This is a genomic window from Micromonospora parva (assembly GCF_040649675.1).
GTDB classification, from domain to species: Bacteria; Actinomycetota; Actinomycetes; order Mycobacteriales; family Micromonosporaceae; genus Micromonospora; species Micromonospora parva.
The window spans coordinates 1-114,134 of the sequence record NZ_JBEZFX010000007.1 but is presented as its reverse complement, the minus strand read 5'-3'; the positions used below and the strand labels follow the sequence as shown (position 1 = coordinate 114,134).

At 71.6% G+C, this 114,134-nt stretch carries 102 protein-coding genes, 1 tRNA gene and 1 pseudogene (1 of these 104 running past the window's edge); 43 read left to right on the top strand and 61 right to left on the bottom strand.

Annotated elements, in window-relative coordinates; all coding sequences use genetic code 11:
- Positions 1-415, top strand: partial view of an O-methyltransferase gene (locus AB0C03_RS18825; protein WP_210866264.1) — the 3' portion only. 239 nt of this gene lie to the left of the window's left edge; the window shows 415 of its 654 coding nt (coding positions 240-654); its start codon lies beyond the left edge, outside the window; the stop codon is at positions 413-415.
- A 157-nt stretch (positions 416-572) separates the two neighbouring features.
- Here AB0C03_RS18825 and AB0C03_RS18820 read toward each other — a convergent pair whose 3' ends face one another.
- From AB0C03_RS18820 to AB0C03_RS18810, 3 genes are all read right to left on the bottom strand, one after another.
- A complete protein-coding gene (locus AB0C03_RS18820) occupies positions 573-1,328 on the bottom strand; it encodes an ABC transporter permease (RefSeq protein ID WP_030328917.1) in 756 nt (251 codons plus the stop codon).
- Between the two features lie 17 nt (positions 1,329-1,345).
- Positions 1,346-2,305, bottom strand: coding sequence for a daunorubicin resistance protein DrrA family ABC transporter ATP-binding protein (locus tag AB0C03_RS18815; protein ID WP_030328919.1), 960 nt, complete (start codon positions 2,303-2,305; stop codon positions 1,346-1,348).
- 121 nt (positions 2,306-2,426) lie between these two features.
- A complete protein-coding gene (locus AB0C03_RS18810; RefSeq protein WP_357638373.1) occupies positions 2,427-3,038 on the bottom strand; it encodes a PadR family transcriptional regulator in 612 nt (203 codons plus the stop codon).
- 150 nt (positions 3,039-3,188) lie between these two features.
- On the opposite strand from AB0C03_RS18810, the gene AB0C03_RS18805 reads away from it, so the two are divergent.
- Complete coding sequence (locus AB0C03_RS18805; RefSeq protein ID WP_357638088.1) at positions 3,189-4,940, top strand: acetyl/propionyl/methylcrotonyl-CoA carboxylase subunit alpha; 1,752 nt, start codon at positions 3,189-3,191, stop codon at positions 4,938-4,940.
- Positions 4,941-4,958: 18 nt separating this feature from the next.
- Here AB0C03_RS18805 and AB0C03_RS18800 read toward each other — a convergent pair whose 3' ends face one another.
- Entirely contained in the window at positions 4,959-5,852 is an 894-nt protein-coding gene (locus AB0C03_RS18800; protein WP_210866265.1) for a LysR family transcriptional regulator ArgP, read from the bottom strand.
- Positions 5,853-5,922: 70 nt separating this feature from the next.
- Between AB0C03_RS18800 and AB0C03_RS18795 the strand changes: the two genes are divergently transcribed.
- Both AB0C03_RS18795 and AB0C03_RS18790 read left to right on the top strand, forming a co-directional pair.
- Positions 5,923-6,519 (top strand): LysE/ArgO family amino acid transporter, encoded by a 597-nt coding sequence (locus tag AB0C03_RS18795; protein ID WP_030328928.1) that lies wholly within the window; start codon positions 5,923-5,925, stop codon positions 6,517-6,519.
- A gap of 157 nt (positions 6,520-6,676) precedes the next feature.
- Positions 6,677-8,116 (top strand): GuaB1 family IMP dehydrogenase-related protein, encoded by a 1,440-nt coding sequence (locus tag AB0C03_RS18790; RefSeq protein WP_030328931.1) that lies wholly within the window; start codon positions 6,677-6,679, stop codon positions 8,114-8,116.
- A gap of 93 nt (positions 8,117-8,209) precedes the next feature.
- Here AB0C03_RS18790 and AB0C03_RS18785 read toward each other — a convergent pair whose 3' ends face one another.
- Entirely contained in the window at positions 8,210-8,770 is a 561-nt protein-coding gene (locus AB0C03_RS18785) for a TetR/AcrR family transcriptional regulator (protein ID WP_210861366.1), read from the bottom strand.
- A gap of 83 nt (positions 8,771-8,853) precedes the next feature.
- On the opposite strand from AB0C03_RS18785, the gene AB0C03_RS18780 reads away from it, so the two are divergent.
- The 4 genes from AB0C03_RS18780 (at position 8,854) to AB0C03_RS18765 (ending at position 13,640) form a co-directional block, all read left to right on the top strand.
- On the top strand, positions 8,854-9,300 hold the full coding sequence (locus tag AB0C03_RS18780) for a DoxX family protein (RefSeq protein WP_357638085.1): 447 nt from the start codon (positions 8,854-8,856) through the stop codon (positions 9,298-9,300).
- Positions 9,301-9,325: 25 nt separating this feature from the next.
- Positions 9,326-9,808, top strand: coding sequence for a MarR family transcriptional regulator (locus AB0C03_RS18775; protein ID WP_030328938.1), 483 nt, complete (start codon positions 9,326-9,328; stop codon positions 9,806-9,808).
- Positions 9,802-11,535 (top strand): ABC transporter ATP-binding protein, encoded by a 1,734-nt coding sequence (locus AB0C03_RS18770; protein WP_030328940.1) that lies wholly within the window; start codon positions 9,802-9,804, stop codon positions 11,533-11,535. The genes AB0C03_RS18775 and AB0C03_RS18770 overlap by 7 nt, the downstream gene beginning before the upstream one ends.
- Positions 11,536-11,714: 179 nt before the next feature.
- A complete protein-coding gene (locus AB0C03_RS18765) occupies positions 11,715-13,640 on the top strand; it encodes an ABC transporter ATP-binding protein (protein WP_387217930.1) in 1,926 nt (641 codons plus the stop codon).
- A gap of 47 nt (positions 13,641-13,687) precedes the next feature.
- Here the strand turns inward: AB0C03_RS18765 and thrS are convergent, their stop codons facing one another.
- The gene (thrS, locus tag AB0C03_RS18760; protein WP_357638082.1) at positions 13,688-14,905 is read right to left on the bottom strand and encodes a threonine--tRNA ligase; all 1,218 of its coding nucleotides are present in this window, start codon (positions 14,903-14,905) and stop codon (positions 13,688-13,690) included.
- 502 nt (positions 14,906-15,407) lie between these two features.
- Here thrS and AB0C03_RS18755 point away from each other — a divergent pair.
- Positions 15,408-16,028: a DedA family protein gene (locus tag AB0C03_RS18755; protein ID WP_036410846.1), complete on the top strand. Its 621-nt coding sequence runs from the start codon at positions 15,408-15,410 to the stop codon at positions 16,026-16,028.
- A gap of 182 nt (positions 16,029-16,210) precedes the next feature.
- Complete coding sequence (locus AB0C03_RS18750; RefSeq protein WP_357638078.1) at positions 16,211-16,852, top strand: DUF998 domain-containing protein; 642 nt, start codon at positions 16,211-16,213, stop codon at positions 16,850-16,852.
- Between the two features lie 39 nt (positions 16,853-16,891).
- On the opposite strand, the gene AB0C03_RS18745 is transcribed toward AB0C03_RS18750, so the two are convergent.
- Positions 16,892-18,295, bottom strand: coding sequence for an NAD(P)H-quinone dehydrogenase (locus AB0C03_RS18745; protein WP_030328951.1), 1,404 nt, complete (start codon positions 18,293-18,295; stop codon positions 16,892-16,894).
- Between the two features lie 106 nt (positions 18,296-18,401).
- On the opposite strand from AB0C03_RS18745, the gene AB0C03_RS18740 reads away from it, so the two are divergent.
- The gene (locus AB0C03_RS18740; protein ID WP_030328953.1) at positions 18,402-18,857 is read left to right on the top strand and encodes a gamma-glutamylcyclotransferase family protein; all 456 of its coding nucleotides are present in this window, start codon (positions 18,402-18,404) and stop codon (positions 18,855-18,857) included.
- A gap of 75 nt (positions 18,858-18,932) precedes the next feature.
- On the opposite strand, the gene AB0C03_RS18735 is transcribed toward AB0C03_RS18740, so the two are convergent.
- From AB0C03_RS18735 to AB0C03_RS18720, 4 genes are all read right to left on the bottom strand, one after another.
- Positions 18,933-19,892 (bottom strand): GNAT family N-acetyltransferase, encoded by a 960-nt coding sequence (locus tag AB0C03_RS18735; RefSeq protein WP_210861232.1) that lies wholly within the window; start codon positions 19,890-19,892, stop codon positions 18,933-18,935.
- Between the two features lie 60 nt (positions 19,893-19,952).
- The gene (locus AB0C03_RS18730) at positions 19,953-20,687 is read right to left on the bottom strand and encodes an SCO6745 family protein (RefSeq protein ID WP_030328958.1); all 735 of its coding nucleotides are present in this window, start codon (positions 20,685-20,687) and stop codon (positions 19,953-19,955) included.
- A gap of 104 nt (positions 20,688-20,791) precedes the next feature.
- Positions 20,792-21,766 carry a coiled-coil domain-containing protein gene (locus AB0C03_RS18725; RefSeq protein WP_357638074.1) on the bottom strand — a complete coding sequence of 325 codons (975 nt, stop codon included), beginning with the start codon at positions 21,764-21,766 and terminating at the stop codon, positions 20,792-20,794.
- 4 nt (positions 21,767-21,770) lie between these two features.
- A complete protein-coding gene (locus tag AB0C03_RS18720) occupies positions 21,771-22,403 on the bottom strand; it encodes an MBL fold metallo-hydrolase (RefSeq protein WP_030328964.1) in 633 nt (210 codons plus the stop codon).
- 92 nt (positions 22,404-22,495) lie between these two features.
- On the opposite strand from AB0C03_RS18720, the gene AB0C03_RS18715 reads away from it, so the two are divergent.
- Entirely contained in the window at positions 22,496-23,458 is a 963-nt protein-coding gene (locus tag AB0C03_RS18715; RefSeq protein ID WP_081883711.1) for a DUF4349 domain-containing protein, read from the top strand.
- Here AB0C03_RS18715 and AB0C03_RS18710 read toward each other — a convergent pair.
- Entirely contained in the window at positions 23,415-24,674 is a 1,260-nt protein-coding gene (locus AB0C03_RS18710) for an amidohydrolase (RefSeq protein WP_030328968.1), read from the bottom strand. The genes AB0C03_RS18715 and AB0C03_RS18710 overlap by 44 nt on opposite strands.
- A 459-nt stretch (positions 24,675-25,133) precedes the next feature.
- A complete protein-coding gene (locus tag AB0C03_RS18705; protein ID WP_357638069.1) occupies positions 25,134-26,717 on the bottom strand; it encodes an acyl-CoA mutase large subunit family protein in 1,584 nt (527 codons plus the stop codon).
- A gap of 206 nt (positions 26,718-26,923) precedes the next feature.
- On the opposite strand from AB0C03_RS18705, the gene AB0C03_RS18700 reads away from it, so the two are divergent.
- Positions 26,924-28,993 carry a serine/threonine-protein kinase gene (locus tag AB0C03_RS18700; protein WP_357638066.1) on the top strand — a complete coding sequence of 690 codons (2,070 nt, stop codon included), beginning with the start codon at positions 26,924-26,926 and terminating at the stop codon, positions 28,991-28,993.
- A 48-nt stretch (positions 28,994-29,041) separates the two neighbouring features.
- Positions 29,042-30,709 (top strand): phospho-sugar mutase, encoded by a 1,668-nt coding sequence (locus tag AB0C03_RS18695; protein WP_357638063.1) that lies wholly within the window; start codon positions 29,042-29,044, stop codon positions 30,707-30,709.
- 130 nt (positions 30,710-30,839) lie between these two features.
- Here the strand turns inward: AB0C03_RS18695 and AB0C03_RS18690 are convergent, their stop codons facing one another.
- Positions 30,840-31,517 (bottom strand): GOLPH3/VPS74 family protein, encoded by a 678-nt coding sequence (locus AB0C03_RS18690; protein ID WP_030328978.1) that lies wholly within the window; start codon positions 31,515-31,517, stop codon positions 30,840-30,842.
- A gap of 72 nt (positions 31,518-31,589) precedes the next feature.
- On the bottom strand, positions 31,590-32,222 hold the full coding sequence (gene upp, locus AB0C03_RS18685) for a uracil phosphoribosyltransferase (RefSeq protein ID WP_285793059.1): 633 nt from the start codon (positions 32,220-32,222) through the stop codon (positions 31,590-31,592).
- Positions 32,223-32,355: 133 nt separating this feature from the next.
- Here upp and deoC point away from each other — a divergent pair, with 133 nt between their 5' ends.
- From deoC to AB0C03_RS18635, 10 genes are all read left to right on the top strand, one after another.
- A complete protein-coding gene (deoC, locus tag AB0C03_RS18680; protein WP_030328982.1) occupies positions 32,356-33,315 on the top strand; it encodes a deoxyribose-phosphate aldolase in 960 nt (319 codons plus the stop codon).
- 6 nt (positions 33,316-33,321) lie between these two features.
- Entirely contained in the window at positions 33,322-34,752 is a 1,431-nt protein-coding gene (locus AB0C03_RS18675) for an aldehyde dehydrogenase family protein (RefSeq protein WP_030328990.1), read from the top strand.
- Entirely contained in the window at positions 34,745-35,569 is an 825-nt protein-coding gene (locus AB0C03_RS18670) for an aldehyde dehydrogenase family protein (protein WP_210860883.1), read from the top strand. Before AB0C03_RS18675 ends, AB0C03_RS18670 begins: the two co-directional genes overlap by 8 nt.
- A 426-nt stretch (positions 35,570-35,995) precedes the next feature.
- Complete coding sequence (locus tag AB0C03_RS18665) at positions 35,996-36,469, top strand: BlaI/MecI/CopY family transcriptional regulator (protein WP_245233531.1); 474 nt, start codon at positions 35,996-35,998, stop codon at positions 36,467-36,469.
- A 10-nt stretch (positions 36,470-36,479) separates the two neighbouring features.
- On the top strand, positions 36,480-37,385 hold the full coding sequence (locus tag AB0C03_RS18660) for a M56 family metallopeptidase (RefSeq protein ID WP_030328996.1): 906 nt from the start codon (positions 36,480-36,482) through the stop codon (positions 37,383-37,385).
- A gap of 328 nt (positions 37,386-37,713) precedes the next feature.
- Complete coding sequence (locus AB0C03_RS18655; protein ID WP_357638055.1) at positions 37,714-38,967, top strand: cytochrome ubiquinol oxidase subunit I; 1,254 nt, start codon at positions 37,714-37,716, stop codon at positions 38,965-38,967.
- Positions 38,968-38,984: 17 nt separating this feature from the next.
- Positions 38,985-39,992 (top strand): cytochrome d ubiquinol oxidase subunit II, encoded by a 1,008-nt coding sequence (locus AB0C03_RS18650; RefSeq protein ID WP_030329001.1) that lies wholly within the window; start codon positions 38,985-38,987, stop codon positions 39,990-39,992.
- Positions 39,989-41,665: a thiol reductant ABC exporter subunit CydD gene (gene cydD, locus AB0C03_RS18645; RefSeq protein WP_357638053.1), complete on the top strand. Its 1,677-nt coding sequence runs from the start codon at positions 39,989-39,991 to the stop codon at positions 41,663-41,665. The genes AB0C03_RS18650 and cydD overlap by 4 nt, the downstream gene beginning before the upstream one ends.
- Entirely contained in the window at positions 41,662-43,452 is a 1,791-nt protein-coding gene (gene cydC, locus AB0C03_RS18640) for a thiol reductant ABC exporter subunit CydC (RefSeq protein WP_357638051.1), read from the top strand. Before cydD ends, cydC begins: the two co-directional genes overlap by 4 nt.
- A 68-nt stretch (positions 43,453-43,520) precedes the next feature.
- Positions 43,521-44,192, top strand: a complete 672-nt coding sequence (locus AB0C03_RS18635; protein WP_357638048.1) for a permease prefix domain 1-containing protein — start codon at positions 43,521-43,523, stop codon at positions 44,190-44,192.
- 22 nt (positions 44,193-44,214) lie between these two features.
- On the opposite strand, the gene AB0C03_RS18630 is transcribed toward AB0C03_RS18635, so the two are convergent.
- The gene (locus AB0C03_RS18630) at positions 44,215-44,553 is read right to left on the bottom strand and encodes a PadR family transcriptional regulator (protein ID WP_030329010.1); all 339 of its coding nucleotides are present in this window, start codon (positions 44,551-44,553) and stop codon (positions 44,215-44,217) included.
- A 160-nt stretch (positions 44,554-44,713) separates the two neighbouring features.
- On the opposite strand from AB0C03_RS18630, the gene AB0C03_RS18625 reads away from it, so the two are divergent.
- Together AB0C03_RS18625 and AB0C03_RS18620 are read left to right on the top strand one after the other, a co-directional pair.
- Entirely contained in the window at positions 44,714-45,679 is a 966-nt protein-coding gene (locus AB0C03_RS18625; RefSeq protein WP_210862332.1) for a SatS C-terminal domain-containing protein, read from the top strand.
- A gap of 39 nt (positions 45,680-45,718) precedes the next feature.
- Entirely contained in the window at positions 45,719-48,163 is a 2,445-nt protein-coding gene (locus AB0C03_RS18620) for a transposase (protein WP_210867073.1), read from the top strand.
- A gap of 241 nt (positions 48,164-48,404) precedes the next feature.
- Here AB0C03_RS18620 and AB0C03_RS18615 read toward each other — a convergent pair whose 3' ends face one another.
- From AB0C03_RS18615 to AB0C03_RS18600, 4 genes are all read right to left on the bottom strand, one after another.
- On the bottom strand, positions 48,405-48,998 hold the full coding sequence (locus AB0C03_RS18615; RefSeq protein WP_357638044.1) for a GTP-binding protein: 594 nt from the start codon (positions 48,996-48,998) through the stop codon (positions 48,405-48,407).
- A 1-nt stretch (position 48,999) separates the two neighbouring features.
- Complete coding sequence (locus AB0C03_RS18610; protein WP_030329021.1) at positions 49,000-49,377, bottom strand: DUF742 domain-containing protein; 378 nt, start codon at positions 49,375-49,377, stop codon at positions 49,000-49,002.
- Between the two features lie 98 nt (positions 49,378-49,475).
- Entirely contained in the window at positions 49,476-49,880 is a 405-nt protein-coding gene (locus AB0C03_RS18605; RefSeq protein ID WP_030329023.1) for a roadblock/LC7 domain-containing protein, read from the bottom strand.
- The gene (locus AB0C03_RS18600) at positions 49,877-53,548 is read right to left on the bottom strand and encodes a sensor histidine kinase (RefSeq protein ID WP_030329026.1); all 3,672 of its coding nucleotides are present in this window, start codon (positions 53,546-53,548) and stop codon (positions 49,877-49,879) included. Before AB0C03_RS18600 ends, AB0C03_RS18605 begins: the two co-directional genes overlap by 4 nt.
- Before the next feature lie 502 nt (positions 53,549-54,050).
- Between AB0C03_RS18600 and AB0C03_RS18595 the strand changes: the two genes are divergently transcribed.
- On the top strand, positions 54,051-54,344 hold the full coding sequence (locus AB0C03_RS18595; protein ID WP_245233532.1) for a hypothetical protein: 294 nt from the start codon (positions 54,051-54,053) through the stop codon (positions 54,342-54,344).
- A gap of 2 nt (positions 54,345-54,346) precedes the next feature.
- On the opposite strand, the gene AB0C03_RS18590 is transcribed toward AB0C03_RS18595, so the two are convergent.
- Positions 54,347-55,420, bottom strand: coding sequence for an adenosine deaminase (locus AB0C03_RS18590; protein WP_030329032.1), 1,074 nt, complete (start codon positions 55,418-55,420; stop codon positions 54,347-54,349).
- A 255-nt stretch (positions 55,421-55,675) separates the two neighbouring features.
- On the opposite strand from AB0C03_RS18590, the gene AB0C03_RS18585 reads away from it, so the two are divergent.
- Both AB0C03_RS18585 and AB0C03_RS18580 read left to right on the top strand, forming a co-directional pair.
- Complete coding sequence (locus AB0C03_RS18585) at positions 55,676-55,924, top strand: MarR family winged helix-turn-helix transcriptional regulator (RefSeq protein ID WP_245233533.1); 249 nt, start codon at positions 55,676-55,678, stop codon at positions 55,922-55,924.
- A 1-nt stretch (position 55,925) separates the two neighbouring features.
- Positions 55,926-56,930 (top strand): putative RNA methyltransferase, encoded by a 1,005-nt coding sequence (locus AB0C03_RS18580; protein ID WP_357638038.1) that lies wholly within the window; start codon positions 55,926-55,928, stop codon positions 56,928-56,930.
- 2 nt (positions 56,931-56,932) lie between these two features.
- Here AB0C03_RS18580 and AB0C03_RS18575 read toward each other — a convergent pair whose 3' ends face one another.
- From AB0C03_RS18575 to AB0C03_RS18510, 14 genes are all read right to left on the bottom strand, one after another.
- A complete protein-coding gene (locus AB0C03_RS18575) occupies positions 56,933-57,613 on the bottom strand; it encodes a DUF4272 domain-containing protein (protein ID WP_030329040.1) in 681 nt (226 codons plus the stop codon).
- 110 nt (positions 57,614-57,723) lie between these two features.
- The gene (locus tag AB0C03_RS18570) at positions 57,724-59,004 is read right to left on the bottom strand and encodes a thymidine phosphorylase (protein ID WP_357638036.1); all 1,281 of its coding nucleotides are present in this window, start codon (positions 59,002-59,004) and stop codon (positions 57,724-57,726) included.
- A 73-nt stretch (positions 59,005-59,077) separates the two neighbouring features.
- Positions 59,078-59,782 carry a cytidine deaminase gene (locus AB0C03_RS18565; RefSeq protein WP_357638033.1) on the bottom strand — a complete coding sequence of 235 codons (705 nt, stop codon included), beginning with the start codon at positions 59,780-59,782 and terminating at the stop codon, positions 59,078-59,080.
- Positions 59,783-59,868: 86 nt separating this feature from the next.
- Positions 59,869-61,149: an ABC transporter permease gene (locus AB0C03_RS18560; RefSeq protein WP_030329048.1), complete on the bottom strand. Its 1,281-nt coding sequence runs from the start codon at positions 61,147-61,149 to the stop codon at positions 59,869-59,871.
- Between the two features lie 3 nt (positions 61,150-61,152).
- Positions 61,153-62,523: an ABC transporter permease gene (locus AB0C03_RS18555; RefSeq protein WP_030329050.1), complete on the bottom strand. Its 1,371-nt coding sequence runs from the start codon at positions 62,521-62,523 to the stop codon at positions 61,153-61,155.
- A gap of 76 nt (positions 62,524-62,599) precedes the next feature.
- Positions 62,600-64,147: an ABC transporter ATP-binding protein gene (locus AB0C03_RS18550; RefSeq protein WP_357638368.1), complete on the bottom strand. Its 1,548-nt coding sequence runs from the start codon at positions 64,145-64,147 to the stop codon at positions 62,600-62,602.
- Positions 64,148-64,396: 249 nt separating this feature from the next.
- On the bottom strand, positions 64,397-65,464 hold the full coding sequence (locus tag AB0C03_RS18545) for a BMP family lipoprotein (RefSeq protein WP_210857658.1): 1,068 nt from the start codon (positions 65,462-65,464) through the stop codon (positions 64,397-64,399).
- Between the two features lie 278 nt (positions 65,465-65,742).
- A complete protein-coding gene (locus AB0C03_RS18540; RefSeq protein WP_210857649.1) occupies positions 65,743-66,084 on the bottom strand; it encodes a hypothetical protein in 342 nt (113 codons plus the stop codon).
- A gap of 69 nt (positions 66,085-66,153) precedes the next feature.
- Entirely contained in the window at positions 66,154-67,524 is a 1,371-nt protein-coding gene (locus AB0C03_RS18535; protein ID WP_357638028.1) for a hypothetical protein, read from the bottom strand.
- 4 nt (positions 67,525-67,528) lie between these two features.
- Positions 67,529-67,939 carry a hypothetical protein gene (locus AB0C03_RS18530; protein WP_210866619.1) on the bottom strand — a complete coding sequence of 137 codons (411 nt, stop codon included), beginning with the start codon at positions 67,937-67,939 and terminating at the stop codon, positions 67,529-67,531.
- Positions 67,936-68,658, bottom strand: a complete 723-nt coding sequence (locus AB0C03_RS18525; RefSeq protein ID WP_357638025.1) for a glycosyltransferase family 2 protein — start codon at positions 68,656-68,658, stop codon at positions 67,936-67,938. The genes AB0C03_RS18530 and AB0C03_RS18525 overlap by 4 nt, the downstream gene beginning before the upstream one ends.
- Before the next feature lie 167 nt (positions 68,659-68,825).
- Positions 68,826-69,713 carry a sugar ABC transporter permease gene (locus AB0C03_RS18520; protein WP_030329064.1) on the bottom strand — a complete coding sequence of 296 codons (888 nt, stop codon included), beginning with the start codon at positions 69,711-69,713 and terminating at the stop codon, positions 68,826-68,828.
- Positions 69,710-71,347, bottom strand: a complete 1,638-nt coding sequence (locus AB0C03_RS18515) for an ABC transporter permease subunit (RefSeq protein WP_030329066.1) — start codon at positions 71,345-71,347, stop codon at positions 69,710-69,712. Before AB0C03_RS18515 ends, AB0C03_RS18520 begins: the two co-directional genes overlap by 4 nt.
- Positions 71,347-72,594 carry a sugar ABC transporter substrate-binding protein gene (locus tag AB0C03_RS18510; RefSeq protein WP_030329069.1) on the bottom strand — a complete coding sequence of 416 codons (1,248 nt, stop codon included), beginning with the start codon at positions 72,592-72,594 and terminating at the stop codon, positions 71,347-71,349. The genes AB0C03_RS18515 and AB0C03_RS18510 overlap by 1 nt, the downstream gene beginning before the upstream one ends.
- Positions 72,595-72,790: 196 nt before the next feature.
- On the opposite strand from AB0C03_RS18510, the gene AB0C03_RS18505 reads away from it, so the two are divergent.
- The 3 genes from AB0C03_RS18505 (at position 72,791) to AB0C03_RS18495 (ending at position 76,079) form a co-directional block, all read left to right on the top strand.
- Entirely contained in the window at positions 72,791-73,837 is a 1,047-nt protein-coding gene (locus tag AB0C03_RS18505) for a LacI family DNA-binding transcriptional regulator (RefSeq protein WP_030329071.1), read from the top strand.
- Positions 73,838-73,869: 32 nt separating this feature from the next.
- Entirely contained in the window at positions 73,870-75,501 is a 1,632-nt protein-coding gene (locus AB0C03_RS18500; RefSeq protein WP_030329073.1) for a glycoside hydrolase family 13 protein, read from the top strand.
- Positions 75,502-75,707: 206 nt separating this feature from the next.
- Positions 75,708-76,079, top strand: a complete 372-nt coding sequence (locus AB0C03_RS18495) for a VOC family protein (protein WP_357638021.1) — start codon at positions 75,708-75,710, stop codon at positions 76,077-76,079.
- 4 nt (positions 76,080-76,083) lie between these two features.
- On the opposite strand, the gene AB0C03_RS18490 is transcribed toward AB0C03_RS18495, so the two are convergent.
- The 6 genes and pseudogenes from AB0C03_RS18490 to AB0C03_RS18465 all read right to left on the bottom strand — a co-directional run.
- On the bottom strand, positions 76,084-76,521 hold the full coding sequence (locus tag AB0C03_RS18490) for a hypothetical protein (protein WP_030329078.1): 438 nt from the start codon (positions 76,519-76,521) through the stop codon (positions 76,084-76,086).
- Between the two features lie 183 nt (positions 76,522-76,704).
- Complete coding sequence (locus tag AB0C03_RS18485; RefSeq protein WP_036410852.1) at positions 76,705-77,091, bottom strand: GntR family transcriptional regulator; 387 nt, start codon at positions 77,089-77,091, stop codon at positions 76,705-76,707.
- Positions 77,091-78,017, bottom strand: coding sequence for a YihY/virulence factor BrkB family protein (locus AB0C03_RS18480; protein WP_357638017.1), 927 nt, complete (start codon positions 78,015-78,017; stop codon positions 77,091-77,093). Before AB0C03_RS18480 ends, AB0C03_RS18485 begins: the two co-directional genes overlap by 1 nt.
- Positions 78,018-78,109: 92 nt before the next feature.
- The gene (locus AB0C03_RS18475; RefSeq protein WP_209444494.1) at positions 78,110-78,679 is read right to left on the bottom strand and encodes a 2'-5' RNA ligase family protein; all 570 of its coding nucleotides are present in this window, start codon (positions 78,677-78,679) and stop codon (positions 78,110-78,112) included.
- 25 nt (positions 78,680-78,704) lie between these two features.
- A complete protein-coding gene (trpS, locus tag AB0C03_RS18470) occupies positions 78,705-79,730 on the bottom strand; it encodes a tryptophan--tRNA ligase (protein ID WP_210857656.1) in 1,026 nt (341 codons plus the stop codon).
- 159 nt (positions 79,731-79,889) lie between these two features.
- Positions 79,890-80,909 (bottom strand): annotated as a pseudogene (locus AB0C03_RS18465) (hemolysin family protein); the annotation flags it as partial.
- 248 nt (positions 80,910-81,157) lie between these two features.
- On the opposite strand from AB0C03_RS18465, the gene galE reads away from it, so the two are divergent.
- Both galE and galK read left to right on the top strand, forming a co-directional pair.
- Entirely contained in the window at positions 81,158-82,087 is a 930-nt protein-coding gene (galE, locus tag AB0C03_RS18460) for a UDP-glucose 4-epimerase GalE (RefSeq protein ID WP_245233550.1), read from the top strand.
- Between the two features lie 56 nt (positions 82,088-82,143).
- Positions 82,144-83,313: a galactokinase gene (gene galK, locus AB0C03_RS18455; RefSeq protein WP_210866615.1), complete on the top strand. Its 1,170-nt coding sequence runs from the start codon at positions 82,144-82,146 to the stop codon at positions 83,311-83,313.
- 265 nt (positions 83,314-83,578) lie between these two features.
- On the opposite strand, the gene AB0C03_RS18450 is transcribed toward galK, so the two are convergent.
- From AB0C03_RS18450 to AB0C03_RS18415, 8 genes are all read right to left on the bottom strand, one after another.
- Positions 83,579-84,907, bottom strand: coding sequence for a sulfate adenylyltransferase subunit 1 (locus AB0C03_RS18450; protein ID WP_030329093.1), 1,329 nt, complete (start codon positions 84,905-84,907; stop codon positions 83,579-83,581).
- Positions 84,907-85,818 carry a sulfate adenylyltransferase subunit CysD gene (cysD, locus tag AB0C03_RS18445; protein WP_030329095.1) on the bottom strand — a complete coding sequence of 304 codons (912 nt, stop codon included), beginning with the start codon at positions 85,816-85,818 and terminating at the stop codon, positions 84,907-84,909. Before cysD ends, AB0C03_RS18450 begins: the two co-directional genes overlap by 1 nt.
- Before the next feature lie 75 nt (positions 85,819-85,893).
- Complete coding sequence (locus tag AB0C03_RS18440; RefSeq protein WP_210858678.1) at positions 85,894-86,724, bottom strand: inositol monophosphatase family protein; 831 nt, start codon at positions 86,722-86,724, stop codon at positions 85,894-85,896.
- A 131-nt stretch (positions 86,725-86,855) separates the two neighbouring features.
- Entirely contained in the window at positions 86,856-87,446 is a 591-nt protein-coding gene (pth, locus tag AB0C03_RS18435; protein ID WP_030329100.1) for an aminoacyl-tRNA hydrolase, read from the bottom strand.
- A 94-nt stretch (positions 87,447-87,540) separates the two neighbouring features.
- Positions 87,541-88,239: a 50S ribosomal protein L25/general stress protein Ctc gene (locus AB0C03_RS18430; RefSeq protein WP_030329103.1), complete on the bottom strand. Its 699-nt coding sequence runs from the start codon at positions 88,237-88,239 to the stop codon at positions 87,541-87,543.
- A 332-nt stretch (positions 88,240-88,571) separates the two neighbouring features.
- Entirely contained in the window at positions 88,572-89,552 is a 981-nt protein-coding gene (locus tag AB0C03_RS18425) for a ribose-phosphate diphosphokinase (protein ID WP_030329105.1), read from the bottom strand.
- Positions 89,553-89,610: 58 nt separating this feature from the next.
- Positions 89,611-91,149, bottom strand: coding sequence for a bifunctional UDP-N-acetylglucosamine diphosphorylase/glucosamine-1-phosphate N-acetyltransferase GlmU (glmU, locus tag AB0C03_RS18420; RefSeq protein WP_156057333.1), 1,539 nt, complete (start codon positions 91,147-91,149; stop codon positions 89,611-89,613).
- 107 nt (positions 91,150-91,256) lie between these two features.
- Positions 91,257-91,328, bottom strand: a tRNA-Gln gene (locus AB0C03_RS18415).
- A 314-nt stretch (positions 91,329-91,642) separates the two neighbouring features.
- Between AB0C03_RS18415 and AB0C03_RS18410 the strand changes: the two genes are divergently transcribed.
- Together AB0C03_RS18410 and AB0C03_RS18405 are read left to right on the top strand one after the other, a co-directional pair.
- Positions 91,643-92,608 carry an acyl-CoA desaturase gene (locus AB0C03_RS18410; RefSeq protein ID WP_030329112.1) on the top strand — a complete coding sequence of 322 codons (966 nt, stop codon included), beginning with the start codon at positions 91,643-91,645 and terminating at the stop codon, positions 92,606-92,608.
- A 225-nt stretch (positions 92,609-92,833) separates the two neighbouring features.
- Entirely contained in the window at positions 92,834-93,520 is a 687-nt protein-coding gene (locus AB0C03_RS18405; RefSeq protein WP_357638012.1) for a TetR/AcrR family transcriptional regulator, read from the top strand.
- Between the two features lie 6 nt (positions 93,521-93,526).
- On the opposite strand, the gene AB0C03_RS18400 is transcribed toward AB0C03_RS18405, so the two are convergent.
- The 7 genes from AB0C03_RS18400 to AB0C03_RS18370 form a co-directional block, all read right to left on the bottom strand.
- Positions 93,527-94,003: a DUF4383 domain-containing protein gene (locus tag AB0C03_RS18400; RefSeq protein ID WP_030329115.1), complete on the bottom strand. Its 477-nt coding sequence runs from the start codon at positions 94,001-94,003 to the stop codon at positions 93,527-93,529.
- A gap of 221 nt (positions 94,004-94,224) precedes the next feature.
- The gene (locus AB0C03_RS18395) at positions 94,225-94,680 is read right to left on the bottom strand and encodes a DUF4383 domain-containing protein (protein WP_030329117.1); all 456 of its coding nucleotides are present in this window, start codon (positions 94,678-94,680) and stop codon (positions 94,225-94,227) included.
- Between the two features lie 101 nt (positions 94,681-94,781).
- Complete coding sequence (locus AB0C03_RS18390; RefSeq protein WP_030329119.1) at positions 94,782-96,587, bottom strand: ABC-F family ATP-binding cassette domain-containing protein; 1,806 nt, start codon at positions 96,585-96,587, stop codon at positions 94,782-94,784.
- Positions 96,588-96,705: 118 nt separating this feature from the next.
- Positions 96,706-97,656 (bottom strand): 4-(cytidine 5'-diphospho)-2-C-methyl-D-erythritol kinase, encoded by a 951-nt coding sequence (locus AB0C03_RS18385; RefSeq protein ID WP_357638007.1) that lies wholly within the window; start codon positions 97,654-97,656, stop codon positions 96,706-96,708.
- On the bottom strand, positions 97,653-98,237 hold the full coding sequence (locus AB0C03_RS18380) for a Uma2 family endonuclease (protein ID WP_357638005.1): 585 nt from the start codon (positions 98,235-98,237) through the stop codon (positions 97,653-97,655). The genes AB0C03_RS18385 and AB0C03_RS18380 overlap by 4 nt, the downstream gene beginning before the upstream one ends.
- A 32-nt stretch (positions 98,238-98,269) precedes the next feature.
- Positions 98,270-99,139: a 16S rRNA (adenine(1518)-N(6)/adenine(1519)-N(6))-dimethyltransferase RsmA gene (rsmA, locus tag AB0C03_RS18375; RefSeq protein WP_357638002.1), complete on the bottom strand. Its 870-nt coding sequence runs from the start codon at positions 99,137-99,139 to the stop codon at positions 98,270-98,272.
- 46 nt (positions 99,140-99,185) lie between these two features.
- Entirely contained in the window at positions 99,186-100,082 is an 897-nt protein-coding gene (locus AB0C03_RS18370) for a TatD family hydrolase (RefSeq protein ID WP_030329128.1), read from the bottom strand.
- Between the two features lie 129 nt (positions 100,083-100,211).
- Here AB0C03_RS18370 and AB0C03_RS18365 point away from each other — a divergent pair, with 129 nt between their 5' ends.
- On the top strand, positions 100,212-101,459 hold the full coding sequence (locus AB0C03_RS18365) for a hypothetical protein (protein WP_030329130.1): 1,248 nt from the start codon (positions 100,212-100,214) through the stop codon (positions 101,457-101,459).
- A 43-nt stretch (positions 101,460-101,502) separates the two neighbouring features.
- Here AB0C03_RS18365 and metG read toward each other — a convergent pair whose 3' ends face one another.
- A complete protein-coding gene (gene metG / locus AB0C03_RS18360) occupies positions 101,503-103,305 on the bottom strand; it encodes a methionine--tRNA ligase (RefSeq protein WP_357637999.1) in 1,803 nt (600 codons plus the stop codon).
- A gap of 150 nt (positions 103,306-103,455) precedes the next feature.
- Here metG and AB0C03_RS18355 point away from each other — a divergent pair, with 150 nt between their 5' ends.
- Positions 103,456-104,514, top strand: a complete 1,059-nt coding sequence (locus tag AB0C03_RS18355; RefSeq protein WP_435821699.1) for a hypothetical protein — start codon at positions 103,456-103,458, stop codon at positions 104,512-104,514.
- A 31-nt stretch (positions 104,515-104,545) separates the two neighbouring features.
- On the opposite strand, the gene rsmI is transcribed toward AB0C03_RS18355, so the two are convergent.
- Complete coding sequence (rsmI, locus tag AB0C03_RS18350) at positions 104,546-105,385, bottom strand: 16S rRNA (cytidine(1402)-2'-O)-methyltransferase (RefSeq protein ID WP_030329134.1); 840 nt, start codon at positions 105,383-105,385, stop codon at positions 104,546-104,548.
- Positions 105,386-105,525: 140 nt separating this feature from the next.
- On the opposite strand from rsmI, the gene AB0C03_RS18345 reads away from it, so the two are divergent.
- From AB0C03_RS18345 to AB0C03_RS18335, 3 genes are all read left to right on the top strand, one after another.
- Positions 105,526-107,187 carry a dolichyl-phosphate-mannose--protein mannosyltransferase gene (locus tag AB0C03_RS18345; protein ID WP_051708192.1) on the top strand — a complete coding sequence of 554 codons (1,662 nt, stop codon included), beginning with the start codon at positions 105,526-105,528 and terminating at the stop codon, positions 107,185-107,187.
- A gap of 367 nt (positions 107,188-107,554) precedes the next feature.
- Positions 107,555-108,838, top strand: a complete 1,284-nt coding sequence (locus AB0C03_RS18340) for a VWA domain-containing protein (protein ID WP_030329138.1) — start codon at positions 107,555-107,557, stop codon at positions 108,836-108,838.
- Entirely contained in the window at positions 108,838-109,620 is a 783-nt protein-coding gene (locus tag AB0C03_RS18335) for a hypothetical protein (protein WP_030329139.1), read from the top strand. The genes AB0C03_RS18340 and AB0C03_RS18335 overlap by 1 nt, the downstream gene beginning before the upstream one ends.
- Positions 109,621-109,664: 44 nt before the next feature.
- Here AB0C03_RS18335 and AB0C03_RS18330 read toward each other — a convergent pair whose 3' ends face one another.
- Positions 109,665-109,934, bottom strand: a complete 270-nt coding sequence (locus tag AB0C03_RS18330) for a hypothetical protein (RefSeq protein WP_036410856.1) — start codon at positions 109,932-109,934, stop codon at positions 109,665-109,667.
- 192 nt (positions 109,935-110,126) lie between these two features.
- Here AB0C03_RS18330 and AB0C03_RS18325 point away from each other — a divergent pair, with 192 nt between their 5' ends.
- Positions 110,127-110,783, top strand: a complete 657-nt coding sequence (locus AB0C03_RS18325) for a 4'-phosphopantetheinyl transferase family protein (RefSeq protein ID WP_030329141.1) — start codon at positions 110,127-110,129, stop codon at positions 110,781-110,783.
- A gap of 42 nt (positions 110,784-110,825) precedes the next feature.
- On the opposite strand, the gene AB0C03_RS18320 is transcribed toward AB0C03_RS18325, so the two are convergent.
- Both AB0C03_RS18320 and AB0C03_RS18315 read right to left on the bottom strand, forming a co-directional pair.
- Positions 110,826-112,106, bottom strand: a complete 1,281-nt coding sequence (locus AB0C03_RS18320; protein WP_209444495.1) for a ferritin-like domain-containing protein — start codon at positions 112,104-112,106, stop codon at positions 110,826-110,828.
- Between the two features lie 32 nt (positions 112,107-112,138).
- On the bottom strand, positions 112,139-113,224 hold the full coding sequence (locus AB0C03_RS18315; protein WP_030329143.1) for a Gfo/Idh/MocA family protein: 1,086 nt from the start codon (positions 113,222-113,224) through the stop codon (positions 112,139-112,141).
- 69 nt (positions 113,225-113,293) lie between these two features.
- On the opposite strand from AB0C03_RS18315, the gene AB0C03_RS18310 reads away from it, so the two are divergent.
- On the top strand, positions 113,294-114,043 hold the full coding sequence (locus AB0C03_RS18310) for a hypothetical protein (RefSeq protein WP_051708193.1): 750 nt from the start codon (positions 113,294-113,296) through the stop codon (positions 114,041-114,043).
- The last annotated feature ends 91 nt before the right edge of the window (positions 114,044-114,134 follow it).

Sequence of the window (114,134 nt, the reverse complement as noted above, 5' to 3'; positions counted from 1 at the left end):
CGCCCGCGGGTTGCCCGAGGGCGGGCGACTGACCTGTTTCGACATTTCCGAGGAGTTCACCGGCATCGCCCGGCGCTACTGGGCGCGCGCCGGCGTGCAGGATCTGATCGACCTGCGGATCGGCCCGGCCGCGGACGGGCTGCGGGCGTTGCCGCACGAGCGGCACCTGGACTTCGCGTTCATCGACGCGGACAAGACCGGTTACCCGATCTACTGGGCGGAGCTGGTGCCCCGGATGCGCCCGGGTGGGGTGATCGCCGTCGACAACGTGCTGCGTGGTGGGCGGGTCATCGCCCCGCAGGACGAAGGTGACCGGGCCATCGCCGCGTTCAACGACGAGGTCCTCGCCGACGTACGGGTGGACCCGGTGATGCTGCCGATCGCGGACGGCCTGACCCTCGCCCGGGTCCGCTGACCGCCGACCCCCGCCGAACGCCGGCCACCCGCCGACAACCACCAAACGCCGGCCGCCGGCAACACCGGGCGCCGGGTGCCGGCCGCCGAACACGGAAAACGGGGTGTCCCCCAGCAGGGGACACCCCGTTTTTCAGGAACTCGCGCGCAGGGGACGGTCAGCGGACGCTGCGGGCGAACTGGCGGGCGGCCCAGTAGACGCCCAGTGCGGCGAGCACCGCGGTGATGCTGAGGCCCTGCCAGACCTTGTCGCTGCCCAGGTCACCGGCGAACAGCGAACGGGTGCCGTCGACCGCCCAGGAGAACGGGTTCCAGTTGGCGATGCCCTGCAACCAGCCGGGTGCGAAGGTCAGCGGCAGCAGGATGCCGGAGAGCAGGAGCACCGGCTGCGCCACGGTGTTCATCAGTGGGGCCAGCGCGTCCTCGCTCTTGACCTTGAGGGCGACACCGTAGGAGACGGCCGAGGTCATGAGGGCGATCAGAGCGAGCATCAGGTACGCCAGCAGCAGGTCACCAATGAACACCCGCAGGTCGAACAGGAGCGCCAGCAGGGTGATGATGACCGCCTGCACGATGAGCGAGACGACGTCGCGCAGCGAGCGGCCGAGCAGCAGGGCGAGCCGGCTGATCGGGGTGACCCGGGAGCGTTCGATGACGCCGGCTCGCAGCTCGGCAATCAGGCCGAAGCCCTGGAACAGGCCACCGAAGATGGCCAGCAGCACCAGCAGGCCCGGTACGAAGATCTTGTAGGCCTCGGCCTGGGTGGGGGCGTTCAGTGCGGGTTTGAGCAGCGGGGCGAAGAGCAGCAGGTACATGACCGGCTGGAAGACGCCGACGAAGACCCAGACCGGGTTGCGCAGCAGGAGTTGGGTCTGGCGCTGGAAGATCAGCCAGGTGTCACGGGCGAATTTCATGAGAGTCGTCTCCGGGGTCAGGACTCGCGCAGCGAGCGGCCGGTCTTGGTGAGGAAGACGTCGTCCAGGCTGGGTCGGTGCAGCTCGATCGAGCGCAGCTCCAGCCCGGCGTGGTCGAGTCGGCGCAGCACCTGCGGAATGGCGGTGGCGCCCTCGTCGACATAGAGGCGCAGGCCGCCCTCGTCGGCGGTTTCCAGCTTGTTGACGTACGGTTCGCCGTCGAGTGCCTGGGCGGCCTGCGGGGTGGCGGCCAGGTCGAGACCGACCAGCACCACGTCTCCGGAGATCTCCCGCTTGAGCTCGGCCGGGGTGCCCTCGGCCACCACCTCGCCGTTGTCCATGATCGCGATCCGGTCGCAGAGCGCGTCGGCCTCGTCCAGGTAGTGCGTGGTGATGAAGACGGTCATGCCGTCGCTGCGGAGCCGCCGGATCTCGTCCCACATGTGGGCGCGGCTCTGCGGGTCGAGGCCGGTGGTCGGCTCGTCCAGGAAGACGATCTTCGGCTCGTGAATGATGCCGAGGGCGATCTCGACCCGGCGTCGCTGGCCGCCGGAGTAGGTCTTGCACTTGCGGTCGGCGTACTCGGTGAGCTGGAAGGCGTCCAGGGCGCGGGCGGCGCGGCGTTGCGCGTCGGCCTTGCTGATGCCGTACATCCGGGCGTGCAGCACCAGTTCCTCACGGGCGGTGGACTCGTCCCAGGTGCTGCCGCCCTGCGGGACGTACCCGATGCGGCGGCGCACCTCGGCCGGGTCCTTGCGCAGGTCGGCGCCCGCGATGGTGGCCTCGCCGCCATCCGGCTCGATCAGCGTGGCGAGCATCCGCAGCGTGGTGGTCTTGCCGGCGCCGTTCGGGCCGAGGAAGCCAAAGATCTCGCCCTTGGCGACGTCAAGGTCGACGCCCCGCACGGCGTCCACCGTCTTCGTCTCTCGACCCGCGCGGGAGCGGAACGACTTCCGCAGCCCCCTGGTCTCGATCATTTCTGCTCCTGGTCGTTCAGGCCGGTAGCGCCGGCCGTCGAGTGGGACGACGCCGGACGGCGCACTCCCCCGCTGTGCCGCCAGCAGGCTAACGCGATATAACTTCTCTAGTCAACGTTGATTATTCCGTGTCGGCGCCGGACGGCACCTCGCCGTCCTTCCACCCCGACCAACCCTGCGCTTCATCCAGCTCAGCAGGCAGGTACGACACTCCGGAATCGATCCGCTCCGCGATCCGCTCGCACCAGCTCATCTCCGCCTCGGCCCGCGCCGACCACAGCTCGAACATCCAGCCCACGTGCGCCGGCTTGCGGTTGCGCACCCAGTCCGACTCGAGCGAGGCACGCATCGACTCGATGCCGGCGCGCAGCAGGTTGGCCCGGTTACGCAGGGCCGCGGCCGCCTCGGCGCGCGGCATGGCCGGCAGGAAGGAGAAGGCCGCCACGAACGGGTCGGCGGGCTCGCTGATGTTCCACCACAGATTGCGCAGCAACGTCTCGAACTCGTCCTCCCCCTTGGGGGTCACCTCGTACGTGGTGCGCGCCGGGCGGGCGCCGACCTGCTCGGTCGCGACGGCGCGGAGCAGCCCCTCCTCGGTGAGCTTGCGCAGAGCGTGATAGATCGATCCGGGTTGCACGTTCGCCCACTTGTCGGCGCTCCAGCTCAGCAGCTCGCGGCGCACGTCGTAGCCGTGCACGGGCTGCATCCACCGCACCAGACCGAGAATCATCATCCGAGTCGAAGACACCCGATAAGCGTAATAGCCAAGTTTGACTAAACCGTGGCGGGCGCAGTGCGGCATCCCACACTGAGCGATCGTTAGGGCCACCGTGGGCGGCCGATACACTCCCCGTCAGTAACCTGCCCGGGAGGAGCCACGAAGGTGCGCAAGGTACTCATCGCCAACCGCGGCGAGATCGCCGTCCGGGTGATCCGCGCGTGCCGCGACGCCGGCCTGGGCAGCGTCGCCGTCTACGCGGACTCCGACCGCGACGCCCTGCACGCCACCCTCGCGGACGAGGCGTACGCGCTCGGCGGGGACAGTGCGACCGAGACCTATCTGCGCATCGACAAGCTGCTCGACGTCGCCGCTCGGGCCGGTGCCGACGCCGTACACCCGGGTTATGGCTTCCTCAGTGAGAACGCCGACTTCGCCCAGGCCGTCATCGACGCCGGGCTGACCTGGGTCGGCCCCACCCCGCAGGCCATCCGCGACCTCGGTGACAAGGTCACCGCCCGGCACATCGCCCAGCGGGCCGGCGCGCCGCTGGTCCCGGGCACCCCGGACCCGGTGGGCAGCCCGGACGAGGTGATGGCGTTCGCCGTCGACCACGGCCTGCCGGTCGCCATCAAGGCCGCCTTCGGTGGCGGTGGGCGCGGCCTCAAGGTGGCCCGCACCATGGAGGAGATCCCGCAGCTCTTCGAGTCGGCCACCCGGGAGGCGGTCGCCGCGTTCGGTCGGGGCGAGTGCTTCGTCGAGCGGTACCTCGACCAGCCCCGGCACGTCGAGGCGCAGGTCCTCGCCGACCAGCACGGCAACGTGATCGTGGTGGGCACCCGGGACTGCTCGTTGCAACGACGCCACCAGAAGCTCGTGGAGGAGGCGCCCGCGCCGTTCCTCACCGACGCCCAGCGGGCCCAGATCCACGACAGCGCCAAGGCGATCTGCCGCGAAGCCGGCTACCACGGCGCCGGCACCGTGGAATACCTGGTCGGCGTCGACGGCACCATCTCCTTCCTGGAGGTCAACACCCGCCTTCAGGTCGAGCACCCGGTCACCGAGGAGACCGCCGGCATCGACCTGGTCCGGGAGCAGTTCCGGATCGCCGACGGCGAGAAGCTGCGTATCACCGAGGACCCGACCCCGCGCGGGCACGCGATCGAGTTCCGGATCAACGGCGAGGACCCGGGCCGCAACTTCCTGCCCGCCCCGGGCACTGTCACCGCGCTGCGCCTGCCCAGCGGGCCGGGGGTTCGGGTCGACACCGGCATCTCGGCCGGCGACGTGATCGGCGGCAACTTCGACTCACTGCTCGCCAAGGTGATCATCACGGGTGAGACGCGGACCGAGGCGTTGGAGCGCGCCCGCCGCGCGCTGGACGAGATGGTCCTCGACGGCATGGCCACCGCGCTGCCGTTCCACCGGCTCGTGGTGCGGGACGAGGCGTTCACCGCCGAGCCGTTCACAGTGCACACCCGGTGGATCGAGACGGAGTTCCACAACACCGTGCCGCCGTTCACCGCCGCCGCCGGCACCGCCGACGCGCCGGCCGAACGCGACACCGTCGTGGTCGAGGTGGGCGGCAAGCGCCTCGAGGTCAGCCTCCCCGCCGGCTTCGGCGGGAGTACGACCACAGCGGCACCCGCCTCCCGCAAGCCGACCCGGCGCGGCGGCGGTGCCAAGGCCGGCGCTCCGGTCGGCGGCGACACGCTCACCTCGCCGATGCAGGGCACCATCGTCAAGATCGCGGTGGCGGACGGCGACACCGTGGCCGAGGGTGACCTGGTCGTGGTGTTGGAGGCGATGAAGATGGAGCAGCCGCTGCACGCGCACAAGGCGGGCACGGTCAGCGGCCTCAGCGCCGAGGTCGGTGCCGTGATCACCGCTGGCGCCCCCATCTGCACCATCGCCTGAGCCGCCGCTCGGCGCCAGTCAGCGCAGGGTTTCGGTGGCGACCGCGCGGACGGCGGCGGTCAGCGCGGTCAGCACGTCCGACTCCAGCCGCCAGTGCTGCCAGTACAGCGGGACGTCGAGGTGTCGGCCCGGCGCGAGGTCGACCCAGCGGCCGGCGTCCAGGTCGGCCTCGGCGATCTGTTCGGGCACCAGGCTCCAGCCCAACCCGAGCCGGATCGTCTCGCTGAACGCCGGCACCGACGGCACGTAGTGCACCGGCGGGTCGAGCGGCCGACCGGCCACCGCCCGGATGAAGCGGTGCTGCACCCGGTCCTTCCGATCGAAGACGACAAGTGGCGCGCTCGCCAGCGTGACGGCGGTGAATCCGCCGGCGAAGTGGGACGCCGCGAACTCCGGGGTGGCCAGCGCGCGGTAGCGCATGGCGCCGAGTCGCAGCACCCGGCAGCCCTGCACGGCCTCCCGCTGGGCGGTGACCGCCGCCGTCACCGAGCCGTCGCGGAGCAGTTCGGCGGTGTGGTCCTGGTCGTCCTGCCGCAGGTCGAACGAGAGCCCGGCCCGCTGCGGCAACCGGGCCAGCGCGGCGGGGAACCAGGTGGCCAGGGAGTCCGCGTTGACCACCACGGCGACCCGGATCCGGCCACCGCCGGCCAGCGGGCCGCGGGCGTCGGCCAGCGCCTCCCGTTCGAGCAGCAGCAGCTGGCCGGCGAGGCGCAGCAGCGGGCGGCCGGCGTCGGTCGCCACGCACGGTCGGGCGCGGCGGACCAGCACCTGGCCGACGGTCTCCTCCAACGCCTTGATCCGTTGACTCACCGCCGACGGCGTGACGTGCAGCAGCCGGGCCGCCGCGTCGAAGCTGCCCTCCGCCACCACCGCCGCGAGCGTCCGCAGCTGCGCCGAGTCGAGACCATCCATCAGCTCAGCTTAAGTTGCGTCAGAATCTTTAGTTGGACTGGTGATCGTCGGCAGCCCTAGCGTCGAGTCCGTGCTCACCTCCGCCGTCGCCGGCTTCTCGATCTCCATCGCGCTCATCGTCGCCATCGGCGCCCAGAACGCCTTCGTCCTGCGCCAGGGTCTGCGCCGCGAGCACGTGGTACCCGTGGTGCTGACCTGCGCCGTGTCGGACGCGCTGCTGATCACCGCGGGCGTCGCCGGGGTCGGCACGCTGGTGGCCGACCGACCGGGCCTGCTGGCCGCGATCCGGTGGGGCGGCGCGGCGTTCCTGCTCTGCTACGCGGGGCTCGCCGCCCGCCGTGCCCTGCGTCCGGGCGCCCTGCTGCCCACCGAACGGCCGCCGGCCTCCCTGGGGGCCACCCTGCTCGCGTGCGCCGCCTTCACCTACCTGAACCCCCACGTCTACCTGGACACCGTGCTGCTCCTCGGCGGGGTGGCCCAACAACACCCGCACCGGTGGGTCTTCGGCGCCGGCGCCGCAGTGGCCAGCGGGGTCTGGTTCACCGCGCTCGGCGTCGGCGCACAGCGCCTCGCGCCACTGCTCGCCCGTGCCGCCGCCTGGCGGGTGCTGGACGCGGTCATCGCCGTGGTGATGACCGGCCTGGCCGTGGCACTCCTGCTGGGCTGACCGGCCTCGCCGGCGGAGAACGACCAGGCCACCCGGGCCAGGCGGGCCCCCGGCCGGACCGTGCGGGCGGGCGCCAACCGGGCCAGGCCAGCAACGACGCGAGTGTTTTCCACGACCACCGGCGGTGGAACCGACCGCGAGCGGGAATGATTGCCGGGTGCGGTTCCTTCACGGCGCGGTCCCCGCGCACGACCTGACCTATACCGACGTCTTCATGGCGCCGGCCCGCTCCGACCTGGGTTCCCGGCTCGACGTCGACCTGTCCACCGGCGACGGCACCGGCACCACCATCCCGTTGGTGGTGTCGAACATGACGGCGGTCGCCGGACGGCGGATGGCGGAGACGGTCGCCCGCCGGGGTGCCATCACGGTGATCCCGCAGGACATTCCGATCGAGGTGGTGGCGAATGTCGTCGCCTGGGTGAAACAGCGCCATCTCGTCTACGACACGCCGATCACGCTCGGCCCGACCGACACCGTGGGCGACGCCATCCACCTGCTGCCCAAGCGCTCGCACGGTGCGGTCATCGTGGTCGACGACGCCGGCCGACCGATGGGTGTGGTCACCGAGGCGGACACCACGGGCGTGGACCGGTTCGCCCAGCTGCGGCACGTGATGTCCACCGAGCTGCACACCGTCCCGGCGGACTCGGATCCGCGTACCGGCTTCGATCTGCTCTCGGCGGGCCGTCGCCGACTCGCCCCGGTGGTGGACACCGAGGGCCGGCTGGTCGGGGTGCTGACCCGACAGGGCGCGTTGCGGGCCACCCTCTACACGCCGGCCGTGGACGACCGGGGTCGGCTGCGGATCGCCGCCGCCGTCGGAATCAACGGTGACGTGACCGGCAAGGCCTCGGCGCTGCTGGAGGCGGGGGTGGACACGTTGGTGGTGGACACCGCGCACGGCCACCAGGCACGGATGATCTCCGCACTCCAGGCGGTCCGCAAGCTGGACCCGGGGGTGCCGGTGGCGGCCGGCAACGTGGTCACCGCCGAGGGCGTACGCGACCTGGTGGAGGCGGGTGCGGACATCATCAAGGTCGGCGTCGGCCCCGGTGCGATGTGCACCACCCGGATGATGACCGGCGTGGGTCGGCCGCAGTTCTCGGCCGTCCTCGACTGCGCGGCGGCCGCCCGCCAACTGGGCCGGCACGTGTGGGCCGACGGTGGGGTGCGGCACCCCCGGGACGTGGCGCTCGCGCTCGCCGCCGGGGCGTCGAACGTGATGATCGGTTCCTGGTTCGCCGGCACCTACGAGTCCCCCGGTGACCTGTACACCGACGTGGACGGCCGGCGGTACAAGGAGAGCTTCGGGATGGCCTCGGCCCGGGCGGTCAGCGCCCGAACCGCCGACGACAGCCCGTACGACCGGGCCCGCAAGGCGGTCTTCGAGGAGGGCATCTCCTCGGCCCGGATGCACCTGGACCCGGCCCGTCCCGGCGTCGAGGACCTGATCGACGAGATCATCGCGGGGGTACGCAGCGCCTTCACCTACGCCGGCGCCCGGAACCTCACCCAGTTCCACGAGCGGGCGATCGTCGGCGTCCAGAGCGCCGCCGGCTTCACCGAAGGAATGCCCCTCCCCACCAGCTGGTAACCCCCACCCCACTCCGGTTGACCATGAAGTTGTTGCCTCCCGCGTCGGCGTGTCATGGCAACAACTTCATGATCAACCGGAGTGGGGTGGGGGTTAGGTTGTCAGTCGGCGCAGGACTGTGCGGGCTGCCTCGCGGGGGTTGTCGCCCACTCGGTCGGGTAGCGCGCCGGCCAGCCAGAGGGTGGCGAAGCCGTGGGCGATCGACCAGGCGGCGAGCGCGTCCCGACCGGGGTCGGCGGGCGCGTCGCCGGTGGGTAGTGTCGCCACCCCGGCGCGGAGCGCGGCGCCGGCCCGACCCTGGGCGGCGATCAGCTCGGCGTCGTCGGCCCGGTGCAGCTCCGGCCGGAACATCACCTCGAAGTACGCGCGGCGCGTGACGGCGAAGTCGACGTAGGCGACGCCGGCCTCCAGCAGGTCGCCATCCGCCTCGGTCAACGTCTGGGTCAGCAGGTCGAAGCCCTGCGTGGCGAGCGCGGTGAGCAGGCCCGCCTTGTCGCCGAAGTGGTGGGCGGGCGCGGCGTGCGAGACGCCGGCCCGTCGGGCCAGGTCGCGCAGGCTCAGCGCGACGGGCCCGACCTCCTCGATGGCCTCCAGCGCCGCGGCGAGCAGCGCGCGGCGCAGGTCGCCGTGATGGTACGAGCGGCTGTCGGTCACCAGCGAATCCTAATCTTGTCATTGACAAGATGTCACGCGTCGGCGAATCTTGTCACTGACAAGTTTCGTTGAGGAGGATTCCGATGGCACCCCTGATCGCCCTGATCGCCGGCACCGCTCTGGCCCGACTCGCCGGCCTGGCCGGCATCGCCGCACTGGACGGCTGGATCCCCGCGCTGCGCGTCGGACTGGCCGTGATGTTCACGCTGACCGCCGTCGCGCACTTCGCCGGCCCCCGCCGGGCCGGACTGATCGCCATGGTCCCGCCCCGCCTGCCCCGGCCGGACCTGCTGGTCACCGTCACCGGCGTACTGGAGCTGGTCGGCGCGATCGGCCTGCTGCTGCCGGCGACCGCCCGGGTGGCGGCGGCCGGACTCGGCCTGCTCATGCTGGCCATGTTTCCGGCGAACATCTCGGCCGCCCGTCGCCAGCTGACCCTCGCCGGCCGCCCGGTCACCCCGCTGGCCCAGCGCACCGCCCTGCAGATCCTGTTCGTGGCCGCCGCCACGGTAATTTCGTTTGGTGCCTGACTATCAGGGGGCTAATCTACCTCTCGTGGAACTCATCACCCTCCAGGACGTGCCGCTCGGCCGTCTCCTGGTGGTGGCCGGGCACCTCGTCGGGCAGCGGTGGAACCGCTACCTCGCCGAGGAGCACGGCCTCACCCAGGCCGGCATGATCACCCTGATGACGCTCGCCCGACACGGCGAGCTACCCCACCGCAAGGTTGCCGAGAAGGGGTTCGTCCGCCCGGCGACCCTGACCGGCATCGTGGACACGCTGGAGCGTGACGGTCTGGTCGAGCGGCAGCGCGACGACAGCGACCGACGCAGCATCCGACTCGCCATCACCCCCGCCGGCCGGGAACGAGTGGCTGCGCTCGGCGCGCTCATGCACTCCGGACGGCCACTCACCTCGGTCGACGCCGACCCGGCGAAAGCCCAGGTGATCCGGGAGTTTCTGCTTGAGGTCATCGGCAGCGGAGACGACCCGCGGATGACCGGACGCCCCACCGAAGCGGAGGACCCGGCGTGCTGATCCGACTCCTGCGCGGCCAACTGCGCACCTATCAGAAACCGTTGCTGGCGGTGGTGCTGCTCCAGTTCGTGGGCACCATGGCCTCGCTCTACCTGCCCAGCCTCAACGCGGACATCATCGACCAGGGCGTGGCCCGGGGCGACACGGACTACATCGTGCGCACCGGCGGCTGGATGCTGCTGGTCAGCCTGATCCAGATCATCTGTTCGATCGCCGCCGTCTACCTGGGCGCCCGGGTCGCGATGGGCTTCGGCCGGGACGTACGCGCCGAACTGTTCGGGCACGTCAACCGCTTCTCCGCCCGCGAGGTGGCCCGGTTCGGGGCGCCGTCGCTGATCACCCGCAACACCAACGACGTGCAGCAGGTGCAGATGCTCGTGCTGATGAGCTGCACGATGCTGGTCGCCGCACCGATCATGAGCGTCGGTGGGGTGTTCATGGCGCTGCGTGAGGACGTCGGGCTCTCCTGGCTGATGCTGGTCAGCGTGCCGGTGCTGGCCATCGCCCTCGGCGCGATCATCCGCCGGATGGTGCCGGGCTTCCGGCTGATGCAGACCCGCATCGACACTGTCAACCGCGTGCTGCGGGAGCAGATCACCGGCATCCGGGTGGTCCGCGCGTTCGTCCGCGAGCCGTACGAAACGGACCGTTTCGCCGTCGCCAACGCCGACCTGACCGCCACCGCGCTGCGTACCGGTCGACTGTTGGCGTTGATCTTCCCGGTGGTCATGCTGGTGCTGAACGTCTCCAGCGTGGCGGTGCTCTGGTTCGGCGCGCAGCGGGTGGACGCCGGCGCGATCCAGGTCGGCGCGCTCACCGCGTTCCTGCAGTACCTGATGCAGATCCTGATGGCGGTCATGATGGCCACCTTCATGCTGATGATGGTGCCGCGCGCGGCGGTGTGCGCCGAGCGGATCGTCGAGGTGCTGGACACCGACTCCTCGGTGGTTCCGGCCACCGCGCCGGTCACCGAGTTGCCCACCCGGGCCGAGCTGGAGCTGCGCGGGGTGCGCTTCCAGTACCCGGGAGCGGTGGAGCCGGTGCTGCGCGACATCTCCTTCCGGGCGACCCCGGGCACCACCACGGCCATCATCGGCAGCACCGGAGCGGGCAAGACGACACTGCTGTCGCTGATCCCCCGCCTGGTCGACGTGACCGCCGGCGCGGTGCTGGTCGACGGGGTGGACGTGCGGGAGTTGTCACCGGACGAGCTGTGGCGACGCATCGGCCTGGTGCCGCAGCGGCCGTACCTGTTCACCGGGACGGTCGCCAGCAACCTGCGCTACGGCAACCCGGACGCCACCGACGAGGAGCTGTGGACGGCGCTGGAGATCGCCCAGGCCCGGGACTTCGTGGCCCAGATGCCCGGCGGGCTGGACGCCCCGATCGCGCAGGGCGGCACCACCGTCTCCGGTGGGCAGCGGCAGCGTCTCGCCATCGCCCGAGCGCTGGTCCGGCAACCGGAGATCTACCTCTTCGACGACTCGTTCTCCGCGCTCGACCTGGGCACCGACGCACGGCTGCGAGCGGCACTACGGCCGGTCACCGCACAGTCCGCGGTGGTGATCGTGGCCCAGCGGGTCTCCACGATCATCGACGCCGACCAGATCATCGTTCTCGAGAACGGAGGGGTCGTCGGAGTGGGACGACATGCCGAGCTGTTGGAGACCTGCCCGACGTACGCCGAGATCGTGGCCTCGCAGCAGACGACGGAGGTGGCGGCATGAGCGAGCGTGAGGAGCCCCGCACCGCGGCCGTACCCAGTCAGAAGCCGGCCGGCGAGCCGCGGACGCCGGGAGGCGACGCGCCACAACAGCCCGGCGGCGACGCCGCGCAGCAGCCCGGCGGGGACGCGCGGACGCCGAAGCGGCTGCCGCCCGGCCGTCAGGGCGGCGGCCCGGGGTGGATGGGCGCCGGGATGCCCGCCGAGAAGTCGATGAACTTCGGCCCGTCGGCCCGACGATTGCTCGGCCGGCTGCGCTCACACCGGTTGCACCTGGCCGCGATCATCACGTTGGCAGTGGTGAGCGTCGGGTTCAGCGTGGCCGGGCCGAAGATCCTCGGCCACGCCACCGACCTGATCTTCACTGGGGTGATCGGCCGGCAACTGCCCGCCGGCACCACCGCCGACCAGGCCGTCGCGGCGGCCCGGGCCAGCGGCAACGACAGCTTCGCCGACATGCTGGCCCGGATGGACGTGGTGCCCGGGGTGGGCATCGACTTCAGCGCGCTGAGTCGGGTGCTGCTGCTGGCGCTCGGGCTCTACCTGGCGGCGAGCCTGCTGTCCTGGTGGCAGGGCTGGCTGCTCAACGGCGTGGTCCAGCGCACGGTGCTGCGACTGCGCGCCGAGGTGGAGGAGAAGCTCAACCGGCTGCCGCTGCCCTACTTCGACAGGCAGCCGCGCGGTGAGTTGCTCAGCCGGGTCACCAACGACATCGACAACATCTCCACCAGCCTCCAGCAGACCCTCAGCCAGCTCCTCACCTCGCTGCTGACCGTCATCGGGGTGCTGGCCGTGATGTTCTGGATCTCGCCGGTGCTGGCTCTGGTGGCCCTGGTCGCGGTGCCGTTGTCGGTGCTGGTCACCCAGCGCATCGCCAAGCGCTCGCAGAAGCAGTTCATCGCCCAGTGGGCGCACACCGGCGAGTTGAACGGCCAGATCGAGGAGGCGTACACCGGTCACGAGCTGGTGAAGGTCTTCGGCCGGCAGCGTGAGGTCGAGGCCGCCTTCCACGCGAAGAACGAGGAGCTGTTCCGGGCCAGCTTCGGGGCGCAGTTCATCTCCGGGATCATCATGCCGTCGATGATGTTCATCGGAAACCTGAGCTACGTGGCGATCGCCGTGGTCGGTGGGCTGCGGGTGGCCTCCGGCACGATGAGCCTCGGCGACGTGCAGGCGTTCATCCAGTACTCCCGCCAGTTCACCCAGCCGCTCACCCAGCTCGCCTCGATGGCCAACCTGCTCCAGTCCGGGGTGGCCTCGGCCGAGCGGGTCTTCGCGGTGCTCGACGCGGACGAGCAGACCCCCGACCCGGTCGAACCGGCCCGGGTCACCGACCCGCACGGTCGGGTGGAGTTCGAGCACGTCTCGTTCCGCTATGAGGCGGACAAGCCGCTGATCGACGACCTGTCACTGGTCGCCGAGCCCGGTCACACGGTGGCCATCGTCGGCCCGACCGGTGCCGGCAAGACCACACTGGTCAACCTGGTGATGCGCTTCTACGAGCTGGACGCCGGCCGGATCACACTCGACGGGGTGGACATCACCACGATGCGCCGCGACGACCTGCGCGGCCGGATCGGCATGGTGCTCCAGGACACCTGGCTCTTCGGCGGAACCATCCGGGACAACATCGCCTACGGGCGGCCGGACGCCACCGAGGAGGAGATCCTCGCCGCGGCCCGGGCCACCTTCGTGGACCGGTTCGTGCGCAGCCTGCCCGACGGCTACGACACGGTCATCGACGAGGAGGGCAGCAACGTCAGCGCCGGCGAGAAGCAGCTCATCACCATCGCGCGGGCGTTCCTCGCCGAGCCGTCCCTGCTGATCCTGGACGAGGCCACCAGCTCGGTGGACACCCGCACCGAGGTGCTGCTGCAACGGGCGATGGCCGCGCTGCGCTCGGACAGGACCAGCTTCGTCATCGCGCACCGGCTCTCCACCATCCGCGACGCCGACCTGATCCTGATGATGGAGGACGGTCGGATCGTCGAGCAGGGCACCCACGAGCAGTTGCTCGCCGCCCAGGGGGCGTACCACCGGCTCTACCGCTCGCAGTTCACCGGTGCGGTGGTCGACGAGGAACCCGCCGCGCAACCGGCGTCGGTGTAGGGCGGACCGCCATGCGTACAGCGGTCCGCCCCGGATCCGGCAGTCGGTCAGCCCTGCGGCAGCAGGTCGGCGGCGCGGGCCGCGACCTGCCCACCGATCAGGGCGAGCGCGGCGTCGGCGGGCATCGGAGCCAGGGCGTGGCCGCCGCGCAGCCGCAGCGCGAGATGGCCGTCGGCAACCTCCCGGGCACCCAACACCCCGAGGTACGGGACGCGGCGGCGGGCCGCGTCCCGTACCCGGGCGCCCAGCGAGCCGGCGACGTCGACAGCGACCCGCAGCCCGACCTCGGTCGCCCGGCGGGCCAGGTCGGCCGCCGCGTCGGCCTGGCCGTCGTCGACCGGCAGCAGCACCAGTTGCACCGGCGCGTACCAGGCCGGGAACGCCCCCTCGTGCACCTCGATGAGGTACGCGAACAGCCGCTCCATGCTGCCGACCAGACTGCGGTGCAGCATCACCGGTCGACGCCGGCCGCCATCCGAATCGGTGTACGACAGGTCGAACCGTTCCGGTTTGTCGAAGTCCACCTGGATGGTGGAGATGGTCGACTCCCGGCCGGCCGCGTCGACGATCTGGATGTCGATCTTCGGTCCGTAGAAGGCGGCCTCCCCCGGCGCCTCCACGTACTCCACCCCGGCCAGCGCCTCTCGGAGCAGCGCCTCGGCGCGGGCCCACTGCGCGTCGTCGCCGACGTACTTCTCGCCCGGCCCGCGCAGCGACAACCGGAACCCGGCCGGACGGACGCCGAGCGCGGCGTGCGCGGCGCGGATCAGCCCGAGGATCTCGACGACCTCCGCGCCGACCTGCTCGGGGGCACAGAAGGTGTGCGCGTCGTTGAGCGAGATGGCGCGGACCCGGGACAGCCCGCCGAGCACGCCGGAACGCTCCGAGCGGTACATCCCGCCCAGCTCGGCGATCCGCAACGGCAACTCCCGGTAGGAGCGGCCCCGCGCCCGGAAGACCAGCGCGTGGTGCGGGCAGAGCGCCGGCCGGAGCACGAACTCGTCGTCGGCGCTCAGCCGCATCGGCGGGAACATGTCGTCGGCGAAGTAGCCGAGATGACCGGAGAGTTCGAAGAGTTCCCGCTTACCCAGCGGCGGCGAGTAGACGTGCTGGTGTCCGGAGCGGCGCTCCAACTCCCGGACGTACTCCTCGACGGCGTGCCGGGCGGCGGCGCCCGCCGGCAGCCAGATCGGCAGGCCGGCGCCGGCCAGCGGATCGGAGACGAAGAGGTCCAGCTCGCGGCCGAGCCTACGGTGGTCGATCATGTCGGGCTCCTGGATCGGGTACGACCCGGAGGCGACCTGAGCTCCGTTCGGCGCACTGCCCTCGGGGGCGGATCGCCCCGGGGCCTGGTCGACGGTGGTTACGTCAGAGCGGCGCGCCGGGGATTCCCGGCGTCGTGGTCTGCACTACCGCGCTGCGCATGGGGCGACCGTACCCGCGCGACGATCGGGGACGCACCTGGATTTACGGGGTGGGCCGCCGGCGCGGGACCCGCCGGCGGCCCTGGCGGCCGAATCGTCAGGAACGGGGGACCCGACGGGCGTGGCCGCGCCGACAACGGTACGCCGACGAACGCCGATCCGCCGCCCGCCTCGAACGGGTGGACCGCCCTCCGAACCCGTCACCCGGCAGCGATCAGTCTCGTTGCAGCTGGGTGGCCCAGTGGTGTCGACGGTCACGACGGGCCGGGGCCCTCCACGGTGACGCCGGACACGACGTCAGGCTCAAGACACCCAATCGGCCGCATCCGGCGAGGTGGCAGGCGTGCCCGAACTTCTGACTGACGTCGCGTCGCCGACGTGGGCGTACCTGGTGCTGCTCGCTCTGCTGATCGCGGACGCCTTCGTACCGGTGATACCCACCCAGATCGTCATGATCACCAGTGGTGCGCTCACCGTCTACGGCGGGCTCAGCCTGCCGGTCACCATCGCCGTCGGCGCACTCGGCGTGTTCGCCGGTGACCTGGCCTGCTACCTGCTCGGACGCAGCGCGCCGGACCGGCGCCCGCCCCGGCACGCCGAACTGAGCCGCGCCCGCCGGGTGGCCAGCCGGGTCACCCAGGGGCTGCGACAACCCGGGCCGATGGTCATCCTGCTCTGCCGGTTCGTGCCCGGCGGCCGGATGGCGGCCTGCTTCTCGGCCGGGCGCAGCCGCTACCCCTACCGCCTGTTCGTGCTCTACGAGGCCGTCGCCGCACTGGGTTGGGCCACCTACGGCGCCCTGGTCGGGCACCTCGGAGGCACCGCGCTGACCGAGTCGGCGTGGCGGCTGGCCATCATCGCCACCGCCGCGGCGGCCGGCTTCGCCGCGGCCGGCTGGGCCATGACCCTGGTCAGCGCCCGCCACGCCCGCGCCGCAGCCACAGTCGACGTCCCCATCGACTGAGTGTCGCAACCTTCGCGATCTTGCACTTTCTGTCCCAACAATTGGGGCATGCCCGCAGATAAGAACGACCGAAAGTGCAAGATCGCGGCGGGTTGGCGGCGGGCCTCTAGGGGTGGTCCCGGGGAGAGATTTCGGTGGCTGTCCCGGATCCGGCTGGGGTGCCCACGGCGACAGGCTGAGGCATGCCTGGAACCCGGAGTACCGGTCTGCTGGCCCTGGGCGGGATCGCCCTGGCGGCGCTGCTCACCGTCATCGGTCACCTCGAAGTCAACGACGACCTCAACCCCTGGGCGTTGACCATCAGCGACTTCGCCGTCTCCGACCGCGGCGGCGTGATCGACGTCGCCATGGTGGTGCTGGCGCTCGCCACCGTGGCGCTGCTGTACGGACTGCGTCGCGCCGCGCCGGCACGGCCCGCCCCGGCAACCGACCTGCTGCTCGGCGCGTGGGTGACCGGGCTGCTCCTGGCCGCGGTGGTGCCCACGAACGAGCCAGGCACCGCCATGACCACGACGGCCTACGTGCACCGGTACGCCTCGGTGGTCGCCTTTCTGGCACTGCCGGCGGCCGGTTGGCTGCTCGCCCGTCGATCCGAGCTGGCGCCGGTCGCCCGAACGCTACGCACCCTCGTCCTGCTGAGCCTGACCCTGGCGGCGGCGATGATCTGGTCCGCCTACCCCGGCGACCGTCTGCTGATCGGCCTGGCCGAGCGACTGCTCATCGTCACCGAGGTGGCAGTGCTGGCGACCATCGCGCTGGCCCAGACCCGCGCGGCCGTCGATCGTGGAGTTGTGGCACCTCACCAAGGGGGCATCGCGGCGTGAACCACCCACCACAACTCCACGATCGTCGAGAAGGGGCGGCTACTCCAGCTCGTGCAGCATGAGCTGGCGGGCCGCCTCGGTGATCGAGCCGGACAACGAGGGGTAGATGGTGATGGTCTGGGCCAGCTCGTTGACGGTGAGGTTGTTCTCCACCGCCATGGTGATGGGCAGGATCAGCTCGCTGGCCTTCGGAGCGACCACCACACCACCGATCACCTGACCACTGGCCGGACGGCAGAACAACTTCACGAAGCCGTCGGAGAGGTCGTCCATCTTGGCCCGGGCGTTGCCGGACAACGGCAGCATCACCTGTCGGGCCGGCACCTTGCCCGCGTCCACCTCGTCCTGCGAGACACCCACCGTGGCCAGCTCGGGATCGGTGAAGACGTTCGCCGCGACGGTCCGCAGCCGCAGCGGGCGGACCGCCTCGCCGAGCGCGTGCCACATGGCGATCCGGCCCTGCATGGCGGCGACGCTGGCCAGCAGCAGCACGCCGGTGCAGTCACCGGCGGCGTAGATGCCGGGCACGTTGGTCCGGGAGGCCCTGTCGACTGTCACGTAGCCGCCCCGGCCCAGCTGCACCCCGTACTCGGTCAGGCCCAGGTTGGCGGTGTTCGGGATCGACCCGACGGTGATCAGCGCGTGCGAGCCGGTCACCTTACGGCCGTCGGAGAGTTCCACCTCGACGCCGTCGGCGGTACGCCGGACCGCGTCGGCCCGGGAGTTGTTGAGGATCTCCATGCCCCGGTTGCGGAACACCCGCTCGATCGCGGAGGCGGCGTCGGCGTCCTCGTGGGGCATCACCCGGTCGCGGCTGGAGACCAGGGTCACCTCGACCCCCATGGCCAGGTACGCGCTGGCGAACTCCGCACCGGTCACGCCGGACCCGACGACGATCAGGTGCTCGGGCAGCTCCGGCAGGTCGTACACCTGTCGCCAGGTCAGGATGCGCTCACCGTCCGGTACGGCGGTGGGCAGCTGACGGGGTGTCGAGCCGGTGGCCACCAGCACGGTGGACGCGTCGATCGAGTACTCCTCGCCGCCGTCGGCGGGGCTGACGACGACCCGGTGGGTGTGCCCGAGGGAGTCCTCGCCGAGCCGGGCGGTGCCGGCCACGAAGGTGACGCCCGCCTTCAGCAGCTTGGCGTGAATGTCAGCGGACTGCGCCAGGGCCAGCCGCTTGACCCGCTCGTGCACCGCCCGCGCGTCGACGGTGACCGCCTCCAGGCCGTCCGAGTGCACCCCGAACTCCTCGGTGTCCCGGTATCCGGTGACCACCCCCGAGCTGGCGATGAAGGTCTTCGACGGTACGCAGTCGGAGAGCACGCAGGCGCCGCCGGCCCCGTCGGCCTCCACCACGGTGACATCGGCATCCAGCTGGGCGGCGACCAGTGCCGCCTCGTACCCGGCCGGCCCCCCACCGATGATCACGATCTGGCTCACAGCGTTCGCCCTTCGTCCATGCTCACAGTGACTTTCTTCTCCCGAACGCGTTCGACACGCACTGTCGTATTCTCCCCCACCCGTCGGCCGGGCTATCGTCATCGCCGTGCGTCATCACGCCGCCTACGGCTCAAATCTCGACCCCGCCCGGATGCGTGCCTACTGTCCGCATTCGCCGATGGTGGGCACCGGCTGGCTGGAGGGCTGGCGGCTGACCTTCGCCGGGGCGGACGTGATCGGCTGGGAGGGTGCGGTGAGCACCCTCGTCGAGTCTCCCGGTGACCGGGTCTTCGTGGCGCTCTACGACATCCACCCGTACGACGCCGAGCAGCTCGACGAGTTGGAGGGCGTCGCCGCCGGGACGTACCGCAAGCTGCACGTCCGGGTTTCCACCCTCGACGGCGACGTGACCGCGTGGATCTACGTCTTCAACGGGTACGAGGGTGGCCTGCCGACCTCGTGGTACCTGTCGGAGATCGCGAACGCCGCCGAGAAGGCGGGCGCCCCGGACGACTACGTCACCGAGTTGCGGGCCCGCCCCACCGGCACCGCGTCGGCGTAGCAGCGCGTATCGCACGCCTCCAGTCTGCTACCGCTGTCGACCGCGGGGCCGGTCGGGCCCGCCCGGGGTCGTCAATCACACACGGGCCGCCGGGACGGACCGTTCGTACATGTCGGTCCAGTGGGTTTCCCGCAGGCCCACCGACCGGTAGAGCGACAGCGGGGCGGTCGGGTTGGTGAGGTCGACGCCCAGACCGGCCGACTTCCGCCCCTTCTCGGCGTAGCGGGCGAAGGCGCGGCGCAGCAGCGCCGCACCCACACCCCGGCGACGGTACGCGGACAGCACCGACAGGGTCTTCACCCAGCCCGACTGTTGGTCGAGTGCCTGATCCGAGGACTGCAACGCGCCGACCGGCACCCCGTCCACCTCGGCGACGAACCACTCGTCCCAGGCGGTCAGGTCGCCGATGCGGGCCCGCCACCGCTCGTACGACAACGGTTCGTGGTCCGGGGTGTCACCGAAGGCGGCCTCGTAGATCCGGTGGAACTCCACCAGGTCGGTCTCGTGGTCCGGGCGGACCTGCCGCACGGTCACGCCCGCGGGTGCGGCCGGCTCGTCGGGCAGGTCGTCCAACGGTCGGCTCATTCGGACGTACCGCTTGACGCGGGCGAAACCGAGCGCGCGAAGGGTCTGTTCCCAGTCATGTTCGGGGGCGAAGACCGCGCAGCGGACGGTGAGCGACGGCAACCCGCGCTCGGCCGCGCGTTCGGCGACCCGGTCCAGTTGGCGAACCAGCAGCGGCGCGCGGACGGCGGCGCCCCGCACCGGCTCGACGTAGACCTCCACGAACTCCCGGCCCACCCCGCTCGGGTTGTCCACCGTCGCCCAGCCGACCACTGTGTCGTCCGGGTCGATCGCCAACCAGGAGTCCCGGGTCGGGTCGAAGTGGCTGGCGGTCAGTGACGCCGTGACGTCCTCGGCGTCGAAGTCGGGGTGGCCGATGGCGAAGGTGTCGGCGGCGTGCACCACCGCGAGGATCGCCGGCACGTCGTCGAGGGTGGGGCGGCGCGTTGTCCAACCAGCGGGAAGGGTCACGGCAGGACATCCTGGCAGCCGAGCCGCCGGGGCGCCGCCCATTTTCCGGCTGGCGGAGGCTCAGCCGAGGTCGACCCGGGTGCGGTGCAGCAACTCCACCAACTCGGCGCCGTCGGCGGGCCCGAGGGCGGTGAACGCCGGCGCGGCCAACCGGTTGGTCACCGCCTCCGCCCAGAGCCGGCGGCGCACCAGCGGCCCGATCGGCGGGTACGGCGGCGGCCACCCGCAGGCCACCGCCCCGGCCTCCCCCTCCGGCCCGGCCAGCACCGCCTCCAGCGGAGTCATCCCGGCGGCCCGTACCGCGAGCAGGTAGGCGCCGGTGAAGTGTTCCCGGAGCAGCCGCAGCCCGGCGGCGCTGCGGGCCCCGGGAGAGAGGTCCGGAAGGGGCATGGCCCGCCACGCGGCGAAGAGCGGCATCCCGCTGGCGTCGGCCGCGACGACGGCCCGCTCGACGAGCGCGGACAGGCGTTCGGCACCGGGCAGGGGGCCGAGCTGCTGCGCCCCCCACCGGCAGCATTCGGCGAGGCTCGCGGCGGCCACCTGGAACGGCGGGACGACCCGGGCGGCGGCGTCCCAACCGTCGGCGACGGCGTCCGGGGCGATGAACCCGAGGGCGGCGGCGGCTGTCTCGGCCCGCACATCGCCGAGCGCGCCGGCCCGGCCGCTGATGTAGAAGGCCCACCCGGAGATGCCGAGCAGTCGGGCCCGGCGCAACGTGGTCGGGTCCCGGCTGAAGGCGTCGCCCAGGTCGAGCACGACGGGCTTGCTGGCAGCCGCGACCTGCTCCGGAGTCACCGCGGGGCCCTCTTCGCGCGGCCCGAACCGCCGCGCCCGACCACGCCCCGATCCACGGCCACCCACCGTGCACGGCCCGCGCACTCGTCGTCGTCCATCAATGCTCAGTCTGCCGCGCCACCGCCCGCGTCCGCATCCCCCTCTTCGGCCGCCAGTGCCTCGATCGCCGCCTCGACCTCCCCGGCGCGCCGCCGGGCCACGGTGACCGCCCGCTCGGCGGCCCGCCGAGCGAGCTTGGCCCGGCTGAGATCCTGCTCGGCGACCGCGCGCCGCCGCTCCAGCTCGGCCAGCTCCGCCTCAAGCCCATCGAGTACGGCCGCACCGTCGCGCTCCTGCCCGGTCGCCTCGGTCAGTTCCGCCTCGGCCCGCTCCTGGTCGGCCTGGGCCTTCGCCAACTCGCGGTCCAGGGCGCGGCGCTGCCGGGCCCGCTCGGCTCGGGCCGCCCGCTGCGCGGCCCGCTCGGCCCGCTCGGCCGCCCGATCCGTACGGGGTGCCGCCTCGGGTCGCCCTCGCTGGGCGCCGGGTCGGCGGGCCGGGCGTTCCTCGTCGGGCTCCTCGCCGTCGCCGGTGACCAGCCGCAGTTGTGGCCGGGGCACCTCACCGAAGCCGGCGTAGCTGGCCGCCCGCAGCAGCCGACCCGCCCGCACCTGCTCGGCGACCTCGACGTCGGAGAAGGCCGCGTTCAACGTCGCCTCCACCTCGGCCAGGGGCAGCCGGTTCGCCGGTGGCGCGTCCGGCTCGGCCGCGGCGAGCTTGCGCACCTCGGCGACCAGGGAGCCGACCACCGCCCGGCGCTGCGCGGACAGCTCCCGCAGTTTGGGTCCGCGCAGCTCCCGTTGGGCGGACCGTAGGGCGTCGGCGAGTTGCACCAGATCGGCGACCAGCTCCGGACGTCGGATGGCGAGCAGGTTCACCAACCAGGCGGCCACCGTCGGGCGACGCAGCCGGGCCAGCTCCCGGGCGGTGGCCGGGTCACCGGCCTGGCGGGCCTGCGCCACGGCGGCCTCCCGGGCGGCCACGAACCGGTCCGGTGGGGTGCGGTAGAGCTGTTGCACCAGCTCCGCGGAGAGGCCGGGCATCGGGTCAGACGTCCACCCGACTGCCGGGTTCCAGTCGCTGGTACTCGGTGCCGGACATCGCCGAGTACTGCCGGTTCAGCACACCCAGCCCGTTGTCGTTGAGTAGCGCGTCGTGCAGGGCGTACGCGCGCCGCGGCGCGACCGCGCGGATGAAGTCGAGCACCTCGGAGAACTTCGACCAGGGGGCGTGGATCGGCGCGAAGAGCGTGTCGACGGGTGTCTCGTCGGGCACCACCAGGGAGTCGCCCGGGTGGTAGACCACGTCGTTGATCAGGTAACCGAGGTTGTCGATCACCGGGATCTCGGGGTGGATCACGGCGTGCCGCCCCCCGTACGCGCGCACGGCGACCCCGGCGGCGGTGAACGACTCACCGACGTCGACCGGGCGCAGCGCGTCGGCCGCGTCCCCAAGGGCCTCGGCGAGCGAGGCGGGGCCGTGGATCGGGAACGGCCGTCGGTCGAGCTGGAGGCGCACCGCTGCCAGGTCGAGGTGGTCGGGGTGCGCGTGGGTGATCAGCACCGCGTCCGCACCGTCCAGCGCCGCCGTGGTGTCGCTGAACACCCCGGGGTCGACGACGAGGATTCCCCCATCGTGTTCCACCCGAAGGCAGGAGTGGGCGTACTTGGTGAGTCGCATCGTGACTCCTCGATTATCGAATCGTGACGTCCTCAGCGCAGTCTGCCGGAACCAGCCGGAGTGTGCGTCGCGTCCGAGCTATCGCACACCGGTTGACGACGATGGGAGCGGGGATGGACGGACGGGTGGGACGACGCCGCGGTGCGCTGCTGGCGGCGACAGCACTGGCGGCCGCGCTGGCACTGACAGGATGCGGCGCCGGCGACAGTGGGGCACAGGACACCGCCGGCTCGGCGGTCGAGGCGCCGCCGGCCAAGGGCGGTGAGGTGCCCCGGGACGCCGCCGCGGGCGCACCGGAGGCGGCCGGTGCCGGCGCACCGGACCTGCGGGTGGACCAGCGGGCGATCATCTACACCGGAACGATGCGGGTGCAGGTGGACGATGTGGACTCGGCCGCCCGCGAGGCCACCGCCGTGGCCACTCGGGCCGGTGGTTTCGTCGGTGGGGACCAGCGGCGCAGCGCCGACGCCGACGCGGTGGCGGAGCTGGTGCTGCGAGTGCCGGCGGCGAAGTTCACCGGCGTGGTGGAGGAGATCGCGAAGCTCGGTCGGCAGCAGAACCGGGAGATCAACACTCAGGACGTCACCGAGGAGACCGTCGACCTGGACGCCCGGATCACCAGTCAGCGGGCACGGGTGGACAGCGCCCGCCGGTTGCTGGCCCGGGCCACCTCGATCACCGACCTGGTGTCGTTGGAGAACGAGCTGGGTCGCCGGGAGGCGGACCTGGCCTCGCTGGAGGCCAAGAAGCGACGCCTGGCCGACCTGACCGCCCTCTCCACGATCACCGTGGCGCTGGCCGGACCGGCGGCGAAGGCCACCGAGGAGAAGGACGAGACCGGCTTCCTGGTGGGGCTCAGGGGCGGCTGGAAGGCGTTCGTCGTCTCGATGACCGTCCTGCTGACGGTGCTGGGCGCGTTGCTGCCGTGGCTGGTGGCGCTCGGCGTACCGCTGGCGGTGTTGTTGGTGGTGCTGCGCCGGCGGCGCAGGTCCCCGGCGCTGGTCGCACCGGTCAGCGCGCCGCCGCCAGTGCCCGCAGCGCGGTCTGGACCATGACCCGGACGCCGACCGGGATGGCCCGCTCGTCCACGTCGAAGCTTCCCCGGTGCAGGTCGACGTTGGGGCCGGAACGACCCACGCCGAGCCGGGCGAGGGCGCCGGGGACGTACTCCAGATACCAGGAGAAGTCCTCGCCGCCCATGCTCTGCGGTGTCTCGGCGATCCCCTCCGGGCCGAGCGCGGCGGCGGTGGCGGCGGTCAGCACCTGGATGGCGCGGGAGTCGTTGCACACCGGCGGACGGCCGCGCAGGTATTCCAGGTCGACAGTGGCGCCGGTCGGCGCGATCACGTCCCGTACCACCTGAGCGACGATCTTGGGAGCCTGCTCCCAGGTGTCGCGGTCCATCACCCGGAGGGTGCCGGAGGCGCTCGCCTCGGACGGGATGACGTTGTAGCGGGTGCCGGCCGAGGCGTGGCCGAAGACCAGCAGCAGGCCGCTGTTGGCCGGCACCCGGCGGCTGACCAGGGCGGGCACCTCGGTGATCAGCCGACCGAGCGCGTCGACCAGGTCGACGGTCAGGTGCGGGCGGGCGGTGTGCCCGCCCGGGCCGGAGAGCCGGACTGTCACGTTGTCGGCGGCCGCGGTGATCGGACCGACCCGCAGGCCGACCTGGCCCACCGGCAGGTTCGGGTCGCAGTGCAGCGCGAAGATCTGCACCACGTCGTCCAGGCCGCCGGCCTCGATGACCTCCAGCGAACCGCAGGGCAGGATCTCCTCGGCCGGCTGGAAGATCAGCCGGACCCGGCCGTCCAGCTCCCCGAGGTCGGCGAGCTGGGCGAGCAGCATGCCGACGCCGAGCAGGATCGTGGTGTGCACGTCGTGCCCGCAGGCGTGGCAGACGCCCTCCACGGTCGACCGGTACGGGACGTCCTTGGGGTCGTCGAGCGGCAGGGCGTCGATGTCGGCGCGCAGCGCCACGACCGGGCCGTCCGGCCGGCCGTTGATGTCGCAGATCACGCCGTTGCCCTTGGGCAGCAGGCGCGGGCTCAACCCGGCCAGCGACAACTCCCGGGCGATCAGCGCGGCCGTCTCGAACTCGTTGCCGGAGAGCTCAGGGTGCGAGTGGATGTGACGGCGCGTAGCGATCAGCCCCGGTACCCGGAGCGCGAGAAGGTGATCCAGCTCGCGGGGCAACGGCTGGGATCCGGGTGGCGTCTCCGGCCAGGACGACGCCAGCTGGCCACCCGTGGGCAGCGTCAACGCACTCGTCACGTCGAATTCTCGATCACTAGAGATGGATGGATCATCGGGGACAGCAGACAGCCTAGACCTCCGACGGTGACGCTGCGCAACCTCGTTACGGTAATGATCGGACCGCACAGAGTCACGTATGCCCTGCTGAGGGCGCTCGTCGAGGTGGGGGACAGCAGGTAGATCACGGTCGAACGCCGTCATCGGCCCCTCACCTCCTACAACGCGTAACCAATCGCGGCGGTCACGAATCCCGGAACCAGTCGGAACCCGTTGCCAAATTGTCGCATTAGTCGGGGTGGTGAACTGACACTCCGACAATTAGCCGACCACACTCCGCAACGAGCCGGATAAGGACGCTCACACGCACCCACCCACCGTGGGCGCACAGGGTGTGCGTCCCGGCTCAACCGACCGGATACCCGCTCGGCCCGACTGACACACAGTGCCCTCGGGCCGTAGAGCCGCGACCGAGCGCGCTCAGAAGCGGTCGGAGGGTCGGTACAACCCCCACACCTCGCGCAGCGTCCCGCACACCTCGCCCACCGTCGCCCGGGCCCGCAGCGCCTCCTTCATCGGGTACAGCACGTTCTCCGCACCCTCGGCGGCGGCCCGAAGATCGGCCAGCGCCCGCGCCACCGCGTCGGCGTCCCGCTCGGCGCGCAGCCGGGCCAGCCGGTCGGCCTGGGCCGCCTCGATCGCCGGGTCGACCCGCAGCGGCTCGTACGGCTCCTCCTCGTCCACGGTGAACCGGTTGAGCCCGACCACCACCCGCTCCGCCGAGTCGATCTCCTGGGCGATCCGGTACGCGGACTGCTCGATCTCCCGCTTCTGGAAGCCGGCCTCGATCGCGTCCACCGCCGAACCGTGGTCGGCCACCCGCTCCATCAGCTCGACGGCGGCAGCCTCGATCTCGGCGGTCATCGCCTCCACCACGTACGAGCCGGCGAACGGGTCGACGGTGGCGGTCAGGTCCGTCTCGTAGGCCAGCACCTGCTGGGTACGCAGCGCGAGCCGGGCCGCCTTCTCGGTGGGCAGCGCGATCGCCTCGTCGAAGCTGTTGGTGTGCAGCGACTGGGTGCCGCCGAGCACCGCGGCCAACCCCTGCACCGCCACCCGGACCAGGTTCACCTCCGGCTGCTGGGCGGTGAGCTGCACGCCGGCGGTCTGGGTGTGGAACCGCAGCATCATCGACTTCGGATCCTTGGCGCCGAAGTCGTCGCGCATCAGTCGGGCCCAGATCCGCCGGGCGGCGCGGAACTTCGCCACCTCCTCCAGCAGCGTGGTGCGGGCCACGAAGAAGAACGACAGCCGGGGCGCGAAGTCGTCGACGGCGAGCCCCGCGGCCAGCGCCGCCCGCACGTACTCCACGCCGTTGGCCAGCGTGAACGCGATCTCCTGCGCGGGCGTCGCACCGGCCTCCGCCATGTGGTAGCCGGAGATGGAGATGGTGTTCCACTTCGGCACCTCCCTGCGGCAGTACGCGAAGGTGTCGGCCACCAGGCGCAGCGACGGCTTCGGCGGGAAGATGTACGTCCCCCGGGCGATGTACTCCTTGAGGATGTCGTTCTGGATGGTGCCGTTGAGTGCCGTCCCCGGCACCCCGTTCTCCTCGGCGACGAGCTGGTAGAGCAGCAGCAGCACCGAGCCGGGCGCGTTGATGGTCATCGAGGTGGACACCTTGTCCAGTGGGATGTCGGCGAAGAGCAGCCGCATGTCCTCGATGGAGTCGATGGCGACGCCCACCTTGCCGACCTCGCCGTGCGCGATCGGGTCGTCGGAGTCGTAGCCCATCTGGGTCGGTAGGTCGAACGCGACCGAGAGTCCCATGGTGCCGGCCCGCAACAGCTGGTGGTACCGCGCGTTGGACTCGGTGGCGGTGCCGAAGCCGGCGTACTGGCGCATGGTCCACGGGCGGGAGGTGTACATGGTGGGGTAGACGCCCCGGGTGTACGGAAACTCGCCGGGGCTGCCGAGCCGGGAGTCCAGGTCCTCCGGAAGGTCGGCCTCCGTGTAGACGCCGTTGATCGGGAAACCGGACTCACTTGACCGCCGTTGGTTCATCCCCGGATGGTAGGACGCCTGGCCACGTCGTCGGGTGAGGGATACCGCACAGTGCGTCCCGACCGGTCGACACCAGGTGAACGACAGGGCACGTTCTGTTGACTTCGATAAACGTCCGTCGCGTCGGCTTTCGCATCGGGCGTCGGAACCAGCAAGATAGGGGGGTTGTGTCCCAGCCCCCCTCGATTTCCCCCGGTGGCTTTTCTGTGACTCAGATCCCGACGTGGAGCGGCGGACCAGTTAGTCCCGCCAACGGACGAGCGGCGCCCGGCACCACCATTGGTGACCGGTACTCGCTGCGGTCCTCGGTGGGCAACGGCGGCATGGGCACGGTGTGGCGTGCCACAGACACCCTGCTGCGCCGTGACGTGGCGGTGAAGGAGGTCGTCCTGCCCCCGGGGCTGGCCCCCAGCGACCGCGACGCGATGTACGAACGCACCCTGCGCGAGGCCCGCGCCGCCGCCGCCATCCAGCACCCCGCCGTCGTGCAGGTGTACGACGTGGTCACCGAGGCCGGCCGGCCGTGGATCGTGATGGAGCTGCTGGACGCCCGCAGCCTGGCCGACATGGTGATCGAGGACGGGCCGGTCGCGCCCCGCGCCGTCGCGAAGATCGGCATCGCGCTGCTCGGCGCGTTGGAGGTCGCCCACGCGATCGGCGTACTGCACCGCGACGTCAAACCGGCCAACGTGCTGATCTGCGCCGACGGGCGGTGCGTGCTGACCGACTTCGGGGTCGCCCGGATGCCCACGGACGTGCAGCTCACCACCCCCGGCATGGTGCTCGGCTCGCCGCACTTCATCTCGCCCGAGCGGGCCATGGGCCAGGAGTTCGGCCCGCCCAGCGACCTCTTCTCGCTGGGTGTGACGCTCTACACCGCTGTCGAGGGGCGGCCCCCGTTCGACAAGGGCGACCCGATCGAGACCATGCACGCCGTGGTGGAGGACCCACCCGCCCCGCCGCAGCGCAGCGGCCCGCTGACCCGCGTGCTGATGGGTCTGCTGGAGAAGGACCCGGCGCGTCGACTGGACGTGCACACCTCCCGGGCCATGCTGCGCGAGCTGCTCGCCGGCCCGCTGGGCAGCACGGCGACGGCGGTGCACTCGGTCACCGACCCGTACGCCGTGGTGCCGGTGCAGCAGCGCCCCGTGCCCGTCCTCCCGCCGGCCCAGCCGGAGCCCAAGCCGGACAGCCAGATCGGTGGCCCGGCGATGCTGGCCCCGGGTGAGTCCCTGACCGACCGGCTGTCCTCGTTGCGCCGGGGCAAGCGCCAGCAGGCAGCGTCCGCTGCCGGTGCCACGGGTGGGCTCGACGAGACCAGCGCCGACGCGTTGGCCGGCCCGCTGCACACGCCGACCGGCGCGATGCCGGCCGCCGGCCGACCGGCGGCCGGGCGCACCTACGGCGGCAACGCGGACGCCACCCAGCGGGTGGACGCCGGCGGGCACCCCGACGCCACCCAGCGGGTCAGCTACGGCAACCCGGCCGACGCCACCCAGCAGGTCGGGTACGGCGGCGCACCGGAGGCCACCCAGCGCGTCGGCGGCACCTACGGCGGCAACCAGTGGTCGGTGCCGGGCACCGGCCAGCCCTGGGCCACCGCGCCCGCCACCTCCGGCGGCAGCGCTCTGGACAAGGTCCGTGCCACCGGGGGTCAGCTGGTCACCACGGTCAAGGGCTGGCCGCGCAAGGTCCAGCTCGCCGCTGCCGGCGGGTTGGTCGTCGTGCTGCTGCTCAGCGTGGTGGCGCTCTCCGGCGGCGACGACGACAAGACGTCGCCGAACACCCCGGCGGCGCAGCCCACCCCGTCCGCCCCGGCGGCCCCCGCCGTCGAGATGCAGGAGCACGCGGCGCGCGGGATCCAGGTCATGGTGCCGAAGGGCTGGAAGAAGGCCACCGGCGGGTCGTACACCGACTACATCGACCCGGAGGACAGCGGCCGCAAGGTCCGCATCATCACCGAGAAGTGGACCAGCAGCTCCGCCCGGTGGGCGGAGACGGCCGAGAACGGCCTCAAGACCAGGAGCACCTCCTGCGTCAAGCCGTACAACCAGGTCTCGTCCTCCACCGAAACCCAGCTGGCCAGCAAGCCCGCCGCCGAATTCGAGTACACCTGCGGCGAGGGTGACGTGATGCGGCACGGCATCTGGCGGGGCGTGGCGCAGGACGGCAAGGCGTACTCGTTCTACCTCACCGCCACCGACGCCAAGTTCGCGGAGAGCAAGCCGATCTTCGACGAGATGGCGCGCACGTTCCAGCTCACCGGGGATGGCTGAGCCGGAGGGAACCGACAGGGATGATCCGTCGCCGTGCTATCAAGGGGCATGGCGGCGGACACCACTGACATCGACGACATTCGTGAGCAAGCCCGGCGCTGGCTGGCCGACGACCCCGACCCGGCCAGCCGGGACGAGCTGACGGCGGTGCTCGACGGGCTGCCCGCGAGCGCGCCGGAGCTGGCCGACCGGTTCGCCGGCCCGCTGACCTTCGGCACGGCGGGCCTGCGCGGCCCGCTGCGCGCCGGCCCGAACGGCATGAACCTCGCCGTGGTCACCCAGGCCGCTGCCGGCCTGGTCACCTGGCTCGCGGCCCAGGGTGGCACCGGCCCGCTGGTGATCGGGTACGACGCCCGGCACGGCTCGCGGCAGTTCGCCGAGCGCACCGCCCAGGTGGCCACCGGCGCTGGCCGCCCGGCGCTGCTGCTGCCCCGCCCGCTGCCCACCCCGGTGCTGGCGTACGCCGTGCGGCACCTCGGCGGGGTCGCCGGCGTGATGGTCACGGCCAGCCACAACCCGCCGCAGGACAACGGCTACAAGGTCTATCTCGGCGCGGAGCTGGGCGGCGAGTTGGGCGCCGGGGCGCAGATCGTGCCGCCCGCCGACGCCGGAATCGAGGCGGCCATCCGGTCGGTCGGGCCGCTGACCCAGGTGCCGTTGGGCGAGCCCGGTCAGGTGCTCGGCGACGACCTGGTCGCCTCGTACGTCGAACGGGCCACCGCGGTGATCGACCCGGACGGGCCACGGGACCTGACGGTGGCGTACACCCCGCTGCACGGGGTGGGCGCGGCGGTGCTGACCGCCGCCTTCGCCCGCGCCGGTTTCCCGACCCCCGGGGTGGTGCCCGACCAGGCCGAGCCGGACCCGGCGTTCCCCACCGTGTCGTTCCCCAACCCGGAGGAACCGGGTGCTGTGGACCGACTGATCGCCCTGGCCGACTCCACCGGCGCGGACCTCGCCATCGCCAACGACCCGGACGCCGACCGGTGCGCGGTGGTCGTCCGCGACGACCACCACGGCTGGCGGATGCTGCGCGGCGACGAGGTGGGCGTCCTGCTCGCCGACCACCTGATGCGCCGGGGGGTGACCGGGCTCTACGCCACCACGATCGTGTCGTCGTCGCTGCTGCGGGCGATGTGCGCGGCCCGGGGTCTGCCCTACGACGAGACGCTCACCGGCTTCAAGTGGATCGTGCGGGCCGGCGGTGGCAGCGCGCCGCTGGTCTTCGGCTACGAGGAGGCGCTCGGCTACTGCGTGGCCCCGGAGCACGTCCGGGACAAGGACGGCATCACCGCCGCGCTGACCGTGGCGGAGTTGGCCGCCGGCCTGAAGACGCAGGGCCGGACGTTGACCGACCGGCTGGACGAGCTGGCCGCCGAGTTCGGCGTGCACCACACCGACCAGCTCTCCGCCCGGGTGGACGACCTGCGGATCATCGCCGACGCGATGGCCCGGATCCGGACGACCACCCCGGCCACCCTGCTCGGACAGCCGGTGGACAGCGTTCGGGACCTGCTGCCCGAGTCGGACGTGGTGATCCTGCGCACCGCTGTGGCCCGGGTGGTGATCCGCCCGTCCGGGACCGAGCCGAAGCTCAAGGCGTACCTCGAGGTGGTGGAACCGGTCGTGGACGGTGACGTACCGACGGCCCGCAGCAGGGCGGCGTCGGCCGTCACCGCGCTCCGCGCCGAGGTCAGCGCTGCCCTTGGCATCTGAACCCCGCAGCACCCACCCACAACAAGTCCGCCCTTTGCTCTGCACCCGCGGAAGCGCCATTCGACTGTCGTCCGGTGGCGCCTGGGCGGGTGCAGAGCAAAGGGCACGTCGAGCGGGGTCGACCCGACGGTCAGCGGCGCGGGCCGAGCGCCTGGTCGACGGCGGTGGCCAGGGCGGCGACGACCAGGCCGACCGACGGGCGGACCACCGAGTCGTCGGTGCTCACCTCGCCGGAGAACCCGGCGCCGGTGGCGATCTCCGACAGCCGGCGGCGAGCGTCGGCGGCGGCCTCTCCGCTCACCCCGAGCGCGGACTCCATGCGGAGCACCACGACCAGGGTGGCCAGCGCGGCGGTGCGCTCGTCCGGGGCCGCCGCGCCGGTCAGCGCCTCGGCCAGCCGCTGCCGGGTCTCCGCCTCGACGGAGGAGTCCACGACCGGGTAGCGGTGCACGTGGATGAAGCCCAGCTCGGTCTCGTCCACGTCCCGGACGACGCCCTGCCGGCACAGGTCGGCGAGGATCCGGTCGCGCAGGCCGTGCCGCAGGCGCTGCACCCAGGACGCCGGGGTGTGCGGGGTGTCGGCGGCGATCCGGCTGAGGACGTCGTCGCTGAATGGCTCGCCCGTCGGCGTCGGGTCGAGCACCGTCAACGACCCGTCGGCGTACGCGATCCGGCCGGCCAGGGCCAGCTCGACCAGCACCGCGGCGGCCATGCCCAGGTCCAGGCTGATCCGCGGCATGGTCGCCTTGCCGGTCGTGTCGTCGTAGGCGAGGAGCAGCAACTCCTCGGCGAGCGCAACACCAGTCATGGCCGGAGACGGTAGCGGGTCCGCGCACCCCGTGCACGGACCCGCCGAACCCGGTACCGACCGGGTATCGCCTCAGAAGCGGGGCATGCCACCGAACTGGCGGTCACCGGCGTCGCCGAGCCCGGGGACGATGAACATGCGGTCGTTGAGCCCTTCGTCGATCGAGGCCGTGACCAGGCGCAACGGCAGGCCGGAGCGCTCCAGCCGCTCGATGCCGACCGGGGCGGCGAGCACGCAGAGCACTGTGATGTCGGTGCAGCCGCGCTCGGCCAACAGCCGACAGGAGTGCTCCAGCGAGCCGCCGGTGGCCAGCATCGGGTCGAGCACCAGGACCGGCAGCCCGGTCAGGTCGCGCGGCAACGACTCCATGTACGCGCGCGGCTCGTAGGTCACCTCGTCGCGGGCCAGGCCCACAAAACCCATCGAGGACTCCGGCAGCAGGCCCAACGCGGCGTCCGCCATGCCCAGGCCGGCGCGCAGCACCGGGACCAGCAGCGGCGGGTTGGCCAGCCGGGTGCCCTCGGTGCCGGTGACCGGCGTCTGCACCGGGTACCGCTCGACGGGGAAGGTGCGCGCCGCCTCGTACACCAGCATGGTGGTCAGTTCGTGCAGCGCGGCCCGGAACGTCGAGGAATCGGTGCGCGCGTCCCGCATGGCGGTCAACCTGGACTGGGCCAGCGGGTGGTCAATGACGTGTACGTCCACGATCGCTCAACCTACCGGTCCGTAGCGCGCGGCGGTGCCGGTGCGGTCGGACCAGGGACGCCGCTCACGTCGGGACGTCACTCAGCGCTCGTGAGCAAGATCACTCGGCGCTTCGGTGCGTAGACTTCTCGGCATGACGGCGACAACGACGTCGGCCCGGTCGGAGCTCTCCGAGCTGGGACGATCCGAGACCGCTCTGCGGACCTTCCTGCACGGCCTGCCCGGCGTGGACCAGGTCGGCGCGGAGCAGCGGGCGGCACAGCTCGGCACCCGCTCCATCAAGACCACCGCCAAGGCCCAGGCGATCGACCTGGCGATCCGGATGGTCGACCTGACCACCCTGGAGGGGGCGGACACCCCGGGCAAGGTGCGTGCGCTCGCCGCGAAGGCGTTGCGCCCCGACCCGGCCGACCCGTCCTGCCCGCACGTCGGCGCCGTCTGCGTCTACCCGGCGATGGTCCCGTACGTCGCCGAGGTGCTGCGCGGATCAGGTGTGCACCTGGCCAGCGTGGCGACCGCCTTCCCGTCGGGCCAGGCGCCGTTGGAGATCAAGCTGGCCGACACCCGGGCCGCCGTCGCGGCCGGCGCCGACGAGATCGACATGGTGATCAACCGTGGCGCGTTCCTGGCCGGGCGGTACAAGGAGGTCTACGACGAGATCGTGGCCACCAAGGAAGCCTCCGGCGATGCCCACCTCAAGGTGATCCTGGAGACCGGCGAGCTGGCCACCTACGACAACGTGCGGCGGGCCTCCTGGCTGGCCATGCTGGCCGGCGGCGACTTCATCAAGACCTCCACCGGCAAGGTCCCGGTCGCGGCGACGATGCCGGTGACCCTGGTGATGCTGGAAGCGGTCCGCGACTTCCGCGCGGCGACCGGTCGGCAGGTGGGCGTGAAGCCGGCCGGTGGCATCAAGACCACCAAGGACGCGATCAAGTACCTGGTGATGGTCAACGAGACCGTCGGCCCGGACTGGCTCGACCCGGACTGGTTCCGCTTCGGCGCGTCCAGCCTGCTCAACGACCTGCTGATGCAGCGCACCAAGCTGACGACCGGCACCTACTCCGGTCCCGACTACTTCACCCTGGACTGATAGCCGATGTTCGAATACGCCCCCGCCCCCGAGTCCCGCTCGGTGGTGGACCTCAAGCCCTCGTACGGGCTGTTCATCGACGGTACGTTCGTCGACCCGACCGACGGTGGCAGCTTCAAGTCGATCAACCCCGCCTCCGAGGAGGTGCTGGCCGAGATCGCCGAGGCCGGCGCCCAGGACGTGGAGCGCGCGGTACGCGCCGCCCGCAAGGCGTACGACAAGGTCTGGGGCCCGATGCCGGGCCGGGACCGGGCGAAGTACCTGTACCGGATCGCCCGGCTCATCCAGGAGCGCTCCCGCGAGCTGGCCGTCCTGGAGTCACTGGACAACGGCAAGCCGATCCGGGAGAGCCGCGACGTCGACCTGCCGCTGGTCGCCGCGCACTTCTTCTACTACGCCGGCTGGGCCGACAAGCTGGGTCATGCCGGCTTCGGCGCGAACCCGCAGCCGATCGGGGTGGCCGCGCAGGTCATCCCGTGGAACTTCCCGCTGCTCATGCTGGCCTGGAAGATCGCCCCGGCGCTCGCCGCCGGCAACACAGTGGTGCTGAAGCCGGCCGAGACCACCCCGTTGACCGCGCTGCTCTTCGCCGAGATCTGCCAGCAGGCCGACCTGCCGGCCGGGGTGGTCAACATCCTCACCGGCGCCGGCGACACGGGTCGTGCGCTGGTGGAGCACGCCGACGTGGACAAGGTCGCCTTCACCGGCTCCACCGAGGTGGGTCGGGCCATCGCCCGGTCGGTCGCCGGCACCCGCAAGAAGCTCACCCTGGAACTGGGTGGCAAGGCCGCCAACATCGTCTTCGACGACGCCCCGATCGACCAGGCCGTCGAGGGCATCGTCAACGGCATCTTCTTCAACCAGGGGCACGTCTGCTGCGCCGGCTCCCGGCTGCTGGTGCAGGAGAACGTTGCCGACCGGGTGCTGGAGTCGCTGAAGCGGCGGATGGCCCAGCTCCGGGTCGGCGACCCGCTGGACAAGAACACCGACGTCGGCGCCATCAACTCGGCCGCCCAACTGGAGCGGATCCGCGAGCTGTCCGACGCCGGCTCCGCCGAGGGCGCCGAGCGCTGGTCGCCGCCGTGCGAGCTGCCCGACCGGGGCTTCTGGTTCGCGCCGACCATCTTCACCGGCGTCACCCAGGCACACCGGATCGCCCGCGAGGAGATCTTCGGCCCGGTGCTGTCGGTGCTCACCTTCCGCACCCCGGCCGAGGCCGTCGAAAAGGCCAACAACACGCCGTACGGGCTGTCGGCCGGGATCTGGACCGACAAGGGTTCCCGGATCCTGTGGATGGCCGACCGGCTGCGCGCCGGCGTGGTCTGGGCCAACACCTTCAACAAGTTCGACCCCACCTCGCCGTTCGGTGGGTACAAGGAGTCGGGCTACGGTCGCGAGGGCGGCCGGCACGGGCTGGAGGGTTACCTCAATGTCTGAGCGGGTCGCGGTACGCAAGACGTACAAGCTCTTCATCGGCGGGAAGTTCCCGCGCAGCGAGTCGGGACGGTCGTATCTCGTGCAGTCCTCGAATGTGTCACTGGCCTCCCGCAAGGACGCCCGGGACGCGGTGGTCGCCGCCCGCGCCGCCGTGAAGGGCTGGGCCGGCGCGACCGCGTACAACAGGGGCCAGATCCTCTACCGGGCCGCCGAGATGCTGGAGGGCCGCCGCGAGCAGTTCGTCGCCCTGGGCATTCCCGGCGACGAGGTGGACGCGGCAGTGGACCGCTGGGTCTGGTACGCCGGCTGGGCCGACAAGCTCGCCCAGGTGTACGGGGGCGCCAACCCGGTCGCCGGCCCGTACTTCAACATCTCCGCACCCGAGCCGACCGGCGTGGTCGCGGTGGTCGCCCCGGAGCGGCCGGCGCTGCTCGGCCTGGTCAGTGTGATCGCCCCGGCGATCGTCACCGGCAACACGGTGGTGGTCGCGGCGTCGCCGTCCGAGCCCCTGGCGGCGGTGACGCTGGCCGAGGTGCTGGCCACCTCCGACCTGCCCGGCGGCGTGGTCAACATCCTCACCGGCGCGATCACCGAGACCGCGCCGACACTGGCGGCGCACATGGACGTCAACGCGATCGACCTGACCGGGGTCACCGACGCCTCGCTCGCCACCGACCTGGAGGTCAAGGCGGCGGAGAACCTCAAGCGGGTGCTCCGGCCGGCGTCCGGTGCGGCGGAGTGGTTCGCCGACCCGGGCCTGGCCCGGATGACCGCGCTGCTGGAGACGAAGACGGTCTGGCATCCCAAGGGGGTGTGAGCGCCGGGTTGACCTCTTGGTTTTCCGGGGAGCCCTGCCCACTCCGGGCGGTCAGGCTTGATCCCTACGTGGGCAGGGCTCCCCGGAAAACCTGACGTGGGCCAGGTTCGTCGGGTGGGTCAGCTCAGGGGTTCTGCCTCGGGTTCGGTTGCCGCCCTCCGCCTCCCCTCCTCCCGCCTTGCCCTGCCCCGCCGCCGCCGGCAGCCCAAGATCTGCACAAGAACAGGGATGTTGCTGCCTCCGTCGCCCGGGAGGCAGCAACATCGCTGAAGTTGCGCGGATCTTCGGCCAGCCCGTCGGTCTTGGTTGGTGATCATGGGTTGGCGGGTGTTCGATCTCGCTCGGCCGGTCAACCTCATGATCACCCTCAGGTTGGGGGTGGGCGCGGGCGCGTGGGGGGTCTACTACCGGGGGTAGGATTGATTCGTGACTCGGTTGGGCGATCTTGAGCGTGCGGTGATGGATGTGCTGTGGGACGTGGTCCCGGGCACGTCGGACGGGGTGACCGTGCGCGAGGTGGCCGACGCGCTCGACGGCCGTGAGCTGGCGTACACCACTGTGATGACGGTGCTGGACCGGCTCGCCGGCAAGGGCATGGTGCAGCGGGAGCGGGAGGGACGGGCCTGGCGGTACCGGCCGGCCGCCAGCCGCGAGGCACACATCGCCCAGCTCATGCTCGACGCCCTCGACCTGGGTGGCAGCCGGGACGCCGCGCTGGTGCGGTTCGCCCGCTCGGTGACCGGCACCGAGGCCGAGGTGCTGCGGGCCGCCCTGGGCAGCGAGGCCGGCCTGACCGGGCCGGGTGCCACCGGTGGTGACAAGGGCGGCGCCGACGCGCTGACCGACCGCGTGGGCGGGCCGGCGGGCCGACGCCCCGCCGGCGAGGCAGCGGAGCGGTAGGGCGCACGCCATGGCGTACGCCGTGCACTTCGCCGCCACGATGCTGGCCTGCTATCTGACCGCCCAGGTGCTGTCCCGTTCGACCTGGACGTGGCGCAGCCCTCGGGTGGCGATCGTCTGCTGGCAGGCCGTCGGGCTGGCGCTGGGCCTCTCGGCGATGGGCCTGCCGATGGCGCTCGGGTTGAGCGCGTACGACCGACCGACCGGTTCCGCACTGCTCGCCCTGGCCGACGACCTCGCCCATGGCGCCCTACCGATCGGGATGGGCACCTTCGAGCTGGCCGGCGTCGGGGTGGGCTTCGGCATCGGGGCGGTGCTGGTCACGACGACGGTGCGCAGCATCCACGGCACCGTACGCGCCCAGCGCCGCCACCGGGACCTGCTCTCCCTTGTCGCCCGCAACGACCCGGCCGCGCCGGGCGCACTGGTGTTGGATCATCCGAGCGCTGCCGCGTACTGCCTGCCGGGGGTGAAGCCGCAGGTGGTGGTCAGCGCCGGCACGCTGAGCCTGTTGGACCGGGCCGAGTTGGCCGCGGTGCTCAGCCACGAGCGGGCGCACGCCAACGAGCGGCACGACCTGGTGCTGCTGCCGTTCACCGCGCTGTGCCGGGCGCTGCCGTGGTTCGGCTGGGTGCGCGACGCGCACGAGCGGGTCGCCCTGCTGGTCGAGATGCGCGCCGACGACAAGGCCCGCGAGCTGCACGCCGAGGCCCCGCTGGCGGGGGCGCTGCGCCAGTTCGCCGCCGCCGGGCACCGGATCACCCCGGCCGGCGCGCTGGGCGTCGGCGACCGGGATCTCGACGTACGGATGCAGCGTCTGCTGGTCAGTGACCGGCCGCCCCGGGTGCTCGGTGCCACCGCCCTCGCGGTCGCCACCATGCTGGTCGCCCTCCCGGTAACCCTCTTCCTGTCCTGAGCTGACCCCGGCGCCCTTCACCCGCCGTGCCCTCAGGCCCCCGCGCGCCGCGTCGGGCCCCCGCGCACCACGCACCGGAGCCGCCCGCGCCGCGCCCGTAGGCCCGCAGCCGCGCGCTGTCCGGTCAAGGTCGCGCTCGATCCAGGATCTGGTGGCATCCCACGGCTACGAGGCCACTACATCCAGGATCGAGCGCGACCTTCGCACCCCATCACTACTACGCCCTGTCGTAGACTTCTCTACGACAAGGCGTAGTAGGGCTTACATGTAGGCAGGCTACGTGTAGGGTGGCTATGACAAGGGAGCCAACAGCTATGGAGGGCTGGTCATGGACACCCTGCTCCTCGCCCGCCTGCAGTTCGCCACCACCACCTCGATCCACTTCCTGTTCGTCGTCGTCACGCTCGGGCTGGTCACCCTGCTGGTCGGCATGCAGACCGCCTGGGTGCTCACCGGCAACCCGAAGTGGGAGCGGCTGACGCGTTACTGGGGCCAGCTCTACGTGATCAACTACGTGCTCGGCATCGCCACCGGCCTCGTGATGGAGTTCCAGTTCGGGCTGAACTGGAGCGGTCTGTCGCGCTACGTCGGCAACGTCTTCGGCGCGCCCCTGGCCATCGAGACGCTGGTGGCGTTCTTCCTGGAGTCCACGTTCCTCGGGATGTGGATCTTCGGCTGGCACCGACTCGGCAAGGGCGTGCACCTCGCGTTGCTCTGGGGCGTGGCGATCACCGCGTACGCGTCCGCGTTTTGGATCATGGTGGCCAACTCCTGGCTGCAGAACCCGGTCGGGTACGAGGTCCGCGACGGGATCGCCCACCTCACCGACTTCGGTGCGCTGCTGACCAACCCCAGCCTCGGCATGGCCCTCGGGCACGTGGTCTCGGCGGCACTGCTGGTCGGCGGGATGCTGATGGCGGCGGTCAGCGCCGGGCACCTGATCCGGCGTACCCCCGACTTCGCGCTCTTCCGCACCTCGCTGCGGATCGGCCTGATCACCGCGGCGCTGGCCATCACGATGGTGCAGGGCTTCGGCTTCGCCCAGTTCGGCCCGGTCGGCTCGGTACAGCCGACCAAGTTCGGCGGCGACAACCCCGAGAGCCGGGCGCTGATCGCCGAGTGGACCACGCGGTTCGGCCCCGGTGACTACACGCCGCCCGCGCTCGCCAGCGTCGGGCTGGGCTTCATGATCTTGATCGGCTTCACACTGGGGTGCGTCTGGCTCCTGCTGCCCCTGCTCTACCGGGACTGGATCATCCGACTGCGCTTTCCGCTCTGGCTGATCCTGCTCGGCCTGCCACTGCCGTTCGTCGCGGTGATCCTCGGCTGGATCTCCCGCGAGGTCGGCCGGCAACCCTGGGTGGCGTACGGGCTGCTCCCCACCGAGCAGGCCGTCTCGCCGGTCAGCGCACCGCTGATGCTCACCTCGCTGATCGGGTTCAGCCTGCTGCTGGGCACTCTCGCCGTCACCAACTGGGTGCTGCTCGCCCGACACGCCAGACGCGGCGCGGCCGACCCGGCGCTCGGACGCCCACCGGCACCGCCCAGCGAGCCCGCCCACCCCGAACCCGCCCTCATCTGAGCACCGAGGAGTAGATCGTGGACCTCGCCTGGTACGCAGTGCTCGGCCTCTTTTTCGCCAGCTACCTGGTGCTCGCCGGCTACGACTACGGCGTCGGGCTGCTGCTCTCCCGCGGCGTCGGCCCGGCCGGACGGCGCGAGACGCTCACCGCCCTCGGGCCGTTCTTCCTCGGCAACGAGGTCTGGCTGGTGGCCACCGCGGGCATCCTCTTCGGCGCGTTCCCCCTGCTGGAGGGCGAGTTGCTCGCCGGCTGCTATCCGGTCGTCGTCGGCGCCCTGGTCGGCGTCATCCTGGTCACCGTCGGGGTGCAGTTGCGCAGTCGGCCCAGCAGCGAGCGCAGTCGCGCCCGCTGGGACCGCGTCGTGATGATCGGCAGCGCCCTCGCCGCGCTGGGCTGGGGCGCGCTGCTCGCCGCGCTGTTGCAGGGCGTGCCACTGCGGACCGACGGGCACGTCGCCGGGGTGACCCACCTGGCCACCCCGTTCGCGGCCGCCGCCGGGATCGCCATGGTCACGGTGATCGCGGTGCACGGCGCGACCTTCCTCACACTGCGCCTGTCCGCCGGGGCCGCCGCCGAGGCCGGCCGCACGGCCCGCCGGCTGGTGCCGGTGGCGCTCACCGCGGTCGCCGTGGCCACCGTCGTGGGCCTGCTCTCCGCCCGGGTACGCGACGCCGTGCAGCGACCGGCGGTGGCCGTACTCCTGCCGGTGTTGCTCGTGGCGGCGCTGCTGGCGGCCCGCGCGGCGCTGGCCCGGCAGCGGCCCGGGTGGGCGGTGGTCGCCACCGGCGCGGCCCTGGCGCTGCCGGTGGTGCTGGTCGGAGCCGCTCTCTGGCCCTACGTGCTGGTCTCCACGACCGACCCGGACGCCTCGCTGCGGGTCGCCGACGCCGCCGCCAGCGCGCCGACCCTGCGGCTGCTGGGCTGGGTGGCGCTGCCGCTACTTCCGGCCCTACTAGGCTTCCAGGCGATGTGCTGGTGGGTTTTCCGAGGAAGAACCGACGGCAGGGCTCCGGTGTACTGGTGAGCCGCCGTCCGTTCGACCCGCGTCTGCTGCGCCGGGTCCCCGCGGCCCGGGGCGATCTCGCCGTGCTCGCGCTCCTGGGCGTGCTGGCCGCCGGGTTGATCGTGGCGCAGGCCACCGCGCTCGCGTCGGTGCTGGCCACCGCGATCGACGGCCGGCTGGATCGGCCGGCGCTGGCCGGCTTCGTGGTCACGGTCGCCGCCCGTTCCGCGCTGGTCTGGGCGCAGGGCACGATCTCCGCGCGGGTCGCCGCCACGGTCAAGGCCACGCTGCGGGCCGACCTGCTCGGCGCGGTGGGTCGGCACGGTCCCGGCTGGGTGGCCGGGCAGCGGGCCGGTGAGATCGCCACGCTGGCCGGGCGCGGGTTGGACGCCCTGGACGCGTACTTCACCGGCTACCTGCCGCAACTGGTGCTCAGCGTGACGGTGCCGCTGGCGGTGCTGGCCCGGGTCGTCTTCGCCGACTGGAGCTCGGCGGTGATCATCGCGCTGACGCTGCCGCTGATCCCGGTCTTCGGAGCGCTGCTCGGCTGGCAGGCGCAGGCCGCCACCGAACGGCAGTGGCGGCGGCTCGCGCTGCTCGGCGGGCACTTCCTGGACATGGTGGCCGGGCTGCCCACGCTGCGGGCGTTCGGACGGGCCAGGGGACAGACCGACGTGGTACGCCGGATGGCCGACGGTCACCGCGTCGCCACCATGAAGACGCTGCGGATCGCCTTCCTCTCCGCGCTGGTGCTGGAACTGGTCGCCACCCTCTCGGTGGCGCTGGTGGCGGTGCCGGTCGGCATCCGCCTGCTCAGCGGCGGGCTGGCCCTGCAGACCGCGCTGCTGGTACTGCTGCTGACCCCGGAGGCGTACCTGCCGCTGCGGGCCGCCGGTAGCCGCTTCCACGCCAGCATGGAAGGGCTGACCGCGCTGGACGAGGCGTTGACGCTCTCCGCCGCACCCGCCACGCCTCGGGCCGCCGAAGGCGCCGCCACACCGGACGCGCGGGCCGAGATCCGGTTCGAGGCGGTGACAGTGGCGTACGAGCGGACCACCGCGCTGCGCGACGTGACACTGACCATCCGGCCCGGCGAGCGGATCGCCATCATCGGGCCCAGCGGCGCCGGCAAGAGCACACTGCTCGGCCTGCTGCTCGGCTTCGTGGCACCGACCAGCGGCCGGATCACCGTGGACGGGGTCGACCTCGCCACCGTCGACACCGACGCCTGGCGCCGGCAACTCGCCTGGGTGCCGCAGCGGGCGCACCTCTTCGCCGCCTCGCTGGCCGACAACATCCGCCTCGGCGCGGCGGACACCCCGGCCGACGTACTCGCCGCCGCGGTGCACGACGCCGCCCTGGACGACGTGGTGGCCGGCCTGCCCGACGGCCTGGACACCGTGCTCGGTGAGCGCGGTCACGGGTTGTCCAGCGGGCAGCGGCAGCGGGTGGCACTGGCCCGGGCGTTCCTCCGGGCCGCCCCGGTGGTGCTGCTCGACGAACCCACCGCCCGGCTCGACACCGCGGCCGAGGCGGTGGTGCTCGACGCCACCCGTCGCCTGGTCGCCGGGCGGACCGCAGTGCTGGTCGCGCACCGACCGGCGTTGCTGGCCGACGCCGACCGGATCCTGCGCGTCGAGGACGGTCGGGTCACCGAGTTGACGCCCGAGCCGACCGGGAAGGTCACCCGATGAGCGGGCAACGCGAGCCGACGGCAGCAACCGGGCCGGCCTCGACCGGCCGGGTCGCCGCCGAGCGGGCCGTGCTGCGACTGGCCCGACCGTACTTGGGTCGGCTCGTCGGGGCCGGGCTGCTGGCAGCCGCCACCGAGTTCGCCGGGCTCGCCCTGATGGCCACCGCCACCTGGCTGCTGATGAGTGCCGCCGGTCAACCTCCGCTGGACCGGCTCACCGTGGCGATCGTCGCGGTCCGGGCGCTGGCCATCAGCCGGGGGGTGTTTCGCTACACCGAACGGCTCGCCGGCCACGACGCGGTGCTCCGCATGATCACCGACGTCCGGGCCCGGGTCTTCGCCACCCTGGCGGCCCGCCGAGGTGCCACGCATCGCTCGGGGGACGTGCTGAGCCGCCTGGTCTCCGACGTGGAGGCCGTCCAGGACCTGTTGCTGCGGGTGCTGGTCCCCGCCTCGGCGGCGGCGGTGGTCGGTGTGCTGGCGGTCGCCGTGGCGGCGCTGATCTCCGTACCGGCCGCCGGCGCGCTCACCGTCGGGCTGCTGGTCGCCGGGGTGGCGCTGCCCGCGCTGGCCACCGCTGTCACCCGCCGCAGCGCGGCCGAGGTGGCCCCGCTGCGGGGCGCACTGGCCACGGATGCGATCGACCTCACCCACGGTGCCGCCGACCTGGCCGCGTTCGGGGCGACCGAGGGCGCGCTGCGCGCGGCCGAACAACGCGCCCACCGGCTGGCCCGACTGGAACGTCGGCTGGCCGCCACCGGTTTCGCTGTGGACGCGGCCGGCGTGCTCACCGCCGGCGCGACCGCCGCGGCGGTGGTGCTTGCCGCGCTCGCCGCCGACGTGTCGGGGGTGCTGGTGGGTGTCCTGGCCGTCGGCGCGCTGGCCGCCGTCGAGGTGACGCTGGCGCTGGTCACGGCGGCCCGGCAGTGGACGCAGCTGCGGCCCGGCCTGACGCGGGTGGCCGACCTGCTCGACGCGGAGCCGCAGACCGCGCCGCCCGCGACCGGTCGTACCGACCTGGCCGGCCCGCACGAGCTGCGCTTCGTCGACGTGACGGTGCGGTACCGGGCCGGCGCGGCGCCCGCGTTGGACGGGGTCAGCCTGGACCTGCCGGCGGGACGCCGGATCGCGGTCGTCGGCCCGAGTGGCGCCGGCAAGAGCACACTGGCCGCAGTGCTGACCGGCACCGTCCGGCCCGCGTCCGGCCGGGTCACACTCGACGGTCACGACCTTTCGGCGTACGCCGAGGAGGCGCTTCCCCGCGCCGTCGGCGGGCTGCTGGCCGAGGCGTACGTCTTCCACGCCACGGTGCGGGAGAATCTGCTGCTCGGGCGGCCCGCAGCGGGCGAGGAGGAGCTGACCGCCGCCACCGCCGCCGCCGGTCTGCTGGACTGGGTCCAGGCCCAGCCGGCCGGCTGGGACACAGTGGTCGGCGAGGAGGGCGGGCAGCTCTCCGGTGGGCAGCGGCAGCGGCTGGCGCTCGCCCGGGCCCTGCTCGCCGCGCCGGCGGTGCTGGTGCTCGACGAGCCCACCGAGGGTCTGGACCCGACCGCCGCGGACGCGGTGCTCGCGTCCGCCCTCGCCTTCACCCCCGCCGGGCACTCGGTGCTGCTGATCACCCACCGGCTCAGCGGGCTGGCCGAGCTGGACGAGATCGTGGTTCTCGACGGCGGCCGGGTGATCCAGCGCGGTCGACACGCCGAACTGGTGGCCGCCCCGGGCTGGTACCGGGACCAGTGGCTGCTGCAGACCGCCGCCGAACGCGGATACCTGGCGCTCGCCCCCTGACCCGGCTCCGGGGCGGACCAGGGTTCTCCCGGACGTCGACGCGCCGGGCTCCGTGGCAGGGTGGTGCCATGGCGCGGGGTGAGGACGTGATGGTCGACGAGCACCTGCGGGAGCTTGCCGCCCGGTTGCAGGGGCCGGCGCGACTCAAGTCCGGCCTGCTGACCGAGGCCCGGCACGGGCTGCTGGACGCCGTCGAGGCGTACCGGGAGGGCGGGATGCCACCGACCGAGGCGCAGCGCCGGGCGGTGGCCGAGTTCGGCTCACCGGCGCAGCTGCTCCCCTCCTGGCAGGCCGAACTGGCGGTGGGCGCCCTGCGCGGGCTCTCCCTGCGGATGCTGGCGATCGCCGGGGTGGGGGTCGTCGCCGGCGATCTGACCTGGCGCGGGTCGAGCTGGAGTGGCGGGCCCCGCCCGCCGGCCGGGTATCTGCTGCTCGCCAGCTCGGTCGACTGGATCTGGATGAGCGCGTTGCTGCTCTCGGTGGCCGGTCTGCTGGTGGTCCGGGCGAGCGCGCGGGCGTCGCGCCCGGGCCTGGCCCTGGCGCAGCGTGCGGTGGGCACCGGCCTGACCGGCGTCCTGGTCCTCGGCATCGTGGCCGGCTCCGCGCTCTTCGCCTGGTCAATCGATCTCTTTGACGCGGCGCTGCACTGGCCCCCGATGATCATCGGGTTGGTGTTGGTGGGCGGCGGTTACTTCTCGCTGACCCGGGCGGCGCGCGGCTGGCTGCTGGCCACCCGCTGATCGGCGTCCGGACCGGAGCGGGTCAGGACGGGGTGGGCGGGCTCTCGGGGTCGAGGAACCGGCCGACTGTCAGTTGGAACTCGCGCCACCCGGCGCGCTCCCCGGCCAGCGCCCGCCGGCCCGAGTCGGTGAGCTGGTACGTCCGGCGTTCCCGGCCGCTGACAGTGCTCCAGGTGCTCGCCACGTGCCCGGCGCGTTCCAGCCGGCGCAGCGCCGGATAGATGGTGCCGGTGGGTAGGTCAAGGCTGCCGTCGCTGCGGGCCCGCAACGCCTCGATGATCGCGTAGCCGTGCAGCGCGCCCTGTTCGAGCACGGCGAGCAGCAGAGCGTCGAGATGGCCGTGCAGCGCCTGGGCCTTCATACGTAGCTACGCTACTTGTCGGACGGCCGCTTCGCCAGCGGTGACCACCAGCAGGTCGGACCCGTGCGCCGAGCGGCCACCGGGGTGCGGGCATCGGCCACCCCGGGCCGCCGACTAGGGTATGTGCCCAGAGTCACTCGCCGGTCGGAGACCCCGGTGGGTGGGCAACCCGAAGCACACGGAGGTCAGCGTGGCCCGCCAGTCGCCCCAACGGCCCGACGCCGACGAGCCCGAGCTCGACGACACCACCGGCGCGGCCCAGCCAGACGAGACCGAGGAGACCGACCGCCCGTCGGCGTCGATCGACCGTTCGCTCTGGGACGAGCTGCGCATCGACCCAGTGGAGATCGCGCTGCCCGCCGGCACCGGCTTCACGCTGCGGGCGTACCGGCCGGCCAGCTCGCTGACCCCGACCGACGTGACCGAGCGCGACCAGGACGACCCGTTCCTCGCCCGCCGCCAGGCGGTCGAAGAGGAGGAGGACGACGAGACCGTCGTCATCCTCGACGAGGAGCTGGCCCAGGAGTTCGCCGCCGAGGACGACGACGAGGACGCCACGCGCCGTCGCCGGGACGGCGCCGCCGCTGACACCGACACCGAAGAAGACTCGGACGAGGCCGTCGCGGACGAGGAGAACGACGAGGAGGTGCCGGTCTTCCTCAGCCACCAGGGCAAGCTGCTGCTGTTCAAGACCCCCGAGTCGCTGGTCAGTTTCATCCGATCCGGTGCGCCCAACGATCTGTCCCAACTGGACAGCTGGAATGAATTGTCCGAACGGGTGGAGCCGGCAGATATCGCGCCGCTCGACGAGGACACCTACGAACTCGACCTGGTCGTGGAGAACCTGCGCGGCGGGCACGACACGTGGGACTCGACCCTGCTGATCGAGGCCGGCGAGGTCGCGCGTGACCTCTCGTACGCATTGCGGCTGCCTGCGGTACTCGACATGCTCTCCGCCGGCTCCAGCCTCGACGACCTGGACGAGGCGCTGCGCGCCACGGCCAACGGTGGGATCGGCGCGTTCATGGGTCGCCGACGGCTGAAGAAGATCGGCGCGCAGACCGCGAGTTTGGGTTGGCGCACCATTGTCGGCAAGATCTCTGCGGTGGTGGACTGGCGCGACTGACCCGTACCGGGGAGCATCAGTTGCTGGCAGAGGAAAGACCTGTCCCGGGAGGAGGACGACGCCGTGGCGCTCGTGCGCGTTTACTGCGGTCTGGCCTCGGCGGATCCGGCTGACCGACCGGCCTCCGCCGGCTCGACGCTGACGTCCGCTGTGGTCGACGACGCAGGCCGTCTGCTGCATGTCTGCGAGATCAGCGATGACGCCGCTGGCTACGCCCAGCTCGTCGCGCTGCTCGTGGAGCGGTCGGGCGGGCCGAGCGGTGCGGCCATCGCTGCCGACAGCGACGACCACACGGTCACCTCGCTGCTGAGCGCGGCCGGGCGCCCCCTGGCGATCGCCGACGACGACTCGGTGGACGACTTCGCCGAGCGGTTCGCCGATGACGACTCCCTGGAGGAGATGCAGTCGCCTCCGGCCGAACGACGGGCGGTCGGCCTGGCCCGCGCGTTGCAGGCGGGGGCGCTCTCCGCCGTCACCCTGCCGGCACCCCGGGACCTCGCCGGCTACAAGCAGGTGCTCTCGGCGCATGCCGCGCTGGCCAGTGGTCGACACTCCGCCGCCGTGGCGCTGCGCGAGGTTCTGCGGGAGCTCTACCCGGCAGCCCTGCGCGCCTACCCCGACCCGGCCGAGCCGGTCTCGCTGGCCGTGCTGGACGCGCTGCCCGAGCCGGGCATGCTCGGCGGCACCGTGGCCCGGGGCCGCGAGGTGTCGGTCGCGGCGGATGCCATCGCGGCGCACCTGGCCGCCGACGGGGTCGCCGACGCCGATGAGATCAACGAAGCGGTCACCGCCCTACGGGTCGCCATCTCCGAGACCCCCCGACGCGCCGCGGTCAACCGGGCCCTCACGTCCGCGGTGGCCGAGACGGTCCGCCAGGCCGTCGCCTCCGTCCGGGCGTGCGACGCCGGGTGCGAGGCGTTGGTCAGCGCGCTCAGCTCACGGGTCAGCACTCCGGTTCAGGCACCCGGCCGCCGGGCCGCCGCCCGTCGTGGCGAGTCCGTCGGTGAGCTGACCGGCCTGGCCGGCACCAACGCCGCCTTGACCGGCCTCTCCGGCGCCAACGCCGGACTGCGGTCGGTCCGACCCACCCCGGCAGCCGCCGATCCGGCACCCGCCGGGCGGCGCAGCCGCCCCGAGCCGATCCCCGGTAACGCGCCGCTGGCGTCGCCCCGCCCGCTCGGGCCACCACCAGTTGCCCCGGCACCGGTCACGCCCCCTCCGGTCGCCCCCGCGCCGATGGCTCCGGCGGCGATGGCTGGTTCGCCGTCACCCACGCTGCCCAGCCGCACCGAGTCGACCTCCAGCCGGATCGACGGCCCGACCAACCGACCGGTGTCCGCACCGCCGCCTCCGCCGCCCGGGATCACCCCGATCGCGCCGACACAGCGCGGCATGGTGCCTCCGGCCGAGGCTGGTGAGCCGTTCCGGCCGACGCTGACCACCGCCGCGATCAACAACGCGCGGGCCGAACGGCAGCGTACTGTCATTCCGCCCCGCCCCAAGACCAACGGCGAGCCCCGGCCGAGCCACCTGCAACGGCCGGTCGACGAGCCACCCACCGGCGGCTTCAGCGCCACCGACCTCAGCATTCCGGTGCCGACCCCCCGGCCTGGCCAGGAGCCCGCGGCACCGCCCGGCTCCCGCGCCAACTGGCCGCTGGTCAACAACCCGGAGGACCCGGCCGACAGCTCACCGAACAACCCGGTGGCCTACCCGTACGGCGGAAGCCGCGGGGTGGACGCCCCGACCGACCCGGGCCGGGCCGACGGTCGCGTCACCCCGCCCTGGCTGGCGGACGACCTGCCACCGGAGCCGCCGATGCTGCGGTTGGTGGAGCCGCCGCCGCTGGCCGACCGGGCCCTGCGCGAAGGGCTCAACCCTGCCTCGGATCAGCACCTGGAGACGCCGCCGCTGCGCCTGGTCGACCGCGAGCAGGCCGCCCGCAACGGCCGGGCGGCCGCCCGAACCGAGCGCGCCCCCGAGCACCGGCCGGCTCCCCCGGTCGAGCACCGGCCGCCTCCGATGGAGCACCGGCCGCCGCCGGTCGCCGACGAGGGCGACGGCGACCTGCTGATCTTCGCGCAGGCCAAGTCGGCCTGGTTCGTCGGGCACGCCGACGAGTCCGACCTGGACTGGTCGACCACCGCCGACACCGGCTGGCAGGCCGCGGAGCAGGCCGCCCGCCCGGCGGTGGGCGCCGAAACCAACGCCGGGCTACCGAAGCGTGTGCCTCAGGCCAACCTGGTGCCGGGTTCCCCGCTGCGCGAGGAGCGCCCATTGCGGATAGTGCGTGATGCGGCAAGCCTCGCCGAGAACACGACCGGCTACTTCCGGGGTTGGCGTCGTGGTCAGGAGATCGGCGGTTTCGCGGTGGGCGGTCGGCCCGGTCGTGAGGCGGCCGGCGGCTGGGACTTCAGCCGCGACCACGGGGACCGCGACGATGACCGCGAGTACGAGTACCGGTCGGCGGGCTACCAGTCCTGATCCTTGTCACCGTGCACAAGCGCCCTCAGTCAGCTGACTGAGGGCGCTTGTGTGTCTGCCGGAGAACCCCGGACACGACGACGCCGCCTCCTCGACCACCGAAGACCCACGCGCCCCCACCAGGTGGGGGCGGAGAGCGTCCACGATCGTCAAGGAGGCGGCGGAGCGTACGGTGACGCGGCGGGCAGGGTGCTACGCCCGATGGCGGCCGGAGCCACCACCGGGGCGTGCAGCGCCGCGATCAGGCCGGGGCGACAGCGCGCGTACGGCGCATGGTCAGCACGTACTCGACCAGCGAGATCAGCACGTGCTTCGTCGACTCCCGGTTACGGGCGTCGCAGGCCACCACCGGCACGTCGCTCGAGATCGCCAAGGCGTCCCGGACGTCCTGCGGGTCGTGGTACTGCATCCCGTCGAAGCAGTTGATCGCCACCAGGTACGGCAGGCGTCGGTGCTCGAAGAAGTCGATCGCCGCGAAGCAGTCGGCCAGCCGGCGAGTGTCCACCAGCACGACCGCACCGATCGCACCCCGCACCAGTTCGTCCCACATGAACCAGAAACGGGTCTGACCCGGCGTACCGAACAGGTACAGGATCAGGTCACGGTCGATCGAGATCCGGCCGAAGTCCATGGCCACCGTGGTCGTCGTCTTGCCCGGCACCTGCCGGGTGTCGTCGACGCCCACGCCAGCGGAGGTCATGATGGCCTCGGTGGTCAGCGGCGTGATCTCCGAGACCGAGCCGACCAGCGTCGTCCTGCCGACGCCGAATCCACCGGCGATAACGATCTTCGCCGACGTCACGCGGCCGCTCGGGTTCGGCGGGCGGTGCGACATGTCAGAGCCTGCGAAGTCCACTCAGCACCCTCTCCAGCAGTTCAGTGCCCACCGCGTCGTCGGAGTCGTCCAAAATGGTCGGCTCGTGGACCGCGACCAGGCCGTCCGTCGCCATGTCGGCGATGAGCACCCGGGCCACACCGAGCGGGAGCTGCATCCGCGCCGCGATCTCCGCGAGCGACTGCACGCGTCCGTCACACAGCGCGGCGATGTACTGGTGTTCGCGGCCCTGGCCGCCGTTGCCATTGGCAGCGGCCCGGCCGCGCACCGTCGTCTCGACGAGCGCCTCCAGCGCGATGTCGAGCCGGGGACGGGTGCGACCACGGGTCACGGCGTATGGACGGACCAACGCTCCGGTCGGTTCGTCACGATCGGCCATCTCGCCGCTCACCTCCTTCGCACCCGTTACCGGCTCCCACCGGTGAAACCCGTCGTTGTCGTTGTTGCAGTCGTGCCGACCTCACGATCGGCGAAACGTCAGCCCAGCATGCCCGCAGCCGCACGCGGCTGCGGGGTCAACGCGTCGCCCACCCGGTCGACCAGCAGCGCCATCTCGTAGCCGACCTGGCCCACGTCGGAGCTGCGGGCTGCCAGCACGGCGAAGGACGAGCCGTCCGAGATGGACATCAGGAACAGGAAGCCATTGTCCATCTCCACGACGGTCTGCAACACCGCGCCTCCCTCGAAGCAGCGTGCTGCCCCCTGGGTCAGACTGACCAGACCCGACGAGATCGCGGCGAGCTGGTCTGCCCGGTCGCGCGGCAGATCCCGTGACGACGCGAGGAGTAGGCCGTCCGCCGACACGGCGACCGCATGCGCGACGCCGGGCACCCGGTCGGCGAAGTTGGCGAGCAGCCAACCAAGATCCTGCGTAGTTGTCATCCTTCTTGCTCCTTCTGCCCGCTCCCGGCCACCGGGCCTGAGCCAGACTGCGAGGATTGCCCTCCCGGAGTCGCCTCCGGGCTGGTCGGGTTGTCCGAGGTGCTACGCCCTCGCTGCACGCCCCGATGGTAGGCGGAGAGCAGGCCACGGACCGCCTCCGGGGAGCGCCGCTGGACCGAGGTGGTGGGCTTCTCCACCGCGCCGGGCACCAGCTGCGCCATCGGCTTGCGCTTCGGCAGACCGGTCGTGGTGGTCTCGCTCACCGGCGCCGCGCCGGCCGCCGCGGAGGCAGCACGCCAACCGTCGTCGGCAGCGGTCTGCCAGCCGTTGCTCTGCGGTTGGGGCCGGCGGTTCGGCAGGCTCTCGGCGAGGCTCGGGCGGGTGCCCTCGTTCGCTGTGGAGCCGTTGTCCCGCGGCGCTCCTCCGGCCGTCGGAGTGTCTGCCATCGGTGTGTTACCTGTCGTCCCGGGTGCTGTCTTGTGGCCTGCCCGACCGGTGGCCTCGACCGTGGCGAACTGCTGGGTCGCGGAGTCGCCGTTCGTCGCCGGCTGGGCGCCAGCCGCGGTCTCCTCGGAGCCCGGGCGACGGGTACGGAACCAGGCCGACTCGAGCTCCCGGAAGATCGGCAGCTCCATCGTCTCGTCCGCGTACCGCTGGCGGTTCTGTGCCGGTGGCTGCTGCGGCGCCGGCCGAGTCTGCGCAGCCGCGGCGGCCGGGGTCTGCGGAGCCTGGGCCTGCGGGGCCGAGGTCTGCGGAGCCGGCTGAGCCGGGGCCGGCTGCTCACCGGGCCGCGGCACCCGCGGCAGTTCCGTCGTCATGTCCAGCGCGGCGGCGAGCCGCTCTGGCACCGGCGGGGTGGCGGTGTCCCGGTCGCTACCCGGCACCGGCGGCCAGGCCGGCGGCGCCGGAGCACTGGCCGCCTGCGCGGGCGGCGCGGACCGGGGCTCGAACCCGCTGAACGACTGACCCGAGGCGGGCGGTGCCGAGTAGGGCTGAGCCGAGGCGGGCGGCGCCGAGTACGGCTGACCCGAATACGGCTGGCCCGAGTACGGCTGACCGGACGCCGGCGAGGCCGAGACCGGCGACGCCGACACCGGCGGACCGGCGTACGGCTGACCGGAGGCCGGCGCGGCGGACACCGGGGCGCCACCGTACGGCGCACCCGAGTAGGGCTGCGCGGAGTAGGGCTGACCGGAGGCCGGCGAGGCGGAGACCGGCGCCCCCGAGTACGGCTGCGCGGAGACCGGCGGCGCCGAATACTGGTGCGTTTCGGGGCTGCTCGGCAGCTGACGCGGGATGGACGGCTGCTGGCCGGTCGAAGGCTCGTCCCCGGCCCGGCGCTGCGGCAGCGGGTCGGTCCCCTGGCCGTTGGCCGACCGGGGGGTGAACCCGTCGCCGCCGTTCGTCCCGGCCGCGCCGGTCAGATCGGACCAGGCGGGCATCGAGCGGTACGTACCACCGTTGGCGGGGGTGCCGGCGCCGTTGCGCGACGCGGGCTCGAACGGACGGCCGCCCAGGGTGACCTGGTTGCCGGACGACTCGCTGGGGCGAGGGCCGTTGCCCAGGGCGGGCAACGCGCCGAAGACCGGCGTGGGCCCACCCGACTGCGGACCACCGAACTGGGGTGCACCGCCCGCCGCCGGCAGCGCCGGAGGCTGCTGCACCCGGCCGGACAGCGCCCGGGGCACCAGGACTGAGGTGGGCAGGGTCACTTCGGCGACGGTGCCGCGGTCGTTGCCGGGGCGCAGCTCCACCCGGACCCCGTGCCGCGACGCCAGCCGGGCGACCACGACCAGGCCCATCATCCGGGACACCGCCACATCCACCTGGGGCGGCGTCGCGAGCCGCTCGTTCAGGTCGTGCAGCTGCTCGGCGCTGATGCCGATGCCGCGGTCCTCGACGTACAGCGAGGAACGGTCGCCGACCCGGCGGGCCTCGACCATGACCTGCGAGTCGGGCGGGGAGAACGCGGTGGCGTTGTCGAACAGCTCAGCGACGAGGTGCACCAGGTCGTTGACCGCGTGCGCGGCGACCTCGATGTCCCGGTCGATGACGCCGAACTCGATCCGGGTGTAGTGCTCGACCTCGGACTGCGCGGCGCGCAGCACGTCGATGAGAGCGGCCGGCTCACGCTGCACACGGGTGGAGTCGGCGCCGGCGAGCACCAGCAGGTTCTCGTCGTTGCGGCGCATCCGGGTGGCGAGGTGGTCCAGCTGGAACAGCTCGGCCAGCCGGTCCGGGTCTTCCTCGCCGCGCTCCAGCCGGTCGAGGTGCCCGATGAGGCGGTCGACCAGGATCTGTGAACGGCGGGCCAGGTTGACGAACATGGTCGCGACGGAGGCGCGCAGTGCGGCCTGCTCGGCGGCGGTACGGACGGCTTCCAGGTGGACGGCGTTGAACGCCTCGGTCACCTGGCCGAACTCGTCCTTGCTGCGCACCGGTAGCGGCTCGGCGATCTGGTTGGCCAGCTGCACCGGGGACAACTGCCCGACGACCTGCGGGTCGCGCAGGCGGGCCACCGCCTGTGGCAGGCCGTACTGGGCGACGGAGAGCGCGCCCTGCCGCAGCTCACGTAGTGAGCGGGCCATCGAGCGGGCCACCAGGTACGCGAAGAGGATGGCCAGCAGCAGCATGCTGAGCAGCAGGCCGGTCTCCAGGAAGACCTGGCGCTGGACGTCGGACCGGAGGTTGTCGGCCTGGTTGACCACTTCGCCGTCGAGTTTGCGCTCAACGGTGCGGATCAGCTTGGCGTTGGCCGTCATGGCGGCTTCCCACTGGTCCGGGCCGAACGGGGCGCCACGCATGTCGCCGGTGGTGTTGCCGTCGATCCAGCCGGTGTAGTTCTGCGCCTGCCGGCGGTCGCCGCCGGCGACCGTCTGGTCGTGGAACTTCGCGTCGTCCGGGGTGGCCACGGCCTTGAAGCTCTGCAGAGCCTGCTGCTGGCCGGTGTCACTGGCGACGTAGTCCCTGCGCAGTGCCGGGGTCAGGCGCTTTCCGCCCTTGACGCCCAGCGCGCGGTGCACCACGACCCGGCGGGCGGCGAGGAACTCCTTCTCCCGGGCGACCGCCGCGGCGGCGCGCATCCGGTCGCTCAGCTGGTTGTCACCGGCGAGCTGCGTGGACGAGTCACGGATGGCGAGCAGGTCGCTGATCAGACCCTCGTACGCCTGCACGGTCTCGGTGAGCGCGAGCTTTCCGTTGAACACCTGGCTGCGGACGCCCGACAGGTCCTGCAGGTTCTGGTCGATGCTGTCGAGCAGACCCTCCAGGCTGCTCGGCAGGTCCTCGATCTCGGCCCGCTGCTGCCGGTAGGGGGCAGCTTCCTGGTCGACCCGGGAGTTCACCCGGTTGTAGGCCTCCTGGTACTGCGCCGTCGGCTGCGTCCCGTCTGCGCCCAGCAGCAGCACGGCGGCGGTCCGCTCGTCCTGCAGGGCGTCGACCAGGTCACCCGAGTAGCTCGACAGGTTGGCCAGGTCGCCAGCTCGGTTGGCATTGTTGAGCGTCTCCAGGTGGTCGACAAGACCACTGGTGCCCACCACGACCGTGGCGATGGTCGGCACGATCATGATGAGACCGAGCTTGGACCAGATCGGCATGTCCCGGAGCCGGCTGGCCGGCCGGCGCAGCCGCGACAGGAAGGAGCCCGCCGTCTTTGGCCGTTTGCTCACGTCACCGCCCTCGCGATTACAGCTTGAACGCGTTGCCCCGGGCAACGCCCAGCGACCGACCCGGCGGGTCGGACCCCCGAGATTCCATCACGCCGGTCGACAAGAAGAAAGCCCAGGTTGTCCCCAACCGAAGGTGTGATGAGATGTTGATGCGATTTGATAGCAGTCTGTCTGGCCGGAGTAACTGAAGGTAATGGAACATCCGCACCGCGTGGTCCTACTAGCCGGCCCTTCTGGGTCCGGAAAGTCGTACATAGCGCAGCAAACCGGCTTGCCGGTGCTCTGCTTGGACGACTTCTACAAAGACGGCGATGACCCTACGTTGCCGCTACGAAACGGCCAGGTGGATTGGGAATCGCCGCAGTCGTGGGACGCCCCCGGTGCGGTGGAAATCATTGCCCGACTTGCCCGTGAGGGTCGAGCCGATGTGCCGGTTTATGCGATCGGCGCCGATCGACGGGTGGCCACCCGGCCATTTGATGTCGCCGGTTCGCCAATTTTCGTGGCCGAAGGGATCTTCGCCGCCGAGATCGTCGAGGAGTGTCGTCGACTCGGCCTGCTCGCCGGGGCGTACGCGCTGCGCCGCCCGCGTGGGGCGACCTTCCTGCGCCGACTCGCCCGCGACCTGTCCGAGCAGCGCAAGGCGCCCCGGGTGCTGATTCGGCGCGGGGTGGCGCTGCTGCGGGCCGAGCCCGCGGTGCTGCGTCGGCAGATGGGCCTGGGCGCGGAGGCGGCCCGTGCCCGGGAGGTGCTGAGCCGGGTGGCCAGCCTGCTCGCCGGCCACCCGCACGGCTGAGCTCAGGCCAGCAACTTCGCGTACGCCGGCTTGATCACCTCATCGATGATCCGCAGTCGCTCGTCGAACGGGATGAAGGCGCTCTTCATCGCGTTGATGGTGAACCACTGCAGTTCCTTCCACCCGTAGCCGAACGTCTCCACCAGCAGCGACATCTCCCGTGACATGGAGGTGCCGCTCATCAGCCGGTTGTCGGTGTTGACTGTCACCCGGAAGCGCAGGTCCCGCAGCAGGCCGATCGGGTGATCCGCGATCGAGTCCACCGCACCGGTCTGCACGTTCGACGAGGGGCACAACTCCAGCGGGATGCGCTTGTCCCGGACGTACGCGGCCAACCGGCCGAGCGAGCCGTCGGGCGCGATGTCGTCGACGATCCGCACCCCGTGGCCGAGCCGGTCCGCTCCGCACCACTGGATCGCCTGCCAGATCGACGGCAGACCGAACGCCTCGCCGGCGTGGATGGTGAAGTGGAAGTTCTCCCGTTGCAGGTATTCGAAGGCGTCCAGGTGTCGGGTGGGCGGGAAGCCCGCCTCGGCGCCGGCGATGTCGAAGCCGACCACCCCGGCGTCGCGGTGCCGCACGGCCAACTCGGCGATCTCCTGCGAGCGGGCGGCGTGCCGCATCGCGGTCAGCAGGGTGCCCACCCGGATGCTCAGGCCCGCCTCGACCGCTTGGGCGGTGCCCTCGGCGAACCCGGCCAGCACCGCCTCGACCACCTCGTCCAGGCTGAGGTCCCGCTCCAGGTGCTGCTCCGGGGCGAAGCGCACCTCGGCGTAGACCACCCCGTCGGCGGCCAGGTCGAGGGCGCACTCACGAGCCACCCGACGCAGCGCGGGCGCGGTCTGCATGACCGCCACGGTGTGCGCGAACGTCTCCAGGTAACGCTCCAGGGAGCCGGAGTCCGCCGCGTCCGCGAACCAGCGTCCGAGCGCCTCCGGGTCGGTGGTGGGCAGTTCGTGGCCCACCTCGGCGGCCAGGTCGACGATCGTCGCCGGCCGCAGCCCACCGTCGAGGTGGTCGTGCAGCAGCGCCTTCGGGACCTTGACGATGTCCTCGTACCGGATAGTTGCGACCATGCTCAGACCCTAGTCAGCGGCCCGGACGGACCGGGACGGGACCGGCCGGGCGTCACGGCCGCCAGCCGTAGACCCGGTCCACGGCGAGGCGGATCACCAGTCGCCCGTCGGCCGTTGACATGTCATCGAATCTGGGCGGCGAATCGATGACATGTCAACCAACCGGTAGACTCGTCGGGTGGACGCAACCCGGTGGCTGGCTGCACGCGAGGATTGCTCCGGTCGCGCAGCCGGCTCTCCCACCACCTGACCCGCATGCAGCAGCGTGGCCTGGTCACCCGCGAGGAGTGCGCCGACGACGCCCGCGGCTCGGTCGTCGTCCTCACCCCCGCCGGTCGGCGGGCCATCGAGACCGCCGCACCCGGCCACGTGGCCGCCGTCCGCCGGCACCTGATCGACCTGCTCACGCCGACGGAGATCGACGCGCTCGGCGCGCTCACCCACCGGGTGGTCGACCACCTCGGCGGGCGGGCGCCGCAGCCACGGCACGCTTCGGAGGCCTGACGTGGACCCCCGCATCCTCCACCGACTGCGCTGCCCGGTCTGCGGCGAGCCGCTGGCCGAGACGACAGCCGGCACCGCCAGGGCACTGCGCTGCCCGCGCCGGCACAGCTTCGACATCGCCCGCCAGGGGTACGTCAACCTGCTCGCCGGACGCGCCCCGCACTCCGGCGACACCGCCGAGATGGTGGCCGCCCGCGCGGACTTCCTCGCCGCCGGGCACTACGACGTCATCTCAGCCGCCCTCGCCGCTGCCGCGACGGACGCCGTCGGCCGGCTGCTCGCCACGACCGCCACGCGTCCGCGACCCACCCCGCCCGCGCCTCACCCGCCAACCGACACGACGGTTTCCGGGCAGAGCCGGCGCACCGACGGCGGCGCAGCAGAGCAGACAACGGCAGCGGTACGCGCCGAACCCGCATCCGACGTCGACGCGTACCCCCTGGTGGTGGATGCCGGCGCCGGCACCGGCCGGTACCTCGGCGCGGTGCTGGCGGCGCTGCCCGACGCCGTGGGTCTGGCTCTGGACGTGTCCAAACCGGCACTGCGCCGCGCGGCCCGTGCCCACCCTCGGGCCGCCGCCGCGCTCGCCGACACCTGGCAGCGACTGCCGCTCGCGGACGCCTCGACCGCGGTGCTGCTGAACGTCTTCGCCCCGCGAAACGGCGCCGAGTTCCACCGGGTGCTCGACCCGGCCGGGACGCTGCTGGTGGTCACGCCCGACACCGACCATCTCGCCGAGTTGGTGGATGCCCTCGACCTGCTGCGGGTGGACCCGGACAAGGCCGACCGGGTGACCGACAGCCTGGGCGGGCACTTCACGCCGGCCGGCTCGGCCGTGCACCGGGCGCAGCTGACACTGACCCGGCCGGAGGCCGCCAGCCTGGTCGGGATGGGCCCGAGCGCCTGGCACACCGCCCCGGACGCGCTCGCCGCCCGGCTGGCCGCCCTGCCCGAACCGGTCCGGGTGACGGTGGCGGTGCGGGTGGACGCATACCGGCCCCACTGACCTCAGGTGGACAGGTCGACCTCTTCCCAACCGGGCGGCTCGTCGTGGTACGGCCCCCGCAGGATCACCGCCCACTCCAACGCCCAACGCCGCTGCCCGATCGCGTTCGCGTCGACCAGGCCCGGCGCGCGCCGGCCGCCGCGCTCGGTCTCCAGGTACGCCCAGTCCAGGCAGTAGTGCAGGTCGAGCAGGGCGGCCGCGTCGGCCGGGTGCTGTGGCGCCGTGAGGATCCGGGAGCGCCAGTGCGGGAAGGTCTCCCCCTCGGCGATGTGCGGCAGCCGCTCGATCAGCCGCTCGTCGACGGCCAGGGTGGGGTCGAGCTGCTTGCTCAGGCCGAGCACCCAGGCCAGCGCGAAGAGCGCGTCGTGGTGCAGCACGAACGACCGGTGGTCGCCCTTGCCGCCCATCACGAACTGCCACTCCGGCGGGGTGACCATGTCGACCAGGTGCGAGCCGAGCAGCCAGCTCATCGCCGCCTGCGGGGGCATCCCGAAGCAGCGGGCCAGGATCAGGTGCAGCACCGCGATCCTCGCCTCGATCTCCCCGGTCGGGCGTAGGTCGATCTGGTCACCCGGCTCCCAGACGAGGGGAAACTGGGCCGGCGGCAACGGCAGGCCCAGCCGGGACAGCTCGTCCAGGCTCGCCTCGCGCACCTCACGTGGGTCGGGGGCAGCAACGCTCACGGCGGATCTTCCTGTCTGCTCGCGCCGGCGCAAGGCCGGTTGTCCCCCCTTGGCCTGCGACAATAGCGCTCCCAGGTGACTGGCACCACGCCAGGGCGACAGCGAATCGATCAGCCGACGCGTTCGATGACCAACGACGTCGCGGCCGGGGCCGTCGACGCGATCCGCACCGCGTCGGCGGCCTCGGTCAGCGCGGCCGGAATCCGCGTCGCGTCCTCGGCACGCAGCTCGTAGAGCGGGTCACCGGCCCGCACCTCGTCACCCGGGCGCTTGTGCAGCACCACACCGGCCGGCACGCTCACCGGGTCCTCCTTGCGGGCCCGACCCGCGCCGAGCCGCCACGCGGCAACCCCCATGGCGTACGCGTCGACAGCCGCGACGTAGCCGTCCCGCTCGGCGCGGACGACCTCCACCTCGGCGGCCGTTGGCATCGACGCGTCCGGGTCGCCGCCCTGCGCCCGGATCATCGCCCGCCAGGAGTCCATCGCCCGACCATCACGCAGCGCCGCCGCCGGGTCGGCGTCCGGCAGGCCGGCGGCGTCGAGCATCTCCCGGGCCAGGGCGAGGGTCAGCTCCACCACGTCGGCCGGTCCGCCGCCGGCCAGCACCTCGACCGACTCGGTCACCTCGACCGCGTTGCCGATCGCCAGGCCCAACGGGGTGGACATGTCGGTGAGCAGGGCGACGGTCCGCACACCGTGCGCCCCGCCCAGCTCGACCATGGTGCGCGCCAACTCACGGGCCTGGTCGACGGACTTCATGAAGGCGCCGGAGCCGACCTTGACGTCGAGGACCAGCGCGCCGGTCCCCTCGGCGATCTTCTTGCTCATGATCGAGCTGGCGATCAGCGGGATCGCCTCCACGGTGCCGGTCACGTCGCGCAGCGCGTACAGCTTGCGATCGGCGGGCGCGAGCCCGGCACCGGCCGCGCAGATCACCGCACCGACGTCGTCGAGCTGGGCGATGAACTCGTCGTTGCTCACCGTGGCCCGCCAGCCCGGGATGGACTCCAACTTGTCCAGCGTGCCGCCGGTGTGCCCGAGACCCCGGCCGCTGAGCTGCGGCACCGCCGCGCCACAGGCTGCCACCAGCGGGGTGAGCGGCAGAGTGATCTTGTCGCCGACGCCGCCGGTGGAGTGCTTGTCGACAGTCGGCCGGCGTACGGCCGACAGGTCCAGCCGCTCACCGCTGGCGATCATCGCGGCGGTCCACCGGGCGATCTCGGGCGCGGTCATGCCGTTGAGCAGGATCGCCATCGCCAGCGCGGACATCTGCTCGTCGGCGACAACCCCCCGGGTGTACGCGTCGACCACCCAGTCGATCTGCGCGTCCGACAGCACGCCCCCGTCCCGCTTGACCCGAATAACGTCCACAGCAGCAAAACCACTCATCAAATGATCTTTCCTAAGTCGTCGAATGGCGAGACCGACGTACGGCCGATGACCACGTCGGGGCGGGGGCCACTCAAGACCACCGCACCGGGATCTCCACAGGCGGCTCACCCTCACCAGCCCAGAAGATCGTGCCGGTCTCGTCGACCACCACCACCCGGGGCGTCCGGGCCAGACCCCAGGCGATCGCCTCGGCCGGCTGGTCCCAGCTCGGCGCTTCCTCCAGCACCCCGGTCTCGGCACCGGCGTCGTCTCCGGCCGACCGCTCCCAGTACGCCGTCCAGACCTGCTGACCAGCGGACATGTCCGGGTGCACGAAGACGGTGCCGCGCCCGCGCCAGGCGGCGAGCCGCTCCGGGACCACCGGCACCGGCGTCTCACCGGTGACGGCCTCCAGGTCCTCCACGCCGAAGGCGTGCGGCAGCAGCTCGGCCATCCGCAGTGGCCGGGTCTTGCTCTCGATCAGGCACTCCGGCCCGCCGTGCTCCCAGAGCAGCTGCCGGCACCGGCCGCACGGCATCAACGGCTCGCCGGTCGCGTCGACGCAGGAGAGCGCGACGAGCCGACCGCCACCGGTGGCGTGCAGGCTGGACACGACCCCGCACTCGGCGCAGAGCGTCACCCCGTACGCGGCGTTCTCCACGTTGCAGCCGACCACCACCCGGCCGTCGTCGACCAGCGCGGCGGCGCCGACCGGGAACGTCGAGTACGGCGCGTACGCGTGCCGCATCGCTTCGGTGGCGGCAGCGCGCAACTGCGCCCAGTCAATGTCGGTCATATCATCATTCTGCCGAAGTAGCCCAGGTCAGAAGCGGGCAGGGCCGGGTCCCCGGCCCTGCCCGCTGCGGTCTGTGGTGATGGTGGTCAGCCCTTGATGTACGGCTTGCCGTCGGCGGCCGGTGCCCGGACCCGGCCGACCAGCCCGGCGACGGCCAGGATGGTCGCCAGGTAGGGCAGCATGGCCAGGAACTGGCTGGGGATCGAGCTGCTGATCGCGCCCAGGTAGGTGGCGAGCTGGTCGGCGAACCCGAAGAAGAGGGCGGCGAGCAGCGCACCGGTCGGGTTCCACCGGCCGAAGATCAGCGCGGCCAGGGCGATGAAGCCCTTACCACCGATCATGTTCTTGGTGAACGAGTAGAGCGCCAGCGTGTAGGACGCGCCGCCGATGCCGGCGACCACACCGGCCAGCAGGACGTTGCGGTAGCGCACCCGCAGCACCTTGACGCCGAGCGTGTCGGCCGCGATCGGGTGCTCGCCGACGGACCGGGTACGCAGCCCCCACCGGGTGCGGAACAACGCGATGTGGATCACCAGGACCAGGAGCAGCCCGAGGTAGAGGAAGATGTTGCCGCGGAACAACGCCGGCCCGAGCACCGGGATGTCCTTCAGCAGCGGGATCTCCCAGTTGCTGAAGCGGGGCGCGCTGTTGTACCTCGCGGCGTCGGTCTGCATCAGCCGCTCGTAGAGGAAGCCGGTGACGCCGACCGCCAACAGGTTCAGCACGATGCCCATGACGACCTGGTCGACCAGGTAACGGATGGCGAAGACGGCGAGCAGCAGCGAGATGAACGCGCCGCCGATGGCGGCGGCGACCAGGCCCACCCAGACGCTGCCGGAGATGCTGCCGAAGAGGGCGCCGCTGAACGCGCCCATCAGCAGCTGACCCTCGATCGCCACGTTGACCACGCCGGAGCGTTCGCAGAGCACACCGGCGAGCGCGCCAAAGATCAACGGCAGGGCCAGGATGAAGGTGCCCCGGATGATGTTGACCAGCGGCATGAAGTTCTGCCCGGTCGGTGCGGCGGAGATCTGCCAGCAGAGGAACGACAGCACGAAACCGACCAGCCCGACGGCGAGCACGGGAAGGAACCACCGCTTCGGCACCCCGGCGAGGAGCGCCGCACCGGCGGCGATCGCGATGATCCCGAACAGGATCGCCCCGATCGTGCCGTTGATCTCCAACGCGGCGCCGGCCGCGTCGTCGCTGAGGGTGAACCGGGCCTGCTGGTCGGTGGCGAGCGCGCCGAAGAGCACCGCGGACAGCAGACCGAGCCCCAGCAGCGTGAGGCCGACCTTGCGGCTGCGGGTCCAGAAGCCCTCGTCTACCGGGGCGACGGCGATGTCGGGGACAGCCATGGTGGACATCAGTTACCAGCCCTTCGCCAGGCTCGTCTGCAACCGGGCGGCGCGGGCGGCCCGGAGCTGGAAGATCGCCTTCACCAGGGCCGGCGCGGCGATGAAGATGACGATCAGCGCCTGGAGCACCGTCACCAGCTCCAGCGAGATCCCGGAGTACGACTGCATCCGGTTACCACCGGCCTGCAGCGCCCCGAACAGCAGCGCGGCGAGCAACACCCCCCAGGGCTTCACCCGCCCGAGCAGCGCCACCAGGATGCCGTCGAAGCCGATCTGCGCGACCACCAGCGGGGTCAACGCGCTGGCGGTCGAGCCGAGCACCATGTTCGAGCCGCCGAGGCCGGCCAGGATGCCGGCAAAGACCATGATCAGGATGTACGTCCGGGTGACGCTGATGCCGGCGGTCCGGGCGGCGTCCGGGTTGGCACCGACCGCACGCAGCTCGAAGCCGAGCGTCGAGCGGTTGAGCAGCCAGGCGACCGCCCAGGTGGCCAGCACGGCGAGCAGGATGCCGGCGTGCACCCGCAGGTTGTCGCCGAGCAGTCGGGGCAGCTGGGCGGAGGTGTCCACCGCCTTGCTGATCGCGTCGGTACGGGTCGGGTCCTGCACGCCGTTCTGCACGATCAACCAGGTGAGGAAGTACGTGGCGACGTAGTTCAGCATGATCGTGTTGATCACCTCGTGCGCGCCGGCCCGGGCCTTGAGGATGCCGGGGATGAAACCCCAGATCGCTCCGCCCAGCGCGCCGGCCAGCACCGCCACCAGCAGGTGCAGGCCCGGCGGCAGCGGCAGCAGGAAGCCGGCCAGCGCCGCCATGATCACGCCGATGGTGGCCTGGCCCTGGGCGCCGATGTTGAACAGGCCGCCACGGAAGGCCAACGCCACCGACAGACCGGTGAAGACCAGCGGCGCCGCGTAGGTCAGCGTCTCCGAGATCGGCGCGAGCACCGCCTGCCAGCCGTTGGCGCCGTCCAGCCAGCCGGAGAACGCCTCGGGGTCGAAGATCGAGCCCTTGAACAGGTTCGCGTACGCCTCGCTGACGAGCGTCCAGCTGGAGTTGATCGCGTCGGACGGGCGGGAGGTGATGTACGAGTACGTGGAGAGCACGTCGGGATCAGAAATGATCATCAGCACCGCGCCGACCACGATCGCCAACACCAGCGACAGCAGGGTCACCGTGAAGGTGTTGGCCGCCCAGAGGTTGTCCAGGAACAGCCGACCCAGACTCGGCTTCGACCCCGGCTCCGGCTTCGTCGCCGGGCGGTCCGGCTCGGTCGCCACCTCGGCCCGTTCGGTGTTGCCGAGCGCGTTCTGCGCCGCCTGCGCCTCGCTCGCCGGCTCCTTGTCCGGCGAGCCGGACTGCGGGTTGGGTGAGTCGCTCATGCCGTCACTCCGCTTCGCTGCGTGACGCCATGAGGCACCAACGCCCTGCAACACCGATTCACTCGCTGCCGCTCGCTCATGCCTCGTCCTCGCTCGCGGAGCCCGGGTCGCTCGCCGGGCTCCCGTCGGTGGCCGGCCCGTCGCCGGGCACGGCGTCCGTGTTGCGCTCGTTCGCCGCGTCCGGGGTGATGCCGGCCATCAGCAGGCCGATCTCCTCACGCGGGGTGTCCGGGCCGACGACGCCGATGATGCGACCGCGGTACATCACCGCGATCCGGTCGGCCAACCCGATCACCTCGTCGAGTTCGCTGGAGACCACCATGACGGCGGTGCCGACGTCCCGTTCGTGGATGATCTGGCTGTGGATGAACTCGATCGACCCGACGTCGACGCCACGGGTCGGCTGGGCGGCGATGAGGAGCTTCAGCGGCCGGGACAGCTCCCGGGCCACGATCACCTTCTGCTGGTTACCGCCGGAGAGAGTGCCCACCGCCGCGTCGGCCGATGACGTGCGGACGTCGAACTGCTCGATCCGCTCCTTCGCCGAGGCGGCGATCGCGTCCGGCTTGAGCGCGAGCCCGGCACCGAACGGCGGCCGGTCGTAGATGTCCAGCACCAGGTTCTCCGCGACGCTGAACTCCTTGACCAGGCCGTCCACGCTGCGGTCCTCGGGCACGTAGCCGACGCCCGCCCGGAGCACCCGCTTGGGCTTCCAGCCGTTGATCCGGTCGCCGACCAGGCTGACCGTGCCGCCGAGCACCGGGCGTAGGCCCATGATCGCCTCGATCAGCTCGGTCTGACCGTTGCCCTGGACGCCCGCCACGCCGAGCACCTCACCCGCCCGCACGGTCAGGTCGATGCCGTCGACGGCGCGGATCTGCCGGTCGTCGTCGACGACGAGCCCGGACACCTCCAGCACCGGCTCGCCCGGAGTGGCCGGGGTCTTGTCGACGGTGAGCCGGACGTTGCGCCCGACCATCAGCGCGGCCAACTCGTCCCGGCTGGCCTCCGGCGAGGCGGTGCCCACCGTCTTTCCGCGTCGGATCACGGTGATCCGGTCGGCGATGGCCTTGACCTCGCCAAGTTTGTGGGTGATGAAGACGATCGACTTGCCGGCCGCCTTGAGCGACCGCATCACCGTCAGCAGTTCCTCGGTCTCCTGGGGGGTGAGCACCGCGGTCGGCTCGTCCAGGATGAGCAGGTCGACGTCGCGGGTGAGCGCCTTGACGATCTCGACGCGTTGCTGGATGCCGACCGGCAGGTCCTCGATCACCGCGTCCGGGTCGACCCGCAGGTTGTAGCGCTCGGACACCTCGGTGACCTCGCGCCGGGCCCGCCGCCGGTCCAGGAAACCGGCGATGCCGCCTCGGACCTGCTCGGCGCCGAGCATGATGTTCTCGGTGACGGTGAAGACCGGCACCAGCATGAAGTGCTGGTGCACCATGCCGATCCCGGCACCGATCGCGTCGGACGGGCCCTTCAGCTTCAACGGCTTGCCGTCGACCAGGATCTCGCCCTCGTCAGGCTGGTAGAGCCCGTAGAGCACGTTCATCAGGGTCGACTTGCCCGCGCCGTTCTCGCCGAGCAGGGCATGAATCTCTCCAGGCTCCACCGTCAGGTCGATGTGGTCGTTGGCGACCAGATCACCGAACCGCTTGGTGATGCCGCGCAGTTCGAGTCTCAGCGCAACCTCCTGGAGTGCGAGCGATGGTGCAGCCTAGCTGCCGTCAACCCGGCCGGAGCGGCCCGGCTGACGTGGTGCGCGATCGGCCGCTCCGACCCCACGGTCACCCGCAGGGCCGAAGCGGCCGATCGGTCGTACCTGTCCCCCGCCGACCTCCCCGATGATCTCACCGGAGGAGCCGTGCGGTTGTCACTTGGTCGGCTGAGCCTTCGAGGTGACGGTGATGGTGCCAGCGGCGATGTCAGCCTTGATCTTGTCGACCTCGGCCTTCAGCTCGGCCGGAACCTTGCTGTCGAAGTCGTGGTACGGGGCGATCGAGACACCGTTGTTGGCCAGGGTGCCGACGAAGCCCGGGTTGGCCGGAAGCTTGTCACCGGCGGCAGCCTTCACCACGGCCTCCTTGACGGCGTCCGGGATGTTCTTGACCACGGTGGTGATGATCGCCGAGCAGTCCGGGGTGCTCTCGCAGCCGTCGACGTCCACCCAGATGGTGCTGTACTTGCCACCCGAGGCCTTGGCGGCGGCGGTGGTGCCGAGGCCGGAGCCGCCGGCGACCGGCATGATGATGTCCGCGCCCTGGGCGACCAGCGCGTCGGAGACCTTCTTGCCCTCGTCCTGCTTGTCGAAGGCGTTGGAGAAGGAGCCCTTCTGGGTCTCCTTGTTCCAGCCCAGCGCCTGGACGTTCTTGCCCTTGGCCTTGTTGTACTGCGCGACGCCGTCGACGAAGCCGTCCATGAAGATCGTCACCGGCGGGATCGGCACCGCACCGTAGGTGGCCACCTTGCCGGACTTGGTCATTCCGGCGGCCAGGTAACCGGCCTGGAACGCGGCCTGCGCGGTGTCGAACTGCATCGGGTAGACGTTGTCCACACCCGGGTTGGCGTCGACGATGCCGAACACCTGGTTCGGGTTCGCCGCCGCGATCTTCTTAGTGGCGTTCTCCATCAGGCCACCGACCGCCAGGATGAAGTCGCACTTCTGGTTGACGAACTGCGTCAGGTTCGGCTCGTAGTCCGCCTCCGCCTTCGACGCGACGTACTTGATGTCGATGTTGTCGTTGGCGGCCTTGGCCTCCTGCAGGCCCTTCCAGGCCGAAGCGTTGAACGACTTGTCGTCGATGCCGCCGACGTCGGTCACCATGCAGGCGCTGAACTTCTTGGCGCCACTGCCGGCGTTGTTGTCATCCTTGGGCGCCTCGCCACAAGCGGCGGCGGTGAGCGCGAGCCCACCCACCGCGAAGATCGAGGCGATCCGCATCCCACGCACCGAGCGCAAGACGTCTCCTTCCCATTGCTCACCGCGCCTTGTGCGGTGGCAGCCCATCAGCCGGCCTGCGGGTGTGCCGCCGGCTGTCCCACGTTACGGACGGGAGCGTACGCCCGCGTCCACCCACCGGCCGACAATCGTGCACGACTGTTGAGCGCCTGTTACCCGGGTGTAACCCTTGCGTGGGGCAAGTCACTCTTCGTGCTGGTAGCCGAGCGCCAAGGTGTCCGCAACGTCCGTTTTCCGGAGGCGCCCACCCTCCCCGGACGTTACCGCCAAAAGACCGCTACCGCCGCGTTGACCAGGGTCAGGCCGACGATCGCGAGGAAGTGACCACGGTTGACCACGTCCCGCTTCCGGGAGAAGAAGACCATGACGAAGATCAGCAGCGCGATCACCAACTTCGTCACAAGTTTCGCCGGCGCCGGCTCGTCGCCGTCGCGTAGCGGCGCGGACAGGCCCAGCCCGGTCAGCAACTGGATCACCGCGCCCCAGAGCATGGCCTGGTTGATCCGCAGCCGACCGCTGGCGTACTGGGCGATCGAGCCGCCGAGCAGCAGGGCGAACCCGATCAGATGGACGTAGAGGAGGATGAGTCTGAGAGCTTCCACGCTCGCCATACTCCCCTATGAACGACGGATCGTAGTAGCGGGATCCGCCGACAGGCGCGAATCAGTCGATCAACCGGTCGTTCCCGGGGTGGAACCGGACATGGCCGGCTCGCGCGGCTGGTCGAGCACCGTCTGCGACCCGGCTCGGCTGTCACCGCCGAACGCGACGGCGACCCATCCGGCAAGGCTCACCGCAGCCAGGAGCACCACCGGCAGCGTCACCCGGTTCACCGAGGTCGCCAGCCACCACTGGATCTCGTTCGGGCCGGACAGGTAGGTCCCGATCAGAACCGCCAGGTAGTAGCCGTTGGCCGCCCACACCCAGCCGTCCGCCGCCAGCCCGGCGGCATGACGCCGCCCCCGCAGGAAGAGGGTGCCGATCAACGCCACCACCGCGGCGCCCACCAGCAGCGGACCAACCACGTCCCACAACGCCGCGACGGTGAACTGGAACCGTTCCACCACCCCCGCGTCCCGAGCATCCGAGGTGCCGCTGGTGATGTCCGACTGGGCGTCCAACAGGCGGGCCAGCACCGCCCAGGCACCCCCGGCCAGCACCGGCAGCCACACCAGCGCCGCCCGCCGCAGGTCGGCGCGGCCCCGCACGGTGACCAGCACGGCCAGGCCCGCGACGGCGATCAGCCCCTCGTTCTTACTGAGCGCCGCGACGGTCAACAGCACCAGCGGCACCGCGGGTCGGCGCAGCGGATCCGCACCGAGCAGCAGCGCCACCGCCGCACCGGCGAAGGCGGTGGACCAGAGCGCGTCGGCGAGACCACCGGTCACTGCGTACGGGACGTTCGCCCAGGTTGCCAGGCCCACCGCGATGGCCAGCGCCCAGGCCACCCGCGCGGACACCCGGTTCAGCGCGCGTCGGACCAGGTAGACCAGCATCGCGACCGCCGAGACGGTGACCAACGTGCCGACGAGCTGCGCGGTACGGAAGTCCGGCTCGACGACGCTCCACACGGCGGCGACGGGCGCCGAGGCGAACGGCGGGTAGTCGGTGTGCGAGAAGACGAAGGCGGGGTTGCCGATCGTCGCCCGCGCGTACTCGCTGCCGTTGGCGAAGTAGCCGGCGTGCAGCCACCAGATGGAGTGGGCGTCCCACTGGAAGGCCGGCTCGAAGATCATGAAGCACGGCGGGAGCAGTGGCAGCGCGATCAGCAGGGCGTGCGACCACCCCCCGTACGGTGCCGACTCGCCGGGGCGGCGCGACAGCCACCAGGCGCCGGCCGCCCCGGCGACCAGCACCAGCGCGAGCCAGAGCAACAGCGGACCGCCGACGACCAGCATCAGGACCACCGCGACAATGCTCAGGAGCGCCGCCGTCACCGGCGCGAAGAGCACTGCGAGGAAGGGACTGCGCAGCACCGCGAAGGCCAGCGGAAAACCGGCGGCGAGGAGGGCGAGCACGGCGAGCATCGAGGTGGGAGCCATGTCGTCAGCCGACCTTCCGGACGACCAGCCGCACGCCCGGGCTGGTCGGCCGCTTCCGCTGCACCGTGGTCACGCCCACCCAGTAGTCCCGCGGACCCGCCTGGACGACCACACATCCGCGCAGCACGGCAAGCTCACTCAACCGCTGTTGCCAGAGGTCCTTGTTCGCCCGGGCAGGGGTGAGCGAGATCCGGCTGCCGGCGGGCACCTGCTCGACGAACTGCTGCCAGAGCGTCTCCAGGTCCACCTGATGCTGGAGGGCCGGAAGGTCGTGTTCCCGGTCGGTCATGAAGGCGACGCCACGACCGGTGGCCTGCACGGCGCCCTGGGCGGTCAGCAGGAGGCAGCCCACACCGACGAGCGCCACGACGACCCGGGCGATCGTGGTCGGGTCCCGGCGCTTCGTGCTGGTCATCGGTCAGCGAGGGTCTTGGCGGGGATGCCGCTGGGACGACGCCGGGCTCGTTCCCGGCCCAGGATCCACAACGCCTCGATGCCGTCCCGCCAGGTGATCTTCTTGCCCTCCGCGCGGCCCCGCGCCCGATAGGTGATCGGCACGTCGTAGGGGCGGATCTGCCGGCGCAGCAGCTTGCCGGTCACCTCGGCCTCCATGCCGAACCCACGCGACCGGATGTTCAACGACCGGAACAGCTCCACCGGCATCAGTTTGAAGCACGTCTCCACATCGCCGATGTAGGAATTGAAAAGAATGTTCGCCGCCGTGGTGACACCGCGGTTGCCGACCACGTACCAGAAGCTGTAGGCACTGTGGCTGCCGAAGGTGCGGTTGCCGTAGACGACTGTCGCCTGCCCCTCCAACACCGGCGCCAACAGCTGAGGGATGTCCTGGGGGTCGTACTCCAGGTCGGCGTCCAGGATCACCATGTACTCGCCCCGGGCGTTGTCCACAGCGGTCCTGATCGCCGCGCCCTTGCCCGCGTTGCGCGGGTGGGTCACGACCCGCAGCCGCGCGTCATCCATCCGACCGAGGATCTCGGCGGTCTCATCAGTGCTGCCGTCGTCCACCACCACGATCTCGATCTCGCACGGGTACTGCACGGCGAGGGCCTGCTTCAGGGCCTCCCCGACGCGTTCCGCTTCGTTGTAGACCGGCATCAAGATCGACAGTTGCACGAGAGTCTCCCCGGGAACAGCACCGGACGGCGGATGAAGGGCGGCGGGCCACCAGCGGCCAGTGAAACAAAAGCGCCACACGTTCGCTGGCCCGCTCTCGCTGAGCAACGTCAGCACGGCGCCGGAGCACCCTACCGCGCCCCACCGGAGATCGACCGCCCCCGGTCTCACCCCTTGACGGCTCCCGAGGTCAGCCCGGAGACGATGTACCGCTGGAGAAACTGGAAGACCAGCACCGTCGGGATCGCGGTGAGCAGGGTGCCGGCCGCGAAAATGCCGAAGTTGTTGTTGCGCTCGTTGCCCTCCAACAGGCCGTACATCCCCACCGCCAGGGTCTTGGAGTCGCTACTGGTGAGGAAGACGTTGGCCATCAGGAACTCGTTGATGGTGCCGATGAAGGCCAACAGCCCGGCCACCGCCAGGATCGGCGCCACCAGCGGCAGCATGATCCGGAAGAAGACCTGGGCGTGCGACGCACCGTCCATGGTGGCCGACTCGTCCAACTCCCGCGGCAACGTGTCGAAGAAACCCTTCATCAGCCAGGTGTTCACCCCGAGCGCGCCACCCAGGTAGAGCAGCAGCAGACCCCACGGAGTGTTGAAGCCGATCGACGGCCACAGGTCGGTGATCGTGCCGAAGATCAGGTAGATCGCCACGATCGCCAGGAACTGCGGGAACATCTGCACCAGGAGCAGCGAGAGCAGCCCCACCCGGCGGCCGCGGAACCGCATCCGGGAGAAGGCGTACGCGGCGAGCGCCGAGAGGAACACCGACGCGAACGCCGCCAACCCGGCGATCAGCAACGAGTTGAGGAACCACCGCCCGAAAGCGGTCCGCTCGAACAACCCACCGACATTGTCCAGCGACACCCCGCCGGTCGGCACCAACTCGGTGGTGGACAACGTACCGAGCGGGTTGAGTGCCGCGGACACCACGAACACGATCGGGAACAGGCTGAACAACACGGCGAGCACGGCGACCAGGTGCCGCCAGCCGACCTGGGCGAACCAGCGGCCACGCCGCCGGCCGGCCTGGTTGAGGTTGAGGCTTGTCACGCGTACACCTCTTCCTGTTTGCGGGTCCGCCGGAAGCCGACCGCGGAGACCACCGCGACGATGGCGAAGATGAACACCGAGATGCCGGCGGCGAAGCCGAGCTGCGCCCCCTGGCCGCCGAAGGCGAGCCGATAGGTGTACGTGATCAGCAGGTCGGTGGCGCCGTTCGTCGGGTTGTCGGCGGGGAAGGGCGCACCGTCGGTGGTCAGGTAGATCGCGTTGAAGTTGTTGAAGTTGAACGCGAACGACGAGATCAGCAGCGGCGAGAGCGCTACCAGCAACAGCGGCAGGGTGACCGCGCGGAAGGACTGCCAGGGTGACGCCCCGTCGACCGAGGTGGCCTCGGTCAGCTCGCGCGGGATGGCCTGCAACGCACCGGTGGCCACCAGGAACATGTACGGGTACCCGAGCCAGAGCTGCACCAGGATGACCGCGAAGCGGGCCGTCCACGCCTGACCGAACCAGTCAACGTCCAGCCCGAACAGGTTGTTGATCAGCCCGAAGTCGGCGTTGAACATGTCCCGCCAGGCCAGCAGCATCGCGAACGACGGCATGGCGTACGGCAGGACCAGCAGCACCCGGTAGAGATTGGTGCCGCGCATCCGGGCCGAGTGCAGCGCGACCGCGATCAGCATGCCGAGCAGGAACGTCCCACCGGTGGAGCCGATGGCGAAGGCGAAGTTCCAGATCAGGGTGCTGAGGAAGGGGCCGGAGACGTTCTTGTCGGTGAGCACACGGGTGAAGTTGGTCAGCCCGGCGTTGACCTTCCAGCCCTGGGCCAGCCGCTCACCGTCGGCGGCGACGAAGGCACCCGCCTCGTCGTCGGCGGTCCAGGTCCGCCCGGTCTCGGCGTCGCGGACGCAGTCGCAGGCGGCGTCGTACGCCCGCACCGCCTTGCCCTCGTACGCGCGGGACAGGCCGCTGGAGCGCAGCGCGCCACCGGGGGTGGGCACCACCAGGTCGGTGATCTCCTTGCTGCGGGAGCTGGCCTGGCCGATGTTCAGCACTGTGTACCCGGCGGCGGCGGTGACCCTCCCGCCGGTGGCGACCGTGACGTCGGCACTGTCGAGTCGGCGCAGCCCGTCGCTGTCACCGACGGAGACCGCGCCGGTGCCCGGGTCGGTGACCAGGAAGACCAGCGCACCGGTGGCCGGGTCGCCGGTGGTGGCGATCGTCAGGGCGTACTCGGCGGATCCGGGTACCTGGGTGACCGACGAGGACTCGATGGCGACGATCGCGTCGTCCTTGCTGCCCCGGTGCCCGTCCCCGAAGTTGGTGAAGGCGGTGCTGGCGGTGTAGAGCACCGGGATGACCTGGAAGGCGATCAGGAACAGGGTTCCCGGGACCAGGTACTTGGCGGGGACGTGCCGACGGGTGAGGTACAGGTAGAACAGCCCGGCGGTGGACGCCACCAGCAGCGCCAGGCCGACCCACATCTCGGCGGCGACGAGCGGGAACGCCGCCCAGACGGCGACACCGGCGGTCAGGCCGAGCAGGAGCACCTTGCCGGCGAGCCCGGTCAGGGTGATCGGCGCGTGGTCACGTGTGGCACGGGAGCGCGGGGGTGGGGAGCCGGCGGGCTCCCGGCCCGGGGCCTGCGTGGCAGACCCCGGGCCGGACAGCGGCGTACTCATTACTTGATCTGGCCGGAGATCGTCTTGCCGGCGGCGGTGATGGTGCTGGTCGGGTCCGCCCCACCGATGACGGCGGCCTCGGCCTTGCCGAACGGGTCCCAGATCGCGGCCATCGCCGGAATGGCCGGGAGCACCTGCCCGTTCCTGCCCGCCTCCTGGAACTTGGCCAGGTCCGCGTCGGCGCCCTTGACCTGGTCGAGGGCGGCGGTCAACGCCGGCGGCCGGGGCTCGGCGTTGTACAGCGCGACGGCCAGCTCGGGCGTGGTGGTGTAGTTGGCCACGAACTCCTGGGCCAGCGCCTTGTTGGTGCCCTTGGCCGCGACGTAGAACGCCTGCACGCCCACGAACGGCTGGGCTTCCCTGCCGCCGGCGAAGCCGGGGATCGCCGAGATGTCGTACGAGATGCCGGCCTTCTTGACGTCGGCCACGGCCCACGGTCCGGAGACCAGGTACGCGCACTTCTTGCCGGTGAAGGTGGCGATCGAGTTGGTGTCCGCGATGGAGCGCTTGAGCACACCCGCGCCCTTCTCGCCGAGCGCGCCGATCTTCTTGAAGGCCTCGATGGACTCGGGCTTGCCCACGCCCAGGTCCTTCGGGTCGTAGTCGCCGTTGGCGCCGGTGCCGAAGAGGTATCCGCCGGCCGAGCTGTAGAGCGGGTAGATGTGGTAGGCGTCGCCGTTCTGGCCGACCTGGAGGCAGAGCGTCTCGGTGACCTTCTTCGACGCCGTGAGCTGCTTGCCCTTGGCGACCAGGTCCTCAATGGTCTTCGGCGCCTCGGGGGCCAGTTCGGTGTTGCGGATCAGCGCCAGGTTCTCCTGCGCGTACGGCACGCCGTAGAGCTGGCCGTTGAAGGTGACCGCCTTGACGGCTGTCGCGTTGAAGGCGCTCTTCTGGTCGGCGGCGAGCTGCACCGGGTCGATGGCGCCGTTCTGCACCAGGTTGCCGATCCAGTCGTGTGCGCCGACCACGACGTCCGGCCCGCTGCCCTGTTGGGACGCGGTGACGAAGTTGGTCTGCAGGTCCTTGCTGACGGCCTGGACCTCGACGGTGACGCCGTTCTCCTGGCCGAACTTCTCGGCGAACGGCTTGAGGGCGGCGGTCCGCTTGTCGTCCGCCCAGATGACCATCTTGCCGCCGGCTGCCTTGGGGGTGTCCTTCGCGGCCGGCTCGTCGCTGTCGCCACCGCAGCCCGAGGCGGCGAGCGCCAGGGCGAAGAGGGCGACCACACCCGCGGTACGGATGCGCATCGGTGCTCCTGTCGTCATGGCGGGTCCGCCGGGGGAGGGCGGCCGGCCAGTGGAAAGTCTGGAAGTTCTTGCCAACCGACGCATGATGTTGCGCCGCTGCTCGCGCATGTTGCGGGGACGTTAGCAAGACGTTGCAGATTATGGAAGGGCTTGCAAAGCACTCCGCAAGAACTTGCCGGTGGGCTAAAGTGCCGCCATGCGCGCTCGACTGTCCGACATCGCCCAGCAGGCCGAAGTCAGCGAGGCCACGGTGTCGCGGGTGCTCAACGACCGCCCCGGCGTGGCAGCGGAGACCCGCCAGGCCGTCCTCACCGCCCTCGACGTGCTCGGATACGAGCGCCCGGCCCGACTGCGTAAGCGCAGCGCCGGCCTGGTCGGCCTGGTGGTACCGGAGCTGGACAACCCGATCTTCCCCGCCTTCGCCCAGGTCATCGAGTCGACCCTGGCGCAGAGCGGGTTCACCCCGGTGCTCTGCACCCAGACCGCCGGCGGGGTGACCGAGGACGAGTACGTGGAGATGCTGCTGGACCGGCAGGTCTCCGGGATCGTCTTCGTCTCCGGCCTGCACGCCGACACCGCCGCCAACCACGACCGCTACCGGGCGCTGCTCGCCCGGCCGTTGCCGGTCGTGATGATCAACGGGTACGTGCCCGGCATCGGCGCACCCTTCGTGTCCTGCGACGACCGGGAGGCGGCCGAACTCGCCGTCGCCCACCTGGTCGCGCTCGGACATCGGAGGATCGGCCTGATCACCGGCCCGGACCGGTTCGTCCCGGTGCAGCGCAAGGTCGCCGGCTGGCGATCCGCGATGACCCGGTTGGCCGGCGTCGCCGAAGCCGACCTGGGCCCACTCGCCGAGCTGTCACTGTTCGGAGTGGAGGGTGGCGAGGCGGCGGCCGGGCGACTGCTGGACCGCGGCGTCACCGGTGTGGTCTGCGGCTCCGACCTGATGGCGCTCGGCGCGGTCCGGGCCGCCCGCCAACGCGGCCTCAACGTGCCCGACGGCCTCTCCGTGGTGGGTTACGACGACTCACCGCTGATGGCCTTCACCGACCCGCCGCTGACCACCATGCGGCAGCCGGTCACCGCGATGGCGGTGGCCGCCGTCCGGGCACTGGTGGACGAGATCAACGGGCACGGCGCCCCGCATTCGGAGTACCTGTTCCGCCCGGAGCTGGTGGTCCGCGGCTCCACGGCTGTCGCACCGAGTTCCGCACGCCTTTCTTACGCAAGATCTGCTTGACTCTTGCAGCGGCCGGCCGGCATATTGCTCGAATGATCAGCGCCGCCACCCCACCGCCCGCCGCCGACGACTGGTGGCGTTCCGCAGTCGTCTACCAGGTGTACGTCCGCAGCTTCGCCGACAGCGACGGCGACGGCATCGGCGACCTCCAGGGCATCCGGCAGCGCCTGCCGTACCTGCGCGACCTCGGGGTGGACGCGCTCTGGCTGACCCCCTTCTACACCTCGCCCATGATCGACGGCGGGTACGACGTGGCCGACTACCGCGACGTCGACCCGATGTTCGGCACCCTCGACGACTTCGACGCGATGATCACCGACGCGCACGCCCACGGCCTGCGGATCATCGTCGACCTGGTGCCCAACCACACCTCCAGCGCGCACCAGTGGTTCACCGCCGCGCTCGCCGCCGGCCCCGGCTCACCGGAGCGGGCCCGCTACCTCTTCGCCGACGGCCGGGGCGCGCACGGCGAGCTGCCCCCGAACGACTGGGAGAGCATCTTCGGCGGCCCGGCCTGGACGCGGATCCCTGACGGTCAGTGGTACCTGCACCTGTTCGACCCGTCGCAGCCCGACCTGAACTGGCGCCACCCGGAGGTCCGCGCCGAGTTCGAGGACGTGCTGCGGTTCTGGCTGGACCGGGGCGTGGACGGATTCCGCATCGACGTGGCGCACGGCATGATCAAGGCGGAAGGGCTGCCGGACGTCGGCTTCAGCTCGATGACCACCGGCCAGCGTCAGGTCGAACTGCTCGGCAAGGGCCGGTTGCCGTACTTCGACCAGGACGAGGTGCACGAGATCTACCGCGCCTGGCGGCCCATCCTGGACAGCTACCCGGGCGGCCGGATGGCGGTCGCGGAGGCATGGGCCGAGACGCCGCAGCGGCTGGCCCGCTACATCGGCCCGGACGAGTTGCACCAGGCGTTCAGCTTCGACTTCCTCGACGCCACCTGGTCGGCCGACTCGTTCCGCAAGGTGATCGACACCGCGCTGGCCGAGGCGACAGTGGTCGGGGCGCCCACCACCTGGGTGTTGTCCAACCACGACAAGCAGCGGCACGTCACCCGATACGGCGACGGCCCCGAAGGACTGCGCCGAGCCCGCGCCGCCAGCCTGCTGATGCTCGCCCTGCCCGGCTGCGCCTACCTCTACCAGGGCGAGGAGTTGGGCCTGCCCGAGGTTCTCGACCTCCCCGACGAGCTACGCCAGGATCCGGCGTTCCTGCGCACCGGCGAGAGCCGGGACGGCTGCCGGGTGCCCATCCCGTGGAGCGGCGAGTTGACCCCGTACGGCTTCGGGCCGGCCGGCAGCGAGCTGAGCTGGCTACCCGCCCCGGCCCTCTGGCAGACGCTCTCCGTCGCCGCGCAGACCGGCGTGCCCGGCTCCACCCTGGAGCTGTACCGGGCGGCACTGCGGATCCGGCACGACCATCCCGCGCTCGCCCTCGACGCCGACGGGGTCACCTGGCGGGAGAGCGAACCGGGCGTGCTGGCCTTCTCCCGTACCGCCGGCACAACCGTGCTGACCTGCGTGGTCAACCTCAGCGGCGCACCGGTCCTGATCCACGGGTACGGCCAGCCGCTCGTCGCCAGCGACGAGCTCACCGAGCAGGGCACCGGTCATCTGCTGCCCATTGACGCGGCAGTCTGGTTGGAACAGCGCTGAACGGGTAACTCGTTCTCGACCTGGTCGTTCGTCGTGCCCCGCGCCGGCGGGCGACTGGGCTACCGACCCCTTGTGGTGGGGGGTGAGGTGCCACCGGCGCCGCGCGGAGTCCGCTCCGCGTGGCGCCGGTGTCCGTAGCCGGCCGGTGGTGTGGCCCGCAGGGGCCGCGGGTACGGAATCGGGCACCGTCGTTACGGAGGTGCCCCATGGTGGTACGGATCGCCCAGTGCACGCTCGACGTCGAGGACCTGGACGTGATGGTCGCGTTCTGGTCGACGGCCCTCGGCTACGACGTCGAGTGCGGCGACGACGGCAGCGCCAGGCTCCGGCCGCCCGGGCCGCCGTCCGCCACGGCGCCCACCGTGTGGTTGCAGGGCTCGGGCACCGCCAAGCGGGGCAAGAACCGGCTGCACCTCGACCTGGTCGCGGACGCGGACCCCCAGGCCGAGGTACGGCGGCTGCTGAGCCTCGGCGCGCGGCACGTGGACGTCGGGCAGACCGGGGCCGAACAGTTCACGGTGCTCGCCGACCCGGAGGGCAACGAGTTCTGCGTGCTGGACCGCGCGCCAACCCGCTGAGCCCTCACTTCGCTGTCAGCAACGCCGCGATCCGGGTGAAGCCGGCACGCACCTCGGCCTCGTCCGGCGGTTCGGCGGGCTCACCGTGACCCGCCTCGTCGGCTGCCGCGTCCAACTCCTCGTCGATCACGTCCTCGAAGTCCCCGTACAGGTCGGCCCCCTCCACCTGACGGGCCTCGTCCTCGGCGGCGACCTGCGCGGCGGCGATCTCGCTGCGGATCTCGTCGGGGGACAGCGCCGGCAGCAACGGCTCCACCACGGCCACCAACTGCTCCTCGGCCACCACCGCCTCGGCCAGGGCCAACGCGTGGGGGCGCTCGTACGGCCCGCAGACCACCGGCTCCCACTCGTCGAGATCACCGAGCGGACCAAAGGTGATGATCCACGGCAGGCCGAGCAGCGGTGAGTCCGCCGGCAGGTCGAGTGTCATGAGTGCGCCCACCGGCTCATCATGGTCCGCGAACGCGAGCGCCGATGCGGTTCTCCGCTGTTGTCGCCCGTCCGGCGGTCCTCCGGCGCTCGTTCGGCGCTCGTCCGGTGGCCCTCCCGCGCTCGTTCGGTGGTCGTTCGGCGCTCGTTCGGTGGTCGTTCCGCGGCTGTCTCGACGGCCGTGTTGGCCGGCCGGTCAGCCGGGACGGACAGCGTCCAGAGCGGCGCGGACCAGGGCGAGCGCCGTGGCCGGGGGCACACCGAGCCGAGCCGCCTCCGCCGCGTAGCCGGCCGCTGCCCGCTGGAGACGGTCGACGGCGTCGTCCCGCCCCGGAGCGACGAAGGTGCCGTTGCGTCCCCGGGTCTCCAACAGCCCGGCCGTCTCCAACTCGCGGTAGGCGCGAGCCACCGTGTTCGCTGCCAACCGCAGGTCAGCGGCGAGCTGCCGGACGGTCGGCAGCCGAGTGCCGACCGGCAACCGGCCGTCGCCGATCAGCTCGGCCAGCTGCACCCGCACCTGCTCGTACGGGGGCACCGGCAAGTCCGCATCGACCGAGATCAGCACCTGCCCGCCTTCCGTCATCAGCCCGCCCCGCCCGGCGTACCGGGGTCGATGCCCTCGTCGACATCCTTCGGCGGCGTCGGGGTCTCCGCGAGATCCACGACCCGACCGGTGGTGCTGGTCGCGAGGAGCGCCGCGCCGAACAGCACCAACTGGTTGAGCAGGTAGAGGTAGAGCAGCAGACCGACGGCACCGGCCACCACGGTGTACGCCGGATTCCGCTCGGTCCGCACCACGTAGTATCGCCCGACCGTGTTCAGCAGGGTGATACCGATCGCCACCAGCAACACCACCGGGCGCAGCCGGGAGCGGCTCATCCGCAGCCGGGGCACGGCGAGCAGCAGCGCGGTGGCGAGCACGGTGTTGACCAGCACGCTGAGCACCGCGCTGATCGTGGTCAGACCGACCGAGCCGGTGCTGCGGAGCAGGAAACGCAGCAGCGACTCCAACGCGTCGACCGCCGCGACCGACACGCCGAGCAGCACGAAGACGCCGATCATCACGCCCAGGTCGACGAGCCGCCGCACCACCAGGTTGCCCGGCTGCTGGTTGAGCCGGTACATCAGTCGCTGCGAGGATCGGATGGCCTCCACCCAGCCGATCCCGGTGAAGACCAGGATGACCAGGCCGACCACACCGACGGTGCCGCTGGAGTTGGCGATCTGCTCGGCGTCCAGGAACGGCAGATTCTCCTTGAGGAAGTCGGCCGCCGCCGCGCTGACCTCGTCGTTGTCCTCCAGGATCGCGCCGAAGACGGAGAACGCGACCAGGGCGAGGGCGAACACCGCGAAGAAGCCGTAGTAGGCGATGGCGGCTGCCAACCGGCCGGCCAGCACCTCGCCGTACAGCACGCCGGCCCGCCACACGTGGTCGAAGAGGCTCGACCGGTGGCGCGCGCCGCTCACCCAGCGGTCGATGCCCGCCTCGATCCGGCCGATCACGTTCACGCGATCATCCTCGCCGATCTCCCACCGCTGTCGTGGCAACCAGCTTCCCGTGCTCGCCGGCCGGCGCGTCGCCGCGCTTCAGTCGCCGCGCTTCAGTCGCCGAGGCAGAAGTCCCGGCGTGGCTGCCACCTGGTCTGCCCGCTGTGCGAGAAGAGGGTGAACGCGCCGACCTCGAACACCGCGGAGAAGTCGGCGAGATCCTCGTACACCTTGTCCAGGGCCTCCGGTGCCACGTCCTGAGCCACTGTGACGTGCGGATGGTACGGGAATCGGAGCTCCCGGTGCAGGCCGGGCGTCGCGGCGATGGCCGCGGCCAGCAACTCGCACTCGCTGATCCCGGCGGCCACCGCGACGAACACCACCTGGGTGACCGGACGGAACGTGCCGGTGCCCCGCAGGTGCAGCGTGAACGGCAGGTGAGCGGCGGCGACGGCGGCCAGGTGCCGCTCGACCGCAGGCAGGTTGGCCGTGCGAATCTCGGTGGGACCGAGCAACGTCACGTGCGCGGGCACCGCCAGCGGATCGCCGGCCTCGATCCGTCGCCGGGTGAGCTGGGCACCCCACGGCTCGGGGATGTCCACCGCGATGCCGATCTGGATGGTGTCGCCGGTCGGCGGCACCCCGCCACTGCGATCCACGCTTCGCGCCGCCCCTCCGACCACCGACCCGTCCACCTGTACCGCGGACCTACTCGCCGCGCACAGGCGGGAAGAACCCGACCCGCTCGTACGCGGACCGCAGGGTCGCCGAAGCCACCGCGCGGGCCTTCTCCGCGCCGGCCGCGAGCAGCTTGTCCAACTGCGCCGGATCGTCCAGGTAGGTGCGGGTGCGCTCCTGGATCGGCCGGACGAAGTCCGTCACGACCTCGGCCAGCTCCTTCTTCAGGTCGCCGTAGCCTCGACCCGCGAACGCGGCCACCAACTCGTCGATGCTGCGGCCGCTGAGCGCCGAGTGGATGGTCAACAGGTTGGACACGCCCGGCTTGGTCTCGGCGTCGAAGACGATCTCCCGGCCGGTGTCGGTCACCGCCGAACGGATCTTCTTCGCGGACCGGGCCGGATCTTCGAGCAGGTCGATGATGCCGGCCGGCGAGGACGACGACTTCGACATCTTCGCCGTCGGGTCCTGCAAATCGGTGATCTTGGCAGTGTCCTTGACGATGTGTGGCGCAGGCACCGTGAACGTGGCGCCGAACAGCGAGTTGAACCGCTGGGCCAGATCCCGGGAGAGCTCCAGGTGCTGGCGCTGGTCCTCGCCGACCGGAACCGCGTTGGCCTGGTAGAGCAGGATGTCGGCGGCCTGGAGGACCGGATAGGTGAACAGCCCGACGCTGGCCCGCTCGTTGCCCTGCTTCTGCGACTTGTCCTTGAACTGGGTCATCCGGCTGGCCTCGCCGAAGCCGGTGATGCAGCCGAGCACCCAGGCCAGCTGCGGGTGCTCGGGCACCTGCGACTGGACGAACAGGGTGCTGCGTTCCGGGTCCAGCCCGACCGCGAAGAGCTGGGCCGCGGCCACCCGGGTCCGCTGGCGCAGCAGCGCCGGGTCGTGCCCCGCGGTGATGGCGTGCAGGTCCACGACGCAGTAGAACGCGTCGTGGGTGTCCTGCAGGGCTACCCAGTGCCGCACCGCGCCCAGATAGTTGCCGAGGTGGAACGAGTCGGCTGTCGGCTGGATGCCGGAGAAGACGCGGGGCCGGGCGGGAACGTCGGACATGGCGATAATTCTGTCAGCAAGCAACCCGGTCCGTCATGACGGGCCGGCGGGTCGGCTCCGGCCCGCCGATGCCGGGGTGCTGACCTCGCGTGCTTCGCCCGCGCCAACCCGGTGCGTCGACCCGACCGTGACCCGCCGGTGCTGCCCCGCGACCGCCTCCCCGGCCGGCTCCGGGCCGCCCGCCGAGGCCGGCACAGCGTCGTACTCGCGGCGCGGCTCGGTGCCGCGCGCGGCGGAGACGGCGAGTTGGGCCACCCGGCGGCCGTCCAGCGTGAGCACCCGCAGCAGCCAGCCGGCCGGCAACTCGGCCGGATCGGGAGCGCCGACGTCGGCGGGCTCAGCGGGCACCGGCACCTCGTCGCCGGTCACTGGAAGCCGACCCAGCGCGGCCATCACGAACCCACCCACCGTCTCGTACGGGCCGGCGGGTAGCGCCACCCCGGTCCGCTCCGCGAAGTCAGCGAGGTTGAGGCGACCGTCCACCACGGCGGGCAGGCCAGCGTGCACCGGGTCCGGGGCGGCGTCGTACTCGTCGTGGATCTCACCGACCAGCTCCTCGATGAGGTCCTCCAGGGTGACGATCCCGGCCGTGCCGCCGTACTCGTCCACCACCACCGCGAGGTGCTGGCCCTCCCGCCGCATCTCGGTCAGCGCGGCGAGCACCCGTTTGCTGCCGGGGAGCCGCTTCACCTCCCGGGCCAGCTCACCGACGGTGAGGCACGGGTCGGCGTCCGGGCGCAGCAGCACGTCCCGGAGGTGTACGAAGCCGATCACGTCGTCGTGGGTGGCGTCGGTGACCGGGTAGCGGGTGTGTGTTTCGGCGCGGACCAGTCGGGCGGCTTCGCCGATGGTCAGCCGCGCCGGCAGGAAGACCACCTCGGTGCGCGGCATCATCACCTCGCGGATCAGACTGGCACCGGCCACCAGGACCTCGTCGATGATCCGGCGCTCGTCCGGGTCGAGCACCGTGTTCGCCGCGACCAGGTCCCGCAGATCGGCCTCCGAGATGCGCTCCCGGCCGGCCGTCGGACCGGTCCCGAGCAGGTCGGTGACGAGTCGGGTGGCACCGTCCGCCGCGCGGACCAGCACCCGGGCGACGGCCCGGGCGAGCGGACCGGGGTCGCGGCGGGGGTGTGCCCGCGCGCGTCGCCGGAGCCCGGTACGGGCCACTTCCCGCATGACAGAGATGGTAGACACCGTGGGCCCGCCGCACCGGCCATCCGGCGGAGCGGCCACAGATGTTCGGCTCTGTTTAATCGTGAGAGATTATGATGGAATGGGTTGCCGGTGGTGTCGGCGAGGATGCCGGCCACCGCCCTAGTGTGATCACCCAAAGGGCCACGTCCCGGGCGGGCCAGGCAGGAGGCAACGACGTGAAACTGCTCGTCACCGGGGGCGCCGGCTTCATCGGGAGCGTGGTGACCCGGATGCTGCTCGACGCGGGCCACCAGGTGGTCATCCTGGACGACCTCCGCACCGGCCACCGCGAAGCCCTCGCCCCGGACGCCACCCACGTCGAGGCGTCCATCCACGACGCCGCCCGCGTCATCACCGCCGACGCCGGCTTCGACGGGGTGCTGCACTTCGCCGCCCTCATCGCCGCCGGCGAGTCGATGATCAAGCCAGAGTTGTACTGGCGGAACAACACCGTCGGCACGCTCGCCCTGATCGACGCCGTCCGGGCGGCCGGGGTGCCCCGGATGGTCTTCTCCTCCACCGCCGCCGTCTACGGCAACCCCACCGAGCTGCCCATCACCGAAAACGCGGTGAAGGCGCCCACCAACACGTACGGCGCCACCAAACTCGCCGTCGACATGGCACTCACCTCCGAGGCGATCGCGCACGGGCTGGCCGCCGTGTCACTGCGCTACTTCAACGTGGCCGGCGCCCACCTTGCCGGCGACATCGCGCTCGGCGAGCGGCACGACCCGGAGACCCACCTGATCCCGATCGCGCTGGACGTCGCCGCCGGCCGGCGGGAGAAACTCCAACTCTTCGGGGACGACTACCCCACCGTCGACGGCACCTGCGTCCGCGACTACATCCACGTCGCCGACCTGGCCCGCGCGCACCTGCTGGCGCTGGACGCGGCCACCAGCGGCCAGCACCGGATCTACAACCTGGGCAACGGCAACGGCTTCACCAACCGGCAGGTCGTCGACGTGGTCCGCGAGGTCACCGGGCACCAACTGCCCGTCGAGGTCGCCCCGCGCCGCGAGGGCGACCCGGCCGAGTTGGTCGCGTCGTCCACGCTGGCCCGCGAGGAGCTGGGCTGGGTGCCGCAGAAGCCGACCCTGCACGACATGGTCGGGGATGCCTGGGCGTTCTACCGCACGCACATCCTGGGCCAACAGTGAGTGCGAGGAGTGAGCCGGGTTTGCGAGCCCCGCAGCCGCGAACGAAGGGAGACGCCGTGACCCACCCGGCCGATGATGTCGCCGAGCGGGCGGCGGCCGGCTTCTCCGCACAGTTCGGCGGGCAGGCATCCGGGCGCTGGGCGGCCCCGGGTCGGGTCAACCTGATCGGCGAGCACACCGACTACAACGAAGGCTTCGTGCTGCCGTTCGCCCTGCCGATGCGCACCGTCGTCGCCGCCGATCGGCAGGACGGGGAGCACTGGACGGTCTGGTCCGAGCTCTCCGGCGAGACGATCACCTTCGGCGCGGACGACGTCGCCGAGCCGGGCCGGGTCACCGGCTGGGGCGCGTACGTCGCGGGTGTGGTCTGGGCGCTGCGCGAGGCGGGTCATCCCGTGCCGGGTGCCCGGCTGGCGATCGCTTCCGACGTGCCGCTGGGTTCCGGGCTCTCCTCCTCGGCCGCGCTGGAGTCAGCCGTACTGGCTGCCCTGCTCGACCTCGGCGGGCTGGAGCTGGCCCCGGAACTGCAACCCCGGCTGGCACAGCGGGCGGAGAACGTCTACGTGGGTGCGCCGACCGGCATCATGGACCAGTCGGCGGCGATCCGTTGCCGGGCCGGACACGCCCTCTTCCTCGACTGCCGCGACGAGTCGGTCGAGCACATCCCGTTCGACCTGGACGCTGCCGGCCTGGCCGTGCTGGTCATCGACAGCCGGGCACCGCACCGCCACGCCGACGGGGAGTACGCGGCCCGCCGCCGTTCCTGCGAGGCCGGCGCCAGCGCGCTCGGGGTTGCCGCGCTGCGGGATGTGGGCATCGACCAGCTCGACGCCGCGTTGGCTCAGCTCGACGACGAGGAGACCCGGCGTCGCGTCCGACACGTGGTCACCGAGGACCAGCGCGTACTCGACACGGTGGCGCTGCTGCGTGCCGCCCGGGTCCGCGACATCGGCCCGCTGCTGACGGCCTCCCACGTCTCGATGCGCGACGACTTCGAGATCACCGTGCCGGAGATCGACACCGCTGTCGAGGCGGCGTTGGCGGCCGGCGCGCTGGGCGCCCGGATGACCGGTGGCGGCTTCGGCGGATGCGTGCTCGCCCTGATCGAGGCCGACCGCGCCGACGAGGTCGCCGCCGCCGTGACCGACGCGTACGCGGCGCAGGGTTTCACCGCCCCCACCACCGTGACGGTCCTCCCCTCCCCCGGCGCCACCCGCCTCCGCTAACCCCCAACACGCCCCAGGTTGATCAAGAAGTTTGCGTCACTTTCAGCCCGCATCCTGACGCAAACTTCTTGATCACCGGGCTGGGCCGGGCTGGGGCCGGAAGGCTGGGGGATGGAGATCGTGCTTGTTCAGTGAAGTAGTGGCCTCGCCCGGCGGGCGAGGCCACTACTTCATGGATCGAGCGCGATCTTGGCCCGGACACGGGTTCGCGGGCGCGACAGCGCGGGCGTTCGTGGGCCGTTGGTGGGGTGGGGGTCGAGAGGGGTTAACTGGCTTCGACGATCATGGCGGCGCCTACCGTGCGGTTGGTTGCCTCGTCGATGATGACGAAGCCGCCGGTGGTGCGGTTGCGGCGGTACTCGTCGGCCAGCAGCGGCACCGTCGTACGCAGCCGCACTCGACCGATCTCGTTGAGCCGCAGCTCGTCGGCCGACTCGTCGCGGTGCAGCGAGTTGATGTCCAGCCGGTAGTGCAGCCCGCGCACGATCGCCCGAGCCGACCGGGTGGTGTGCTTGATCGCGTACCGACCGCCAACCCGCAGGGGGGCCGTCTCGTCCATCCAGCAGACCATCGCCTCGATGTCCTGGGCCACCGCCGGCGCGTTGTTCGGCCGGCAGATCAGGTCCCCTCTTGAGATGTCGATCTCGTCGGCCAGTCGTACCGTGACCGACATCGGCGGGAACGCCTCCGCGACCGGCCCGTCGGCGGTCTCCACGGCGGCGATCCGGCTGGTGAAGCCGGAGGGCAGCACCATCACCTCGTCACCCGGCTTCAGCACCCCGGAGGCGACCTGACCGGCGTAGCCGCGGTAGTCGGTGACGGTGGTGGACTGCGGACGGATCACGTACTGCACCGGGAACCTGACGTCGACCAGGTTACGGTCGCTCGCGATGTGCACCCGCTCCAGGTGGTGCAGCAGCGAGGGGCCTTCGTACCACTGCATGTTCTCCGACCGGGACACGATGTTGTCGCCACGCAGCGCGGAGACCGGCACCACGGTCAGGTCCGGTACGTCGAGCTTCGCCGCGAACGCGGTGAACTCGTCGGCGATCCGCTCGTAGACCTCCTGCGACCAGTCGACCAGGTCCATCTTGTTGACACAGAGGACCAGGTGCGGCACCCGCAGCAGGGAGCAGAGGAACGCGTGCCGGCGGGACTGCTCGACCAGGCCCTTGCGCGCGTCCACCAGGATCAACGCCAGGTCCGCCGTCGATGCTCCGGTGACCATGTTGCGGGTGTACTGGATGTGGCCGGGGGTGTCGGCGATGATGAACTTGCGCCGGGGGGTGGCGAAGTAGCGGTACGCCACGTCGATGGTGATGCCCTGCTCCCGCTCGGCACGCAGGCCGTCGGTGAGCAACGCCAGGTTGGTGTATTCGTCGCCGCGGGCCGCGCTGACCGCCTCCACGGCCGCCAACTGGTCGGTGAAGAGCGACTTGGTGTCGTAGAGCAGTCGCCCGATCAGGGTCGACTTCCCGTCGTCGACGCTGCCGGCGGTGGCGAACCGCAGCAGGTCCATGGCCCGGGCCTCCGGCCCGGCCCCGGCAACAGCCCGGCCATCCGCGTCCGCGGAGGCCATGATCTCGGTGCTCATCAGAAGTAGCCCTCCCGCTTGCGGTCCTCCATGGCGGCCTCACTGACCCGGTCGTCACCACGGGTGGCACCGCGCTCGGTGATCCGGGTGGCCGCCACCTCCTCGATGACCTTCTCCACGGTGTCCGCATCAGAGCGGACCGCGGCGGTGCAGGAGGCGTCGCCGACGGTGCGGTAGCGCACCTGGGCCTTGAACCGCTCCTCACCCGCGCGGGGGCGGAAGAACTCGTTGACGGCGTAGAACATGCCGTCCCGTTCGACCACCTCGCGCTCGTGCGCGTAGTAGATCGACGGCAGCGGGATGCGTTCCCGGGCGATGTAGTGCCAGACGTCCAGCTCGGTCCAGTTGGACAGTGGGAAGACCCGGATCGACTCGCCCGGGTGGTGCCGGCCGTTGTACAGCGACCACAGCTCCGGCCGCTGGTTCTTCGGGTCCCACTGACCGAACTCGTCGCGGAAGCTGAACACCCGTTCCTTCGCCCGGGCCTTCTCCTCGTCCCGGCGGGCGCCACCGAACAGCGCGTCGAAGCGGTGCTTCTCCACCGCGTCCAGCAGCACCGGCGTCTGGATCCGGTTGCGCATGCCGTCGGCGGACTCCCGGACCATGCCGCTGGCCAGGGCCTCCGGCACGCTCGCCACGACGAGTTGCAACCCCAGCTCGGCGACCCGCTGGTCGCGGTATTCCAGGACCTCGGGGAAGTTGTGCCCGGTGTCGACGTGCATGACCGGGAAGGGGACGTTGGCCGGGGCGAACGCCTTCTGCGCCAGCCGCAGCATGACGATCGAGTCCTTGCCACCGGAGAAGAGCAGCACCGGCCGTTCCATCTCGGCGACCACCTCGCGCATCACGAAGATGCTCTCCGCTTCGAGGGCGTCCAGGTGGGAGACCTGGTACGCCGCGGGGGTGGTCATGACACCGGCTCGATTCGCTCGCTCATCCGATTTCCAGACCTTTCCGGTCGGGCATGTCAAGAAAGTGCGCTCAGGCTACCCGGAATGTTTCTGCAGCGCTGCAAGCAACCGGGTGGCGAGATCCTTGCGACAGACCAGGAGGTCGGGCAGTCGCGGATCCGCCTCGTTGTATTTCAGCGCAGAACCGTCGATCCGGGAAGCGTGCAGTCCGGTGGCCGTCGCCACAGCGACCGGGGCCGCCGAATCCCACTCGTACTGCCCACCTGCATGGATGTACGCGTCCACCTCGCCGGTGACCACGGCGGCGATTTTCGCTCCGGCCGAACCCATCGGCACCAGGTGCGCGCCGACGTCCTCGGCCAGGTCGGTCAGGAAGACCGGCGGCCGGCTCCGGCTCGCCGCCAGGCGGATCTTCCGCTCGCCGGCAGTCGCCGCCTCCACTGTCATCGGCGGGTACGCCGGCGGGTAGTCGGTGCCCAGCACCCGGTGCTGCGCCGGCAACCCCACCGCCCCGGCGACCAGCCCGTGCGGACTCGGCGCGCTGCGTGCCCAAAGTGCCACGTGCACCGCCCAGTCCGAGCGGCCCTCCTCGGAGAACTCCCGGGTGCCGTCCAACGGGTCGACGATCCACACCCGGTCCGCGGTCAACCGCGACACCGCCCCGGTGTTCACCTCCGCGGCCCAGGCCAACCGCGACCCCTCGTCCTCCTCGGAGAGCACCGCGTCACCCGGACGCCACTTCGCCAACTCCGTGCGGATCAGGTCGTGCGACACCTTGTCCCCGGCCGACTTCAGCGCGCCGGTGTCGGCGAAACCCATCTCGGTGCGCAGGTCGAGCAGCGCCTGCCCGGCCCGGGACGCCAACCATCGGGCGAACGCGCCATCGATCATCGGAGGACTGCTCATCTGCCCGCTCCCGTCGCCTCGCCGCGCTGCCCGCACGGGCCGATCCGCCGCGACTCGCGTCGCCGGTCGCGGCACGCCGAAAGGCGCAGACTACCGGGCCGTCGTTTCCGAGTCGGTACGCCCCGCCCGGCTCAGCTGCCGTGGTAGAGGTTCTGCGTCGGCTCCACGCCCTTGGTGATCACCGACTCCACCACGTCGGCGGCCCGGTCCACCAGGAAATCCAGCTCCTTGCGTTCTGCCGTGCCGAAATCCGACAGCACATAATCCGCTGGGTCCTGCCGCCCCGGCGGTCGACCGACGCCGAACCGCACCCGGGCGTAGTCCTTAGTCCCCAGGGACTTCGACATCGAGCGCAGGCCGTTGTGCCCGCCCTCACCGCCGCCGAACTTGACCCGCACCTGACCGAACCCGATGTCCAGCTCGTCGTGCACCGCGATCACCTGCGTCGTCGGCACCTTGTAGAACTGGGCCAGCGCCGCGACCGGCCCACCGGAAAGGTTCATGTACGTCAGTGGCTTGACCAGCACCAGCTTCGGCCCACCGAACCCCAGCCGCGCCTCGGCCACCTCGGCCACCGCCCGCTTGTGCCGGCCGAAACGGGCACCCACCCGACCGGCCAGCAGGTCGGCCACCATGAACCCGACGTTGTGCCGGTTCCCGGCGTACTCCCGACCGGGGTTGCCCAGGCCGACCACCAGCCACGGCCCCGCCTCGTCCGTCACGACCCGTCCCTTCCGACGCCCATCCCAGCGACTCCCGATATGCCGACAGGCGCCCCCGAACATCCGGGGACGCCTGTCGCAGAGCTTGAACCGATCAGGCCTCGGTGCGCGCCTCGGCGTTCTCGTCGCCCTCGGCGGCCGGGGCGGCGTCCGCGCCCTCGGAGCCCTCGGTGGTCTCGCCGACCTCGGCCTCGGCCTCGTCGGTGGCAACCTCGACCTCGGGCAGCGTCGCCTCGAGCTGCTCGGCGGTCGGGGCGGCGGTCACCGAGGCGACGGTCATCTCCGAGTCGGCAGCCAGCTCGACGCCGGCCGGCAGCTGGACGTCGCTGGCGGTCACCTGGCTGCCCGCCTCCAGGCCCTCGATCGAGGCCTCGAGGTGGTCGGGGACCTTGGTGGCGTCCGCGGTCACCGAGAGGGTGTCGTGGTCGTGCACGATCAGGGTGTCCCGGGCCGCCTCGCCGGTCAGCTGGACCGGGACCTCGACGGTGACCTTCTCGCCCCGGCGGACCAGGATCAGGTCGACGTGCTCGAAGGTGTCGCGGATCGGGTCACGCTGGATCGCCTTCGGCAGCGCCAGCACCTGGGTGCCGTCGGTGATGTCGATCGCGAAGAGCTGGTTGGCACCGCCCTTGCGGATCGCCGCGGCGAACTCCCGCGACGGCAGCGCGATGTGCTTGGGCTTCTCGCCGTGGCCGTACAGCACGGCGGGCACCTTGCCGGCCCGGCGGGTACGGCGGGCACCACCCTTGCCGAACTCGGTACGGGGCTCGGCGCTGATCTTTACCTCGGACACGGGGAAACTCCTGATGCTTTTCGCTGCGGCGGCTTGTCGTCTAACGGTGCTGGGGCGAGGGGCTCGCTGGGGCTCATGCGTCATGAACGACTGCCCGGAGCACCGCGTCGATGACGGTGCCTCCGTGCGGCGCTTTTCAGCGGCCCGCCGGGCACCCTCGCCGTGGCAACCGCACCAGTCTACCCGAGCTGTTTCCAGGGTTTCCGGCAGTCCCCGATCACGGCTCAAGACCGGCCCGCCGGTGGTGCTTCCACCAGCGCGCCGGCCCCGTTTCCGCCAGTTTGCCAGCCCCGCCCCGCCAGCGTGTCAGGTGGCGGAAACGGGGCTCGGGGTCAGCTCAGGCCACCGAAGAGGGTGGTCACCGAGCCGTCGTCGAAGACCTCCCGGATCGCCCGCGCCAGCAGCGGCGCGATCGACAGCACGGTGAGCTTGTCCAACTGCTTCTCCGGCGGGAGCGGCAGCGTGTTCGTCACCACGATCTCGCTGATCGAGCTGTTCTTCAGCCGCTCGGTGGCCGGGTCGGACAGCAGCGCGTGGGTGGACGCGACAACGATCTCCGCGGCACCCGACTCCTTGAGGATGTCGGCGGCCTTGGCGATCGTGCCCCCGGTGTCGATCATGTCGTCGACGATCAGGCAGACCCGACCCTCGACCTCACCGACCACCCGGTTCGCCACGACCTGGTTCGGCTTCATCGGGTCACGGGTCTTGTGGATGAACGCCAGCGGGCAGCCGCCCAGCCGGTCGGTCCACCGCTCGGCCACCCGCACCCGGCCGGAGTCCGGTGCCACCACTGTCATCGGCCGGCCGGCGTACTTGTGCTCCACGTACTCGGCCAGGATGTCCATCGCGAAGAGGTGGTCCACCGGGCCGTCGAAGAAGCCCTGGATCTGCGCGGTGTGCAGGTCGACGGTGAGGATGCGGTTGGCGCCGGCGGTCTTCAGCAGGTCCGCCACCAGGCGGGCCGAGATCGGCTCCCGGCCGCGGTGCTTCTTGTCCTGGCGGGCGTACGGGTAGAACGGCAGCACCACGGTGATCCGCTTGGCCGACCCCCGCTTCAGCGCGTCGACCATGATCAGGGTCTCCATGACCCAGGTGTTCACCCCGTGCGTGACGGACTGCACCACGAAGGCGTCCGAACCACGTACCGAGTCCTTGAAGCGTACGAAGATCTCGCCGTTGGCGAACTCGTAGGCGTCGGCCGGAGTCGGCGCGACGCCGAGCACCTCGCCGATCTCCTTGGCCAACTCCGGAAAGCCACGTCCGGAAAAGAGCATCAGGCTTTTGCGGTTTTCGGCGACGATGCTGCCCATGGGCCCGTCTGCTCCCGTTTTGTCGGCGGTACCCGACCCGGTGGTGGTGGGTCAGGGACTATTCGGTTGCAGTATCTCCCGGGCCGGATGTGCCGCCCACTCTCTTGGCTCCCCCGTGCATTGCCTCACTGTCGCTTGCGGCACCGGCCACACCCGACGCACCCTCGGCGGCGCGTTGCGCCCGCTCGGCAGCCGCCGCGGAGACCGTTCCGGGGCGCTTGCGCTGCACCCAGCCCTCGATGTTGCGCTGCGGTGCCCGGGTGACCCCGAGCGCGCCCGGTGGGACGTCCTGCGCGATCGCGCTACCCGCCGCCACGTAGGCACCGGCACCGACCTCGACCGGCGCGATCAGGCTCGTGTCGCAGCCGACGAAGGCACCCTCACCGACGATCGTGCGGTTCTTGTTCACCCCGTCGTAGTTCACGAAGATGGTCGCCGCGCCGATGTTGGCCTTCGCGCCGATCGTGGCGTCACCGACGTAGCTGAGGTGCGGAACCTTCGCACCCGGACCGATCTCGGTGTTCTTCACCTCGACGAACGTGCCGACCTTCGACTTCTCGGCCAGTCGGGCGGCCGGCCGCAGGTACGCGTACGGCCCGACGGTGGCGCCCGCGCCCACCTCGGCGCCGTCGGCGTGACTGCGGATCACCGACGCGCCCGGGCCGACGACCGTGTCGATCAGGGTGACGTCCGGGCCGATCACCGCGCTCGCGCCGACCACCGTGCTGCCGCGCAACTGGGTGTTCTGGTCGACCACGGCGTCGCGGTCCAGCGCCACGGTCACGTCGATCCAGGTGGTGACGGGGTCGAGCAGGCTCACCCCGGTGCGCATCCACGCCTCGTTGATCCGGTCGCGCAGCAGCCGGCGCAGCGACGCCAGCTCCACCCGGTCGTTGCAGCCCAACGTCTCGACGTGGTCCACGGCGACGTGCACCGCCACCGGCTCACCGGCCGAGCGCAGCAGGCCGAAGACGTCCGTGAGGTATTCCTCGCCCTGGTCGTTGTCGGTGGAGAGCTTGCCCAGCGCCTCGCGCAGCCGCACCGCGTCGAACGCGTAGATGCCGGCGTTGATCTCCCGGATCGCGCGCTGCGTCGCGTCGGCGTCACGTTCCTCGACGATCTGCTCCAGGCGGCCGTCGGCGTCCCGGACGATCCGGCCGAGGCCGGTGGGGTCGGGCACCTCGGCGGCCAGCACGGTGGCCGCCGCGGCGGCTTCCTCGTGCGCGGTCACCAGCGCGCCGACGGTCTCGGGTCGCAGCAGCGGCACGTCCCCGTTGATCACGACGACCGTGCCGGCGCCCTCCGGCACCGCGTCCAGCGCGATGCGGACGGCGTGCCCGGTCCCGAGCTGCTCGGCCTGGAGCACCGGCGTGGCGTCCGGGGCGACCTCGGACAGGTGCGCCCGGACCTGGTCGGCGCCGTGTCCCACCACGACGACGGTGCGGTCCGCGCCCAGCGGGGCGGCGGCGCTCAGCACGTGACCGAGCAGCGTGCGACCGAGCAGGGGGTGCAGCACCTTGGGCAGTGTCGACTTCATCCGCTTGCCCTCACCGGCGGCGAGCACGACGACGGTACGGAGGTGGGGCTGGGGCACGATGTGGCTCCCGTCGGGACGGCGGACACTCTCGCGGCCATGCTAGCCGCGCGGCCCGGCACCTTCCCCGCTTACCCCTACTGGGCCCCAAAACGGACCTAGGTGTGCAGCTCGGCCGCCAGGGTTCGAACCTGAAATACGGGTACCAAAGACCCGGGTGTTGCCAATTACACCACGGCCGATCAGCGACGCGAGCACGTCGCTTGAGGGATGGACATCCCGCCGCTACACCTTAGCGCCCCGGCCGCCGGGCGCCATCGCTCATCCCGCCGCACGGCTGGCGACCGACCCGCTCGGCACGTCGGGGCGGCCGACCCGCACCCCGGCCGCCTGCCTGCCGGAGTACCCACGTACCCCGCCACAATCCTCGGCTGACCTGCGTCTTTGATCAGTTTCGCGAGGGTGATTCGAAACTTCCCCGTGCGATCTACGGAGCCGTAAGTTACGGTGACGTAGGCGTAAGTTAGTGATCGTCATCTTCCCCCTGCGAGGTCCCATGTCCACCGCTCTGCTCGATCCCCACACCGCTGGCCCCGGCCCCAAACCACTCACCGACGGCAGCCAGTCCCCCGGCATCCTGGCCGCCCTCTGGGCTTTCGTGGTCATCCCCTTCGTCGCCCTGCTGGTCGCCGTGCCGGTGGCCTGGGGCGGCTGGCTGGGCTGGACCGACGTGATCATCGGCCTGGTCTGGTACGTCGTCTCCGGGCTCGGCATCACCGTCGGTTTCCACCGCTACTTCACCCACGGCTCGTTCAAGGCCAAGCGGTGGCTGCGGGTGACTCTGGCCGTCGCGGGTTCACTGGCGGTGCAGGGTGAGATCATTCAGTGGGTCGCCGACCACCGACGGCACCACGCCTTCTCCGACCTGGAGGGTGACCCGCACTCGCCGTGGCGCTTCGGCACCAGCTTCTGGGCGTTGACCCGCGGCCTGTTCCACGCCCACGTGGGCTGGCTGTTCCGCCGGGAGCTGTCCAACCGGGCCCGTTTCGCACCGGACCTCATCGCCGACCGGGACATCAGCCGGGTCGACCGGCTCTTCCCGATGCTCGTGGCCATCTCGCTGCTCGGCCCGGCGCTGATCGGCGGCCTGGTGACCTGGTCCTGGCAGGGTGCGCTGACCGCGTTCTTCTGGGCCGGGCTGGTCCGGATCGGCCTCCTGCACCACGTCACCTGGGCGATCAACTCGGTGTGCCACGTCTACGGCGAGCGTCCGTTCGCGATGCGCCAGGGCGACCGCGCCTCGAACTTCTGGCCGCTGGCGATCCTGTCCTTCGGCGAGAGCTGGCACAACCTGCACCACGCCGACCCGACCAGCGCCCGGCACGGCGTGCTGCGCGGTCAGGTGGACATCTCCGCCCGCGTGATCTGGTTGTTCGAGAAGATCGGCGCGGCGACGCAGGTGCGCTGGCCAAAGCCGGAACGCATCGCCGCCAAGCTCGTGAAGCCGGTCGCACCCCACTGAAACCGGGCGGTGCTCGTGGACACCGCCTGGCAGGATGTTCGGATGACCGAGCGACGCGGGGGGACCGGACGACTCGGCAACCGGGCAGCCGGGCCCTGACCCGGGTTCGGTCGGACGGCGCGGCAGGGCGGTCGGACCGCCGGCCAGTGAGGCGACGACGTGAACGGGCACAGCGGAGACACCATCCCACGGCAGGGCGTCATCGAGCGCCAGCGAGGCGGCGATATGCCCGAGAACAAGGATGGTGCCGAGGGTCGGCGGGCGACGCCGGCCCCGGCACCAAAACCGAAGACCACTTCTCGGGTACGCATGTCGGCGGCCCAACGGCGGGAGCAGTTGATAGCGACCGGCCGGCAACTCTTCGCCGAGCGGGGTTTCGACGCCACCTCCATCGAGGAGGTGGCGGCCCGCGCCAAGGTCTCCAAGCCGGTGGTCTACGAGCACTTCGGCGGCAAGGAGGGGCTCTACGCGGTGGTGGTGGACCGGGAGGTCCGGGCCCTGCTGGACCGGATCACCACGGCGTTGACCGCCGGGCATCCACGGGAGTTGCTGGAACAGGCGGCGCTGGCCCTGCTGGGCTACATCGAGGAGGAGACCAGCGGCTTCCGGGTGCTGGTCCGTGAGTCGCCGCTGATGTCCGCGACGGGCACCTTCAGCAGCGTGATGAACGACGTGGCGCACCAGGTCGAGCACATCCTGGGCGCCGAGTTCAAGAGCCGCGGGTACGACCCGAAGCTCGCCGAGCTGTACTCGCAGGCCCTGGTGGGCATGGTCGCGCTGACCGGCAGTTGGTGGCTGGAGGTGCGCAAGCCGCGCAAGGAGACGGTGGCGGCGCACCTCGTCAACCTCGCCTGGAACGGGTTGTCGCACCTGGAGGCGAAGCCGACGTTGATCACCGCCCGGCGCGGCTGACCCCGGTCAGGGGCGGTGCACGTCGGCCACCGGGTGCTTGCGGTGCTCCAACTCCGCCTCGGCGGACTCCGGCGGGCCGACCTTGTCGTACAGGCCGGTGCCGAGCAGGATCAGCCCGAACAGCATCGACACGACCACCGTCGACATCGAGAAGTTGAGGAAGTTCGCCTCGGTCTGCAGCACCGACATCATCAGGATGCTGGTCACCAGGAACACCACACCGGCGGTGAGGTTCATGTAGTGGCCGAGGTTGGTGCGCCGCGAGGCCCCGATGATCAGGAAGACCCCGAAGATCAGCGAGGCGAGCGAGAAGGCCAGGTTGGTCCGGAGTCCGAGGGCCCAGGTGCTGTTGCGGGCGAAGAGCGGGTCGCCGATCGTCTCGGCGACGCCCCAGACGCCGAATACCAGGATGTAGACGCCGATCAGCCCGGAGAGGACCCGGTAGAGCGGCCGAGCCGGATGATTGACCGGAAAATGCGGCATGCCCAGACCCCCTGATGTGACCGTTTCAGGGGAATTGTCGCCCAGAGCAGCGCCGACTGTCCGCAGAACCACAATGCCGGCAGGGTCCGCCGAAAGGCCGGACCAGGTCAGGTTTTCGCCGGAGCCCGAGCTGCGCAGGGATCAAGCCTGACCGCCCGGAGCAGCTCGGGCTCCGGCGAAAACCCACGGCCGCAACCAAAGAGCAGCAACCACAGACAGGATCAGAGAACGAGCCGAGCCTTCTGGAACGCCTCCGCCTCGTCCTCCGTGCCGACCTTGCCGTACATGCCGACCATCAGCAGCACCAGTGCGGCAGTCATCACCACGATCACGGTGGTGATGCTGAAGTTGAAGATGTTGGCGTCGGTCCGGATGAACGCGAGACCGGCCAGGCTGATCACCATGAGGCCGTACGCCAGCCACTGGTTGATCGCCACGTCGATGTTGCGGCCGAGCACGGTGCCGATCAGCACGACGATCCCGAGCAGCACGCTGAGCAGCGAGAAGCCGAGGTTGGTGCCCTGACCGAGGACCCGGGTGTCGTCCTGGGCGAGGATCTCGTTGCCGGTGCTCGCGATGATGCCGAGCACCCCGAAGACGACCAGGTACAGACCGGTCAGCCCGCCGATCGCCCGGTAGATCGGCCGCGCGGGGTGGTTGACGGGGGTGTGGGCCATGTCTGTGTCTCCAACGCCGTGAGGTGAGGTGTCGCGGACGATTGTCTCGCATGTGGCGGTGTGACGCCGCACACGGGGGCCGTGCCGGTGTGCCCCGCCCGTCAGCTCTCGGGCAGGTCCTCGGCGAGCGTCATCCAGCTCTCCTCGATCCGCTCCCGCTCGGCGCGCAGATCCTTGAGCTGGGTGTCCAACTCGGCGACCCGGGCGTAGTCGGTGGCGTCCGCCGCGAGCTGGTCGAGCAGCGTGGTCTCCCGCTGGTCGAGCTTGCCGAGTTGCCGCTCCAACCGGGTCAGCTCCTTGCGGGCCTGCCGGACCTCGGCGGCGGACATGCCACTCGCGGTCGCCCCGGTGGCCGCGGCGGTCGGGGTGCCACCGGCGCGACTGGTCCCGGCCCGCTCGGCGGTCCGGGCGAGATACTCGTCCACACCGCCCGGCAGGTGCACCAGCCGACCGTCACCGAACATCCCGTACGCCGTGTCGGTGACCCGCTCGATGAGGTACCGGTCGTGGCTGGCCACGATGATCGTGCCGGGCCACGAGTCGAGCAGGTCCTCCAGCGCGGCGAGAGTGTCCGTGTCCAGGTCGTTGGTGGGCTCGTCGAAGAGCAGCACGTTGGGCTCGCCAGCCAGCAGCCGCAGCATCTGCAACCGGCGGCGCTCCCCACCGGAAAGGTCACTGACCGGGGTCCAGAGCCGCCGGTCGTCGAAGCCGAACACCTCGGCGAGCTGGGAGGCGGAGACCTCCCGGTCGCCGAGCTGCACCCGGCGGGCGACCTCCTCCACCGCTTCCAGCACCCGCAGCTGCCCGGGCAGCTCGGCAAGCTCCTGGGAGAGGAACGCCGGCCGCACCGTGGAGCCGGTGTTGAGGCGGCCACCGTCGGGGCGGGTGATGCCGGCGAGCATCCGCAGCAGAGTGGTCTTGCCGGCGCCGTTGGCTCCGAGGATGGCGATCCGGTCGCCGGGGCCGACCAGCCAGCTGACGTCGCGCAGGATCTCCTTCGGCCCGGCGTGCAGCTCGACGTTGTCCAGCTCGTACACCTGCTTGCCGAGGCGCGACACCGCCATCCGCTGCAACGACATGGTGTCGCGGGCCGGCGGCACGTCGGCGATCAACGCGTTCGCGGCGTCGATGCGGAACTGCGGCTTGGAGGTGCGGGCCGGTGGGCCACGGCGCAGCCAGGCGATCTCCTTGCGGAGCAGGTTCTGCCGGCGGGCCTCGGTCGCGGCGGCGACGCGTTCCCGCTCGGCGCGGGCGAGGGTCCAGGCGGCGAAGCCACCCTCGTACGCGCGGACCGTCTGGTCGGCGACCTCCCAGGTGGTGGTGCAGACCGCGTCCAGGAACCACCGGTCGTGGGTGACCACGACCAGGGCGCCCTTGCGGCCGGTGAGGTGCCGGGCCAGCCAGTCGACACCGCCGACGTCCAGGTGGTTGGTGGGCTCGTCGAGGATGAGCAGGTCGGAGTCGCGGACGAGCAGCGCGGCGAGCGCCACCCGCCGTCGCTCGCCGCCGGACATCGGGCCGACCGGCTGGTCGAGGCCGAGGTGCGGCATGCCGAGGCCATCGAGGATGGCGCGCACCCCGGCGTCGCCGGCCCACTCGTGCTCGGCGCCCATCCCCTCGTCGAGCCAGGCGGTGCCGAGCACCACGTCCCGGACGGTGGCGTCGGGGGCGAGGGTGAGCTGCTGCGGCAGCCACAGCACCCGCAGGTCGCGGCGGTGCGTCACCCGGCCGTCGTCCGGGTCCTCCTGCTTGGTGAGCAGCCGCAGCAGGGTGGACTTGCCGGCGCCGTTGAGGCCGACCACGCCGATCCGGTCGGCGTCGTCCAGGCCGAGCGAGACGTCCGTGAGCAGCCGCCCGGCGGCGCCGTACCCCTTGGACACCCGGTCCAGATTGACGATGTTCGCCACGTTCCACCCTTCAATGTCAAGGCGTCCCGGTGCCGGCGGGCACCTGGACGCCTCTCCCCAGGGTACGCGGACGCCCCGAAGGCCCGCGCCGCGTGCCAGCCGCTCGCGGGACGCGTGGTCAGCTGATCCGGGCGCCGACGACCGGACCGTGCGCGACCCGTGCCTGCCGGCAGACGCCAGCGGTGGTCAGCTTGGCGGCGATCCGCTCCGCGCTGGCCGCGTCGGCGGCGAGGAACACGCAGGTCGGGCCGGAGCCGGAGACGATGCCGGTGAGCGCACCGGCCGCCTCGCCGGCCTTGAGGGTGTCGGCCAGCGTCGGGCGCATGGCCAGTGCGGCGTCCTGCAGGTCGTTGCCGAGCGTCCGGGCGAGCACCCGTGGGTCCCGCTGACGCAACGCGCCCAGCAGGGCGTCGGTGCTGCCCAGCGGGGCGCCGGCGGCACCGGAGTCGCGCAGCCGGTCCAGTTCCCGGTACGCGGCCGGGGTGGACAGGCCGCCGTCGGCGATCGCCACCACCCAGTGCCACGTGGTGGGGCGGACCAGCACCGGGCTGACCGCCTCGCCCCGGCCGGTGCCCAGCGCGGTGCCGCCGTAGATCAGGAACGGCACGTCGGAGCCGAGGTCGGCGGCGATGCCGGCCAGCTCGTCGCGGGACAGCCCGGTGCCCCAGAGCGCGTCGCAGGCCACCAGCGCGGCGGCCGCGTCGGCGCTGCCACCGGCCAGGCCACCGGCGAGCGGGATCTGCTTGCGCAGGTGCAGGCGGGCGTGCGGCAGCACACCCGCGTACCCGGCGAGGGCGTGCGCGGCACGGATGATCAGGTTGGTGTCGTCCAGGGCCAGCTCGCCGGTGCCCTCGCCCTCCATGGTCAACGCCAACGTGTCGCCGCGCCGGGCGGTCAGCTCGTCGTAGATGGAGATGGCGTGGTAGACCGTGTTCAGCTCGTGGTAGCCGTCCCGGCGCAGCGGGCCCACCCCGAGGTGCAGGTTGACCTTCGCGGGCACCCGCACCCGCACCGGGCCGGCGGCCCCACGTCGCTCGTCCTCGTCGTCCGGTCGCCAGGCCTCGGTCACGGGGTGATGTCCCGCAGGTGCAGGCGGATGTCGAACGGCTTGGCCACGATCAGCTCCTCGGCGGAGTCGGCGGCCAGCTCGTACCGGCCGCCGACCAGTTCGTACGCGTACACGTGCAGCGGGTCCTGCTCGATCCGCCAGTAGTGCGGGATGCCGGCGTCCGCGTAGTCGGCCAGCTTCTCCAGCCGGTCCCGACGACGGGTCCCGGGCGAGACGACTTCGACGGCGAGCACAACTTGATCAGCCTCGAAGTAGTGGTGGTCGGCCGCCACCGGACGCCGCAGCAGGACGACGTCGGGTTCGAGAGTGTTCCGATAGTTGATCGCCACCCCGACGGCGGTGGCCGGCGTCAACTCGGCCGGAGCGTGCTGCCGCAGCCACATCCACAACAGGTTGCCGATGTGCTGCTGGCCAAAGGTCGGGGAAGGGACCACGACGAGGACGCCGTCACGTAGCTCGACGCGGGGGGCGTCGTCGGGCAGGGCCAGCACGTCCTCGATGGTGTGGTTGGCCAGCCGTTGCCGGACGGGATCCGGACTCCACATCCCGTGGGCGGTGGGCGCGATCGGCTGCGCGGTCACTCGTACACCTCCTCGGCGGGCACGGCGTCAGCCTACTTCGCGGCCGGCGTACCGACCGGAGCCGACGCGGCGATGGCAGCGAACTGCTCGACGGTCAGCGACTCCCCACGGGCGCCGGGGTCGACGCCGGCCGCGGTGAGCGCCGCGGCGGCCCGGTCCGGGCCACCGGCCCAGCCGGCCAACGCGGCCCGCAGCGTCTTGCGGCGCTGCGCGAACGCCGCGTCCACCACGGCGAAGACCCGCTCGCGGGGTACGTCGGCGCGGGGCGGCTGGTGACAGGTGAAGGCGACCAGGCCGGAGTCGACGTTGGGCACCGGCCAGAACACGTTCGGCGGCACCTTGCCGGCACCGCGGGCCTGGGCGTACCAGGCGAGCTTCACCGACGGAATGCCGTACACCTTGGAGCCGGGACCGGCGACGAGCCGGTCGGCGACCTCCTTCTGCACCATCACCAGGCCGTGCCCCAGGGTGGGCAGCACGGCGAGCAGGTGCAGCACCACGGGCACCGCGACGTTGTAGGGCAGGTTCGCCACCAACGCGGTCGGCGGCGGGTCGGCCAGCTCGGCGGCGGTGATGCGCAGCGCGTCCGCGCGGTGCACGGTGAGCCGGGCGGCATCGGCCCCCGCGTGCCGCGCGACGGTCTCCGGCAGCGCCCCGGCGAGCACCGGGTCGATCTCCACGGCGTGCACGTGCCCGGCGATCGGCAGCAGCCCCAGGGTCAGCGAGCCGAGCCCGGGCCCGACCTCCAGTGCCACGTCGTCGGGGGTCAGGCCGGCGGCGGTAACGATCCGACGCACCGTGTTCGGGTCGTGCACGAAGTTCTGGCCGAGCTTCTTGGTGGGCGCGACGCCCAGCCGGGCGGCGAGTTCCCGGATCTCCGCCGGGCCGAGGAGACCGGTCATGGCTGGCAGCGTAGCGACGGGGTCGGTGCCGACCGTCGGGCCGGGCTCACCACGGGCCGAAGACCCGGTCGCCGGTGGCGGAGATGGCCGCGCACAGCTCGTCCAGGTCGCTGCCGGTGGTCGCGGCGAGCGCCCGGACGGTGAGCGGAATCAGGTACGACGCGTTCGGCCGGCCGCGGTACGGCATCGGGGTGAGGTACGGCGCGTCGGTCTCCACGAGCATCTGGTCCACCGGGGTGAGCGCGGCGGCCTCGCGCAGCGCCGTCGCGCTGCCGAAGGTGACGGTGCCGGCGAAGCTCAGCAGATAGCCGCGGCGGACACACTCGCGGGCGAAGTCGGCGTCGCCGGAGAAGCAGTGCAGCACCACCCGGTCCGGGGCGCCCTCGTCGTCGAGGATCCGCAGCACGTCGGCGTGCGCGTCCCGGTCGTGGATGACCAACGTCTTGTCGTACCGCTTGGCGATGGCGATGTGCGCCCGGAAACTCTCCTCCTGCGCGGCCCGCCCCTCGTCGCCGGTGCGGAAGAAGTCCATTCCGGTCTCGCCGATCCCCCGGACCCGATCGCGGGCGGCGAGTGACTCGATCTCCCGCAACGCCTCGTCGAGGTCACTGAGCCGGGGCGCCTCGTTGGGGTGCAGCGCCACGGTGGCCAGCACGGCGGGATACCGGTCGGCGGTGTCCGCGCCCCACCGGGAGGAGGCGACGTCCACGCCCACCTGGACCAGCCGGTCCACGCCGACCTTCGTGGCCACCGCGATGGCCACGGCTACCGGGTCGTCGGCCGGCCCGCCGGGCACCCCGGCCTCGCTGACGGTGATGTCCAGGTGGGTGTGGCTGTCCAGCACCGCCCGGGGCAACGACTCGGGGGCTGGCGGGAACTCTCCGGCCCGCCGGGCGGCACGGTCACGGCGGGATTCTCTGGGCTCGCTCATCAGCGACAGCATCACACACCGGCGCTGTCCATCTGCCCGCCACCCGACGTTCACCTCGGCTACGCCGCGCGACTCTACGGTCGCCAACGAGCGGACGCGACAGCGTGCGGACCCCATCCCAGCGAGCAGGGAGGCGACGGCATGAGCGTCACCCCCCAGGCCGGCGGCACGGCCAGCGAACGGACCGGACTGCACGTGGCGTTCGGCGGCGCCGTGTACCCGGCCGAGGAGATCGCCCGAGGTGCCGCGTACGAGTTGTTCAGCGCCGACGAGGTGGCCGGCTTCGAGTGGGCGCCCCGCCCGGGCAGCGCCCTGCCGTGGCGGCGTTTCGTGCACGTCACCGAGGTGACAGCTGTGCACGGGGCGACGGAACCGGCCGACGAGCCGGAGACGCCGCTGCTGATGCCCGCCCATCGCGAGCGGGGTTGGGCGTACCTGCACCAGCTCAGCCAGCAGCCGGCGGCGGCGGGCGACCCGGTGCTGGCGATGGCGCGCGCGTCGGCGGTGGTCCGGCGGGGCACCCGGATGGTGAAGGTGCTCTCGGCCCAGCAGGTCGCCGGTCACCTGCGGGGTTGGCTGCCGCACGGCTTCTGCTACCGCGAGCACGATGTGGCGCACCTGCGTACGCCGGTGACGACGAAGGTGCTGCGTACCGATGGTGACGCTGGCCGGGACGGCCCGGACGTGGCGTACGTGTTGCGCTGGCGCGCGTCCGACAGTGGTGACTACGACGTGCCGGCCGGGCCCGCGCACCGGGGCCTGACCGCGTTGGCCTCGCGGGACCGGGTCGGCGCTCCCGTGCTGGGCACCGGCTTCACGCCCAGCAACGGTCAGCTCATCCCGGAGTTCATCACCAGGGACTTCGCCGACCTGCCGATGCCGGCGAACGCCGCCCTCATCGCCTACCCGGCGGAGGGGGTGGAGGTGGTGCTGTACACCTACCAGGCCGAGCAGCGCGGGTGGCTGCGGATGGTGGGTCCGCAGTGGCGGCACCTGTTGGCCGCGGTGCCGGGTCTCTCCCCCGATCAGGAGTACGTGCCGAACGCCGACGTGCCCCGCTCCACCCAACTGGTCGGCACGTACGGCGACAACGAGTACGAGGCGGTCGCCGACCTGCCCGGCGGGTTCCGGGTGCTGGCGATGACCCGGGCGGCCCGTTACCCGGTGGACGCGGTGGCCCGCCGGGTCCGGTTCGCCCAGTGGCGGGGGGTGCCGTGTCTGGTGCTGCGGGAGGAGGCGGGCTGGCTGCGGATGCGGCTGCGCTACCCGAACCCGGACGCGGTGCTCGGCACCGGCGCCCAGTGCCAGGAACGCGGCGTCTACGAGGCCTGGGCGCCGGGCGCCGAGGTGACCGACGACCAGGTGATGGACACCCGGTACGCGATGTGACGGCGCGCGGCGGCAGGGCGACCCGCCGCCGCGCGTCGTGCGGTCAGTCGGCCAGTCGGGCCAGTTCCTCGTCGACGATCGACGGGTCGAGCTTGCGGAACACCGGCTTCGGCGCGGCCAGCGGACGGCCCGCCTCGATCGGCACCGACTCCCAGCGCGCGCCGACCGTGTAGTCCCCGGTGAGCACCGGGTACGCCGGGCCGCCGTCCAGGTCGTCGACCTGCTCGATCACCGGCATCGGCGCGTGCACGCCGGTGCCGCCGAGCAGCTCGTGCACCTGCTGCGCGGAGTGCGGCAGGAACGGGGTGAGCAGCGTGTTGGCGTCGCTGATCACCTGGAGGGCGACGTGCAGGATGGTGCCCATGCGGGGCTTGTCGGCCTCACCCTTGAGCTTCCACGGCGCCTGCTCGGAGAGGTACTTGTTGGCCTCGGCGACCACCTTCATGGCCTCGCCGATGGCCTGCTTCTGCCGGTGCCGGCCGATCAGGTCGCCAACCGTGGTGAACCCGGCGCGGGCGACGGCGAGCAGGGCCTCGTCGGCCTCGGTGAGCCCGGCCGGGTCGACAGCGGGGATCACCCCGAAGTTCTTGGCGGCCATCGAGACGCACCGGTTGACCAGGTTGCCCCAGCCGGCGACCAACTCGTCGTTGTTGCGGCGGAGGAACTCAGCCCAGGTGAAGTCGGTGTCGTTGCTCTCCGGGCCGGCGGCGGCGATGAAGTAGCGCAGCGCGTCGGCGTCGTAGCGCTCCAGGAAGTCGCGGACGTAGATGACCACCTTGCGGGACGACGAGAACTTCCGCCCCTCCATGGTCAGGTACTCGCTGGAGACCACCTCGGTGGGCAGGTTGAGCCGACCCAGCTCGCCCGGCTCACCGTCGCGGGAGCCCTCGCCGGAGTATCCGGAGAGCAGCGCCGGCCAGATCACCGAGTGGAAGACGATGTTGTCCTTGCCCATGAAGTAGTAGGACTGCGCGTCCTTACCCTGACCGTCGGTGGACCACCACCGGCGCCACGCCTCCGGGTCGCCGGAGCGGCGGGCCCACTCGATCGAGGCGGACAGGTAGCCGATCACCGCGTCGAACCACACGTAGATCCGCTTGTCCGGCCGGTCCCGCCAGCCGTCCAGCGGGATCGGTACGCCCCACTCCAGGTCCCGGGTGATCGCCCGGGGCTGGAGGTCGTCGAGCAGGTTGCGGGAGAACCGCAGCACGTTGGGCCGCCACCCCTCGCGGGTGTCCAGCCACTGCCGCAGCACCTCGGCCAGCGCCGGCAGGTCCAGGAAGAAGTGCTCGGTCTCGACGAACTTCGGAGTCTCCCCGTTGATCCGCGACTTCGGGTCGATCAGATCGATCGGGTCGAGCTGGTTGCCGCAGTTGTCGCACTGGTCACCGCGGGCGCTGTCGTACCCGCAGATCGGGCAGGTGCCCTCGATGTACCGGTCGGGCAGGGTGCGCCCGGTGGACGGGGAGATCGCGCCCATGGTGGTCTTGGGCACGATGTAACCGTTGCGGTACATCCCCTCGAACAGCTCCTGCACCACCGCGTAGTGGTTGCGGGTGGTGGTGCGGGTGAACAGGTCGTAGGAGAGGCCGAGGCCGTGCAGGTCCTCGACGATCACCCTGTTGTACCGGTCGGCCAGCTCGCGCGGGGTCACCCCGTCAGCGTCGGCCTGCACCTGGATCGGGGTGCCGTGCTCGTCGGTGCCGGAGACCATGAGCACGTCGTGGCCGGCCATCCGCATGTACCGGGCGAAGACGTCGGAGGGAACGCCGAAACCGGAGACGTGGCCGATGTGGCGGGGGCCGTTGGCGTACGGCCAGGCCACTGCCGCGAGAACGTGACTCATGAGCAGTGAGCCTAGTGACCCGGTCGGGGCATCCGTGAACCAATGGGGGGGTCCCCGACCGGCGGACCGGGCCGACCACCTCGCCCGTTGGTCCGATTTGTCGTCGACACGCGGCTCAGCTGCCCGTTTCGCCTCCTGGGGAGGTGTGCAATGAACGTCGTGACGGGCAGACGAGCGGCGCGGGACCACGAGGACCGTCCCACCGGACCGGCGGTCGGCGACGAGCCTGGGCGCGAGCCGGCCGTGCCCCGGGTCACCGGGGTCGCGCCCCAGCCCCGGCTGGTGCCCGCCGACCCGGGTGGGCAGCGGCCCACCCCGGCGGGGCGGTCCGCCACCCCGGCCCGCCCCACGCCGGCGGCCCCGTCGCCCACTCCGGCCCGGCCGACCCCGGCGGCACCCGCACCCGGTCCGGCCCGGCCCGCCCTGTCCGGCCCGCTCGCCGCCTCGGTTCCGGCCGGTGGGGAGTTCGTCGAGGTGGAGCCGACCACCGGGGCACCCGTGGACGCCGTGCCGCGTCGGGTGCCGGTGCGGCAGCAGACCCGCCGCCAGCGGGCCCGCCGGCCGGACGACACGCTGGACGACGACGGTGACGCCTTCTGGGCACCGATCGAACAGGTGCACTGGGACGGCACCCCGGTCCGCAAGGACCCGGCACCGGAGCGGTTTCGCGGCTTTCGGCTGCTGCTGCGGCGGCGGGCACCGAGCCGTACGCCCCCACCGCCGGATCCGCTGCCCGGGCTCGCCGCGCTGGTGGTGCTGAGCCTGGTCGCGGCCTTCTTCGCCTGGGTCAGCGCGGGCCCGTTCTGGCTCGCGGTCGGGCACGCCCGGTCGGGCACCGTGGTGATCGACGACTGCTCCGGCGGCGGGCTCACCCAGCGGTGCCGGGGGATCTTCACAGCCGACGACGGGCGGTTCATCGCCCATGGTGTGCGCGTCGGCGGTGTGCCCGCCGACGGGAGCGCAGCCGGCACCCGGCTGCCGGCGCGGATGACCGGCCCGGACAGCGGCACCGCGTACGCGGACGTCGGCGTGGGCCGGCACCTGCGGTGGCTGCCCGGTCTGCTGGTGGTGCTGGGCTGCACCGCGGGCATCGTCCGGTGGACCGGTTCGGCCCGGCTGCCCGGCCGCCGGCACCGCCGCTGGGCGGTGGCCGCCGCCGTCGCCGGCCCCACGCTGATCACCGTCGGCTTCCTGGTCGCCGCGTGGTGATCCCGCCGTCAGGGGAGCCCGGTCCCCTCGGTCAGCTGTGCACGATCGTGTAGACGTCCCGGCGGCGCAGCGCGTACTCGGTGGCGACGTCGGTGATGGCGTCCCGGCGGGACCGGCCGGCGGCCTCCCGTTCGGCGACGGCGGCGCGCAGGGTGTCGTCGTCGGGGCGTTCGGGGGCGGTCACCGGCGCCCCGGCCACCACCAGCGTGATCTCTCCGCGCGGATCCCCCTCGGTGGCCCACCGGGCCAGCTCGCCGAGGGGGCGGCGGAGCACCTCCTCGTAGGTCTTGGTGAGTTCGCGGCAGAGCGCGGCCGGCCGGTCCGCCCCGAACGCGTCGGCCAGGTCGGTGAGGGTCGCCCCGATGCGGTGCGGCGCCTCGAAGAAGACCAGAGTGCGCTCCTCGGCGGCGAGTGCGCGCAGCCGCGATCGACGCCCGCTGGGGGTGCGGGGCAGGAAGCCCTCGAAGCAGAACCGGTCGCAGGGCAGCCCGGAGACGGCCAGCGCGGTGGTGACCGCGCTGGGACCGGGGGCGACGGTGACCGGCGCCCCGACCTCCAGCGTGGCGCGGACCAGCCGGTAGCCGGGGTCGGAGACGCTCGGCATCCCGCCGTCGGTGACCAGCGCCACCACGTATCCGCCGAGAATGGCCTCGACCAGCTCGGGGGTACGCCGCTCCTCGTTGCCCTCGAAGTAGGAGACGATTCGACCACCGACGGTGAGGTCGAGATCGCGGGCCAGCCGGGTGAGCCGACGGGTGTCCTCGGCGGCGACCACGTCGGCGCTGATCAGCACCTCCCGGAGTCGGGCCGAGGCGTCGGCGGGGTTGCCGAGCGGAGCACCGAGCAGAATCAGGCGCCCAACTTCGGACATTTCACCCACGGATTCGTCTCCTTCATTGCTGGGAATACCGGTATCAGGGACGACGGACGCCACCGGACACCTTGGCAGCCTACGATCGCCGGGTGACGAGTGCGTCGACAGCGCAGAGCCCGAGCGCGGACCCGGACAAGATGATCCAGGTGTCGGGCGAGCCCGGTGCCACCCAGGAGCCGACGGCACCGAGCGCCGAGGGCGGCGGGGTGGCCGCCGCGGTCCGGCGACGGTTCGCCACCGTCGACACCCAGGCGGACCGGTTCTCCTGGCTGGCCACGGCAGTGGTGGTGGCCATCGCGGCGATCCTGCGCTTCGTCGGGCTGTCCAGCCCCAAGGGCAAGATCTTCGACGAGACGTACTACGCCAAGGACGCCTACGGGCTGATCTCCCGTGGCGTGGAGTGGAACTACAAGGACAACGTCCCGTCGTACGTGGTGCACCCGCCGCTGGGCAAGTGGTTGATCGGGCTCGGCGAGTGGGCCTTCGGCTACCAGGACGCCGACTCCAAGGTCTCCGTTCCCGGGCACCTGATGACCACCGCGCCGGAGTTCGGCTGGCGCTTCTCGGCCGCGGTGATCGGCACCCTGTCGGTGCTGCTGCTGGTTCGCATCGGTCGGCGGATGTTCCGCTCGACGGTGCTCGGCTGCGCGGCCGGCCTGCTGCTCGCGCTGGACGGCTTCCACCTGGTGCTGTCCCGTGCGGCCCTGCTCGACATCTTCCTGCTCTTCTTCGTGCTGGCCGCGTTCGGCGCGCTGGTGCTCGACCGGGACGCCCGCCGTCGACGCTGGGCACGAGCCCTGGACGACGGGCTCGATCCGAGTCAGCCGGGTCGCGCCGGCCGCCCGCCGACCGGTTGGCGCACCTGGCCCTGGTGGCGGCTGGCGGCCGGGGTGCTGATCGGCTGCGCGTGTGCGGTGAAGTGGAGCGCCCTGTACTTCGTGCCGGCCTTCGCGCTGCTGGTGCTCCTCTGGGAGGTCGGCGTCCGCCGCTCGGCGGGGGTCCGCCGGCCCTGGCGGGACGCAGTCGTCGACGAGCTGCCCTGGCTGGTGCTCGCCGGCGTGGTCATGGTCGGCACCTACCTGGCCACCTGGTCGGGCTGGCTGCTCACCGACGACGGTTACTACCGGCTCGCGTCGGCCTACCCGAGCGCCCCGCTCAGCGACCGCCCGGTGATCGGCCCACTGATCAACCTGTACGAGTACCACCGCGCGGCGTACGGCTTCCATGCCCAGCTCGACGACGCGCACAAGTACCAGTCGTGGCCGTGGCAGTGGTTGCTGCTGGGCCGACCGGTGGCGTTCCACTACGCCAACAACGGCGTCTGCGGGGCGCCGACCTGCGCCTCGGAGATTCTGCTGCTCGGCACCCCGCTGCTCTGGTGGTCGTTCCTGCCCGCCCTGGTGGCGCTGGTCTGGCTGGGTGTGGCCCGTCGGGACTGGCGGGCCGGCGCGATCCTGCTGACCGTGGCCGCCGGGCTGCTGCCGTGGTTCTGGTTCGCCCTCGACGGCCGGACGATGTTCTCGTTCTACGCCGCGCCCGTGGTGCCGTTCCTGGTGCTGGCGGTGGTGTACGTGCTGGGTGCGCTGATCGCGCCCGCCGGGGGCGATGTGGGTGCGGTGGCACCGCTGGTGCCCGGTGACCCGAGTTATGAACGCCGGCTGGTGGGCAGCATCGCGGCGGGGGCGTACGTGTTGCTGGTCGGAGTCTGCTTCGCGTACTTCTATCCGATCTTCGTCGGCCGGGTGATCCCGTACTCGGACTGGCTGTCCCGGATGTGGCTCGACGGTCGGTGGATATAAGCATCGACAGGCGACGCGCCGCTCAGCGCGACGGGAGAAGGGCCCGCACGCCGAAGCGTGCGGGCCCTTCTGACAAAGACGCGCGCCCCGATCGCCTGCCACGGGGGAAGCGGGCGATTGGGGCGCGCAAGAAGAGCTTAACCACCGGGCACCACCGGCACAACGGGTCGACTTGGGTCAGATTTCCGACGGATGGTGGCCGGACCGCCACCTTTCCTTGAACAGTTGACCGAGGGTGACCCGGCGTGGACCCAGAGCGCGGACGATGCCGGCCCGCGGCGACGGGTGACCAGGCCGACGGCGTCGGGGCTCGGACCGTCCGCAACCCAAGTGATCATCCAAAGTGGATCTCACTACACTGCGGGCCGTGATCAACTTCAGACGATCGACGGCCGTCCTTCTCGGACTGCTGGCGACCACCGCACTGGCCGGGGCCGCCCCGGCGCAGGCCGACGAGGAGCCGGCGCCCGAGCCGCCCCGGGTCGAGCTGGTGCTCGACGTCAGCGGGTCGATGCGCGCCGCCGACATCGACGGACGCACCCGGATCGCGGTAGCCCAGCAGGCCTTCAACGAGGTCGTGGACGCGCTACCCGAACAGACACAGCTCGGCATCCGGGTACTCGGCGCCACCTACCGCGGCAAGGACAAGAAGGTCGGCTGCCAGGACACCCAACAGATCGTGCCGGTCGGCCCGGTGGACCGGTCCGCCGCCAAGGCGGCGGTGGCGACACTTCGCCCGACCGGGTTCACCCCGGTCGGCTTGGCGCTGCGCTCCGCCGCACAGGACCTGGGCAGCGGGAACACCACCCGGCGGATCGTGCTGATCACCGACGGCGAGGACACCTGCGCGCCGCCGGACCCGTGCGAGGTGGCCCGGGAACTGGCCGCACAGGGCACCAGCCTGGTCGTCGACACCCTCGGTCTGGCCCCGGACGAGAAGGTCCGCCGGCAGCTGCTCTGCATCGCCAGCGCGACCGGCGGGACCTACACCGCCGCGCAGAGCGCCGAGGAGCTGACCGACCGGATCAAACAGCTCGTGGAGCGGGCCGGCGACACGCACACCCGGGCCCCGACAGTGGTCGGCGGCACGAACGCGTGCGACTCGGCGCCACTGCTCGCACCGGGCGTGTACGCCGACCGGGAGTCGTTCTCCGAGCACCGCTACTACCGGGTGCCGATCCGCCCCGGCCAGGAGCTGCGGGCTTCGGTGAGCATGGCGTTGGACCGTGCCGTCAACCGGGACTACGGGGTGCTGCTGCGGGCCACCGCGGCCGACGGCCGGGAACTCGTCCGGGGTGCGGACGCCGGCAGCGGACGGGCCGACGTGCTCTCCGCCGGGCTGCGCTGGTCGGCCACCGCCGACGATGAGGATGCCGCGGACACCGAGGAGAGTTCGGCCCCGGTCGTCGAGCCCACCACCGTTTGCCTGGTGGTGAGCAACTCGTTCGCCCCGCGTCCCGGCACCGCGGCGACCCCGGGCATGCCGGTGGAGTTGACCGTCGACGTGGTCGCCGCCGCACCCGCACCGGACGGACCGGACCTCGGCCGGGGCTGGGTGCTGCTGGCCCTGCTCACCATCGCCGGGCTGATCACCGGTCTGCTCGCCGGCCTGCTCACCCGCTGGTGGGTCGCCACCTGGAGGGAGAACTGATGCGTAGCGCACTGTTCCGGTCGATGGCGGCGCTCCTCGCCGCCGGTGGGGCCGCCCTGCTCCCCGCCGCGGCCGTCGCCGCACCCACCCCCTCCCCGGGTGCCACGCCGGTCAACCGTGCCGGCACGTCGTTCCTCACCGCCACCCCGATCACCGCGGGACAGCCGGTACGGGTGGACGCCTCGATCGGCGACCACCTCTACTGGTCGTTCCCGGCAACGGCCGGTCAGGTGCACGAGATCACCGCCACCGTCACCTTCCCGAAGGGACGCGACGGGGCCTCCACCTGGACCGTCGACGTCTTCGACGGGCTCCGCCGCCGCCAGGCGTGCACGGCGGGGGCCCAGACTCCGACGGTGGACGCGAAGGCGTCGACGGTGGTGCTGGGCTGCACGTTGCGCGAGGTGCGGCCGTGGGCGGAGCCCTGGTCGGCCGACCCACTGCCCGGCACGTACGTCATCCGGCTCTCCGTGATCGACCTGCCGGAGCCGGATCTGGGTGCGCCGATCGACGTCGACCTGCTGGTCGGCACCGTCGCCGACCGGGGCACCTCGGCCGACGACGGCGAACTGGCCGCCCCGCTGGTGCCGAACACCAAGGCCGGCACGGTACTCACCGCCGTACCCCCGGTGGACGCGGAGGCCGACGACGAGGGTGACCCGCTGACGGACTGGTTGCCGGACCTCGGCTCGCGCTGGGTCTGGACCGGCATCGGTGGTGCGCTCGCCGCGGTGGCTGGCGTGTGCGGCTTCGCGATGACCCGGCGGCCTCGACGTCGCTGAACGCCCCTCTGGTGGCCCCGCCCAGCGGTGGGGCCACCGGAGGTTCAGCTACGCCGGGAGCCGCGCGGCAACCAGCCGATGAACCGGTCCTGGAGCGACATCACCGGGGCGGCGCGCAGATCTTCGGTGGCGGCGGCGAGGCAGGACCCCAGATAAACGCTGAGCATGGCGCGATCACCGCCGTACTCCGCCAGCAGCCGGCTGCGCTTCGTCGCGCACGGCCACTCGTCACCGCAGGAGCCGCAGCTCCAGCAGGGGGTCTTCGGGGCGTGATCGTCAGCCGGCACCCCCGGCCGTTGCGCACCATCGGTCATCGCACGTCCTTCCAGATGTCCACGGGGCTGGCCGCGCCGGCCAGCGTTGATGGTGGTCCCCCCGGAGCCATCAGGGAGGGCGCTGCGCGTCCCTCCGGTGTTACATCTTTGCGGTACTTTCAGCGGTCGTGGGAGTCGGAAATTTGACGGTTGACCTGATCTGCCATTCCTACCGACCAGTAGGCAATCGGAATGCGTGACCTGCTGCCACCGACGGTCGCGGTTGCCATCGCCGGGCCCGACGACTGGACGGGCGAGTTGCTCCCCGCTGAGCTGGCATGTCTCAGCGAGCGGGCCGCGCAGACCCGTCGGCGGGACTTTGCCGCCGGGAGGATGTGCGCCCGCCGCGCGTTGCGCGACCTCGGCCTGGCGATGACCGCGGTGCCGGCCGCCGCCGACCGCGCGCCGGTCTGGCCGGCCGGGGTGGTCGGCAGCATCACCCACACCGCCGGCTACTGCGCCGCGGCGGCGGCGCACACCACCGACGTCCGGTCCGTCGGAATGGACGCCGAGCAGCACCGCGAGATCAATCCGGGAGTACGCAGACTCGTGCTGCTGCCCGAGGAGGAGGCCGCCTGCGCGCGGCTACCCGGCGGCACCTGCTGGCCGGTCGTGCTGTTCAGCGCGAAGGAGACCATCTACAAGGTGTGGTACCCGATCGTCCGCGACTGGCTGGACTTCCACGACGCGCGAGTCGAACTTGATCCGGATGCCGGCACGTTCACCGCCCGGATCGCACCGACCCGGGTGGACGCGGCACAAGTCGCCGACCCGCCCTCGTCGATCACCGGCCGCTTCGTGATCGCCGACGGGCTGGTCCGCACCGCCGCCGTGCTCGGCCGGGGCTGACCCTGCTGGCTACCGCTCCAACCGGGCAGCCCCGCTCGGGCGTCAGTGGGCGTAGCGGCCGAGCAGGTACACACTGAGCCGCTTGCCGTCGCGCACCGCCACCACGTGCCCGGTCACCACGTCCCCCTGGCGCTGGTAGACCTGGTACGACGGCGCGTCGAAGCGCCACCCGACGGTGTCCGGGATCGCTTCGGCGGGAAGCGGGAACCCCGCATCGGTGGGCGCCATCGTCGGTGGCTGCGCCGGTGCGGCGGCCCAGCCGTCGAGGATCCGGTCCAGGCACCCTGGCGACGTGGTGAAGTGCAGGTACAGCTCGCCCATCGGTCCGGTCATGTCCTCGGCGTTGCTGTATCGCAGGCCATCAACGTCACACGGCAGACTGACCTGGTAGTGCGGCAGGATGTCGTCCTCGAAGTCGCCCCGGGTCACCCCGAAGATCCCGTCCGGGTGCCGGTAGGGCCGTGGACCCCAGAAGTGCGCCGGCGGGTAGAGCGCCACCGCCGACCCCACGACGACCAGCACAATCGCTCCCCAGCGCCAGAGCCGTTGTCGGGAGCCGCGCACCGTCGACCCCGTCGCGGGCCGCGCGGCCGCACTCGTGGAACTGGCGGGGTGAGCCTCCCGGCCCGCACCGGAGAGCACCTCCCGCACGACCGACCGGAACAGCGTCGCGGTGTCGGCGATGAACCGGAGCCGGCCGACACCGAGCAGACGCAACGCGGCGCCGTGCCCGAACGCGACCACGACGGCGGCGCCGAACAGCAACGCCCACCAACCCGCGGCCACCACCGCCCGTACCGGTCCAGCACTCTCGGCCCATCCCTGGCGCAACCGCTCGGTGTGGAACGGCACGTGCCTCTGCTCGTCGACCAGGATGCGGGCACCCACGTCCGAGAGCAGCGGATCATCAGTGCCGTCGCGGACGGCTCGGTAGTAGCGCAGGGCGACCACCTCGGCGACCATCAGCGTCATCAGTTCCAGTCGCAGCCCCAGGGCACGCCGGATCGTCACGAACACCCGGTCGGTCCAGTGACCGTCGATGACGTCGCCGCCCGCGCTGAGCAGCAGGTGCTTGAGGAGCCGGGCGTGGTTCTGCTCCTCGGCGACGAACAGTCGGACCGCCGCCAGATAGGTCGGGTCACCGGCCCGCTCGCTCTTGCTGATGAGATTCACGCCGTCGCCGTCTTCACCGGCCTGGAATCGTTGCAGGCTCCGGATCAGCGCCGGCGGCAGCGGACCCCCTGTACTCCACTGTGGATCGGGTCCGTCCCGGCGTCGCTCGGCGTTCTCGGTGAACTCACGTACCCAGGCCTCGAAACCCATGTCTCTTCCCCCGTTGTCTTGCAACCATTCGGCTACCGCGCCCACGCCTCGGCGTCGGTGACGACCGGCTGCCCGGTGCGTACCGATTCTTCGATGGCGAGGCTGATCAGGTGGTCCTGGCAGGCTTCGGCGAGGGAGTACGGAGCGGGGCCTTCCTTCCGCGCCCACGCCCCGGCGCGGGCGACGATGTCGGCCACCGCGATGTCGTCGTCGGACATCCCGCTACCGACGAAGGGATTGCGGTAGACCACCTCGCCGTCGAAGCTGATGTGCTTCAGGTCGAGCCCCTCCAGGTTGAGGTCGAGACCCGTCTGGCGTCGCACCAGTGACGACTCCACCGGCGTGGTCGGGTCGACCAGCCGGACAACCCGGTCGTCCACCAGCTCACCGCGCGAGCCGCGCACCACCAACCGGCGGGTACGCAGCGGGTTCCACCACTGGTTGTCGGTGAAGTCGTACAACCCCATCCGCCCGCCGAAGTCGATTGTCGCGAGTGTGGTGGAGAGCTGCTGCGGTGTGTCGTCACCGCTCCAGCCGGTCGGCGAGAGCGGGTTGGCCAGCGGCGCGACGAAGGCGCGCGCGTTGATCTCGGCGCTCTCGTGACCGACGCCGAGCAGACCCCGGATCAGCGACACCGCGTGGTACAGGTGGGTCGACGAGATCTGGACCGAGGTCGGTTCGCCGAGCACCCCGGCGCGGACCAGCGCCAGCCGGGCCGCGTGCCCGGGCATCAGCAGGTACTGCTCGGCGACCTGCACCAGACCGCTGCCCCCGACGTCGGCCCAGAGCGAGCGCAGACCCGCAAGGTCGGCGGCGGGCGGCGTCTCGGCGAGCACCGGTACGCCGGCCGCGACCAATTCCCGGGTCGCTTCCGGTGTCACGGACCACGGCACCGACACGATGACGAAGTCCGGCCGCTCGTGGGCGAGCAACTCGGCGGTCGTCCGGAAGGTCCGCACACCCCAGTCGGCGGTCACGGCAGCTCCCCGCGACTCGGTACGCGTCACCACCCCGGTCACCCGGAACCGCTCGGGAAGCAGCCTGGCCAGGCGAAGGAAGAACTCACCTCGCCAACCACTGCCGACAATGCCGAACCGGGTCTGCGCCACCGACGTCATCTGGGCTCCTCACCTAGAGGTCCGGATGCTAACCGTTGCCGGGCCGTGTTTTTCGCTACGGTTGCCCTGATGACCATCGACTCGTTACCGGCCGGACCCGCGTCGGCGGCCGTCGAAGTGACCGGCGCAGGTCCGCAGCTCGACTACTACCTGGTTGGCGCCTGCGACTCGACCACCACTGTGGAGGGCATCCTCGTCGAGGAGTTCACCCGGGACCGCGACCTCGTCACGACAGGGCTGGCCAGCGCGGGTTGGACCCCGCAGGCAGGCTGGTGGAGTTCCGCGTCGCTGAGCCGCGACATCCGCACGAACCCCGAGATGCTGGCCCGGGTGGTCCCCACCTCCCGCCGGCAGGCCGAGGACGCCCACCGCGCGCTCGGCGGTGGGCAGCTGCCGGACGAGACACTGCTCCGTACGCACTTTCTCGACCATCAACCGATCGCGAGCGCCCCGCCGCTGCGGCTCGGCCCCGCCCAGCCGCCGGCCGGCTTCCACGAACGGCGGGTGTACCGCGTCCTCTTCGCCAAGGACCTCCGCCCCGACCAGGTGGCCGCCCTCCGCACGGCCTGGCGGACACCGGCCGGCGGCACGAGCGCATCCGGCACGAACGCGTCCGTCGCGAGTGGTCGTCTCGATGGGCACGGCGACCAGTTCAGCTGGGACCTGCGCCGCGTCGGCCACACCCTCGCCTGGGGCCTCGACGTGACCGCACTGCTGGCGACCGATGCCACGGCGGCGCTCGGTTCGACACTGTCCGCGTTGACGGACGTCCTGCGGCAGCACGGTCTGATACCCGTGACGACAGAACGCTTCTCCTAGGGCCTGTTTCATAAGGGCGGTCGAGCCGAGGCGGAGTCCGGGCGGCGATCCGGCAAGGCGCGGTTTCGTCCGGATACCGGTGTCGTATCCG

What these genes read in the sequence shown, in the direction of transcription:
- metG (WP_357637999.1), bottom strand. Translation starts at nt 103,305, where the DNA reads ATGAGTCACGTTCTCGCGGCAGTGGCCTGGCCGTACGCCAACGGCCCC.
- AB0C03_RS18590 (WP_030329032.1), bottom strand. Translation starts at nt 55,420, where the DNA reads ATGGTCGCAACTATCCGGTACGAGGACATCGTCAAGGTCCCGAAGGCG.
- AB0C03_RS18750 (WP_357638078.1), top strand. Translation starts at nt 16,211, where the DNA reads ATGCCTGGAACCCGGAGTACCGGTCTGCTGGCCCTGGGCGGGATCGCC.
- AB0C03_RS18610 (WP_030329021.1), bottom strand. Translation starts at nt 49,377, where the DNA reads ATGGCCGATCGTGACGAACCGACCGGAGCGTTGGTCCGTCCATACGCC.
- galE (WP_245233550.1), top strand. Translation starts at nt 81,158, where the DNA reads ATGCTGCTCGACGCGGGCCACCAGGTGGTCATCCTGGACGACCTCCGC.
- AB0C03_RS18675 (WP_030328990.1), top strand. Translation starts at nt 33,322, where the DNA reads ATGTTCGAATACGCCCCCGCCCCCGAGTCCCGCTCGGTGGTGGACCTC.
- AB0C03_RS18765 (WP_387217930.1), top strand. Translation starts at nt 11,715, where the DNA reads ATGGGCGCCGGGATGCCCGCCGAGAAGTCGATGAACTTCGGCCCGTCG.
- AB0C03_RS18500 (WP_030329073.1), top strand. Translation starts at nt 73,870, where the DNA reads ATGATCAGCGCCGCCACCCCACCGCCCGCCGCCGACGACTGGTGGCGT.
- AB0C03_RS18670 (WP_210860883.1), top strand. Translation starts at nt 34,745, where the DNA reads ATGTCTGAGCGGGTCGCGGTACGCAAGACGTACAAGCTCTTCATCGGC.
- AB0C03_RS18545 (WP_210857658.1), bottom strand. Translation starts at nt 65,464, where the DNA reads ATGCGGATCGCCTCGATCTTCGCGGTGGGTGGGCTCGCGCTCACCGCC.
- AB0C03_RS18780 (WP_357638085.1), top strand. Translation starts at nt 8,854, where the DNA reads ATGGCACCCCTGATCGCCCTGATCGCCGGCACCGCTCTGGCCCGACTC.
- AB0C03_RS18405 (WP_357638012.1), top strand. Translation starts at nt 92,834, where the DNA reads ATGCCCGAGAACAAGGATGGTGCCGAGGGTCGGCGGGCGACGCCGGCC.
- AB0C03_RS18440 (WP_210858678.1), bottom strand. Translation starts at nt 86,724, where the DNA reads ATGAGCAGTCCTCCGATGATCGATGGCGCGTTCGCCCGATGGTTGGCG.
- cysD (WP_030329095.1), bottom strand. Translation starts at nt 85,818, where the DNA reads ATGACCACCCCCGCGGCGTACCAGGTCTCCCACCTGGACGCCCTCGAA.
- AB0C03_RS18335 (WP_030329139.1), top strand. Translation starts at nt 108,838, where the DNA reads ATGCGTAGCGCACTGTTCCGGTCGATGGCGGCGCTCCTCGCCGCCGGT.
- AB0C03_RS18570 (WP_357638036.1), bottom strand. Translation starts at nt 59,004, where the DNA reads ATGAGTGGTTTTGCTGCTGTGGACGTTATTCGGGTCAAGCGGGACGGG.
- AB0C03_RS18535 (WP_357638028.1), bottom strand. Translation starts at nt 67,524, where the DNA reads ATGGCTCCCACCTCGATGCTCGCCGTGCTCGCCCTCCTCGCCGCCGGT.
- thrS (WP_357638082.1), bottom strand. Translation starts at nt 14,905, where the DNA reads ATGATCGACCACCGTAGGCTCGGCCGCGAGCTGGACCTCTTCGTCTCC.
- AB0C03_RS18615 (WP_357638044.1), bottom strand. Translation starts at nt 48,998, where the DNA reads ATGTCGCACCGCCCGCCGAACCCGAGCGGCCGCGTGACGTCGGCGAAG.
- AB0C03_RS18555 (WP_030329050.1), bottom strand. Translation starts at nt 62,523, where the DNA reads ATGAGCGACTCACCCAACCCGCAGTCCGGCTCGCCGGACAAGGAGCCG.
- AB0C03_RS18815 (WP_030328919.1), bottom strand. Translation starts at nt 2,305, where the DNA reads ATGATCGAGACCAGGGGGCTGCGGAAGTCGTTCCGCTCCCGCGCGGGT.
- AB0C03_RS18485 (WP_036410852.1), bottom strand. Translation starts at nt 77,091, where the DNA reads ATGACGGAAGGCGGGCAGGTGCTGATCTCGGTCGATGCGGACTTGCCG.
- AB0C03_RS18505 (WP_030329071.1), top strand. Translation starts at nt 72,791, where the DNA reads ATGCGCGCTCGACTGTCCGACATCGCCCAGCAGGCCGAAGTCAGCGAG.
- AB0C03_RS18495 (WP_357638021.1), top strand. Translation starts at nt 75,708, where the DNA reads ATGGTGGTACGGATCGCCCAGTGCACGCTCGACGTCGAGGACCTGGAC.
- AB0C03_RS18605 (WP_030329023.1), bottom strand. Translation starts at nt 49,880, where the DNA reads ATGACAACTACGCAGGATCTTGGTTGGCTGCTCGCCAACTTCGCCGAC.
- rsmI (WP_030329134.1), bottom strand. Translation starts at nt 105,385, where the DNA reads ATGTCCGAAGTTGGGCGCCTGATTCTGCTCGGTGCTCCGCTCGGCAAC.
- AB0C03_RS18565 (WP_357638033.1), bottom strand. Translation starts at nt 59,782, where the DNA reads ATGACCGACATTGACTGGGCGCAGTTGCGCGCTGCCGCCACCGAAGCG.
- AB0C03_RS18510 (WP_030329069.1), bottom strand. Translation starts at nt 72,594, where the DNA reads ATGCGCATCCGTACCGCGGGTGTGGTCGCCCTCTTCGCCCTGGCGCTC.
- AB0C03_RS18705 (WP_357638069.1), bottom strand. Translation starts at nt 26,717, where the DNA reads ATGAACCAACGGCGGTCAAGTGAGTCCGGTTTCCCGATCAACGGCGTC.
- AB0C03_RS18410 (WP_030329112.1), top strand. Translation starts at nt 91,643, where the DNA reads ATGTCCACCGCTCTGCTCGATCCCCACACCGCTGGCCCCGGCCCCAAA.
- AB0C03_RS18655 (WP_357638055.1), top strand. Translation starts at nt 37,714, where the DNA reads ATGGACACCCTGCTCCTCGCCCGCCTGCAGTTCGCCACCACCACCTCG.
- AB0C03_RS18330 (WP_036410856.1), bottom strand. Translation starts at nt 109,934, where the DNA reads ATGACCGATGGTGCGCAACGGCCGGGGGTGCCGGCTGACGATCACGCC.
- AB0C03_RS18425 (WP_030329105.1), bottom strand. Translation starts at nt 89,552, where the DNA reads ATGGGCAGCATCGTCGCCGAAAACCGCAAAAGCCTGATGCTCTTTTCC.
- AB0C03_RS18585 (WP_245233533.1), top strand. Translation starts at nt 55,676, where the DNA reads ATGCAGCAGCGTGGCCTGGTCACCCGCGAGGAGTGCGCCGACGACGCC.
- AB0C03_RS18820 (WP_030328917.1), bottom strand. Translation starts at nt 1,328, where the DNA reads ATGAAATTCGCCCGTGACACCTGGCTGATCTTCCAGCGCCAGACCCAA.
- AB0C03_RS18345 (WP_051708192.1), top strand. Translation starts at nt 105,526, where the DNA reads ATGATCCAGGTGTCGGGCGAGCCCGGTGCCACCCAGGAGCCGACGGCA.
- cydC (WP_357638051.1), top strand. Translation starts at nt 41,662, where the DNA reads ATGAGCGGGCAACGCGAGCCGACGGCAGCAACCGGGCCGGCCTCGACC.
- AB0C03_RS18725 (WP_357638074.1), bottom strand. Translation starts at nt 21,766, where the DNA reads ATGCCCGGCCTCTCCGCGGAGCTGGTGCAACAGCTCTACCGCACCCCA.
- AB0C03_RS18800 (WP_210866265.1), bottom strand. Translation starts at nt 5,852, where the DNA reads ATGGATGGTCTCGACTCGGCGCAGCTGCGGACGCTCGCGGCGGTGGTG.
- AB0C03_RS18315 (WP_030329143.1), bottom strand. Translation starts at nt 113,224, where the DNA reads ATGACGTCGGTGGCGCAGACCCGGTTCGGCATTGTCGGCAGTGGTTGG.
- trpS (WP_210857656.1), bottom strand. Translation starts at nt 79,730, where the DNA reads ATGTCCGACGTTCCCGCCCGGCCCCGCGTCTTCTCCGGCATCCAGCCG.
- AB0C03_RS18560 (WP_030329048.1), bottom strand. Translation starts at nt 61,149, where the DNA reads ATGTCCACCATGGCTGTCCCCGACATCGCCGTCGCCCCGGTAGACGAG.
- AB0C03_RS18365 (WP_030329130.1), top strand. Translation starts at nt 100,212, where the DNA reads ATGAGCGTCACCCCCCAGGCCGGCGGCACGGCCAGCGAACGGACCGGA.
- AB0C03_RS18690 (WP_030328978.1), bottom strand. Translation starts at nt 31,517, where the DNA reads ATGACTGGTGTTGCGCTCGCCGAGGAGTTGCTGCTCCTCGCCTACGAC.
- AB0C03_RS18660 (WP_030328996.1), top strand. Translation starts at nt 36,480, where the DNA reads ATGGCGTACGCCGTGCACTTCGCCGCCACGATGCTGGCCTGCTATCTG.
- AB0C03_RS18810 (WP_357638373.1), bottom strand. Translation starts at nt 3,038, where the DNA reads ATGATGATTCTCGGTCTGGTGCGGTGGATGCAGCCCGTGCACGGCTAC.
- rsmA (WP_357638002.1), bottom strand. Translation starts at nt 99,139, where the DNA reads ATGACCGGTCTCCTCGGCCCGGCGGAGATCCGGGAACTCGCCGCCCGG.
- AB0C03_RS18325 (WP_030329141.1), top strand. Translation starts at nt 110,127, where the DNA reads ATGCGTGACCTGCTGCCACCGACGGTCGCGGTTGCCATCGCCGGGCCC.
- AB0C03_RS18630 (WP_030329010.1), bottom strand. Translation starts at nt 44,553, where the DNA reads ATGAAGGCCCAGGCGCTGCACGGCCATCTCGACGCTCTGCTGCTCGCC.
- AB0C03_RS18720 (WP_030328964.1), bottom strand. Translation starts at nt 22,403, where the DNA reads ATGCGACTCACCAAGTACGCCCACTCCTGCCTTCGGGTGGAACACGAT.
- AB0C03_RS18515 (WP_030329066.1), bottom strand. Translation starts at nt 71,347, where the DNA reads ATGAGTACGCCGCTGTCCGGCCCGGGGTCTGCCACGCAGGCCCCGGGC.
- AB0C03_RS18320 (WP_209444495.1), bottom strand. Translation starts at nt 112,106, where the DNA reads ATGGGTTTCGAGGCCTGGGTACGTGAGTTCACCGAGAACGCCGAGCGA.
- AB0C03_RS18450 (WP_030329093.1), bottom strand. Translation starts at nt 84,907, where the DNA reads ATGAGCACCGAGATCATGGCCTCCGCGGACGCGGATGGCCGGGCTGTT.
- AB0C03_RS18355 (WP_435821699.1), top strand. Translation starts at nt 103,456, where the DNA reads ATGAACGTCGTGACGGGCAGACGAGCGGCGCGGGACCACGAGGACCGT.
- AB0C03_RS18400 (WP_030329115.1), bottom strand. Translation starts at nt 94,003, where the DNA reads ATGCCGCATTTTCCGGTCAATCATCCGGCTCGGCCGCTCTACCGGGTC.
- AB0C03_RS18530 (WP_210866619.1), bottom strand. Translation starts at nt 67,939, where the DNA reads ATGACCAGCACGAAGCGCCGGGACCCGACCACGATCGCCCGGGTCGTC.
- AB0C03_RS18635 (WP_357638048.1), top strand. Translation starts at nt 43,521, where the DNA reads ATGGCGCGGGGTGAGGACGTGATGGTCGACGAGCACCTGCGGGAGCTT.
- AB0C03_RS18395 (WP_030329117.1), bottom strand. Translation starts at nt 94,680, where the DNA reads ATGGCCCACACCCCCGTCAACCACCCCGCGCGGCCGATCTACCGGGCG.
- AB0C03_RS18310 (WP_051708193.1), top strand. Translation starts at nt 113,294, where the DNA reads ATGACCATCGACTCGTTACCGGCCGGACCCGCGTCGGCGGCCGTCGAA.
- AB0C03_RS18695 (WP_357638063.1), top strand. Translation starts at nt 29,042, where the DNA reads ATGGCGGCGGACACCACTGACATCGACGACATTCGTGAGCAAGCCCGG.
- AB0C03_RS18370 (WP_030329128.1), bottom strand. Translation starts at nt 100,082, where the DNA reads ATGCTGTCGCTGATGAGCGAGCCCAGAGAATCCCGCCGTGACCGTGCC.
- deoC (WP_030328982.1), top strand. Translation starts at nt 32,356, where the DNA reads ATGACGGCGACAACGACGTCGGCCCGGTCGGAGCTCTCCGAGCTGGGA.